Genomic DNA, 114344 nt, shown 5'->3' on the forward strand with positions numbered 1-114344 from the left:
CGACAAGCCGATATGCGACTGAAGGAATTTTCGAGCCAGGTCGATATTAGGACTCTCGCGCAGATCGTCACTGTCCTCCTTGAAGGCTAGCCCCAGCATAAGCACATGCCCACCCGCCGGAACGGCTTTCACGCAATTCTCAAACAGAAAATTCTTGTGCGCGTCATTCGATCTCAGAATCGAATCCACAAGGTGAGTATGTGCCCCGACGTCGCTTGCAATGTACTGGAGCGCGCGAACGTCTTTTGGCAGGCATGAGCCACCGAATGCGCCACCCGGCCTCAAATAATTGGGTGAGATGTTGAGCTTCGTGTCGGAGATGAATATCTTATGAACAGTAGCTGCGCTGATATTGAGCTTATCGCAAACCCGACCCACTTCGTTGGCAAACGCAATCTTTATGGCGTGAAACGTGTTGTCGACGAATTTTGTCATCTCAGCCGCACGATAAGTCGTGTAGAAGACCGGCGCTGCGATTCTTGCGTTCAACTCGTCAAGAGCCGAGCACCTTCCCTCATCCTTCGTTCCAATCACGATCCTCGGCGGATTGAAGAAGTCTTCGATCGCTACAGATTCGCGTAGGAACTCAGGGTTGTAGACGAGCTCGACGAGATCCATCCTATCTTTCAACGCGTCTTCGAAAATCGGGAGCACCAGTTCCTCGATCGTGCCGGGTCGCATCGTTGAGCGAAATACGACCGTCAACGTCGCCGCCCGAGCGGGGTTGACCAACTCCGCGATCTGATGGGACACCTCTACGATAAAGCTCATATTGTGAGACCCGTCCGGCGCACTGGGCGTTCCCACACAGACTATGGCCATGGCGCAACTATCGAGATGCCGGCTCGCATCCTTCGTCGCGCTCAGCAAACCCTTCCTAACAGAACGTGCTACAAGGTCATCGAGGCCGGGCTCCGTGATCGGTGACTTGCCTGCATTGACGATCGCCACTTTTTCATCGCTGATGTCGACACCGATCACTTCGTGGCCGTCCCTGGTGAGGCAGGCGGCCGCCGTCATGCCAACGTAACCAAGTCCGAACACCGCAATTTTCATCGTAGGTTCACCACTTTCCCTCCTGTTACAATGGCCCCGGGGTGCGCCGAGGTCATTTGAGCAAAGGTGGGTTACTGGGGGCTGAGTGGCTACCCTATTGTGAGTACTCAGGTGATGACCTGATTTCTCTATCGCTGCCGTCTATGTAAGCCCGCAACGCGAATGGTTTCCATTCGCCCGCTGCCCGCAGCGATTCCCATAACGGGACGACATGCTCCACGACCGGCGGTCGAAAGACTACCAAATTCCTCGCTCGAACTAGCCCTGCTTTCTCCAGGTGAAGACAGACGACACCGCGTAATTCCAAACCGCTCCGACAACGGCGCCAGCTACCCCAGCGAGCCACCAGGTGATGTTCGCATCGTAGATGTAGGTGCCAACTCCGACGTTGGCGAATGCCCCAACAAGGCAAATCAAATAGAATGAGAGCAGGCCATAGACGAAGCCGAGCCCCGTCAGGCGCCGATCCCGATAAGTGAAAAAATTGTTCACATTGAAGTTGAACGTCATTGCGACGAGCACGGCGATGCTCTGCGCCACCAAAAAGCTCAGGCCAAGAACCTTCAGGGCCAGGCCGAGGACAGCGAGGTGAACGAAGAGGCCTAGCCCACCAACGGCGGCGAACAAGACGAAGCGAACCGGAATAATATGGCCGAACAACTTGTCGGCAAGCAGCACAAGGTATTCCCAAGCGACGGCGCTATCGAGCTTACTTTCGCCGAAGTTTCTGGTGCGGAATTCATACGGAATCTCGACGACCTTCAACGGCTGAGGTGCTGAGGCGACCAGGTCAACCAGGATCTTGAACCCGATGGTCGACAAGTTCGGCAGTGCAGCTTCGAAAGCGCGCCGTGAGATGACAAAGAACCCGCTCATAGGGTCCGTGATGTGGGTTTTTAAAACCAAATTCGCCAACCAGGTCGCTCCCCGGCTGATCGACTGCCGCTTCTGATCCCAATCTCCCGTGCCGCCACCCTGCACGTATCGAGAGCCCACGGCGAGATCGCATTCACCTCGGGCGACAGCCTTCCAGAGCTGGGGCAAGATCGCCTCATCGTGCTGCATATCGGCGTCCATCACGCCGATCATGGAAGCCGAGGACGCAAGCATCCCTTCCACAACCGCGGAAGAGAGTCCCCGGCGACCAATTCGCTGCACCGCACGAATCCGACGATCTCGGCGAGCAATTTCCCGCACCTGTTTGCTTGTGCCATCGGGGGAATTGTCGTCAACGACGATCAGCTCCCAAGCAATTCCGTCCAAGGCGGATTCGATCCTCTCAAGAAGAGGAATGATATTCTCCCTCTCGTTGAAGGTCGGTACAATGAGACTGAGCTCAATCTCTCGAACATCTTGGGACACAATCTGGTCCATCGCCTTCAATCTCCTTGTCCCGGTCGCTCGTGGCTGGCATCAGCGTGCCGGGTCGCTAGGAAGGTCGGGCACATAGATCAGAATTCCGTCGGACCGATGTACCAGCTTCATCCACTGCGGCGGGTTTCCGTGAGCGAGCTCCTCCACCAGGCGTGACGGCAGATCGTTCTTGACATCTGCGCCCTGCCCTATTCCGCGCGAGAGCTGCCTCGCGACTGCATCGCCTACGATAAGTACAGCCGCCGCGTTAAAGCGCTGCGCGGTTTCGAGCAGCGTCGATTCGTTCCACTCGACCGTGCTGAACTCTTGTCCAATCAGAGATACTGTCGGCCTTTGCAGCACGTAGCCTGCCGCTTGTCCATTGTTGGCCACTATCACGCCATTCTCTCCAGCGAGCTCCCGTATGACAGCGCGCGGGGATCTTGCCGCGCTTCCCTTCGAATCCAAGGGACCGGCCAATACTGAAACGTCCAGCGGCGACGGATTACGCAGCGCCGACAGGTTGAGAAAAGCATACGGAACAAGGCTTCCAATGAGCAGGAAGAGAAACAATCTGCGCGAAGCGTCCGCTCGCGGCAAGACCCGCATCATCTCGTTGAACGCAATACCAAGGAGCAGGATCAGTAGTGGAGTGAGAGGTACGAACATGCGCACGCCATAAGAGATGACGCTTGTCAGCCCGGCGTAGATCATGCACGCGCTGTATACAAGAACCAGCAGGAGCAGGTCGAGAGCCGCACCTTTGGGCTTCGATTCGGGTGAGTGCGAGGCAGTGCGGTATCGAATGTAATTCCACGCGATCCATGCCAAACCCAGATAGAACAACCCGGAGCACAGCGCGCGTGCAACGAATGTGCCGTCATACGGGGCATGACCAGGCCCGACGAGGAAGATTCCGTTGATCGCTCGCGCGGTATTATACAGCACGGGCAGGAGCTCGTGGGAGATTGCTTTTTCGTTACCTCCCCGCCAGTTACCCACGAGCAGGAGATTTCGCGTGATGCCGATGAGCACCGGGATACTGGCCACCGCGAGCGAGATTGCATGGCCTCTGGCGAGCAAGCGATGGCCTGCCAGGAAGCTGTGGACGCACAACACGACGAGCCCGAGCACGAAAAACAAGCCGGCATAGCGCACAAAGTATGCCGACCCAAAGGCAAGTCCCACCGCGAGCCATAACCAGGGGCTTACTTTTCCCTGGTTCAGCCGCGCGCTCACGAGCAGCGCCGTGCCACCCAGGAACAGCAGCGTGAATAGCGGTTCCGTCGCCGCGGATGCTCCGAACTCAGTGACGGGAGCATTGATGATGAAAACGGCAAGAAGGACGCTGCGCATCGGCGCCGAGAGACTGAAGCGCTCGGCGAGCCATCCGAGTATTGGTACGCACGCGATCGTAGACAGTATGCTGATCAATACGGCGGCCGTTTCCAGCGGCACGCCGAGCCGGCTGATCAGCGCGATCACGAGCGGATATCCCATCGGAAAGGTGACGACGGGCGCAGGCACAACGCCGAATGAGCGCTCGGCATCAAAGTGGACGATGGACGAGAAGCCGAAATGGCCCTGCAGGGCATTCTGCGCCATGCTGAGGTATTGAAAGCTGTCATTGGCAAGATACGGAGTGAAACCCGGGTACATTCGAAACGCGATCAGGATCCCGCATGCGACTATCCACGCCCATACAGAGGCCGTTGGCGCGAGTTGCGGCGCGTCCGAAACGTTCGTTGCGAAGGTACGAACCCTCACGCCCTCGCCTTCCAAGTATGCCGGGCGCATGCTGCGTGTTTCCAAATGCGGCTCATCGCCATGCCGGAGAGTGCAGCTAGTGGCCAAGGGATGTTATGCAGGAACAGGTTACGCGCGACGACCAGGTTCGCAACAGCCCTGATGCTGCCTGCCACATTGAAACAAAGCAGTACCCCTTTAGAGCTACCCGCGCCCAAGTGAGCACGTTATTCACAGAGAGATTGATTGAGGTGGCGACTGCTGGCTCTTCGCAGAACAGAGCTCAATCAGGCCGGCCTGCTCGTCGTCGGCGATGATGCGTTGCTGGTTATCGATGACACCGCGGTGCCGAAGAAGGCCGAGCGCTCAGTCGATGTCGCTGAGCAATAGACATCAGCCCTTGGCAAGAACGGCCAATTGTCAAACATTGGTGTCACTAACGCTCGCGCGCGGTGAAGTACCGGTGATGCCGCATTGCCCCTGTTCCTACCCGAGACTTGGACGAACGATGCCGCACGTTTAAACCGCGCCAATGTACCGGACGAATGCCGGACGCCACGATCTGACTCAGAGATCGCTTTGACCACATCTGCCCAGCCGAAGGAGCTGACCTCGACCGGCACCTCTCGTGAATGAGGGGACAAACTGGTTTATGCGTACCGCATGGGCATGCTTAAGCCCCCTGCGCTCCGTGAAAGAGTGCGGGTTAGCGGATGGTTATGAGGTCGAGCTCCGTCGACCGATCGCGCAATCCAGATTTTTGAATACACGACACTGACCTAAGCGTGCACGAAGCGCCCTCGCACCACACGTCAAATTGACACTTGCGCGCGTTCGTCCCGGCTGGCTCTGGTCGCATTCAATCTCCCGCAACGCTGCCGACTCGCAATCTGTTGAGAAAATTGCACGTGTGCCTTGAATCGACCCGATATGGGGACGTTTGGGCACGTATTGGGCCTACATACATACGTATAAATCATACTTTGAAAGTTTTTTCGCCATTTTTGCTTATTAACTCGCAGCCAGCAGTCGGGGGGCAAATTCCCACTGCTTTGAAATCCGCTCGCGGCCCGAGGCTGCGATGCGTTGAAATGTGTTCGCCGCCAGTCGTTGCGAGCATGCGGTATGTCGTGCGCCATCGTGATGCGCGGCAGTGGAATTCCCTTACAATTGTAACTCGATGGAGTCCCGAAATGGCTACTACTGACGGCACAATCACGTCGTTTACGGCTACGCCGAAGAGCAACCTGCAGATCGATGGTGTCTCCTACAATGTTCAGACGGCGGGCAAGAGCTATAGCCTGACCGAGCCTGACAGCCACACTCTGCGCTTCGAAATTCAACCTGATGATCGTGCCTGGTTCGATGGTGCAACTGTTGACCGCTCCGAAATCACAAGCAGTCAAAAAATTCCGGTCGCAACTCCGGTCAACATATCTTATCAGTTTATGTTGGAGCCTGGCGCCGCAAACACGGCATCATGGTTTGTTACTGCAGAAATGCACAATGATGATTCAGTCAATGGTGTGGCTACCTCGCCTCCACTCGCAATCCAACTCAATGGCGAGCATCTGCAAGTTGTTGCCAGATATTGCCCCACGGGTCTGAACCCCAGTAACTCTGCAGGAAACGTTAAGACGGTCACGCTCTGGACCGACCCCAATCCAATTCAGCGTGGCCAGTATTATGATATCCAACTCCAGGGCAGCTTCAGCAACACCAGCGACGGGTTTGTGGACGTTTGGATAAATGGCAACCAGGTTGTGAACTATAATGGTCCCTTGGGCTATGGGACTCGCACCTATTGGGAAGAAGGACTCTATCGGGAGTCAGATGCACCCCAGACTGTTGCCGCCGATTTTCGGAATTTGACGGTCACGACCGGGTCGCTCCCGCCGGTCACGGCACCGACGCAGCCGACCGCGCCAATAGACCCCGCGCCGACAGTGACGCAGGCATCCGCTTCACCGGGCACAGGCGTCGAGCATAACGGCGACACCATCACAATGACGCTCGGCTTCAGCGAGGCCGTGACCGTCACCGGCACGCCGACGCTGGCGCTCAACGATGGCGGAACGGCCACCTATGTCGGTGGCTCAGGCACGAGCTCGCTCATCTTCAAAAACACTGTCGCGTCGACTGACCAGGACACCTCGGCGCTCGCCATCACGGGAGTCAATCTTCCAACCGGCGCGAGCATCAAGGATGCAGGCGGGCTCGCGGCGAACCTTTCGGGCGCGGTGAAGACGTTCTCCGGTCTTCAGATTGATGCGACCCCGACGACGTCAACGTCTCCAACCACGCCGACGTCCCCAACCACGCCAACCACGCCAACGGCCCCGTCAGCGATCGCGCCGGTCCTCACCGTCGCGGACGATTCGCTCAAGGTGTACGGCAGAGGCGGTACGGTCGACCTTGGAGTCGGCGTGACAACGACCGACCCCAACGATGACGTGACCGTCAACATCAGGGGGTTGCCGAAGTACGAGTCGATCACCTCCGCGCTCGATGGTCAAACGTTCAGGGGAAGGGACATCACCTTGACGGCCCCGCAGGTCGAAAGCGGACTGACGCTGACATCGACCTACAGGGGTGGAGGTCATCCCGTCGCAGAGCTCACGCTGACGGCAAGCGCGAGGGACCCGGTCACTGGCGCCGTGGCGACAGCCGCGCCGCAGACCATCAACGTGACGGATCCGCGGCCGGCGGCTACGACGACCACGACGTCGCCGCAGACCACCACCGTGACGAATTCTCCGTCTTCGACCTCGACGAATGGGGGCTTGGTGGGCGATCGCTTGGCGCGCCAGCAGCACGTCGAGCCGGTCACCAGCACTGCGACGTCCACTGCGCAGCGGCCGATCACCGGGGTGGATCATGCGCTAGCGACCGCCACGAGCGCAGGATTCTTGGCGAACCAGGGCTTCGAGCGGCTGCAGCAGCACGTGGAGTCCTTCACCAGCACGCTGGCAACCGGCAGGCCACAGGCGATCGTGACGGATCCTCAGCTCGCGACAGGTACGACCACGGCAGCCTTGGCAAGCCAGAGCTTCGCGCTGCTGAACCAGTATCTCGCCGGAAACACCGGCCGGGTCGATCCCGGCCAGATCGTGGCGGCCGTGTCGCCAACGGCCGGTTTTGGGCAGGAAGCTATCCTGGCCAGACCGCAACATTGATCAGCTTCCGCACCCAGGCATCAGCGCCTGGGTGCGGCACCATCAAAGTTTGGGAATGCAGAGAAGGAACACCAAACGCGGCCGGTAGCCACGAAGGGTTGAGTTAAAAAATGGCGATCCAGAATGGGAATGCCCACGCCGCAGACCATGGGCTTCGAGCCTTGGCTCTGTTCCTGCGCCTTCATGGCGTCCACGCCGAGCCCGAGCAGCTCCGCGATAGCTGTGGAAGCAGCACAATAGGTATCCGCGCCCTGCTTCGTTGCGCGCGCCAGTTTGGAGTCGAGGTCCGTTCGCGAACCACTCATTGGACGCGACTTGCGAGCATCAAGCTGCCTGGGATCGCATCGCTGCGTGACGGCGGGTTTTTGCTTCTCGGCAAGGTCGACGACAACGGGGCGCTGGTGCTGCGTCCGACCGCAGCGCGTCCGGAACTGATGACCCGCGCGGAATTCGAGGAGGTCTGGGACGGCCGTTTGATCCTGACGGGATCGCAGAACGTCATCAATCGGGTGCTCCATGCCCTCGCTGACATGCGTGTCACCGTGCGTGGTCTGGCGCGCCGCACCGTCGACCCCATAACGCGCGCTCGCGACACCGTGATGCGGGCCCGCGATTCATTGATGCGTGCGTGCTTCGGCGAACGAAGCGATATGGCCGTCCAGGCGGTCGGATCCGACTTCGAGGCTGTGAGCATCGTACCTGACAGCGAGGACGAGTCTGGGCTCGTGGCCGTGGCAATTCTGCTGCGTTGCCATGGCATCGCGGCCGACCCTGAACATATCCGGCATCGCATGGGCGTAGCGAAGCTGGGCGTTACCGAAATCCTGCGCTGCGCAAAGGAATTCGGGCTCAAGGCCCGGGCACAGCGGACGAGCTGGGACAGGCTTGCGGTCACGCCGCTGCCGGGCATCGCCCTGCTGCGCGACGGCGGCTTCCTGATCCTCGGCCAGGTCGTCGACGACAAGCTTATGGTTCAGCGCCCATTGTCTCCCCGGCCCGATACAATGACGCAGGCCGAACTCGAGGCAATCTGGGACGGCGACATCATCCTGATGACGCGGCGCGCGTCCCTTACCGATCTTTCCCGCCGCTTCGATATCGGCTGGTTTTTCGGCGCGGTCCACAAGTATCGCCGTCTTCTCGGCGAAGTGCTGGTCGCGTCGTTCTTCCTTCAGTTCTTCGCCCTTATCTCACCGCTGTTTTTCCAGGTGGTCATCGACAAGGTGCTCGTGCATCGAAGCATGAGTACGCTCGACGTTCTGGTCATAGGCCTTGTCGCGCTGACCGTGTTCGAGGCCGTTCTCGAGACGCTGCGCGTCTATCTGTTCGCCCACACCACGAACCGCATCGATGTCGAGCTCGGCGCCCGGCTGTTTCGTCATCTGATGGCGTTGCCGATCGCGTATTTCCAGGCTCGCCGGGTCGGCGATTCGGTCGCACGCGTCCGCGAACTGGAGAATATCCGTCAGTTCCTGACGAGCTCGGCGCTTACGCTCGTCATCGATCTGTTGTTCACCGTCGTCTTCCTTGCAGTGATGTTCTACTACTCGACGACGTTGACGCTGATCGTTCTGGCGTCATTCCCGTTTTACATCGGCATTTCCGTGTTCGCTGCGCCGCTGTTTCGCCGGCGCCTTGATGAGAAGTTCAATCGGGGCTCCGAAAACCAGGCCTTCCTGGTCGAGAGCGTCACGGGCGTCGAGACGCTGAAGGCCATGGCGGTCGAGCCACAGATGCAGCGCCGGTGGGAGGAGCAGCTCGCCGGCTATGTAAGCGCGAGCTTCCGCGTGCTTAGCCTGAACAATACGGCAAGCCAGGCGGTCCAGATGATCAACAAGCTGGTCGTCGCGGCAACGCTTTACTTCGGCGCCAGACTTGTGATCGGTGGCGATCTCACCGTCGGCGAGCTCGTCGCGTTCAACATGCTGGCCGCACGCGTGAGCACGCCGGTGCTGCGTCTCGCCCAGATGTGGCAGGATTTCCATCAGGCCCGTCTGTCGGTCGATCGCCTCGGTGACATCCTCAACACCATCCCGGAGCCGAGCTTCAGTCCCGGCCGCGCCGCATTACCGCCGATCCGCGGGCAGGTCACGTTCGATCACGCGACGTTCCGCTACCGCATCGACGGCCCCGAGGTGCTGCACAATGTGTCATTCAGCGTCCAACCCGGCCAGGTCGTCGGCATCGTCGGCTCGTCCGGCTCGGGCAAGAGCACCATCACCAAACTGATCCAGCGTCTCTATGTGCCGGAGAGCGGACGCGTGCTGGTCGACGGCGTCGATCTCGCGATGGTCGATCTGACCTGGCTGCGGCGCCAGATTGGCGTCGTCCTCCAGGAGAACGTGCTGTTCAACCGCTCGATTCGCGAGAACATCGCGCTGGCCGATCCGACCATGTCGATGGAGCGCGTCATCGAGGCGGCATCGCTCGCCGGCGCTCACGACTTTATCCTGGAACTGCCCGAGGGTTACGACACCATCGTCGGCGAACGCGGCAGCAGCCTGTCCGGCGGGCAGCGCCAGCGTGTCGCGATCGCCCGCGCGCTCATCACCGACCCGCGCATTCTCATCCTCGATGAGGCGACCAGCGCGCTCGACTACGAAAGCGAGCGCGCCATCCAGCAGAACATGAAGCGAATTGCCGCCGGCCGGACCGTGTTCGTCATCGCTCATCGGCTCTCGACCGTGCGCAATGCGAACCGGATCATCACGCTCGAGCATGGCCGCATCGTCGAAGACGGCAGCCATGATGAGCTGATCCACTCGAACGGGCGTTACGCAAACCTCCATTATCTGCAGGCCGGTATCCATGACGTCCGCTAGCCGAAATATCGTCCCGTTTCCGAAAACCCCGGTCCCGGCCCGCCGGCGCGAGCAGGAAATCGCGTTCCTGCCAGCGGCGCTGGAGATCACCGAAACGCCGCCGTCGCCGATCGGGCGCGCGATCGGCGCAAGCATCATCGCGGTCTTCTGCTTCGCGCTGTTGTGGGCGTCGCTCGGCAGCGTCGATATCGTCGCCACCGCGACCGGAAAGATCGTGCCGGGCGGGCGTACCAAGCTGATCCAGCCGTTCGAAACGGGCGTCGTCCGCGCCATCCACGTCCGCGACGGGCAGACCGTAAAAGCCGGCGACGTTCTGATCGAACTCGATCCGACGATGACGGAAGCCGACAACGAACGCCAGAAGAGCGATCTCCTCGCCGCCGAACTCGACGCCGCCCGGCTGCGTGCCGCGCTCGCCGAGGATCCGCTGGCCGTCTTCCGGCCGCCGCAGAGCGCAAGCGCGGCGGAGATCGAGATGCATCGTCAGTTCCTGATCAGCCAGCGCGCTGAACAGAATGCCAAGCTCGCCGAGATCGAACGCCAGCAGGGCCAAAAGGAAGCGGAGCGAGCAACCACTTCGGCGAGCGTCGCCAAGCTGCAGGCGACGATACCGGTGCTGCAGGAGCGCGTGGACATCCGCAAAAATCTCGTCGACAAGGCACTGGCTTCGAAGGTCGTCTATCTCTCCGAATACCAGGAACTGGTTAGCCTTCAGCAGGACCTCCTCCTGCAGCAGAGCAGGCTGCGCGAAGCCGATGCAGCCGTAGCGTTGCTGAAGGAAACCAGGGAAAAGACCGCCGCGGAGTATCGGCGCTCGACCTATGACGCACTTGCGAAAGCCGAGCAGAAAACCGCGAGCGCCGCGCAGGAGGTGATCAAGGCAGAACGGCGCACGAAACTCCAGCGTTTGGCCGCGCCCGTCGATGGCGTCGTGCAACAGCTTGCCGTTCACACCGTGGGAGGCGTGGTGACGCCTGCTCAGGCGCTCGCCGTGGTGGTTCCGAGCGAGAGCCAGCTTGAGATCGAGGCCATGCTTTCCAACCGCGACATCGGATTCGTGCATCCGGGACAAAAAGCAGAGGTCAAGGTCGATACATTTAACTTCACGCGCTATGGGCTGCTTCATGGCGAAGTGCTCAGCGTCTCGTCTGACGCCATCACCCGCGACAGGCAACAGGGTACTTCGAATGACCGGGCTACGGGCGCGGCGACGAACAGCAGCGAGCCGAAAGGTCAGGAGTTGGAGTATGCCGCTCGTGTCTCGCTCGACCGCAAAGCCATGCAGGTAGACGAGAAACTCGTCAAGCTTGGGCCCGGAATGGCCGTGACCGTCGAGATCAAGACAGGCTCGCGAAAAATAATCAGCTACCTGCTCTCGCCGCTGGCAAGGTACAAGCAGGAGTCTTTGCGGGAGCGATAGACGCAGCAGACGGCCGTCGATGAGCCTTGCGCGTAGCCGGAGATTGGCCATGTCTGGTTAGCCGACGTGGCCGTCTCCATTCTTCGCTACCGTGCGTCGGCCGGGTTACCAGCCGCCGCCTCTTCACCTCGTGGAAACGAGCGGGTCGCTATTCATCACGGGGGTCGATGCCTCGCTCACGGCTTCACGTAAGACCACGCCTTCTCCTGCAACTCAATCACACGCACTACGCCTGATTTCACCACCTCCGCCTGAGGAACAATCGCGATGTCCTTGTTTTCGGCCTTGCGCATTTTTTCCTGGGTGTTGCCGCAGGCCTTGAACGACACCTCGGGCGTGCTCAGCGCCATTTCCTCGATCCGAGCCTTTACCGGCGACGTGTCGTCGCGCAGCATATGCAGGCCGGGTCCAAACGTGACCACCTCAATTTTCACCTTCTCGCCGAGCTCCTTGTAGTACTGTGCAACATTCGTTGCGTTGTTGAGCGTGAGATTCATCGCGGCGGGGTCGTTCGTGTTCACCTGTAGAATCAAGTGATGCGTTATAGGGTCGGCTGCGCGGGCCATGGCGGCAAGAGGGGCGCGTTCCCTCTTATGTGTGGTGGCTTTGTGCGTGATCGCAGCTTTCGCTGCGATGCGCGGGTGGTGCGTAACGGGATTCGTCGTTGTCGATACCCAGTATCGTCCGCCTTGCTCCGCCGCAGCGAATGATGGGGCGAACAGAACTATAACGGCTCCTATGGTGGTTACCCTCGAAATATGTTGAAACATACTCATGATGCCTCTCCTATTAAACACACGCCATTGAACTGCTCACCCGTTGGGTTTCGCGGCTGGATGTGGCCACCTGCACACAGTGGCCATTTTCGGAAGCACCGCATCCAACCCGCCTAGCGAGAACACTGCATCCAGAGCAGTGCCCATCCGGGGTGTAAGTTGAATACTGAGGCTTCCACTGTCTGGAAGGGCCTGCAGCAATCGAACAACGTCGCCCCCAAATGCGACTCCGATTCCTGACGCCGGCAGCGTTGCCGCGATTTTCACCTGCTGGCCGTCGTTAATACGATAGGAAATCGCGTAATCGCCGCCGCGGCCCGAAATGGCGGGTCCCGCGACTACCAATTCGGTCCGCCCCCCGCGGCAGCGAATTGAAAGCTTCATTGCGGATTCGGCGACCGCACCATCGTTCGACAAGGTCGTGGCGGTGGCGACTGGCGAATAGTCGACTGGCGAGGTCGTTTGGCTGATGATCCAGTTGTCTTCTTTGGAGGCTCCCTGATGCGCAGCGATCGCCCGCGACAGCTTTTCCAGGCACTGCAGCCGTTCGGTGCGCTCCATCGGGATGCAGTTGCGAAGCTGCGCCGCCGGATCTTCTGCCCCTTGCGTCCAGGCAATCCCGCTTGTGAGCGCGATTCCAGCCACAACCGGTATGGCCGCGCCTCTCATTGCGATACATGCGTTGCGCGCGGTTGGCGCTCGAGCCACGCTTGCGCGGCAGGGAAGCGTGCAAGGCCGGGAACTGTCGCCGCGAGATTGATCAATTTCCATTTCGGGTCGAAGCCGGGCTCCTGCAGCTTGCCGATCCGCGAGAACAGATGATCGACGAAACGTGCGATGCGCTGAAAGCGGTTCGATTTGGCTGGGAAATTGAAAGCGACGAGAGCGGTCGGAACGGCAATCGTCGTTACTTGTTCGCCCGGCTTGATCAGACTGGGATAGTCCGCGGCATCGAGCGCGGCGGGCAGATAGTAGTCCTCGAACTTGCTGTCATAGGGGATTGGCAGAAACTTGAACCCCGGCTCCCAACGGCCGCGCACGAAAGCATCTACCGGCTTCGAGGTAATGAAGACGATCCCCGCCATCTCACCCTTGCGCATCTGCTCGAGCGCGACCTGATGCGGGATGAACGTCTTTTCCACCTCGAGGCCGAGCCGACTGAAGATCAGCGGGCCCGAATAGGCCGCTGCGGTACCCTGGGTGTTGAAGTTCACTTTCTTGCCGGCGAGATCGTTCAGCCCCTGAATCTCGGGACGAACGAAGATATGAAGTTCGGACGGGAATAAATTCAGGATGTAGGCAAGCCGCTGCTGAATATCGGGCACCTGGCTCTTATATTCCTCCAGCACGTCCGAATTGATGATCGCGGCATCGATGCCGCGCAGATAGAGCAGTGAATTCACGTTTTCCGTGGCGCCGCGCGTCACGACCGGCAAAACGTGCAGATTGTTTCCGTCATCGACGACACGGGCCATCTCCGCCGCCAGGCGGATTGGCGCTCCCTCGAGAAGGCCTCCTGCAACACCGACTGTCCAGGCATTCATCGCGACTTGCGGCTTTTGCGGCGGCGGCGCGCGAGCCAACAGACGAACGCGTTGCGTCCGGGCATTTTGCGTCTGCGCGTCCGCAGCGAACGGCTGAATGATCAAGGGCAAAGAGGCCAATACCACGAGCAACAGTCGGGGCCCTAAACTATCAAACCAGTTCATCAGCCAATTCCTTTCCGAGCTTTGAAGGCGTTTCCGACCCTCCGGCGCCGAAAACACCGTGCTATGGATGCAGCGCCTCCATGCGAGCCTTCGCCTCCTTGATCCCCGCGGCATCAGCCTTCGCATAGAGGTCTCGCGCCTTGAGCGCATCGCCACGCGTGCCATAAGTTCTCCTCTTAGTATCTGCGGATCATAAGTTTCAGCGAGGACGCAGTTTGCTTGGGCACTGCCAATGTGCCTGAGGTCTCGTATGCGACACCTACGTCATCCTTGCTTGAGAATGACCGCTTCTTCATTTGGGCGACCCATCTGCAATCAACCGCCGCACGGTGCGATGGCCTTTTCCAATGCGTCATCACGCACTTTATGCACTTCGCTTGCCTGACAATTCTATTCCTCGCGTGGAGGACCCGCGCCTGCCTTTTCCGAGCTAGGCCGCACATGCCGACGTCGTCATGCGAGCCCGATGGGCCAATGCATCGGCGCTCGCGTCTCGTCCCTCATTATTCCGTTAGCCGCTTGCTGCGCGAAACTCTTAAGGGGTACGTCGAAGGAAGCAGCTCCGCGTCAGGCGATGCGGCGCGCCGCGAGGGCGCAGGCCTGCCGTCGCGGCGATCAGGCGGTGTTGCCGGCGTCCACGGTCAGAACGGTGCCAGTGATGTTCCGGCCGCCCTCGCCCAGGAGATATTCGACCATGGAAGCGACGTCGTCGGCCTCGGGCAAGCGGCGCAACGCGCTGCGGCCGGCGATACGCCGGCGGCCGTCATCGTCCAGGGACTTGGTCAATTCGGTGTCGACGAAGCCGGGCGCGATCGCGTTCACCGTGATGTCGAGCTTGCCGACTTCGCGGGCCAGCGAACGGGTGAAGCCGCCGGCCGCGGCCTTGGACGCAGCGTAGACGGACAGGCCGTTGTAGCCGGTCGAGGCGATGATGGAGGAGATGTTGACGATGCGCCCGGCGCCGTCGGCCATCATATGGCGCACCACGTATTTGGTCAGAACGATCGGCGACAGCACGTTCAGACGGATCAACGCCTCGATTTCGGAATTGCGCATATTGGCCAGCAGCCCTTCGGTGCCGATCCCGGCATTGTTGACAAGGCCATAGATCGCGCCGAAGGCGTCGCGCAGTTCCTTCACGAAGGCGGGAATCTTGTCTGTCTGGCCGAGATCGAACGCCCTGAAGTGCAGGCGGTCCGCGTCCGTCTCGCGGATGGCCCGTTCCAGATCCTCGCTCTCGCGGCGCGCGACCGCGACCACGTTGTAGTCGCCGGATACGACGAGCCTGCGCGCAATCGCAAGCCCGATGCCGCGGCTGCCGCCGGTGACGAGGACATTACGCATCGGCGCGCGCCAGTTTTCCCGCTGCGTTGACGTCGAGCCGCTCGACGAAGCGGATCACCGCAGGCACCTTGTATGCCGCCAACGCGGCCTTGCACCGGCCGAGAATCTCCGTGCGGATTGTTTCCTGGCGACCGGTATCCGCGCCGTCGGCGAGGACGATGTCGGCGACCACGATGGCGCCGGTGATCGGGCTCTTGCGCGACCGCGCGCGCGACATCCGCACCGACGCGTGTCCGTTGATCACGGCCTCAACCTCCTCGGGATGGACCTTCAGCCCGCCGATGTTGATGATGCCGCCGCGCCGGCCGACGAAGTGGTAGCGCTCGCCGCGCCGCTCGATCATGTCGCCGGTGTCGACGAAGCCCTCGGCATCGGCGAGCGGTGGCGCGCCGGCGCCGATATAGGCGCGCGCCGTGCGATGGGAGCGGATCCGGAGCGAGCCGTCGACGACCTTCATTTCGACGCCGTCGCGGTTCCGTCCGATGAGATCGGCGGGAAAACCCTCGCGCCCATCGTCAACCGCGAAACCGACCCCGGCTTCGGTGGAAGCATAGGCATGGCCGATCGACGCATGCGGAAACGCACGGGCCAGGCCGTCGAGCACCGCCTGGTCGGCGATTTCGCCGGACAAACGGACATAGCGCGGCGAAAAATTCGCGGCAGCACCGCTCATCAGGAGCTTGCGCCAGTGCGACGGCGTCCCGGAGATATGAGTGACGCCGCCCGCGCTCAGCCGTGCCACGTAATCCGCAATGGTTTCTCCGGGCTCCGACAGCACTATTGACCCGCCGCCGATCACGGCGCGCAGGAATATCTGCAGGCCGCCGTAGCGGCGGATGTCGTAGAACGTCGCCCAGGTCGCGGCCGGGTGACGCGCAGCCCCTTCGGCGATGATTGCGCCGGCCAGCCCGTCGAGCGTATGCCCGACGATCTTGGGCGGCCCTGATGTGCCCGAGGTCAGCATCAGCCATTCCGTCGCGCGTTCGGTCTTCCACGGCACGGCCGCAGGTTCGGGCAGGCCGACGCCGACGACAAGATACTTGCGAGCATCGCATCGGTCCGGCCGATCGGTGACGATGGCATCGATCTCGGCATCCGCAAGCAGCGCCTGAATATACCCCGGGTCGAGGTCGGGCGGGCACAGCAGCATGCGGCGGACGACACCGTCGAGCTCGATCATGGCGAGCGCGGATTGCAGCTGCCCCGACGCCGCAAGCAGCACCGATCGGCCGGACAGTTCGCGGGACCTGCCGATCAGACAGCTGTGCCCGAGAATCTCGGTCAGCGATACGCGATGCCGGGCATCGGAAATCGTGCGGCCCTTCAGCTCAGGGCCGAGATACTCGCGCAATGCGAAGGTCTCAGGCGGGGACATTCTCGTACACTCTGACGAATTCGCCGACAGTCGATGGGAAGGCGGCATCCTCGGCAATGGTGAACGGATCGATCCCGAGATCGTCCTCCAGCCGCGCGACCAGGATAGCGAACGCCAGCGAGTCGAAGCCGGTGTCGTGGAGCGATAGATCGTCCTGGAGCGGCGGAAGCGTGACCTTCTGTTCTTCGGCGATCTGCTGCATCGCCGAGAAAATCCTTGACCTCACTGACATGGAACACCTCACCTCTCAAGAAAAACGGCTTTCGAGCCGATGTTAAAACCTGACTCCGCCCTCCGCGATGCGCGTGTAGACGGCGCGGTTGACCGGGCAATAGTCGCCTGTCGCCGGATCACGCAAGAACAGCGGATCGCCCACGACCGAAGGATCAAATCCCTCGCGGATCAGCCGCTGCTTGTTCTGTTTGAAGGACTCGGTGGCGTCGAGCGCGCGGCAGAACCTGACGAAGACCGGATGAGCATAGACCGGAAGCCGGCGCGCCAGATGTTCCGCGAAGATCCTGAAATCGAACCCCTGGTCCACGACCAAAGCCACCATGCCTGCGCGGCCGTCGGCGCCGGGAACGGCGATCCCGTAGGTCGAGGCATCGAGAACGCCGGGGCAGCAGTCCCTGATCGCGTCGTTCACCTCGCTGGTCGCGACGTTCTCACCCTTCCAGCGGAACGTGTCGCCGACCCGGTCGACGAAATGGAAGTAGCCTTGTTCGTCGCACAGCATGAGATCGCCCGTGCGGAACCAGGCATCTCCTTCGGCAAAGACGTCGCGCAGCACCTTCTTCTCGGTCTCGACCGGGTCGGTGTAACCCTCGAAGGGGCTGCCGGCGCGATCGGCGGCGCCGATGCGCCCGACCGCCTCGCCTACCTCACCGTGGGCGCAGGCGATGCAGAGTCCGTCCTCGCCGCGGACCGGGCTGCCGCTGTCGGCATCGAGCTTCACGATCGAGGCGGGAAAGCGATGCGCCAGCAGCGGCGGGATCCGGCCGATCGCGCCGGGTTTTCCTTCGACGTTGAACAGCGAAAAATTGCCGTCCGTCGCGGCGTAGAATTCGAGGATATGAGGAATCGCGAACCGCTCGGCAAATGCCTCCCAAATGTCGCCGCGCAATCCGTTGCCGACGGCCAGCCGCAGCCTGTGTCCTGCTTCCAGCGCGGACGGCGACGCCTTCAGCAGGTAGCGGCAGAGCTCGCCGATATATTGGAAGACGGTGCAGTCGAAATGCACGATGTCGTTCCAGAAGGTCGTCGCGGAGAATTTCTCCGCGATCACGACCGAACCGCCCGCGCGAAGCATGCTGCAGGGCGCGACGACACCGCCCACTGAATGATGGAGTGGCAGACAATCGTAAAGACGATCGTCCACGGAAGCGTCCGCGAGCCCGGCAAACCATCCACCCCAGCTGAGAATGCGGCGATGACTGACGTTCGCCGCCTTCGGCAACCCCGTGGTGCCCGAGGTGTAGATGAGGAGCGCGCGTCCGTCGATCGTGACGCGGCCGCGTTCCGCGGAGGACAGCGGGCGGGTGTCCGCGGCCGCGAGCGCCGCATCCAGATCGGCGTCTGCGCCGCAGGCGCCGAGGCTCCAGGTTGGTGGTACGCGTTCCAGATGCGGACGTGCGGTCTCGAACGCATCCACGCACTCGGCGGCAAGGATAATATGATCGGCTCGTGCGACGTCAATGCAGTGGGCGAGCGACCGTCCGACCAGCCTGGTATTGATCAGCGCCACCGTGCCCCCGACCCTGGTGATGCCGAGCCAGCAGGCGAGATAGTCCGGCCGATTCGGCATCAGAAGGCAGACGGTGCAGCCGGTACCGATGCCCAGGCCCAGTGCCCAACGCGCATATCGGTTAACCCGCGCGGCGAGTTCCCCGTAGGTGAAGGATTGGCCATCCGAGAGCAAAGCGGGGCGCCCGGATTGCCGCTGTGCCCAGTCTTCCACGACGTCCGCGAACAGTCGATGCGGTTCGGCCTCAATCTGCGAAGTCAGTTCGATGGCCTTCAGCCATGTCTTGGCGACGGAGAGCCTGCGCCGCGGAGCGCCACTTTCAGTCGCCCGCTGGATCACCCCTGCTTCCATGACTTGACCATGCAGATGAGTTTGATCGATGTCCGAGCGGACACCGCCCGAGGCGATTCATCCCGCTCCGGATCCGAGCTGATTGAGGATCATCAGCTCCAGCGTTTTCACCGATTGGAAATTCTCGGGTGTAATCTCGGGTTGAGGAAGGGTGAGATCGAACTCGGCTTCGACCTTGAGCATCAGCGCGACCATATCCATCGAGTCCAGCCCCATATCTACCAGGCGCGACTCCGGGTGGACATCGGCGGTGATCGCGTTCTGCTTGAGGACGCTCCTGACGACGACAAGAACGCGGTCCTGAACGCTGGCGTTAATGTATTGCATCTCAATCCCACCCATCGCTTGACATGGCACGATCGTCATTGATGCGAAGATACCCGACTGCAACTTGGGTCGACAGTTCTACTTCGGAGGTACCTCGCCCGGAAGCGCATTGCTCATCGATATCCACCTTTGCGCTGCCGACTCCGCGGGCGCGGTCGGTTAGATTGCCGCCCTCAAATTGCGCAGAATTCATTGCGACGCGGTGCGGGTCGTCTGACCATTAGATGGGGAGGCTTTGGGCCATGAACATTCAGGAAGTCCAGTTCCGCAACTTCGCCCCGGAAACCAGCCGAGCACAATTCAGTTCGGAGCGCCCCTCGTTCCAGCAGCGGGCGGCCGCTGTTGCAGAGGCGGCGGCGGCGGAGGTCGAAGCGGTGGACCGCGAGGCGCGCTTCCCGCGGAAGGCCATCGACGCAGCGCGCAAGCAGAGGCTTCTGGGCACCCAGATCCCGATCGAATTCGGCGGCGACGGCGCATCGATATCCGAGGTGACCGACATGTGTTACACGCTCGGCCGCGCCTGCGCATCGGCCGGGATGATCTTCGCGATGCACCAGACCAAGGTCGCATGTCTTGTCCGCCACGGCGGGGGCAGCACCTGGCACGAAAAGCTGATGCGCCGCGTAGCGACCGAACAGCTGCTGCTGGCGTCGTCGACCACGGAAGGCCAGAACGGCGGCAACATCCGCTTCAGCTCGGCGGCGGTGGAGCACGCCGGCACCGAGATCTCGCTGCAGCGCGACGCGACGGTGATTTCCTATGGCGCCGAGGCAGACGGCATCGTCACCATCGCCCGCCGCGCGGACGAGGCTGCCGGATCCGATCAGGTGATGCTGGCCATCACCCGGGACGACTATACGCTGGAGCCCACTGTCGCATGGGAAACGCTCGGCATGCGCGGAACCTGCAGCGCCGGCTTCAAGCTGAACTTCAAGGGCACCGCGGAACAGATATTCCCCGTGCCTTACGACAAGATCCATGCGCAGACGATGACGCCGGTAGCCCACCTGTGCTGGTCGTCAGTCTGGGCGGGAATTGCGGCCGCCGCGGTGGACCGCGCGCAGCTATTCATCCGCAAGGCCGCTCGCGGATCCGGCGGCAACATGCCTCCCGCCGCGTCACATTTTACCGCCGCCAGGATGACGCTGACGAAACTGCGCGCCATCATCACAGCGAATCTCGAGTCCTATGCAGCGCGTGAACAGGACGAGCGCGCGCTGTCGTCCATCGACTTTCAATCCTCGATCAACCTTCTCAAGGTGGAGGCCTCCGAGCTCGCCGTCGCGGCCGTGCTGCACGCAATGCGCGCCTGCGGCCTGTCCGGCTACCGCAACGACACCGACGTCAGCGTTGGCCGCCACCTCCGCGATGTGCTTTCAGCTCCAATCATGATCAACAACGACCGCATCCTCGCCAGCATGGGTAGCGCCACGCTGATGAGCGCCGTCCCGGTGTCGCTGCGCGATTAATTTTCTCCTCAAAGGAACGGGGCTCGATATGAACGTGGCCATGTTTGCCGCCGCACCGGTGGAACCCGCCGATCCGCTGGACCATCTCGCCGATGTGCTGTTCCACAGAATGGGCTCTCCCGGGGTCTATGGCCGCACCGCGCTCTATGAAGACGTCGTGGAGCGACTTGCGGCGCTGATCACGCGGCATCGCGAGCCGGATGCCGAGGTGATGCGCTTCCCTCCCGTTATGAACCGCGGACAGCTCGAGCGGTCGGGCTATCTGAAGAGCTTCCCGAACCTGCTCGGCTGCGTTTGCGGCCTGCACGGCACGGAAAGCGAAATCGACGGAGCGGTCGACCGCTTCGATGCCGGGGGCGACTGGACCGCGGCGCTGTCGCCTGCCGACCTCGTGCTGTCGCCGGCCGCCTGCTATCCTGTCTATCCGATCGCGGCGAGCCGCGGTCCGGTGCCGGCGGGTGGCTGGCTTTTCGACGTGGCCGCCGATTGCTTCCGTCGCGAGCCCTCGCGCCATCTCGACCGGCTGCAGTCCTTCAGGATGCGCGAATACGTCTGCATCGGCAGCCCCGACCACGTCTCGCAGTTCCGGGAGCGTTGGATGACGCTTGCGCAGGGAATCGCCAGCGATCTTGGGCTGACCTTCAGGATCGACTACGCCAGCGATCCATTCTTCGGCCGGGTCGGACGGATGAAGGCAGTGAGCCAGCAACAGCAGGCGCTGAAGTTCGAACTTCTGGTGCCTCTGCGCTCGGAGGAGCAACCGACCGCCTGCATGAGCTTCAATTACCACCGCGATCATTTCGGCACCACCTGGGGCATCGCGGATGCCTCGGGTGAGCCGGCCCACACCGCCTGCGTGGCCTTCGGAATGGACCGTCTTGCCGTCGCCATGTTCCACATCCACGGCAGCAACGTCGCCAGATGGCCGACCGCGGTGCGGGACCTGCTCGGCTTCCCGCGGAACGATCGCTAGACGATTTCGGCATTCGAGGAACTCCGATGCTCCAACGAAATCCCGAGGTAGCCCGCGACCGAAGAGCTGAAGGGCCAACCTCGATGAAACGAGAGACCCTCGCCGTCCACGGCGGCTTCGTGGACGATCCGACCACCAAGGCCGTTGCTGTGCCGATCTACCAGACAGCCTCGTACGCCTTCGACAGCGCCGACCACGGAGCAGCACTCTTCAACCTCGAAGTGGATGGCTTCCGCTACACAAGGATCGGCAATCCGACCAACGCGGTGCTGGAGAAGCGCGTTGCCGCCATGGAAGGAGGCATCGAGGCGCTCAGCGTGGCGTGCGGCCAGGCCGCGGTGAACTATGCGGTGACCAACATCGCGGAGATGGGCACCAACATCATCTCGGTCCCGCAACTCTACGGCACCACGCATACGCTGTTCGCGCATATCCTGCCGCGGCAGGGCATCACGGTCCGGTTCTCGGAAGACGACCGTCCAGCGAGCATGGAAAGATTGATCGACGACGACACGCGGGCGGTGTTTTGCGAAAGCGTTGGAAATCCGGCCGGAAACGTCTGCGACATCGAAGCGATGGCCGAGGTCGCCCACAGGCACGGCGTGCCGCTGATCGTCGACAACACGGTGGCTACCCCGATCCTGCTAAGACCGATCGAATACGGCGCTGATGTCGTGGTGGAGTCGCTGACCAAGTTCATGGGCGGGCACGGCACCACGCTCGGCGGAATCATCGTCGACGGCGGCAACTTCCCGTGGGCGGAGCATGGCCGGCGCTTTGCGATGATGAACGAGCCGGAGAAATCGTACCACGGCCTGGTGTTCACCGAACGCTACGGGGCGGCCGCCTACATCGCGCGTTGCCGCGCCGTCTCCATGAGGAATACCGGCTCCATCCTGGCGCCGATGAACGCCTTCCTGTTGCTCCAGGGCATCGAGACCGTCGCGTTGCGGATCGAACGCCACGTCGAGAATGCCGAGGCGGTCGCGCGGTTTCTGCGCAACGACCGCCGCGTCGGATGGGTGAACTACGCGGGCTTCCAGGACAGCCCCTATCACGCGCTGACGCAGAAATATCTGGGCGGCCGGGCCTGTTCGTTGCTGACCTTTGGCGTGGCTGGAGGGTTCGAGGCCGGCAAGCGGTTCTACGACGCGCTCAAACTGTTCAAGCGGCTGGTCAACATTGGCGACGCGAAATCGCTCGCCTGCCATCCGGCATCGACCACGCACCGGCAAATGTCGCCCGAAGAGCAGAAAAAGGCCGGCGTGCGGCCCGAGATGATCAGGCTGAGCGTAGGAATCGAGCACGTCGACGACATCATCACCGACCTCGATCAGGCGCTCCATGCCGCGGATTGAATCCACACAGCCATGAAGGCATTCCGATGCCTGTCCTAGTCGACATAGACTCTTACGACCACCACCTCTTCTCGAGAGCGCCGAGCGGAAGCGCCGCCGCAAAGGCGTCACTGGAAAACCGGGCGGAGTGTCTCGATATCGGGCTGATCAACAACATGCCCGATGCCGCCTTGATGTCCACCGAGCGCCAGTTGTTTGACCTCCTTGGCGCGGCGGCCGAAAGGCTGGTCGTCAGGCTGCACTTCTACACGATGGAGAGCACGCCCCGTTCGGAATGGGGGCGCGATTACGTGCGTCGATACTACCGCAACTCCGACGATCTGGTGCTCGGCAGCCTGGACGGAATAATCGTGACCGGCGCCGAACCGAAGGCTGCCCGCCTGACGGAAGAGCCATACTGGACCGCCCTCGCCCAGGTCATGGACTGGGCCAGCGAGAATACGATCTCGTCGGTGTATTCCTGTCTCGCCGTCCACGCGGCCGTCCTGCACATGGACGGTGTGGAGCGCCACAAGCTGCCTGCCAAATGCATCGGTGTCTTCACTCAAACGAAGACGAGAGATCATCCTTTGATGCACTACGTTCCAGCGACCTTCAGAATACCGCACGCCCGGTGGAACGAGGTGCAGGAGGAAGCAATCGCGAGCTGCGGATATTCCGTTCTCACAAAGTCGGCGGAGGCTGGCGTCGATTGCTTCGTCAAGCAGCAGAAGAAGAGCCTTTTCGTCCATTTCCAGGGCCATCCAGAATACGAGACCCAGAGCCTGTTGGGCGAATACAGAAGGGACATCGGCCGGTTCCTCCGCGGAGAGAACGAAGTCTGTCCGACGATACCGAGAGGTTATTTTGGCACGAAGGCGGAAGAGATCCTGACCACCTTCCGGCGAAAAGCCCTTTCGGACAGATGTCCGGAGTTTTTCGCCGATTTCCCGGCCGATCACCTGGCGAGGAATCTGAGAAACGTCTGGCATCTGCCGGCAAGGCGCATTTACCGCAACTGGCTGCTGTACATGGCGTCGCAGCGTGCCACGCGCTCAAGGCCGCTGGCCCTTAACGGAGGGAGCCGAACGAGGCCGGCCTCGGACCGCGGCGGATACCGCGCATTCGGGCACCATGGGTAACGGTAGGAAGGACAAAGAAGCGGGATCGGATCGTATGACGGAGTTCGGACCATGATCCGATGCCGCGAGATAGGAAGAGCTGATCTTGCCGCCGTCTCCGATCTCCTGACGCGCGGCTTTGAGGGCCGCTCGCGCGACTACTGGATGGAGGGGCTCCGGCGCACCTCCGTGCGCGAGGTGCCCGAAGGTTTCCCGCGCTTTGGCTACTTGCTCGACCATGAGGGGACGCCCGTTGGTGTTCTGCTGCTGATCTACGCCGCCTCGGACGACGGCGGCGGGACCTGCATCCGCTGCAATGTTTCCAGCTGGTATGTCGAACCCGCCTTTCGCAACTACGCGCCGATGCTGACCAAGGTCGCGCAGCGCCACGAGCATGTCACTTATGTCAACATCAGCCCGGCGCACTGGACCTGGCCAACCATCGAGGCCCAGGGATTCCGCGCGTATTGCCGCGGCTTGTTCTTTTCCTTTCCCGCGCTGTCGCGTTCGGCGAAGGGCATGCGCGTCGAGGTCGTGCGGCAGGACGCGCGGGCGATCGACGGCTTGTCCAAAGCCGACGTCGCGCTGCTTGCACGGCACGCGGCCTACGGCTGCCTCAGCCTGGCCTGCCGCGCGGCCGACGGCCGCGGCTTTGCCTTCGTCCTGCAACCGATGCGCAAGCGCCGGATCGCGTTGCCGGCGATGCAGCTGATCTATTGCCACGATGTGGCCGACTATGTCGCCTGCGCCGGCGCCATCGGCCGCTTCCTGCTCCGTCGCGGCCGGATCTCGGTCGCTCTCGACGCCAATGGCCGCATGAAAGACCTGGTCGGCATCTATCGCGAGCGGCGCGGCCGAAAATACTTCAAGGGTCCGCAGTGCCCCCGGCTTGCCGATCTGTCGGATACCGAGCTGGTGATCTATGGACCGTAACTCAATCGCTTAGGAGGACCGTCATGATTCCGAGCAGCAAGTCCGTCAGCCATTCGCGGACATGGACGTTCTTCAAAGGCCAGTGGCACGAGGGCAATGTGCCGATCATGGGGCCACGCACCCATGGGCTCTGGCTCGGCTCGACCGTGTTCGATGGTGCACGCGCGTTCGAAGGCGTTACGCCTGACCTTGACCGCCATTGCGCCCGCGTCAATCAATCCGCGCTCAAGTTCGGACTTAAGTCGATCGTCGATCTCGACACGTGGCTGGGTTTGGCGCACGAAGGCATCGCCCGCTTCCCGGCCAATACCGAGCTCTACATCCGCCCGATGTACTGGCCGCAAAACGGCGTCGGCGGCGGCGTGCTCTACGATCCGGAAACGACGGACTGGTGCCTCTGCATCTACGAAGCGCCGATCCCGAAGCCTGTCGGCAGCGCGATCACGCTGTCTCCGTTCCGCAGACCGACCGCCGAATGCGCGCCGGTCGATGTCAAGGCCGCCTGTCTCTACCCGAACTGTTCGCGTGCCCTGATCGAGGCCGCCTCGCGCGGCTTCCAGAACTGCCTGATGCTGGACATGCTGGGCAACGTGGCGGAATTCGGCAATTCCAACGTATTCATGGCGAAAGATGGCGTCGTCTACACGCCGGCGCCGAACGGCACCTTCCTGAACGGCATCACCCGGCAACGGGTGATCGACCTCTTGCGCGGCGAAGGCGTCACCGTGATAGAGGCCACGCTGCGCTATGCCGAATTCCTCGCCGCGGACGAGATCTTTTCGACCGGCAATTTCGCCAAGGTCGCGCCGGTGATCCGTATCGACGACCGGCAGCTCACGCCCGGCCCCTTCTATGCGCGTGCGCGGAAGCTGTATTGGGATTTCGCGCACGCGGTGAAGCTTGCGGCGTGATTGTGATGACCTTCTAACCGCGATGGTGTCGCATGGCTTTTCGGGTCGCCGATCTAATCGTGGATGCCCTGATCGCACATGGCGTCGACCGGGCATTTGGCGTGCCGGGCGAAAGCTTTCTTGCGCTCCTCGACGCTCTGTACGAACGCGACGAGATCGATCTCGTGACTTGCCGCCACGAGGGAAGCGCCAGTCTTGCCGCGGTCGCCGACGCCAAGCTCACCGGGCGCGCGGGTGTGGTGATGGCAAGCCGCGGTCCGGGCGCATCCAACGCGGCGCTTGGCCTGCATGTAGCTTCCCAGGAGGCCATACCCCTCGTACTGCTGGTTGGTCAGGTCGAGACGCCGGACCTCAATCGTGACGCAGTGCAGGAGATCGACATTGGGCGGACGTTCAGTGGCCTTGTTAAATGGTCCACTAGAATTAATTCAGCGGCCCAGGCGCCCGAGATGATGGCCCGCGCATTTTCGGCGGCGCTTAGCGGCACGCCCGGGCCAGTTGTGATCGAGCTTCCTCAAGACGTTCTTGAGATGGACGCCGGTCTGCTCTCCGCCAGAGTTCACGGCGTTGCACGAGCCGAGCCCAGTCGAACCGCCGTGGAACAGGCGGCCGTTTTGCTTGGCGACGCGGAGAGGCCGATTCTGCTGGTCGGAGGCGAGTGTCGCAGCGCGGCATTTCGCGAGGATCTGGTCGCATTGAGTGAGCACTGGAATGTGCCGGTCGCAGTCACCACCAAGATGCAAGATCAGTATCCGAACGACCACCGGCTCTGGATTGGGCACCTTGGCTTCTTCATGTCGCCGGCTCACGTCGGACTCTTTGAGCGAGCGGATCTGATCGTTGCGGTCGGAACCCGGCTCGGCGACCTGTCTTCCCTGGGTTTTCGGTTTCCGCGCCAATTTCCGATGTCTCAGCCTCTGGTTCACGTCTACCCCGATCCGAACGCGATCGGGACTCACTTCCATACGGATCTTCCGATCGTGGCGTCGGCGCATCCCTTCTTGAGATCCTGGCTCGAGTTGCCGGTCGTCGCACGCGAGCGCGATGGGTGGATCGAAGCCGTGGCGAAAGCTCGGGAAGCGGTGCACGCATGGCCTGAACAGCGTATCCCCGGCGCTGACGTCCTTGGCCATGCGGTTGCGGCCATCGCCAAGCGTTTCCCGGCAGACGGTATCGTGACGACCGACTCCGGCAACTTCGCCGCCTGGGTACACCGGATATTCCGCTTCAAGCCGTCAGCTCGACTGCTCGGCTCCGCCTGCGGTGCGATGGGCAGCGGCGTTCCTTCTGCATTGAGCGCGAGCCTTCGTTATCCAAATCGTCAGGTGATCGCGTTTTGCGGCGACGGCGGCTTTCTGATGACCGGGAACGAGTTGGCAACTGCCGTTGCTCGCCGGCTCAATATGACGATCGTGATCTCCAACAACCAGTCGTACGGAACCATCCGTTCGCATCAGGAGAGAGCATTTCCGAAACGCCCCTGGGGTACGGACCTGTCCAACCCCGATTTTGCCGCCCTTGCCCGCGCGTTCGGCGCGCAGGGCCATACGATCACGAACGCAGCCCAGGCGGCCGAGGTCATCGCGGAAGCAATGTCGGCAAACGGCCCCGTCGTGATCGAAGTTCGATCTGATGTACGCCAAACTATCGATCGCTCCCTCGTTGCGGCGTCCGGCTGAGTCTCAGAATTCCCTGATAGTCTGAATTTTCAAGAAGCAACGAAGGCGCCGGCGCGCCCAGTCTGGCGGCTTGGCCCGTTCGGTCGTCGAGATTCATCCGGAGTTGGGTCTTTGTACAAGCAGCAGGGATCAAAGGGCAGCTCGCATTCTAACTTCAGACCTGGCCTGAGGTGCCTCTTTGGAGGTAACCCCGCGTTGAGCGATCCGTTGGGCGCACTGCAAAAAGCTACTTGCGGCAAAGTGGCCCCTTCAGTTTTTTTGGGATAATCTGATTTTGCGGGTCCCGGAATAGCAGCCGCTCCTGGCGACATCGGGATGCTTTTGAAGCCGTGCATGCTCATTCAATCCGTGGAGATCATCGATGTCGCTTGCGCTTATTGAAGCCGCCCATTGCAATGTGGATCTCAAACCGTCGCCGATCGAGCCATCCTGGATCCTCGAGGGCAATCCGGAAGCCCGCTCGCGCGAGCTGTCGACCAGCGCATGCGGCACTACCAAGACCCTGATCTGGTCCTGCACCGAGGGCAAGTTCAACTGGTACTACGATGTCGACGAAACCATCATGATCCTCGAAGGATCGATCGTTCTCGAGAGCGAGGGCATGCCGCCAAGGCGCTATGGCGTCGGTGACGTGATCCTGTTCCGCCACGGTGCGCACGTCAAATGGCATGTCGAGAGCTATGTGAAGAAGATCGCCTTCTTCCGCCAGACCATCCCGTTCGGACTGGGCTTCGCCATTCGCGCCATCAACAAGCTCAAGCGGATGGTCTTCGTGCCCGGCGGGCGTCGTTCCGCGCTGCCACTCCAGCCCGCTTTTCGTGGCGGCGCAAAACACACAACGTGAACTGATGTCTCCAATGCCTTGCTATCCGATTTGGGAGCCATGACTGAATGTCATCCAGCTGTACCAAGATCGCACTCCTTATCGATGGCGCCAATCTTCATGCGACCAGCAAGACGCTCGGTTTCGATGTGGATTACAAGCTGCTGCTCAAGGAATTCCAAGGCCGCGGCACGGTACTTCGCGCGTTCTACTACACCGCGATCATCGAGGATCAGGAATATTCGTCGATCCGTCCCTTGATCGATTGGCTCGACTACAACGGCTATACTGTGGTCACCAAGGCGGTCAAGGAGTTCACCGACGCCAGCGGCCATCGCAGGATGAAGGGCAGCATGGACATCGAACTCGCTGTTGATGCCATGGAGATTTCCGAGCATATCGATCATATGGTTCTTTTCTCGGGCGACAGTGACTTCCGCCCGCTGGTGGAGGCAATGCAACGTCGAGGGGTTCGCGTCACCGTCGTCTCAACCATTGCCAGCCATCCTCCGATGATCGCCGATGAACTTCGGCGTCAGGCCGACGCTTTCATCGATCTCATGGATTTGAAGCCCAAGCTTGGCCGCGACCCGTCCGAGCGGCCGGCCTCGCGCGAGCCGCGCCATCACGCGTTACACTTGCAACGCGACCACGAAAGCTGACAACGACCTCCAACGATCAAGGACGCCCACTGCGCGGAGAAGCCTTGGGTGGGCTTTCGCGTCTGCAAAAAAGATCCCGACGCGGAAACCCGGTCGCTCTTATCATTTTGCAATCAGCGTGGACGATTCCTGGAATGAAAAGACCGCAGGCATTTTCGCGCTGCGGCCTACCGGGCTCAAATACGTTTGTATAAAAACGCTCGATCCGCCATCCCAGTTCACCGAACATTGACCCGAATATCTTCGAGTGTGGAGTCGCAAATGCTGTTCCAGACAAGGAACACATCGGGTGTTGCGCAACGGAAACAGCATCAGGGACGAACGCCTGCTCCGCTGGTGGAGGAGATCCGTGCCAAGGCATTGAAGGTTGCGATTGACGCTTGACAGCCGCTCGTGTCCGCGCGCCCCCGGAAGCGGACCAGGCGCGGCCTTACCTGCTGCAGCTCCGACCACAAAGCAGCCAGCAGACCGGGATGAGCGTTACGAACTCCGCTTCGGGCGCAGTGAAATCAGTCCCGAAAGTTGCTACGCTGCCTGCAACGTTAGCTGGAGCCGTTGGATGCCGTCGCATCCACCACTCCGATCGCCTCGCCATTGCGGACCTCCAACGCAGTGCGACCTTCCAAATCCCGACAGCGAGACAGCCATGGTGAAACCATTTCCATCGAAGACTCACATCGGCAACCACATGCTGCATCCCGAAACGCTGATGCTGAACTACGGCTACGATCCGCAACTGTCGGAAGGAGCCGTCAAACCACCGGTCTTCCTGACCTCGACCTTCGTCTTCAAGACCGCCGAAGACGGACAGGACTTCTTCGATTTCGTCTCAGGTCGTCGCGAGCCTCCCGAGGGGATGGGCGCCGGTCTGGTTTACTCGCGTTTCAATCATCCCAACAGCGAGATCGTCGAGGACAGGCTCTCCGTCTACGAGCGCGCCGAGAATTGCGCGCTGTTCTCTTCGGGCATGGCCGCGATTTCGACCACGATCCTGGCTTTTGTTCGTCCCGGCGACGTCATTCTACACTCTCAACCGCTGTACGGCGGAACGGAGACGCTGTTTGCGAAGACGCTTGCGCGCCTGTCCATCGGCGCCGTGGGCTTTTCCGATGGCATCGACGAAACCGCGGTCAGAGCGGCAGCGGAGGAAGCCATGCGCAAAGGCCGGGTTACGATGATTTTCATTGAGACGCCGGCCAATCCCACCAACGGCCTGGTCGACATAGCGATGACCCGCCGCGTCGCCGAGATGATCGGCCGGACCCAGGGGAACACGCCGATCATCGCATGCGACAATACTTTGCTCGGGCCGGTGTTTCAGAGGCCGATCGAGCACGGCGCGGATCTTTCGTTGTACTCACTTACCAAATATATCGGCGGACATTCCGACTTGATCGCAGGTGCTGCGCTCGGCTCAAAGACGCTTATGAAGGAAGTCAAAGCGCTGCGAGGCGCGATTGGCACCCAACTGGACCCCCATTCCTGCTGGATGATCAGCCGGTCGCTCGAAACACTGAGCATCCGCATGGAGAAAGCTGACGGAAACGCGCGGCTCGTCGCAGATTACCTGCGCGATCATCCCAAAGTGGCGCATGTCCATTACCTTGCTCACCACGATGAGATGTCTCCCGCCGGCCGCCTGTTTGCAAAGCAATGCACCGGTGCCGGCTCCACATTCTCGTTCGACATTGTCGGCGGCCAAGCCGCCGCATTCAAATTCCTGAACGCGCTGCAGATCTTCAAGCTGGCCGTGAGCCTGGGCGGCACCGAATCGCTTGCCAGCCTGCCCGCAAGCATGACCCACTCCGGCGTTCCGGCTGACATCCGCCAAAAAATAGGCGTTCTCGACTGCACGATCCGGCTCTCGATCGGCATCGAACACCCATCCGATCTGATTGCGGACCTCGCGCAGGCCTTGAACGCGGCATAGCTGCATCGCCGCAGAAATTGGATTGCCCGCCCGCTTCGGCGAGCCAGCCAAAAAGCATGCCGATCCCGCCGCGATCGATCAGGGGCTGAACGGTAACGCCTACATCCTGCTACGATGCCAGCCCAGGCAGATCGAGCCCGTTGGCGCGGGCGCACTCAATCGCACTTTCGTAGCCTGCATCGGCATGACGCATGACCCCCGACGCCGGGTCGTTCCAAAGCACCCGCTCGATACGGCGCCCAGCCTCCGGCGTTCCGTCGGCGACAATCACCATGCCGGCGTGCTGCGAATAGCCGATCCCGACGCCGCCGCCGTGATGCAGCGACACCCACGTCGCCCCGGAGGCACAGTTGAGCAACGCATTGATGAGCGGCCAGTCGGACACCGCATCCGAGCCGTCCCGCATCGCTTCGGTTTCACGGTTCGGGCTCGCCACCGAGCCACTGTCGAGATGATCGCGACCGATGACGATCGGCGCCTTCAGTTCGCCACGCGCCACCATTTCATTGAACGCCAGGCCCAGCCGATGCCGATCGCCAAGCCCGACCCAGCAGATCCGCGCCGGCAGGCCCTGAAACTTGATCCGTGCCTTCGCCATATCCAGCCAGTTGTGAAGATGCCTGTCGTGCGGCATCAGCTCCTTCACCTTGGCATCGGTGCGGAAGATGTCTTCGGGATCGCCTGAGAGCGCCGCCCACCGGAATGGCCCGACGCCGCGGCAAAACAGCGGACGGATGTAGGCCGGGACGAAGCCGGGGAAGTCGAACGCGTTTTTCAATCCCATGTCCTTCGCCATCTGGCGGATGTTGTTGCCATAGTCGAGCGTGGGAATGCCCTGGGCGTGAAAATCCAGCATGGCCTGGACATGGCCGACCATGGAAGTCTTGGCCGCCGCTTCAACCGCTTTCGGATCGGCGCTGCGTCTTACCTCCCACTCGGCGAGTGTCCATCCCTTCGGCAGATAACCGTTGATCGGATCGTGCGCGCTGGTCTGGTCGGTGACGATGTCCGGCTTCACGCCACGGCGCACCAGCTCGGGGAAAATATCGGCGGCATTGCCAAGGAAGCCGACCGAGACCGGTTTCCTGCTCTCGGTTGCCTGTTCCATCACCGCAAGCGCCTCATCAAGGGTGCTGGCCTGCCGGTCGAGATAACCGGTACGCAGCCGCATCTCGATACGGCTCGGCTGGCACTCGATCGCGAGCATCGACGCTCCGGCCATCGTCGCAGCAAGGGGCTGGGCGCCACCCATGCCGCCGAGCCCGGCGGTCAGGATCCACTTGCCCGCCAGGCTGCCGCCGTAATGACGTCGGCCCACCTCGACAAAGGTTTCGTAGGTGCCCTGCACAATGCCCTGGCTGCCGATGTAGATCCATGATCCGGCCGTCATCTGACCGAACATCATCAACCCCTGCCTGTCCAGGTCGTTGAAGTGATCGAGCGTCGCCCAGTGCGGCACCAGATTCGAATTCGCGATCAGCACGCGCGGCGCATCGGGATGGGTACGGAAAATTCCGACCGGCTTGCCCGACTGCACCACCAGCGTCTGGTCGGCCTCGAGCTTGCGCAACGAGGCAACGATCCGGTCAAAACTGTCCCAGTCGCGGGCTGCGCGGCCGATGCCGCCATAGACGACGAGTTCGCTCGGTCGTTCGGCGACATCAGGATCGAGATTGTTCATCAGCATCCGGAGCGGCGCTTCCGTCAACCAGCTCTTGGCGCTGATCTCGGAACCGCGGGGCGCGCGGATCGTACGCTCGTTGTCCAGTCGGCGGTTCATGACAGATGACCTCTCTCGGCAAGTCTTGGAAACGGGTTGTTCTTGAGCATCGACATCGCGGCGGCCGGCAATGCGCCGGCTGCGACCAGCGCCGTTGCCTTTGCGAGATCATCGGCCATATAGCGATCGCCACCGAGCGCCGGCACCTGCTCGCGCAACACCGCAATTACCGACGCAAGCGCAGGGCTGGTCGTATGTGGCGCGCGCAACCCGATGCCTTGCGCCGCAACCAGCAGCTCGATGCCGAGAATAGCGGCAAGGTTGTCCGCCATGTCAGACAAACGGCGCGCCCCGTGCGCGGCCATCGACACATGATCTTCCTGGTTGGCGCTGGTCGGCGTCGAATCGATCGAGCAGGCCGCGGCGCGCTGCTTGTTCTCGGCATAGAGGGCTGCCGCCGTCACCTCCGCAATCATGAAGCCGGAGTTGAGGCCGGGATCAGGCGTCAGGAACGGCGGTAAGCCGAAGTTCAGCGCGGGATCGACCAGTGTGGCAATGCGCCGCTCGCTGATCGCACCGATCTCGGACAACGCCAATGCGATCTGGTCGGCGGCGAATGCGACCGGCTCGGCGTGAAAATTTCCACCCGAGACGATCTCGCCGCTCTCAACCAGCACCAGCGGATTATCGGTGACGGCGTTGGCCTCGATCGTCAGAGTGCGGGCGGCTTGCGTCAACAGGTCAAGCGCCGCGCCGGCCACCTGCGGCTGACAGCGCAGGCAGTAGGGATCCTGCACGCGCTCGTCGCCTTCGAGATGCGACATGCGGATGTCGCTGCCTTCCAGCAACGCTGTCAAGGCGACACCGGCGGCGATTTGTCCGTCATGCCCGCGTAGTCGCTGGATCTCCGGGCGGAACGGCGCCGTCGAAGCCATGGCCGCGTCGACCGACAAGGCGCCCGTCACCAGCGCCGTGCACGCCAGGCCATGGGCGCGCAGCAACCCGGAAATGGCATAGGCCGTCGAAAACTGCGTACCGTTGATCAAGGCGAGGCCTTCCTTCGGCCCCAGGGTGATCGGCGCGAGATCGGCCGCGGCCAGCGCATCGCGGCCCGGCACAGCCTTGCCGTCGACAAGCGCCTGCCCCTCGCCGATCATGACGGCGGTCATATGCGCAAGCGGCGCCAGATCACCGGATGCCCCGACCGATCCCTGCTGCGGCACCAGCGGACAAATGCCGCGCGCCAGCATGGCCTGGAGCTGCTCGAGGATTTCGCGGCGCACGCCCGACGCGCCCCGCCCCAATGAGATGATCTTCAGCGCCATCATCAGGCGCACGATCGGTTCCGGCGTGGGCGGCCCTACCCCGCAGCAATGCGACACAATGAGATTGCGTTGGAGCAGCGTGGTCTGATCCGGCGGAATGCGTTTCGACGCCAGTTTTCCAAAGCCTGTGTTGATGCCGTAAACCGGAACGTCAGAGCGCGCGGCCTGCGCCACAATGGCCGATGCTGCCTCCACGCGCGGCCAGAAGACCGGATCGAGTACGACGGCCGCGCCTGCAAGTACCTGCGCCAGTTCGTCGAGGCTGACCGCTCCGGGCGAAACGACAATGGATGCGTCCCGGTCGCTCATTGCCCCCTCCACACCCGGCGGTGCAGCGGATTGAAACCCATCCGGTAAATCAGCTCGGCGGGCCGGTCGATATCCCAGATCGCGAGATCACACCATTTGCCGGCCTCGAGCGTACCGGTCTCACCGAGAAGGCCCAGCGCGCGCGCACCTTCCCGCGTCACGCCGGCGAGGCATTCGGCAACAGTCATCCGGAACAGCGTCGCGCCCATATTCATGGCCAGTAGAAGCGACGTCAGCGGCGAGCTGCCGGGATTGCAGTCGGTAGCCAGCGCCATGTTCACGCCGTGGGCGCGGAACAGCTCGACCGGCGGCTTCATCGTCTCGCGAATGAAATAAAATGCGCCCGGCAGAAGCACGGCTACTGTACCCGCCCGCGCCATGGCCGCGACGCCGGCCTCGTCGGTGTGCTCGAGGTGATCGGCGGACAAAGCTGAGAATTCCGAAGCAAGCGCCGCGCCGCCGAGGTTCGACAACTGGTCCGCATGCAATTTGACCGGCAGTCCAAGCGCCTTTGCCGCACGAAACACCCGCGCCGTTTGATCTTTCGAAAAAGCGATGCCCTCCATGAAGGCGTCGACTGCGTCTGCAAGTCCGGCCTGCGCCACCGCCGGCAGCATCTCGCGGCAAACAAGGTCGATGTATCGATCCTTGTCCCCATCGGCTTCGGGCGGCAGGGCATGCGCGCCCAGAAACGACGTCCGGATACTGACCGGCCGGCTGCGGCCCACCGCGCGTGCGGCTGACAATTGTCGCATCTCGGTTTCCGTGTTCAGCCCGTAGCCGGATTTGATCTCGACTGTCGTTACGCCCTCGCCGATCAGGGCGTCGAGCCGCGGCAGCGCCCCGGCAACAAGTTCAGCCTCACTGGAGCCCCGTGTCGCAGCGACGGTCGAAACAATGCCGCCGCCCGCGCGCGCGATCTCTTCGTAGCTTGCACCCTGCAACCGCAGCTCGAACTCATGGGCGCGGTTTCCACCGAAAACCAGATGGGTATGACAATCGACCAGTCCGGGCGTGATCCACCGCCCGCCGCAATCGATCCGTTCAGCCGCGTCGGCGTCAGATGGAAAGTCGGAATGGCTGCCGGCAAAGGCGATGCGGCCATCCCGCGCGGCAATCACGCCACGCTCGATCACGCCGAGGTCGGGCAGATCCTCCCGAACGGTGGCGAGCCGGGCGTTATGCCAGATTCGATCGAAGCGCTCGGCCATGCAGCATTTCCCTCAAGGGCAGAAACTTGACGGGGGTATCAATATGTCTATACATATTCCCGTGTCGGTGTTCTGTCCACCCGGTTTGGCAAACATGTCCACTCTGCATTTCGGATCAGCGCTGCTTCCCTCCGGCTGGGCTGACGACGTGCAGGTGGTTGTGACCGATGGAACCATCACGAAGGTGACCGCCGGCGCGGCGCCGGGGGCCGACGATGAACGCCACCAACTGGCCATCCCGGGAATAGCGAGCCTGCATAGTCACGCGTTCCAGCGTGGCATGGCTGGCCTCGCCGCAACACGCGGCAATACCGCGGACACGTTCTGGACATGGCGCGAGACGATGTATCGCTTCGCGCTGGACATGACCCCCGAAGACACGGAAGCCGTCGCAACGCTGCTCTATGTCGAGATGCTCGAGCAAGGCTACACGCGCGTCGGGGAATTCCATTATCTCCATCACGACCGCGATGGCACGCCCTATGGCAATCCTGCCGAGATGGCGACGCGAATTGCGCGCGCCGCCGAGGTCACCGGCATCGGCCTTACCCTGCTGCCGAGTTTTTACGCGCACGGCTCCTTCGGTGGCGCCGCACCGCATGCCGGCCAACGCCGGTTCATCTGCTCGATCGACCAGTTTGCCAAGCTGATTGCCGCGACAGAAATGGCCGTCCGTGAGTTGCCCGGAGCGAATATCGGTATCGCTCCGCACAGCCTGCGGGCCGTGACACCGGACGAATTGGTAGCAATCACACCACTGGCCGAAGGCAGGCCGGTTCATATCCACGCCGCCGAGCAGATCAAGGAAGTCGAGGAATGCATCGGCTGGTCGGGCCGGCGGCCGGTTGAGTGGCTGCTCGAACATGCGCCCGTCGATCGGCGCTGGTGCCTGATCCATGCGACCCACACCACCGCGGCAGAGATCGCCGCGCTTGCCAGGAGCGGCGCCGTCGCCGGTCTCTGCCCGATTACCGAAGCAAGCCTCGGCGACGGCATTTTCCCAACCCGTGAATTCCTTGACACAGGCGGCCGGTTCGGCGTCGGCACGGATTCCAATGTGCTGGTCGGCGTGGCCGACGAACTGCGTCAGCTCGAATATGGCCAGCGGTTAAAGCACCGGGAGCGCAATGTGTTGTCCGGCGGCCCCGGCATTTCGACCGGTCGCGCGCTATTCGACACTGCGCTCGCCGGCGGGGCCCAGGCGCTCGTGCAGCCGATTGTCGGACTCCAATCAGGTGCACGCGCAGACATTGTCACCCTCGACATCACACATCCCTCCCTCGCCGGGCGCCGCGGGGATACCATCCTCGACGGCTGGATTTTTGCAGCAGGCTCGGGTGCCGTCGATTGTGTGTGGGCGGGCGGAAACAAGGTCGTCGGGGGTGGGCGCCACCGACTCCGTCAACGAGCGCGTGACAAATTCAACGCGGCCGTGCGGAGGTTGGTGGCATGAGCCTCTCCACGGATCGCGACAAATCCCAGGCGGCCGACACGCCGACGCTGTACAAGCAGATCCGGCTCGACATCGAGCGCCGCATCCTGACCGGCGAATGGCCGCCGGGTCATCGCATCCCGTTCGAGCACCAACTGATGACGCGCTATGGCTGCTCGCGAATGACCGTGAGCAAGGCGCTGTCGGAGCTGGCACAGGCCGATCTCATCGAGCGGCGGCGGCGGGCCGGCACATTTGTGCGCCGTCCCAAATTCCTGTCAGCAGTCCTGACAATTCCAGACATCCGCGCGGAGATTACCGCGCTCGGCCGCAGCTATGGCTATCAGTTGATCCGAAGCTCGCGCCGAGCGGCCAGCGCCGCCGACCGTGAGCGCCTCGGCGTACGGAAAACCGGCAAGGTGATCGTGATCTCATGCCGCCACAGCGCCGACGGCGTGCCGTTCGCTGTCGAGGACAGGCTCATTGATCTCGATGCGGTACCCGAAGCCGCCACGGCGGATTTTGCGATCGAGCCGCCCGGCACGTGGCTGCTCCACCATGTCCCCTGGACGGAGGCCGAACATTCGATCAGCGCGATCGTGGCTGACGAGCAGACCGCAACGGCGCTGGACATTGCGGTTGGCGCGCCCTGCCTCGTGATCGACCGGCACACCTGGCGCAGCGCACGGACGCTAACCGCCGTGCGCCTCGTCTATCCGGGCGAGTCCCACAAACTGGTTGCCCGCTTCAAGGGCGGTTGAGAGGAATATCAATGCGCGTAAAGTCCGGCACAGTTTATGCAGCAGCAATTTACCAAGCAGTATCGCCCGCACGGGCGTGAACAGATGAACAAGACGCAATCCGTGAACCAGCAAAGGGATACAGCCATGCTTAGTTTTAGAATATTCGCCGCAACCGCCGCTCTCCTGGTCTCCGCGCCAGCCCTCGCAGATGATGTGAAGGTCAACATCGGGATATCCGGATGGACCGGCTTTGCGCCGCTTACGCTCGCAAACCAGGCCGGCATCTTCAAGAAGAACGGCCTCGATGTGACGATCAAGAAGATCCCGCAGAAGGACCGCCATCTGGCTGTTGCATCAGGCGACATCCAGTGCGCGGCGACCACGGTCGAAACCTGGATTTCCTGGAATGCCAATGGCGTTGCGACCAAGCAGATCTTCCAGCTCGACAAGAGCTATGGCGCCGACGGCATGGCCACACGAAACGATGTCGCGTCGATCAAGGATCTGAAGGGCAAGACGGTCGCCGCGTCCGCGCCCGGCACCGCGCCCTATTTCACGCTGGCCTGGATGCTCAAGAAGAACGGCCTCTCGGTCAAGGACGTGACCGTGGTGAACCTGGAGCCTGCCGCGGCCGCACAGGCATTTGTGGCCGGCCAGAACGATGCAGCCATGACGTATGAACCCTATCTCTCGACGGTGCGCGCGGCGCCCGACAAGGGAAAGATCATAGCCACCACGCTCGACTACCCGATGATCATGGACACGTTCGGCTGCACGCCGAAATTCCTGACCGAAAACCCGAAAGCCGCGAAAGCGCTGGCTGACAGCTATTTCGAGGCTGTCGCCCTGATCGAAAAGGACCAGGCCAAATCCTACGAGATCATGGGCGCCGACGTGAAGCAGTCCGGCGAACAGTTCGGAAATTCGGCAAAATACCTGCGATGGCAGGACAAGGCCGCGAACCAGAAATTCTTCGCGGGCGAATTCCAGGCCTTCACCAAGGAAGCCGCAGACCTGTTGCTCGAGATCGGCATCATCAAATCGGTTCCGAAAATCGACGATCTCGTTGACACGAGCTTCATCAAGTAGGTTCGTTCGGCGCCGCGCTGGTCCCGCTTCCACACCTGTGGATGCGGGGCTGTCCGCGATCAGCGCACCGCTTTGAGGAACATGCCCCGTGATGCGTCCCCTGGATCCCGTGACGTCGAAGCAACGCGCAGCCTATGGCTTTGCGTTCTTTGTCCTGTTCGTAGCCCTGTGGGGATGGGCAACGTTTGGCGGCTACGTGTCCAAAACGTTTCTCGCCAACCCGCTGACCATGCTGCAGGAGGGATTTGAACTCCTGACCAAGCATGGCTTCCTGTTCGACATCGGCATGACGATCTGGCGGGTTGTCGGCGGCTTTGCGCTGGCGGCTGTCATCGCGGTGCCGCTCGGCGTGCTGATGGGCGCCTACAAACCGATCGAGGCCTTCCTCGAGCCGTTCGTCTCGTTCGCCCGTTACCTGCCCGCCTCGGCCTTTATCCCGCTGTTGATCCTGTGGGCGGGCATCGGCGAATTGCAGAAGCTGCTGGTTATCTTTATCGGCGCGGTGTTCCAGATTATCCTGATGATCGCCGTGAACGTCGGCAATACAAGGCGCGACCTCGTTGAAGCCGCCTACACGCTGGGCGCCGGCGACAGCGGCATCATCCGCCGCGTGCTGCTGCCCTCCTCCGCCCCCGAGATCGCGGAAATCCTTCGGCTCGTGCTGGGTTGGGCGTGGACCTACGTCATCGTCGCCGAACTGATCGGTTCCTCGTCGGGCATCGGCCACATGATCACCGATAGCCAGGCGCTACTCAACACCGGCCAGATCATCTTCGGCATCATCGTCATCGGGCTGATCGGGCTGGTGTCGGACTTTCTGTTCAAGGCCTTCAACGCCTGGCTGTTTCCGTGGAGATTAGCGTGACCACGCTGAAGATCGATCATGTCTCACGCACCTTCCCCGCACGCCAGGGCAATGCGCCGACGCGGGCGCTGGAGCCGACCAATCTCAGCGTCGGCAACAACGACTTCGTCACCATCCTGGGCCCGTCGGGTTGCGGAAAATCCACGCTGCTCCGCATCATCGCAGGCCTTGACCGGCCGACCAGCGGCCGCGTCATGCTGGACGGGCGCGAGGTCACGGGACCCGGCGCCGATCGCGGCATGGTGTTTCAATCGTACACGCTGTTCCCGTGGTTGACGGTGCGCGAAAACATCGCGTTCGGCCTGCGCGAGCGCGGGATATCCGAGGCGGATCGCGGCAAGATCGCCGATGGATTCATCCATCGGGTCGGCTTGTCCGGCTTTGAGAACCACTGGCCTAAGCAGCTCTCGGGCGGCATGCAGCAACGCACGGCGATCGCCCGCGCCCTTGCCAACGATCCCAAGATCCTGTTGCTCGACGAACCGTTCGGGGCGCTGGATAATCAAACCCGCGTGCTGATGCAGGAAATGCTGCTCGGCATCTGGGAACGCGAGCAGAAGACCGTGCTGTTTGTCACCCATGATATCGAGGAGGCGATTTTCCTCGGCAGCCGCGTCATTGTCATGAGCGCCCGTCCCGGCCGCATCAAGGCTGAGATCACGATCGATCTGCCCCACCCGCGATCCTACAAGATCAAAACCGCGCCTGAATTCGTCGGGCTGAAGGAACGGCTCGTCGAGGAAATCCGGGCCGAGGCATTGAAGGTTGCGGTTGATGCCTGACGGCCGCCCGCGTGCCGATTGTGCGCGGATTTCCTCCGGCGAGCGTCCTCAAGATCAATCTGCTCGGCCGATCAGACTACATGATGGCCCGGATGCGCGTTGCCTGGATCGCATCGGCGCCTGGCCACCGCCTGTAGCGGCCAGACGCCGGATCCAGCCTTCTCGCAGTCACTTCTTGACGGCGAATACCCAGACGACGCCGCCCTGCGGCACGTTATTCTCCAGGCCGGGGACCTTGCCCACCAATGCGTCCTGAATGCGCTGCGCATCGACGCCCCAGCCCGACTGGACGGCGATATACTGCGTGCCGTCCACCTCATAGGCGATCGGCATGGCCATGATGCCGGAGTTGGTCTTTTGCTCCCAAAGCAGTTCGCCGGTCTTGGCATGGAAGGCGCGGAACATCCGGTCATTGGTGCCGCCGACAAAGATGAGGTCGCCGGCGGTAGCGGTCACCGAACCGAACAGTTGCGACTTCGGGAAATTGTGCGACCAGGCCTTCTTGCCCGTGGCCGGATCCCACGCCTGCAGTTCGCCAAAGTGGGTAGCGCCGGGACGGGGCGTCAAACCGACATCCTCGGGCTTGGTCCCGAGCCAGAGTTGGCCGGCAACCAACGGCACTTTCTCGCCGGTGAAGCCACCGCAGAAATTCTCGTTGGCCGGAACGTAGACCAATCCGGTTTTCTGACTATACGCTGCCGACGGCCAATCCTTGCCGCCCCATAGCGAAGGACAGAATTCAACCCGCTTGCCAATAACCGGCTTGTGGGCCGGGTCGACAATCGGCTTGCCACTCTCGGGCTCGATGCCTTTCCAGACGTCGGTATGAACAAAGGGCCAGCCGGCCACATACTTGATGCTGTCCGGCTTGCGCTCCAGTACCCAGAAAATTGCGTTGCGTCCCGGATGGATAAGAGTCTTGATGGTGCGGCCGTCCCTTTGCAGGTCAACCAGCATTGGTGCGTCCACCTCGTCCCAATCCCAGGAATCGTTTTGATGGTACTGGAAGTAAGTTTTCAGCTTGCCGCTATCGGGATCGAGCGCGAGCACTGAACTTGTGTAAAGATTGTCGCCGGCGTGGGTGTCGCCCGGCCAAGGTGCGGCGTTGCCGGTGCCCCAATAGACTGTCTTGGTGTCTGGATCGTAGTTGCCTGTCATCCAGGCAGATCCGCCACCCGTTTTCCAGTCGTCGCCTTTCCACGTTTCATTACCTGGCTCACCCGTGCCGGGAACGGTGAAGGTCCGCCACAGTTCCTTGCCCGTTTCGGCGTCGTACGCAACGACGTAACCGCGCACGCCGAGCTCGCCACCGGAACCGCCGACGATCACTTTGCCGTCGACGACCAACGGCATCAGAGTCAAATACTGCCCCTTCTTGTAGTCCTGAACCTTGGTATCCCAGACCACTTTGCCGGTCTTGGCATCGAGCGCTACCAGATGGTCGTCCGTCGTGGCGACGTACACCTTATCCTGCCACAGTCCAACGCCGCGGTTGGTCGGGTGCAACTGAAAGAGATCTTCGGGAAGCTGGCGCTTGTATCGCCAGTACTCGTCGCCGGTCTTGGCGTTAAGCGCGATCACCTGCCCCATCGGCGTTGCGATGAACATCACGCCATTGTTGATGATCGGTGGGGCCTCGTGTCCCTCGACCACCCCGGTCGAGAACGTCCACACCGGCACCAGGCCTTTCACATTCGAGGTGTTGATCTGGTCGAGCGGGCTGTATCCCTGGCCGTCATAGGTTCGGCGATAATGCATCCAGTTGCCAGGTTCGGGATTCTTGAGCCGATCGGCCGTCACCGGGCTGTAGTTCTCGATCGGGCCGGCGGCAGCGATCGAAACGAGGCATGTGGATGCGAGCAAACCCGACAACAGCCATTGCTTCAAGGCCATAACGTAACCTCCCCTTTGTTTTCATCTCACGAATTCTGTTTTTTCTCGTCGTGGATCGACGGCGGCCCGCCGTCACCTGGCCTGCTGCGCACCTACCTTTCCAACAAATGTTGCTGCCACGGTAAGTGGACCGTCTTCTGCCGCCAACGGAAGCGCCGCCAGACGCCGGGGCGCTGGTCCAAAGATAACTTGCGCACCTTGCCGGGGGTCATATTCCGAATTATGGCAAACGCATTTGAACACGTCCTTGTCGCCACTTGCCGCCTTCACCCATGCCGTGATCGGACAGCCCGTGTGGACGCAGATGGCCGAATAGGCCACGACGCCGCCGGCAGCGCGCGAGCGCGTCTCTTCATCCAGCTCAGCTGGATCTAGCTTTACGACCAGCACCTCGTTCAGGCGCGAGCCCTTGCGGACAACCGATGTCTTGGGGTCCTTCGGCCAGGCACGCACCGGCGGTCCACCCGCTTGCAGATCCTGCGGCTTGATCACCTCGCCCGCATGATCCCCTTCGGAAAAAACCAGAACGTCGGCTTTCTGAGGCCGCTCGTTGCTGCCCGGTTCATCCTCCTCGGCAATGGAGGACCTGGACGACGCCAGGCAAGCCCCCGTGGCGAGAGCGGTCAGGATAAGCGCGCGCCGTGTCGGATCCTGACACATCGCTGTTGCGAGTTCCGCGTCTGTGCTTGTGATCGAAATTGTGGGTTGATCGGATTTGCACATGACGCAAACTGAAGGAGGGAGTCGGTCAAAAGAAAGGCGACGAACAAATTTGTCTTTTGCGTAATGCGTCTTCCAGTTGCATCAACGATTCCAGGAAAAGCCAGCAATAGTAAGTGTCCCTTGCATTTCATGCGATCATCACTGCAGCCTGGCTCCTCATGCAGATTTCGCAGAACAGCTCAGCCTTCTGCGAATGGGCGGTGCGTTATCGCGCATGCACCGAAGATCGAGAATTGCATGAGGCGTCGCGAAGCGTTCGGCGCACGCCGATGTCCGTGGTGCGCAAGTGGTGAAAGTCTGTGCAGCGCCGGGCGACGTGGATGAGACGATCCCCGTCTTGTCATGACAACGATGTTCAAGTTTGACGACAATTGTTTTGCTTGCAGCCACTGCGTCAGCGTTGCTGACCAAACGCGATTCTTTGCCGATGCCCCGCTTTCGCCAAACATGCCGACGCAAATGTAGAACGCCTTGTGGCGGCCGATCCGCCAAGCGCGGCCTACTGAACAACAGCCAAGAATAACGATCAGGAGGATGGCTCAAAGAAATCCCAGCCAGACAGCAAGAAATTTCGAAGCGACGGCGTTGAGCGGTCAGCCGTAACGTTTTTCGCTCACGTCAGAGCTACCATCAGCAGCCTACGAAGAGCGAGGATCGATCATGATTACTTTGAAGATTAACGGCCAGCAAAAGAACTGGGACGGCGATCCCGACCTTCCGCTACTCTGGTTTCTCCGCGACGAGGTCGGATTGACGGGCACGAAATACGGCTGCGGCCAAGCGTTTTGCGGCGCCTGCACCGTGATCGTCGACAAGCAGGCGGTGCGCGCCTGCATCACGTCGGTCTCCGACGTGGTCGACCGGGAGGTCACGACGATCGAAGGCCTTCATCCGACGGGCGATCACGCGGTTCAGAAAGCCTGGCGCCAGCTCAACGTCCCGCAATGCGGCTTTTGCCAGGTCGGCCAGATCATGCAGGCGGCCGCGCTGCTGATAGAGAATCCGAAACCCACCCACGATCAGATACGCGAGGCGATGGCGGGCAATATCTGCCGCTGCGGCTGTTATCAGCGCATCGAAAACGCGGTCCACCTCGCTTCGACAGGGGTATGATCATGAACATTCTCACCAATCCCAAGAAGCTCCGCGGCTTTGAGCGATACGTCAAAGTCGACAACGTTTCACGCCGCAGCATCCTGAAGGGCCTCGGGCTGGCCGGCGGCTTCGTTCTGGCCGCCCCCGTGATGTCGCGCCCCGGCCTTGCCGCATACCAGACCGGCGCGGATAAGATGCCGCACGGCACCGTGGTGGACCCGCGCGTGTTCGTCGCGATCGCACCGGACGGCATTGTCACGATCGTCGCCCACCGCGCCGAGATGGGAACCGGCGTCCGCACCAGCCTGCCGATGATCGTCGCCGAAGAAATGGAGGCCGACTGGTCGCGCGTTCGAATCCAGCAGGCGCATGGCGACGAGGTCAAATTCGGCAACCAGGACACCGACGGATCGCGCAGCACGCGTCACTACCTGATGCCGATGCGTCAGATCGGCGCTTCGGCCCGCACGATGCTGGAAGCCGCAGCGGCGAAACGCTGGGGTGTGCCGGCAACCGAAGTCAAGGCGGTCAACCACGAGGTCGTCCACAGTGCGAGCGGACGGCGCATTGGCTTTGGCGATCTGGCAGCCGATGCCGCCAAGGAATCCGTGCCGAGTGTCGAAGGCCTGAAGCTTAAAGACCCAAAGGATTTCCGCTATCTGGGCAAAGGCCAGATCAGCATGGTCGATCTCCGCGACATCACGGTAGGCACCGCGCGTTACGGCGCCGACGTCCGCCTGCCCGGCATGAAATACGCCGTCATTGCCCGGCCGCCGGTGACCGGAGGCAAGGTCGTCTCGTTTGACGGGGCGGCGGCGATGAGAGTTTCCGGCGTCGAGAAGGTCATGGAAGTCAAGGGCTGGCCGTGGCCTTCAAAATTCCAGCCGCTCGGCGGCGTTGCGGTGATCGCGCGCAACACCGGCGCGGCGATCAAGGGCCGCGACGCCCTGAAGATCGTCTGGGACGATGGCGCCAATGGTAAATACGACTCGGTCGCCTACCGGGCCGAACTCGAGGAAGCCGCACGGAAGCCCGGCCTGGTGGTGCGCAAGGAGGGCGACGTGGACGCCGCCTTGAAGGGCGCCGACAAGGTGATCGTGGGTGAGTACTATCTGCCGCATCTCGCCCATGTCGCCATGGAGACGCCGGTTGCAGTCGCAGACGTCAAGGGCGACAAGGCGGAGATCTGGGGGCCGGTGCAAAGCGCGGGCGGAACGCGCGAGGACGTCGCCAAAACGCTTGGCATCCCCCAAGAGAATGTCACCGTCAACGTGACGCTGCTCGGCGGCGGCTTCGGGCGCAAGTCGAAGTGCGATTTCGCCATCGAAGCCGCCCTGCTTTCAAAGGAACTCGGCGCCCCCGTAAAGGTGCAATGGACGCGGGAAGACGACGTTCGCAACGGCTTCCTGCACACCGTCTCGGTGGAACGCATCGAGGCCGGCCTCGACAAGAGCGGCAAGGTGACGGCCTGGCGCCATCGCAGCGTCGCGCCGAGCATCGCCTCGACATTTGCCGACAAGACGGTGCATCAGGCGCCGTTTGAACTCGGCATGGGGCTTGTCGACATGCCCTTCGAAATCGCCAACGTCCAATGCGAGAATCCGGAAGCGGCCGCGCATGCCCGCATCGGCTGGTTCCGCTCCGTATCGAACATCCCGCGCGCCTTCGCGGTGCAGTCGATGGTCGCCGAAATAGCCCAGGCTACCAAACGCGATCCAAAGGACATGCTGCTGGAGCTGATCGGCGCTCCTCGGATCGTCAAGCTCGATTCGGTGAAAGACCTCTGGAACTACGGCGAACCCTATGACAGCTATCCGATCGATACCGCGCGTCTTCGCAAGGTCGTCGAGCTGGTCGCGGACAAGGGCGGCTGGGGCCGGTCCGTCCCCAAGGGACACGGGCTCGGCATTGCCGCGCATCGCAGCTTCGTCAGCTATATCGCGACGATCGTCGAGGTGGCCGTCGACGACAAGGGCAAGCTCACCGTGCCGCGGGTCGATACCGCCATAGATTGCGGAACCTACGTCAATCCGGAGCGGATCCAGTCGCAGATCGAGGGCGCCGCGATCATGGGCATGAGCCTCGCCAAACATGGCGCGATCATCTTCAAGGACGGCAAGGTGCAACAGGGGAATTTCGACGATTTCCCGGTGATCCGGATCGACGAATCCCCGACTATTACGAACGTCTACATCGTACCTCCCGGCCCCGACACGCCGCCCAGCGGCGTCGGCGAGCCGGGAGTGCCGCCCTTCGCGCCGGCGCTGATCAACGCGATCTTCGCCGCGACCGGCAAGCGCATCCGCGCACTGCCGATCGGCAAGCAATTGGAGGCGTAAAGGGAACGTCCTTGATCTGAGAGGAGTTCAGATCGATGAAGCCCAACTCAATGGCGCTCGCGGTGTCGCTACTGTCGAGCGTCCTTCTATTGAATGCTCAGGCGGCGACCGCTCAAACCACGTCGCCGCCGAGCACAACCGCAACGCGGCCGGCGACGCCACCGCCCGGGCAAACCTCCATGCCAAACGAAAGCCCGCCGGCCACAACAACTCAGACTACCGGCGAAGCCAATCGCGATCCTGTCGTGAAGAAAATGAACGAGGACGAAAAGCAGAAGGTCGCGACCAAAGGCAAGTAACGCCAGCACCGGAAGCCATGAGCTGCAGCCCAGTCAGCCGATCCATGGTGACGCGCCCCGAACCTGGTCGTCAGGCATTGCATCCGACAAGTCCCGAAGCTGCCGCCGGCCTCAAGGCTCGAAGATCCATATGCCGGTTCACGTCCTTGTAGAGCAGGTAACGGAACCGCCCGGGGCCGCCGGCGTAGCAGGCCTGGGGGCAAAAGGCGCGCAGCCACATGTAATCCCCGGCTTCGACCTCGACCCAGTCTTGATTGAGCCGGTAGACGGCCTTGCCCTCAAGCACATAAAGCCCGTGCTCCATGACGTGGGTTTCCGCGAACGGGATCGACGCGCCGGGCTCGAACGTGACGATGGTAATGTGCATGTCGTGCCTGATGTCTGATGGATCGACGAAGCGTGTCGTGGCCCACCTTCCATCCGTATGAGGCATCGGCGTTGGCGCGATGGAGTCTTCGTTTGTCACAATGGGCTCCGGCGTCGCGAGCCCGGGCACGCGCTGATACAGTTTCCGGATCCAGTGAAATTGCATCGCTTCGGAGCTGCGGTTCCGCACGCTCCAGCGGCACCCGGGCGGAAGATACGCAAAGCCGCCGGGCCGCAACACGTGTTCCGTCCCGTTGAGCCTCAAGGTCAACTGGCCGCCAACCACGAACAGCGCGCCCTGCGCTTCCGTATCGGGTTCCGGCGATTCGCTTCCGCCGCGCGGCGCCACGTCGATAAGGTAGTGGGAGAACGTTTCGGCGAAACCGGATAGCGGTCGGGCCAGCACCCAGACGCGCGCATCGTTCCAGTGCGGAAGATAGCTTGCAACGATGTCGCGTATGACGCCCTTGGGTATCACCGCATAGGCGTCCGTGAAAACCGCGCGGCCGGTCAGAAGCTCGGTCTGGGCTGGATGCCCGCCGGTTGGGACGTGATAGGTTCGAGATAGCATTCCTTGTGCCTCTTAGAGATGTTTTTTGGGGACGCTCACCGGACGACTAGCCCGGCTTCGCTGTGATGTCCGGGTGCGTTGCTGCTGCGCCATCGAACGCGATACGCAGCCAGTTTGCTTCTTCAAGCCACTTTTCCTCGAGGTTGCTGCCCGCGCCCTTTCGATCGACGACAACGAACGGATTGGCGTCTGCAGTGACAAGCAGCGGATGATGCCAGCAATTTCTCGCGTAGTTCACGCCCTGCCGTCCCGACGCGGCAAATGCCCGGTAGCTCGACGGGATGCCCGGATCTGCGCAAACGACCACCAGCCAGGGCACTTCGTTCAACGGGACGAAAAGCTGGCTTCCGAGCGGATGGCGCTCCATCATCTTGATGATCATCGGCGCCGGTCTCACTGCGCCGATGAACAGACTGATATTGACCTCTCCGCCTGCCGAGGCGACGTCAATTTTCGCCAGGTCGTCATAACGTCTGGCGAATCCCTCGTTGATCATTTTCGGCTTCACATCTTCCGTCCCGACGACCTCACCGAAAGGCGCAAACTCCGCCTTTGTCAAAGGTGCAACCGAAAGCGCCAGCATCGTTCAAACTCCGATCAGCTTCGAGCGTGGCGGGGCGTCCAGATCGGCCGCCCGGTCTAGCCGATACCGGACGCCTTGTGCCTGATATCAGGTCGTCTGCAGCTGCGCTCCCGCGGCGTCCAGGCCCACCGGATCGATCTCCGCCTCCACACTCACGGGATCGGCCTGCCCATTCAGGACCCGATGCGCCTTCTCCCGATCGATGTCGCCTTCCCATGAGGCCACGGCGACCGTGGCGACGCAATTCCCGATATAGTTACCCAGCGCACGTGCGATGCCGATGAACCAATCCACCGACAGGATCAGCACTAATCCGATGGCAGGAATGGCCGGGATCGCTGCGAGGGTGGCCGCAAGCACGACGATGGCCGAGCCGGGAACGCCGTGAGCGCCCTTCGATGTCAGGAGGGCAACGCCGAGAATTGCCAGAAGATCACCCGTGGCCAGCGGCGTATTGGTCGCCTGGGCAATGAACACTGCAGCCAGCGTCAGGTAGATCGAGAACGCATCCAGATTGAACGAATATCCCGTTGGGATTACCAGTCCGACGGTCGACGGCTTGATGCCAAGAAGCTCGAGCTTGCGCATGGTCTGCGGAAGCACGCTGTCTCCGGCCGCCGTGCCGAGTACGATCGTCAGTTCCTCGCGCAAGTAGCGGAGCAGCTTGAACAAGCTGAAGCCGGAAAAGCGCATGACCGCGCCCAACACGACGACGACAAAAACGGCCACGGCCACATAGAACAGGGCGACGAGACCGCCGAGTTGCTTGAGCGAGCCGATGCCGTACTTGCCGACCGTAAATGCGATCGCCCCAAACACACCGAGCGGAGCCAACCTGACGACGAAATTCATCATCTTGAAGACGACGTCACTCACACGTCCGATGAAATCCGTCACCGGCCTCGCCCGCTCGCCACACAAGGAGACGGCACAGCCAAACATGATCGAGACGATCAGCACCTGCAGAATGTCGCCGGTCGTGAAGGCTCCGACCACCGTCGAGGGAATGAGTTTCATAAGGAATTCCGAGACACCGCCGCCGGCGACCTGGGCCGCCGCCTGACTGAAGCCGCTCAACGCTTTTGCATCCAGCGTCTTCGGATCGATGTTCATCCCGGTGCCGGGCTGGAAGTAATAGGCGAGCGCGATCCCGAGCGCCAACGCGATCGTCGTGATGATCTCGAAGTATATCAGCGCGCGCACCCCGACCCGTCCGACCTTCGACAAATCCCCGGCGGCGGCGATCCCGTGCACGACAACGCAAAACACGATCACCGGAACCAGCATCTTGATGAGCTTGATGAAGCCGTCGCCCAGCGGTTTCATCTGAAGAGCGGCATCCGGGTGAGCCATGCCAAGCGCAATACCAAGGGCCAGCGCCACGATGACCTGAAAGAAGAGTGACTTGAATAACCTTGGCACGGCGTTCCCTCGCTTGGTCGGTGTTTCCATTTGATGTGGCTTCGTCGGCCCGCTCGGGTGCCACTTTTGCTTTTAATCGCGACGCAGACGTCGCTTGCCCCACCGGACTTCCGCCTTGCCCGCGCACCAAGCCATTCGTTGACCATGCAGCTCCAAGTGTCCAATATATAGAACGACACGATCAAGAGGAAAACCCTATGGATCTCCGCCAGCTCCGGTACTTCATTGCGGTGGCCGAGGAGCGCAGCTTCACCGCTGCGGCGCGACGATTGAATCTTTCGCAGCCTCCCCTCAGCCAACACATCCAGTCGCTCGAAGCGGCGTTAGGAACGCAGCTCCTCTACAGAACCAGTCGCAAGGTCGAGTTGACCCAGGCCGGAGAAGCGCTCCTGGCCCGCGCGCGCGCCATTCAACAGCAGATCAAACTGGCCGAGGACGAGGTCCATTCAATCGGCGCCGGCCTGGTCGGGACCCTCGACATCGGAGCAACCGGCTCCATCCTGCGCGGACGCCTGGCCGACCTGCTCGCCGCGTATCGAAAGGACGCGCCTTCGGTAAAGATGACGGTGCATGAGCAGGCGCCGGCCCTGCAGATCGCGGCTCTCCTCAACCGCACGACAAACATCAGCCTGAATCGCAGCATCCCGACCGAGCATCTGCTCCGCAGCGAGCTCGCGTGGTCGGAAGAGGTTGTGGTTGCGATGCAAAAGACGCATCCACTGGCGCGACGCAAGCGCATCGCCCTCGGCGACCTTGCGTCGGAGGATCAGATTATCCTGCAGCCCGAAAGTTCTCAATTTGCGCGCTACATCCAGAAATGCTGTGTCGACGCCGGCTTTTTGCCGCGGGTTTCCCAGCAAGTCATCGATGCACAGTCGGTCCCCAGTCTGATCGCCGCTGGCTTCGGAGTAGCCCTGGTCCCACAATCAATTGCCCGCTTCACGACCGACGAAATCGTATTCCGGCCAATCAGGCCTTCGCCGCCATCCGCCGATGTCTTCCTCGTGTTCAGAAAAGACGAGACGTCGATGGTCGTCCACAACTTCATCAAGCTGGCACGTCGTTTTCTCAGCCAGAAACGCAATTCAGGCTACCCGGCCGCTGCCAGAAGCTGATCGTCGGTCCGGTGGATTCCTGGGCGACGACGCCGATCGAGTGGCAGATCGACGCCCCTTGCGTCGGGCACTCGATGAGACCGATCCGCTCCCGCGGAGCTTTCCTGGCGCCTGTCGGCAATGTAACTTTGATATAGCCGGTTTTCACAGTCACTAATTCAGCAATGACGGCTGATCGACTACGGTTCGCCCGCCATCGATTGGCACGACGGCCATCCGTTCGGTCGCTGCAAACCCGTTCACTATCCGATGAGGTCCACCGTGATGCGCCTGCCACTGACCATGCTTGCCGTTGCCCTGATCGCCGTCCCTGCGCATGCAAGCGAGCTGACCGGGACACTCCAGAAAGTCAAGGAGACCAACAAGATCATCCTCGGCATCCAGGAAGCATCGGTGCCCTTCAGCTATCTGGACGGCGACCAGAAGGCGATTGGCTACGCCGTCGACATCTGCATGAAAATCGTGGACGCGGTTAAGCACCAACTCAACCTCTCCAACGTGACCGTTGAGACGCTCCCGGTGACGTCGTCCAACCGCATTCCGCTCATGATGAATGGCACCGTCGATCTCGTCTGCTCTTCCACCACCAACAACGCTGAGCGGCAGCGCCAGGTGGCGTTCACGAATTCACATTTTCTGTCGGCGACGCGGTTTGCCGCACGGAAGGCCGACAACATCCGCACGATCGACCAGTTGAAAGGCAAGCCGGTCGTTGCGATATCGGGCTCGACCAACATGGTGCAGCTCAACCAGGTCAATAACGCCCGCAATCTCGGCGTCACGCCGCTGGCGGCAAAGGATCAGGCGGAAGCCTTCCTCATGCTGGAAACCGGCCGCGCCGCCGCCTACGTCCTCGATGACGTGCAGCTCGCCGTCGCGGTCGCAAGGTCGAAGGACCCGTCTGCCTACATCGTCAGCGAAGAAGCCTTCTCCAAGGCCGAACCCTACGGGATCATGCTGCGCAAGGATGATGCAGCCTTCAAGGCCGTGGCAGATCGTGCGACCGCGGAACTTTACCGAAGCCCGGAGATCGAGACGATTTACAAAAAGTGGTTCGAAGCGCCGGTCCCGCCGAACGGGCTCAATTTCAAGACTCCGATGACGGCCGTCCTGCGCAGCGCCTTTGCGCATCCGTCGGACAATCCGGACCCCGCAAGCTACGAGCGCTGACGATACGCCGCCGCAGAAGCCTCTGCCTCGGCTCCGCCCGAGTCCTCACCCGCCCTGCTCTCGCCTGTCAACCGGCGGACTTCACGCCGCCAGAATTTTCTCGGGCACCGCCGCCGGCAAATTCTGGCTGTCGGCGACCGCACGGTTGGTGATCTGCCCGCGATGCACGTTGAGCCCCGCGCGCAGATGCGGATCCTCGATCAGGGCGCGGATGCCCTTCCCGGCCAGCGCAAGGCCGAACGGCAGCGTGGCATTATTGAGCGCGTGGCTCGACGTCACCGGCACGGCGCCCGGCATGTTGGCAACACAGTAATGCACGATCTCGTCAACCAGATAGGTCGGCGCCTGATGGGTCGTCGGCCGCGACGTCTCGAAGCAGCCCCCTTGGTCGATTGCGACGTCGACCAGCACGGCGCGGCGCTTCATGCGGGCGAGATGTGCACGGGAAACCAGTTTCGGCGCGCTGGCGCCCGGCACCAGCACCGCGCCGATGACGACGTCGGCGCCGATGATCTCTTCCTCGATCGCTTCCAGCGTCGCATAACGCGTGCGAACGCGACCGAGGAACATTTCATCGAGGACACGAAGGCGCGGCAGCGAGCGGTCAAGGATGACGATATCAGCGCCAAGACCTGCCGCCATCCGCGCGGCGTGCGTACCGACCACGCCACCGCCGATCACCGCGATCCTGCTCGGAGCGACGCCGGGCACCCCGCCGATCAGCTTGCCCATGCCATCGGCCGATTTTCGCAAGGCGGCGCCCGCCGCCTCGATCGCCAGCCGTCCCGCCACCTCGCTCATCGGCGCCAGCAGCGGGAGCCCGCCATGGGCGTCCGTCACCGTCTCGTAGGCGACCGCGGTGCAGCCTGATGCGAGAAGCCCCTTGGTCTGCGCGGCGTCTGGCGCAAGGTGCAGATAGGTGAAGAGGATCTGGTTCTCGCGAAGCTGGCGCCATTCTGTCGGCTGCGGTTCCTTGACCTTGACCACCATGTCGGCGGTCGCGAAGATCTCGGCTGCCGTGTCCATGATTGCTGCGCCGGCCGAACGGTAGATATCATCACTGGCGCCAATGCCGAGTCCGGCGCCCTGCTCGACGATCACGTCGTGTCCATGCGCCACATATTCCCGCACCGACGCCGGCGTCAGGCCAACGCGATATTCCTCGACCTTGATTTCCCTGGGCACACCGACCCGCATGGCCTTGCTCCTGCACTGGAAGCTGTTGTCCGATGCCAAGAAAACTACGCCTGAACGAGCAACGCTTCTCTGCGAATTGCGGCTTGCAGGGAGCAATTTGCGCAGATATTCTGCGCCTGAATAATAAATATTAGAGAATTATGGCGTGATCGAGCTGGATCGTATTGACCTTCGGATTCTGGCTGAATTGCTCTCTGATGCAAGGGCAAGCCAGATCGAACTCGCCGAAAAGGTCGGCCTGTCGCCGACCGCCTGCGCGCGTCGCATTCGTCAGCTCGAGGAAGCCGGCATCATTCGCGGCTATCGGGCCGACCTCGAACCGACTGCGCTCGGACTCGTCACTACCGTTGTCGTCACCATCACGCTGGAAAAACAGAGCGAGGAATATCTTGCCGCTTTCGAAGCGGCCATCGCCTGTTGTCCCGACGTGGTGTCCTGCCACCTGATGTCGGGCAGCGATGATTATCATCTGCAGGTGATCGCGCGCGACATCGCGGACTTCGAGCGGATCCACAAGCAGCATCTTTCGCGGATGCCCGGCGTCGCGCGCATCCATTCGAGCTTTGCGATGCGCGAAGTGGTTCGCAGGGCGATACCTGAAACGGCGCTACAGCGTTAACTCCACCGATCGTAGTCGTCCATCCCCCTGAAAAGGTGGACGCTAACCCGCCTCAGCGGATTTTCTGCCCTTCCCGAACACACGGCTCGCAAGCACGTCTGACGCCTCGATCGACCTGATATCGTCCGCTGTCAGGACATGATCGAGATCGGCGACGAGGCGATTGGCCTGGCGCAGCCGCAGACGATCCAGCGCGTTGCGGATCGAGCGCGCGTTGGAGAACAGCGGCTGGCTCTTGCGCAATGCGATGTAACGAACGAACTCCGCACGCGCATCCTGTGTGAATCCGTAGTTCATGTCGCGCAGCATCAGCTCCGCGATGGCGAGCAACTCGTCATCGGCATAATCCGGAAAGTCGATGTGGTGCGCGATACGCGAGCGGAAGCCGGGATTGCTGGCGAAAAACTTGTCCATACGGTCGCCATAGCCTGCGAGGATCACGACCAGATCCTCGCGCTGCGTCTCCATCACCTGCAGCAGGATCTCGATCGCCTCCTGGCCGTAGTCGCGTTCGTTGTCGGGCCGGTGCAGATAATAGGCCTCGTCAATGAACAGCACGCCGCCCATCGCCTTCTTCAGGATCTCCTTGGTCTTCGGCGCGGTGTGGCCGATATATTGTCCGACCAGTTCGTCGCGCGTCACCGACACCACCTGGCCGCGGCGCACGAAACCGAGCCGGTGCAGGATGCTGGCGATCCGCAGCGCCACCGTCGTCTTTCCGGTGCCGGGATTTCCCGTGAACGACATATGCAGCGTCGGCGCCTCCGACGCCAATCCCATGCGCTTGCGGATACGTTCGATCAGAAGCAGCGACGCGATCTCGCGTATACGCGTCTTTACCGGCCTCAAGCCGATCAGCTCGCGGTCGAGCTGGGAGAGGATCTCCTCGATGCCGACGGCTTCGAGTTCGTCGCGGAGATTGACCGCATCAGTCATTGGGGTGGTATCCACGTCCATCTGCAAACCTCAATGCGCTGCACGTCCCGTTTCGAAAAAAACTCCGTCGCCGCTTCCGCAGCGACGGAGCAGTGCGTCCGGCAGACGCAGGCACGTTCAGGGAGAACTCGTCTGCCGGACCGAGCGCGTAGCTAACCGTAGCGCCGGCCCTCGGGGCGATCGGCGGCGTATGATCGGGTCGTATAGCGGATGTTTCGCCCGGCCATTTCGTGTCGATCGAGGCGGAAGCCAGGCTCCTCCTTCGGCCGGTTGACGATGAAGGACAGCCGCACCGATTCCCAGCCGTGGCTGGAATCGAACGCCGACAAGCGGATGTAGCGCTCGCCATACACCTTGCGGCATTCATTCAGCTCCATCATCACGCCGGCGGCGTCACGGAGATCGAACATCGGCAGGCCCCACATCTCCCAGAAATTGTTGCGGGGATGCGGGTCGTCGGTGAATTCGATGTTCACCGCCCAGCCCTGCTCCAGGCAATACTGGACCTGGCGAGAAATCTGCTCGTCGGTGAGATCGGGCAGGAACGAGAAGCAGCCTTGGGTAATGCGCATGATTTCCACTCCTTACATCGCAACCGAGGGCGTGGGGACGTAGTCCGGCATGTCCGTCGATTCATAGTTGAAGGTGACGTCTTTCCAGACCTCGAGCGCCGCCTTCAACGGCGTGCAGGTCTCTGCCGCCTTGGCCAGAATCTCGGGGCCCTCGTGCAGATAGTCGCGGCCTTCATTGCGCGCGAGGATCATCGCTTCCAGCGCCACGCGGTTGGCGGTGGCGCCGGCCTGGATGCCCATGGGATGGCCGATGGTGCCGCCGCCGAACTGCAGGATCACGTCTTCGCCGAGATGGTCGAGCAGCTGATGCATCTGGCCGGCGTGAATGCCGCCCGACGCCACCGGCATCAGCTTGTTGAGGCTCGCCCAATGCTGGTCGAAGAACACGCCATGCTCCAGCCGCGCCGGGTTATAGTCCTCGCGGCAGATGTCGTAATAACCGCGCGTGGTTGCCGGATCGCCCTCCAGCTTGCCGACTACCGTGCCGGCATGAATGTGGTCGACGCCGGCGAGCCGCATCCACTTTGCGATGACGCGGAACGAGACGCCGTGGCTGCGCTGTCTTGTGTAGGTCGAATGCCCTGCCCGATGCAGATGCAGGATCATGTCGTTGCGGCGGGCCCATTTGGCCATCGACTGGATCGCGGTGTAGCCGATCACGAGATCGATCATGATGACGACCGAGCCGAGCTCTTTGGCGAATTCGGCGCGCTCGTACATGTCCTCCATGGTGCCGGCGGTGACATTGAGATAAGTGCCCTTGATCTCGCCAGACGCGGCCTGCGCCTTGTTGACGGCCTCCATGCAATAGAGGAACCGCTCCCGCCAGTGCATGAAGGGCTGCGAGTTGATGTTCTCGTCATCCTTGGTGAAGTCGAGCCCGCCCTTCAGCGCCTCATAGACCACACGTCCGTAGTTGCGCCCCGACAGGCCAAGCTTCGGCTTCACGGTGGCGCCAAGCAGCGGCCGGCCGAACTTGTCCATCCGCTCGCGCTCGACCACGATGCCGGTCGCCGGTCCCTGGAAGGTCTTCACGTAAGCCACCGGCAACCGCATGTCCTCGAGCCGCAACGCCTTCAGCGGCTTGAAGCCGAACACGTTGCCGATGATCGAGGCCGACAAATTGGCGATCGATCCGGGCTCGAACAGGTCGAGATCGTAGGCGATGTAGGCGAAATACTGGCCCGGCGAATTCGGCACGGGATCGACGCGGAAGCATTTGGCACGGTATTTCTCCGCCGCCGTCAGCCGGTCGGTCCAGACCACCGTCCATGTCGCGGTCGAGGATTCGCCGGCCACCGCCGCAGAGGCTTCGACCGGATCGACGCCGTCCTGCGGCGTCACCCGGAACAGCGCGATGATGTCGGTGTCCTTTGGCTGATAGTCGGGCTCCCAGTAGCCCATCTTCTTGTATTCGAGGACGCCTGACTTGTAGCGATCCTTGCCGCGAACGGTCATCGAGTGCATGTTCATGGTGGTCTCCTCAGGTGGTGTGCGGCGACTGGTCGGGATCGAGGCGGTCATCAGTTCATTCGGCGGCATCGGCCATTCCTCCCATGCGTGGATCGAGTGCGCCCGAACGGTAGCGCTTTGCCATTTCGGCCAACGGAATGACCTTGATCTGCGAGGCGTGCCCTGCGGTGCCGAACTGCTCGAAGCGTTCCCGGCAAAGATCCCGCAAGCTATCCATCGCCGGTTTCAGGAATTTGCGCGGATCGAATTCGCTTCTGTTTTGCGCCGCCACCTTGCGGAACGCCGCGGTCATCGCCAGCCGGCAGTCAGTGTCGATATTGACCTTGCGGACGCCATGTTTGATGCCACGGACGATTTCCTCGACCGGCACCCCCCAGGTCTGCGGCATCTCGCCGCCGAATGCATTGAAGGCGTCCTGCAGCGGCTGCGGCACTGACGACGAACCGTGCATCACCAGATGCGTATTGGGCAGCCGGCGGTGGATTTCCTCCACCACCCGCATCGCAAGAATGTCGCCGTCCGGCTTGCGCGAGAATTTATACGCGCCGTGCGACGTACCCATCGCAATCGCCAGCGCATCGACCTTGGTGGCGCGAACGAAATCGACGGCCTGGACCGGATCGGTCAGCAATTGATCGTGGCTGACCTCGCCTTCGACGCCGTGGCCGTCCTCCTGCTCGCCGCCGCCGTGCTCGAGCGAGCCGAGCACGCCCAACTCGCCTTCCACCGAGGCGCCGATCCAGTGCGCCATGTCAACCACGCGGCGGGTGATGTCGACATTGTATTCGTAACTCGCCGCGGTCTTGGCATCGGCCTTCAGCGAGCCATCCATCATCACGGAGGTGAAGCCGTGCTGAAGCGCGGTGGCGCAGGTCGATTCCTCGTTGCCATGATCCTGATGCAGGCAGAGCGGGATCTGCGGATGCATCTCCTCCAGCGCGTCGATCATCTTCGCCAGCATGACGTCGTTGGCATAGGAGCGCGCGCCCCGTGAGGCCTGGATGATCACGGGCGCGTCGACCGCCGCCGCCGCATCCATGATCGCAAGCCCCTGCTCCATATTGTTGATGTTGAATGCCGGAACGCCGTAAGCGTGCTCGGCGGCATGATCCAGCAATTGCCTCAGGGTAATTCGCGCCATCCGGGCCTCCGTGTCATTGATCGGCGTATGGGTGTGTCATGCGTAGGTCGCCGCCATCCGCGAGCGCGCGATGCAGCGTAGTGCGGCCTTCGCGACCTCATCGGCGGTGATGCCGAATTCGCGGTAGAGCGTTTCCGCCGGCGCCGAGGCGCCGAAGCCGGTCATACCGACAAATTCGCCGCCATCGCCAAGCCAGCGCGCCCAGTCGCCCTCGATCGCAGCTTCGACCCCGACTCTCGGAACGCGTCCCAGAACGGCGGTGCGGTATTCGCGGGATTGCCGGCGAAAGAGCTCGAAGCACGGCGCCGAGACGACCGCGGCGCGGACGTTGTCTTTCTCGAGCAGCTTTGCCGCTTCGAGCGCGATCGATACTTCGGAGCCGGTTGCGATCAAGGTGACGTCGCGACCGGCCTCCGGTTCAACGATGACGTAGGCGCCAAACGAGACCTGATTGGTTTCGCCGGCAACTTCCCGGAACGTCGGGAGCGCCTGGCGCGACAGGCACAGCACCGAAGGACTTGTATCTGCCCGCAGCGCGCAGTCCCACGCCTCCGCTGTCTCGACCGCGTCGCTTGGACGGAATACCAGCAGATTCGGGATCGCCCGCAGCGATGCCAGGTGCTCGACCGGCTGATGCGTAGGACCGTCTTCGCCGAGCCCGATCGAGTCATGCGTCATCACATGGATGACGCGGATCCCCATCAACGCGGCCAACCTGATCGCAGGGCGGCTGTAATCGGCGAAGCTGAGAAACGTGCCGCCATATGGGATGAAGCCGCCATGCAGCGCGATGCCGTTCATTGCAGCCGCCATGGCATGCTCACGGACGCCGTAATGGATATAGCTGCCATCAAGGGTATCTGGCCGCACCGGCTTCTGCGTCTTCGCGCGCGTCAGGTTCGAATGGGTAAGGTCGGCTGAACCGCCAAGCAGATTGGGCAGCGCTTCCGCAATCACGTCGATCACCAATTGCGACGCCTGCCGGGTCGCGATTTTCGGCCGTTCGGTACCGAACCGGGTCCGGATCTGCGCCATTACGCCGGCATATCCACAGGGCAGCTTTCGATTCAGCGCGTCGTGGAACGGCGACCGTCCCATCGTACCGTGGCGTCGGCTGCGCTCGATCCATGTACGCCGTGCCGCATGTCCCTGTGCACCTATTTCGCGCCAGGCATCGGCTACGGCTCCTGGAACCTGAAATGGCGCGTGCGGCCAGTCCAGCGCGCTGCGCGTCTTCTCGACTTCATCCGCACCGAGCGGCGCGCCATGCGCCTTTTCCGTCCCCTGACGATTGGGTGCGCCGAAACCAATCACCGTGCGGCAAGCAATCAGCGATGGCCGGCTGTCGTGCCGGGCCTGTCGGATCGCCGCGGCGATTGCCTTGGGGTCGTGGCCGTCGATCCGGCTCGCCGACCAGCCTGACGCCTTGAAACGCGTGAGCTGGTCGTCCGAACATGACAGCGAGGTCGATCCATCGATCGAGATTTCATTGTCGTCATACAGCACGATCAATCGGCCGAGCTTGAGATGTCCCGCGAGCGAAATCGCCTCATGGCTGATGCCCTCCATCAGGCAGCCGTCGCCGGCGATCACATAGGTGTAGTGATCGACAAGATCATCGCCGAAGCGCGCATTCATCAGGCGCTCCGCCAGCGCCATGCCGACTGCGGTTGCGATCCCCTGCCCCAGCGGCCCCGTCGTCGTCTCCACGCCGGGCGTATGCCCGTATTCCGGATGGCCGGGGGTTTTCGATCCCCACTGCCTGAACGCCTTCAACTCGTCCGTCGTCACACCCTGGTAGCCAGTCAGATGCAGCAACGCATACAGCAGCATCGAGCCGTGACCGGCCGACAATACGAACCGGTCGCGATCCGGCCATGCCGGATCGGAGGCGTCGAATTTGAGGAAGCGCGAAAACAGCACGGTGGCGACATCGGCCATGCCCATCGGCATACCGGGATGGCCCGACTTCGCGTTTTCGACGGCGTCGATGGCCAGAAAGCGGATCGCGTTCGCCATTTCAGCATGCGAGACGACCGGCTGAGTGGCGATACGGGACAGGGCGGAATCGGTCATAGCATGCGCCTCTTGCGTTCCATCAGTTGCAGGATGAGCGGGGTAAGGATCAGCTGCATCGCGAGATCGAGCTTCGATCCGTGGATCACGATCGAATTGGCCCGCGACATGAAACTGTTCGGAATCATCGACAGCAGGTAGGGAAAGTCGATGCCGCGTGGATTTTTGAGCCGGATCACCACCATCGATTCGTCGGGCGTCGGTATCCAGCGCGCTATGAACGGGTTCGACGTGTCGACCGTCGGCACACGCTGGAAGTTGATGTCGGTCTCGGTGAATTGCGGGCAGATGTAATTTATGTAGTCCGGCATCCGCCGCAGGATGGTATCGGTTACCGCCTCGGCGGTGTAGCCGCGGTCGCTGCGGTCGCGATGCAGCTTCTGGATCCACTCCAGATTGATGACGGGAACGACCCCGATCTTGAGATCGGCGTGCTGAGCGATATTGACCTTGTCGGTCACAACAGCGCCATGCAGGCCTTCATAGAACAACAGATCCGATTTCTCCGGCAACGGCTCCCACTCGGTAAACGTGCCCGGATCTGCGCCATAGAGCCTGGCCTCATCATGATCGTGGACATAGTGCCTGATAGTTCCGGTCCCGGACTCGCCGTAGTCGCGGAACAATTTCTCCAGCTCCTCGAACAGGTTTGTTTCCGGGCTGAAATGGCTGAAATGCTTGTTGCCGCGCTCGGCCTCCTCCGCCATTTTTGTGCGCATCTCAAAGCGGTTGTAGCGGTGGAAAGCGTCGCCCTCGACATAGGCGGCTTCGACCTTCTCGCGGCGGAAGATGTTTTCAAACGTCTTCTTCACCGAGGTCGTGCCGGCTCCGGACGATCCGGTAATCGATATGATGGGATAGCTGCGTGACATCTGCTCTTTCCGATCAGCGAAACAGGCCGCGCCGCGCAAACAGCGGCGCATCGCTATTGTCGAACATCGGTTCGATACCTTCGTGAATGGCCGCAACGTCGCGAACGCCGCGCATCGATCCCATGATCAACGGCACCCGCTGGTGCGGTGTTTTCGCCGAAAGTTCCAGAATGCGCCGGCGGCCGGTGGTCGCGGCGCCGCCCGCCCACTCCATCACCAGCGCCATCGGATGGGCTTCGTAAAGCAGTCGGAGGCGTCCGTCGCGATATCCCGGCCGCGCATCCGCCGGGTACAGGAACACGCCGCCGCGGACGAGAATACGAAGCGACTCCGCCACCAGTGAGCCAATCCAGCGCATATTGAAATCGACCGAACCGTTGCCGCTCGTGCCGGAGAGGCATTCGTCGATATAGGCCCGCACCGGTCCATGCCAGTGCCGCCGGTTCGACGCGTTGATGGCGAATTCGGGCGTGTTGGGTGCAATCCTCACGCGACGCGCAATCAGCAGGAATTCCCGGGCACGCCTGTCCAGAATGAAGATGTCGACCCGCTCGTCGAACGCCAGAACCAGCGTGGTCTGAGGGCCGTAGACCACGAACCCCGCCGCACACTGCGCGGTGCCAGGCTCGAAGAAGGTGGAGATGATATCGTTGCCGCGTGAACGGATCGAAAAGATGGTTCCAACCGAGATGTTGTTCTCGAGGTTGGCCGATCCGTCGAGCGGGTCGATGGCGACGCAGAGTGACGCCTCGGCATTGAGCACCTCAGGCAGGTCCAGTTCCTCGGACAGGACGGCGGCGACCGGAGTGGCACGCAGCGCTGCGCGCATCATCGCATCGGCAGCGAGGTCGATATCCTTCTGATGGTCGCCATCGGAATTGACGCCACGGGTTCGTCCGGTAATGCCCGCCAACGGTCCGTCGGCGATGAGATCGGAAAGGTCGATCGCAGCAGTGGCAATGGCCTCGATCACGGCGGCCACCGCCGGGCCGGTCGGCGTCTCCGACCCTGCATGATCGAGATGCGAGCAAAGGGTTATGCGTGCGTCCATGGCCGTTCCCCGATTGGCGCCCTCTTCGGAGCCACTCCAATGCGTCATGCCGTTCGGCACTCCGCGCCCTAACAACAACCCAATTTGCAAAATTAGTGAAATTTTCTTATCTTTGGCTTTGGCAAAGTTTTTCTTATGATGGTGGACCCATGGCAAGCAGGTTTCCGCGGGAATTGACCATTCGCCAGTTGCGCGCGCTCGCGGCGGTTCACCGGGACCGGTCGGTTACCGCCGCCGCCAAGCACCTGCATCTCACGCAGCCGGCCGTCACGCTGCAGATCCGCAATCTGCAGGAGCTTGCAGGTCTGCCGCTGATTCAGCGCACCAGTGACGGCATGCTGTTGACCGATGCCGGGCGGGAAGTGCTCTCGCTGTCCGAGCGTATCGAAGCGGCGATTGCGGACTGCGAGACCTCGCTCGAGATGATGGCGGGAAAGACCGCGGGCCGCATCTCAATCGGCGCCGTCAGCACCGCGAAATATTTCGTGCCGTTCATGATCTCCGGATTTTCGAAACGCCATCCGAACATCGATGTCACGCTCTCGATCGGAAACCGACAGGAGATCGCAACGGCGCTGCGCGGCTACGATCTCGATTTCGCGATCATGGGCCGCCCACCGGCGGACATCGACATGGACGTCCACCCGATCGGCGATCATCCCCACGTCATTATCGCGCCGACAAGCCATCGCCTGGTGCGAAAATCCCGCATCCCGCTGAGCGACCTTGCTGACGAAACATTCCTGACGCGCGAACCCGGTTCCGGCACACGCGGCCTGATGGAGCAGCTGTTCGAAACGGCGCGAATTCGCCCGAAGATCGGCATGGCGATGGACAGCAACGAGACGATCAAGCAGGCTGTGATCGCGGGCCTTGGAATTGCATTTATTTCGGCGCACACCGTCGCCACCGAACTCGACGAGCGGCGGCTGGTAACGCTCGATGTGGTTGGCCTTCCCGTTGTGAGGCAATGGTTCGCCCTTTCCAGAAAGGACAAGATCCTGCTGCCGCCGGCACGCGCCATGCTGGAGTTCCTCAGCGCACGCGGCGCGCAATTCCTGCCGCGAACCCATGGCAGGATAAGGATCACCCGCACGTCGGCGCGGGGCAAGCGCCGATAGCGCGATATGCATGTAGCGCAAGAAATCGCGCACGCTGCTGGCCGTACGGTAGTGCTTTGGGTGTGAGAATCGCGCTAACGGGACCGAATGGACGTCAGGGCTGCAGCGTTACAGCCACCGCTTGATTTGCCGCGCCACTTCCGCAGTCGAAATGCCGTAGCGATCGTGCAAGGTCGGGAGCGCTCCGGCCGCGAGAAACTCATCGGGCAGTCCGATCTGGCGAAATGCCGGATGCACGCCCGAACGCATCAGCAGCCCGGCAACAGCCTCACCGAGACCGCCGATCACGGTGTGGTTCTCGGCAACGACGACCATGCGTCCGGACTTGCCGGCCTCGCGAAGGATAGTGTTCGCGTCGAGCGGCTTGATGGTGGGAACATGCAGCACAGCCGCATCCACGCGGTCTCCCGCAAGCTTCCTCGCAGCCTCGAGCGCGCGCATGGTCATGATTCCCGAGGAGATGATCAGGACGTCCCAGCCGTCACGGATCATCGCCGCCTTGCCAAGCTCGAATTTGTAGTCGTACTCGTCGAGAACCACCGGCACCTGGCCACGCAGCAGCCGCATATAGACCGGGCCGCGGTACGCTGCGACGGCAGGCACAATCTGTTCGATCTCGTGGGCATCACAGGGATCAATCACCGTCATGTTCGGCATGGCGCGAAATAGCGCGAGGTCCTCCGCCGCCTGATGACTCGGGCCATATCCGGAAGTCAGGCCCGGCAAGGCGCAGGCGATCTTCACATTGCGATCTTCCTCGGCGATCGTCTGGTGGATGAAATCGTAGGCGCGCCGGGAGGCAAAGACCGCATACGTCGTTGCGAACGGCATGAACCCTTCGGCTGCCAGACCTGAGGCCGCGCCGAATAGAATCTGCTCAGCCATGCCCATCTGGTAATAGCGATCGGGAAACTCCTGCGCAAAGATATGCAAATCCGTGTACTTGCCTAGATCGGCCGTCATGCCGATCACGTCGGGGCGCTGGCGCGCCAGCTCGACAAGTGCATGTCCGAAAGGTGCCGGCTTCGTCCTTTGTCCCTCAGCCGCGATCGATGCGATCATCGCGGATGTAGTCAGCCGTGGCTTGCCCGTCTGCATTGCCGGTCCGGTGGTCTTCATGGCTGCCTCCCCGCTTCGAGTTCTGCAAGCGCGAGCTGCCATTCATGCGGCTCGACACGGATGAAGTGGTTTTTCTCGCGCTGCTCGAGGAACGGAACGCCTTTACCCATAAGCGTATCGGCCACGATCATCCGCGGCCGAGACTCAGTGTGGGACTTCGCGGCATCAAAGGCGGCCACCACGGCATCGAGATTGTTGCCGTCCACCCGTTGAACAAACCATCCGAACGCCTGCAGCTTGTCGACCAGCGGCTCGAAAGCCATTACTTGAGTAGAGGGACCATCGGCCTGCTGGTTGTTCACATCGACGATGGCGATCACATTGCCGAGCCGGTAGTGACCTGCAGACATGATTGCTTCCCACACCGAGCCTTCGTCCAGTTCGCCGTCGGAGAACAGCGTGTATACCTGCGCATTGGAATTCTTGCGCTTGAGCCCAAGTGCCATTCCCACGGCGATGCTCAGACCCAATCCGAGCGACCCGCCCGACATCTCCATTCCCGGCGTGTAGGATGCCATCCCTGACATCGGCAGCCGGCTTTCGTCGCTGCCATAGCTCTCGAGCTCCGCCTCAGGAACGATCCCGGCCTCGATCAAGGCTGCATAGAGCGCGATGGCATAGTGGCCGTTCGAGAGCAGGAAGCGGTCCCGTTCCTCCCAAGCCGGATCCTCCGGCCGATACCGCATCGCGTAGAAGTACGCGACCGCGAGCACGTCGGCGATATCGAGCGCCTGGGCAATATAGCCCTGCCCCTGGACCTCTCCCATGCGGATCGCATTGCGGCGAATGTTATGGGCGCGCTGGGCGAGCGTGGGCGCGTTGGCAAGCGCCTTCGCGACTGTTTCCATGGCCATCTCCTCGCTTAGCGCACTTAATGGATAAGCATGCCGCCATTGACATCGATGACCGCTCCCGTGACGTAGGCGGACAGGTCGGATGCGAGAAAAGTGTAGATGCCGGCCACGTCGTTGGCCTCACCGAGACGGCCAAGTGGGATGCCTTCAAGTATCTTCGCCTTGATCTCGTCGGTAAGCTTTCCGGCGGTGATGTCGGTTCCAATCAGGCCCGGCGTGACGCAATTGACGCGGATACCGTCAGGTCCAAACTCGCGCGCCATCGCCTTGGCGAGCCCGAGTACGCCGGCCTTGGCGGCGGAATAGTGCGGCCCACCGAAGATGCCGCCGCCACGCTGCGCCGAGACTGACGACATGCATGCAATCGAACCCGTCTTGCGCCGACGCATGTGCGGGATGACCGCCTGGGAAAGAAAGAGCACGCCCTTGAGATTGACGTCCTGAATGCGTTCCCAGTCGTTTGGTGTGATTTCAAGAAACTTCACCGGCTGAGTGATACCGGCGTTGTTGATCAGAATGTCGATCTGGCCGAAGGTTTCGATCACGGTATCGGCCGCCTTCGCGCAGGAATTTTGGTCGGCGACGTCGCAGGCAAGGCCGAGATGCGGTTCGCCCGCGGCCCGCTCGAGGCTGCGCGCTGCGGCTTCCGCAGCGGGCCCATCGATGTCAAGGATTGCAACGCGGGCACCTTCGGCCGCGAACCGCCGGGCGGTTGCAAGACCTATTCCCCGCAGCGAAGCTGCGCCCGAAATGATTGCCGTTTTGCCGCGAAGCAGCATGCATTCCTCCTCAACACTATCGAGCACCGCTGACAGGTGCCCTGTTTTCTTGACCTTACTGACTACGCCCGGGCGGCCATCCCGACAAACGCGCAGTTGTCTCGGATCGATGAATTTGGTTCACTTGTCGCATGCTGCTCTCCAGTATCCCGATTTCAGCGATCCGCGCCTTCGAAGCGGCTGCGCGCACTGGCTCCTTCCGCGACGCTGCGAACGAACTGCACCTGACCCCGAGCGCCGTCAGCCACGCCATCCGAAAGCTGGAAAGCACGATGGGTACCACGCTGTTTGAGCGAAGCGCCCGATCGGTCCGGCTCACCCCGGCCGGCGCAAACCTGATGCGTCATGCCGGCGCGGCGTTCGACAATCTGAGGCGCGGCATCGAGGAAGTCGCCGGTCGTGGGCCACAACTGCTCCGAGTGCATTCAGCGCCTAGCTTCGCCGCACAGTGGCTCGCGCCGCGCCTGGCCCGGTTCCTGGCGGCCGAGCCGAAACTGGAGGTGCGGCTCGCCGCCAGCACCGAATATGCCCGTTTCAACAACGACGATTTTGATCTGGATATCGTCTATGGTCAGCCCAGAAGCGAGAGCCTTGAGATTGTCTCGCTCGGCGAGGAGACCGTCACTCCTCTCTGTACGCCTGAAATCGCGAAGAAGATTCGCAAGCCGAAAGATCTGTTCGGCCAAGTTCTCATTCGGTCAGAGGTCAAGCAAGTGCAATGGCACCAATGGTTTGCCGCGAACGGACTTGGGTCTCCGGCGATCCACGGCATGCGCTTTGACCGCAGCTTCCTTGCGATCGCCATGGCGTCGAGCGGTCTTGGCGTGACGCTCGAGTCGACCCGGCTTGCCGAACGTGAAATCGCGACAGGCAAACTGATCGCGCCGCTCGCCGGCCGTTCAGTCGATATTCGCTATGTCGGACATTACCTCGTATTTCCCCGTGCCAACCAGGAGCGCCGCGCGGTGCGCGCCTTCGTTGACTGGATCGCGGCCGAGCTTTCGCAAGCTGATAGCAAGTCACGCTTCCTTGAGACGAGAGCGAGAAAGTAATGCGCCGCGAGGCCGATCAGGAACTCAACGGCCCCTTCGTGCACCGGCTCCGATTTCCCGCCAGTGCTGCGGCCGTACTTATCCGAACGGCGAAGCCGGCCGATAACCCGTGTTCTGAGACAGGTCGCCGGGACCAATGAAGAAGAAGTCGATCCCTTGGACCGCAAGCAGTAGAGCGAAGATCGTACCAACCCTTCCGCTATCAGACTTTAGTCGGCCAGCTTCGCTCACTAGCCTGTCTGGCCGCAGATTTCCGCAACCGCGAGCAAAACCATAGCAGGCCGACCCAGGTTGACTTCCTGCCGTATTCTCCAAATACTTGGACCGAGAACTGGAAAAACCAGTCCGGGCAAAAATTCAGTGGGAGGACACGATGCCGACTTCACGCAGAACGCTGCTGAAGACTTCCGCCGCTGCCGCCGCCGCATTCAGCCTCGATTGGACACGCGCGCAGGCTCAAGCCGAAACGGTACGCATCGGCCTGATCTACGACTTGACCGGCCCCTTTGCTGCCGGCGGCTCGGTCGCCTCCTCGATCGGTGCGCAGATTGCCATCGACCTCGTCAACGAGAAGGGCGGCATCGGCGGCAAGTACAAGATCTCCCCCATCGCCGCCGATTCCCAGAGCAAGCCCGACGTGGCGATCAACGAGGCCAATCGCCTGATCGACCAGGAGAAGATCGACATCATCAACGGCGTCTATGCGAGCTCACACGCGGTCCCGCTCGCCGCCAAGGTCGAGCAGCAGAAAAAGATCCTCTGGATTACGACGGCGGTTTCGACCGCGGTGTTCAAGGACAAGAACTTGCAATACGTCTTTCGCGCGCAGATTCATTCCGACCAGTATGGCCAGGCCTTTGCGAGCTTCATCAGCGAGCACGCCAAAGCCAAGCTCGGCATGGAGCCCAAGGACGTCAAAGTCGCGCTGATTCACGAGGACGGCCCCTATGGGGTCGGCGTTGCCGCCGCCGACGAGGCCTATGCAAAGCAGGCCGGCCTCCAGATCGTGCTCAAGGAAGGCTATTCCGCATCCGCCCCCGACCTCTCGGTGCTGGTGACCAAGATCAAGCGCGCCAGGGCCGACGTGATCTCGCACGCGGGCTACAACCCCGATATCACCCTGTTCCTGCGCCAGGGGCGAGAGAACGGACTCAAGTTCAAGATGCTGTTCGGCGCCGGCGCCGGCTACAGCCAGCTCGACAAGCTGCGAGCGACGTTCGGCGCTGATATCGACAATTTCTGCAATATCGATCCGGTGCCGGCGCAATTGCTCGATCCATCGAAACTCGCGCCCGGGGTCGGCGATCTCACCAAGATCATGATCGCACGCTACAAGGAGAAGACCGGCGCAACCGACGTCCCCCCGCACTGTTCGATGGGCTTCAACCAGACCTGGGTGCTGCTCAACAACGTGCTGCCCGTGGCAAAAGACAAATACGGCGGCTTCGATCCCGAGGCGGTTCGCAAGGCGGCGCTCGACGTGGATATCCCGCCGGGCGGCACCATCCAGGGCTATGGCGTGAAATTCTATCCGCCCGGCACACCACTCTCCGGCCAGAACGAGCGCTCGACCCCGGTCGTGATGCAGAATGCGGGGGAGCATATCTCGGTGGTTTGGCCGACCAATATCAGGACGCAGGATCCGGTGTTCCCGCTGCCGAAATCGTCGGTATATGCGGCGTAGGGCTTTCTTTCACCCTCTCCCCTTGTGGGAGAGGGTGGCTTCGATGCGAAGCATCGAAGCCGGGTGAGGGGTCTCTCTCCGCGAATGAACCTCTCACAATTGAGTCCGCGGATAGAACCCCTCATCCGGCGCGCTGCGCGCGCCACCTTCGCCCACAAGGGGAGAAGGAAGGGAGATTGCCGTTAAAGCGTGACGCGGCGTCCCTCTTCGGCAGCCCAATAGCCGGCGTAGTTGACCTTGATGGTTTCAAAGGCCAGCGCCAGATCCGAAAGCGGCTGCCGGCCGGTCGCGACGCATTCCATGAAGTCCTGGATTTCCTGCGTATAGCCGCGCGTCCATTCCTCCTCGAGGCAGACATATTGCCAACCGGTCTTCCGGTCGACCTTTTCGGTGATGTAGACGCTTGCCAGCTTCTCCTCGCTGGTCTGATAGCTCATCATGTGCGTATTCGGCGTAATGTTGGCGAATAGCGCGCCGCTGCTGGTATAGGTTTCGATCAAATTGCGCACACCGCCAAGGATCATGTCGCCGGAAAAAACCGTGGCCTTGGTGCCGTCGGAGAAGGTGGCCGTGAGCACGCCCCAATCCTCGACGTCGACGGGATTGGCCTTGAGCACGGTCCGTTCATCCGGACGCAGGCACGCCGTGACATTACCGACGTCACACGTCACGCTCGCGACGCTGATCGCCTCGCCACGTGCCTTCGCTTCCACCTGCTTGAGATAGAGCACCGCCGAGAGTGGATGGCATCCCATCCGGATCAGCGAGCCGCCGCCGGTCATCGCCCACTGCGCGGCGTGCGCGGCGTGCGAGCCGGAGTGGCTCTCCTCGCCCTTCATGAACAGGATCTTGTCCTTGGTGGCCTTGAGGATCTCCACGGTCTTGGTCACCGCCGGTGCGTAGATCCAATCCTCCGCATACATGAAGAGGCGCCCGGTCTTGTTGATCGCCGCGCGGGTCGCTTCCATTTCTTCCAGCACGCGCTCGTACATCAGCGCCTTGGATACATGTTTGCCGATCGGAAGCTTGTCACCTTCGCGCCCGAAATAGCCTCCAAATGGCTTTTCGCAGATCACGTGCTTACCGGCCTGCATCGCATCGACGATCATCGAGGCGTGCAAATTGGGCGGCGTGCAGATGTCGATGACATCGATATCAGCGTCGGCGATCAAGTCGCGAAAGCTGCGATACGCCGTCGGGATCTGGTGACGGCGGGCAAACTCGACGACGTGATCGCCTCTGGCCGCCACGGCCCTGACTTCGATATCCACGCCGTATACACGCCGGTAGGCATGCATGTGCAGCTCGGACACAAAGCCGCAGCCGGCCAGACCGATCCTGATTTTCGCCATGGCGGAGTGCCTTCCGGTTGTCGCGGCTCGAGGCTAATGGCTGCTTCGGCTGAAGCCCTTGCGGCGCATCAAGGCGGCGAACAGCTCGGTCAAGCCGAATTGCCAGGGTTCGCAATCGCCGCTGTGGCGCATCCGATTGGTCAACCGGCCGAGCTTCGGGGTTGCGACCGTGACCAGATCGCCTTCCACATGGGTGAACCCCTGCCCTTTCGCGGCACGATCCTGAATCGGCGCGAACATGGTGCCGAGGAACAACACGAAACCATCAGGGTATTGATGGTTCTCGTTGATCGTCTGTCCGACGATGTCGGTCGGATCCCGGCTGATCTGGGTCAGCGACGAAGCGCCATGCAGAACGAAGCCTTCCGGCCCCTTCACCTCCAGCGAGATCTCCATCTTCCTGACGTCGTCGAGCGAGAAGCCCGCGTCGAAGAACCGAACGAACGGCCCGATGGCGCAGGACGCGTTGTTGTCCTTGGCCTTGGACAACAGCAGCGCCGAGCGTCCCTCGAAGTCGCGCAAATTGACATCGTTGCCAAGCGTGGCGCCGACGATGCGGCCGTCGCGCGTCACCACCAGCACCACCTCGGGCTCCGGATTATTCCAGGTCGATTTCGGATGCAGGCCCGCATCCACGCAGGTGCCCACCGCCGACAGGACCGGCGCCTTGGTAAACACCTCTGCGTCCGGCCCGATGCCGACTTCGAGATACTGGCTCCAGGCATTCTGGGAAACCAGCACGTCCTTCACATGCTGCGCTTCGGCCGAACCCGGTTTCAGCCGCGACAGGTCGGTGCCGACAATCCGCGTCACTTCGGCCCGGATCGCCTCCGCCGAATCCGGATTGCCGCGCGCCCGCTCCTCGATCACCCGCTCCAGCATCGACACCGCGAACGTGACGCCCGCAGCCTTGATCACCTGCAGATCAATCGGGGCAAGCAGCCATGGCCTGGTCGGATCGCGGGTGTCGGGCGGCGTGTTGCTCAACAGATCCTGCAGCGTGCCTACCCGCTCGCCGGGCGCCGCGCGCAGCGCCCGCGCCGGATCGGCGGCGGCGGCCAGCTGGCTGGCGGTGGGGAATTCGTCCGTTACGTCGAACACGCCATCCGGGCGGATCGCGACCACCGACGGGGCGGCAAGATCGGGACGCCAGATCCGCCCCATCAGCGCGGCGCCGGCGAAATCGTCGGGTAGAATGAATGCGGTGTCTGTGGCGATCGGCATCGTGGGGAATCCTTCGCAAGGTAACGTCTGTGCGGTCAGGGCAGCATCGTCCTTAGAAGGGAACCGCGCGATGGGTCAACACCTTCGAAGGATGTCCGCCTTCAGCATTGCGGCTCCACGACAAAGCTCATCGCACCGCAACATGAAAATCAGACGATCGGTCAAGCGCAGCCGATTGTGCACGCGCCGCAACCTGCCATGGACGGCATGGCGATTGAGCTAAGACCTCGAAGAGCTTCGATATCGGGGGAATAGAGCGGGATGGGTTGGAGTCGAATCGATCCGCCATTCGCGCGAAGCCAGCGATCTCGTGTCCCGGACGCGTGCAGATACGCTTCGGCGGTACACCGCAGGGCCCAGACAAAAATCGCGAAAACAACCCCATACAAAGTAGAATGGGCCCCGGCTCGCAGCACTCACGCCGCTTGCGTCCGGGGCACGAGATGGTCCGTCGTTACGGCCCAACCTAATCTCATCCTGCTCCAGTCAACGGGGCCGGTCGAGCCAGGGAGCGGCCGGCCTCGGAAGGTTGCACCACCTCGTTGGCGCTCTCGACATGCGGCTCCGCTGATGGCGATCGCCATCAGCGGAGTTCGAAAATCGGGCAGGATCAGGCCGGCACCCGTTTCAGGCCGCCGTGTTCACGCCGCTTTGGCCTTGGCCTTGGCCACGTGGCTCGAGATCGCGTCCATCAAAGGCGGCGACAGGCAATCATAAGGCTCGAGCCCGAGTTCCTTCAGCCGGGCCCTGATTCCATCCATCTCGCCCGGCTGGACGCCGGACTCCAGAACGGACGACACGAACGCGGCGAACCCCGGAGCAGCCCATCCACCTTCCTGGAACAACTCGGGATGGATGAAGTCGAGGCCGTAGAATGGGTGCCCGGTGTTCTCGATCCGGCCGTACATATGCGTGCCGCAGGCCTTGCAGGCATAGCGCTGGATCGTCGCCGACGCGTCGACAATCTGCAGCTTGTCGCCGTTCTCGGCCACCGTCACATTGTCGCGCGGGACGACGGCGACGACGGAGAAGGTCGCCCCCGCGGGCTTCCAGCATTTGGTGCAGCCGCAGGCGTGGTTGTGGGCCACGTCGCCCTTGATGGCGACCTTGACCGGCCTGTCACTGCATTTGCAGACAAGCGTGCCGCCGGCAAAACTGCCGGTCCCCTTCTTTACGCCGTTATCGACCGATGGGTGAATATGAACAGTCATGGCCTATCCTCCTTGTGTTTTAAGTTCTCTAATTTCAGAACACGACAACCGAGCGGATCGACTTGCCCTGATGCATGAGATCGAATCCGTGGTTGATCTCCTCCAGCTTCAGGACGTGTGTGATCATCGGATCGATTTCGATCTTTCCATTCATGTACCAGTCGACGATTTTCGGCACATCCGTGCGGCCGCGCGCGCCGCCAAAGGCCGTTCCCTTCCAGACGCGGCCGGTCACCAATTGGAACGGCCGGGTGGCGATTTCCTTGCCGGACTCAGCGACCCCGATAACGACCGAGACGCCCCAGCCGCGATGGCACGCCTCGAGGGCCTGCCGCATCACGGTGGTATTGCCGGTGCAGTCGAAGGTGTAGTCGGCGCCGCCGTCGGTCAGTCCAACCAGATGCTGGACGATGTCGCTGACCTTGGTCGGGTTGACGAAATGCGTCATGCCAAAACGGCGGCCCCAATCCTCCTTGGAATCGTTGATGTCGACGCCGACGATCTTGTCGGCGCCCACCATCTTCGCGCCCTGGATGACGTTGAGCCCAATACCGCCGAGACCAAATACGACGACGTTGGCGCCCGGTGTCACCTTGGCGGTATTCACCACGGCGCCAACGCCCGTGGTCACCCCGCAACCGATGTAACAGCTCTTGTCGAACGGCGCGTCCTCGCGAATCTTTGCCACCGCGATCTCCGGCAGCACGGTAAAGTTCGAGAATGTCGAGCAGCCCATATAGTGGTAGATCGGCTTGCCCTGATAACTGAAGCGCGAGGTGCCGTCCGGCATCAGCCCCTTGCCCTGCGTGGCGCGGATGGCGGTACAAAGATTGGTCTTGCCGCTCAGGCAACTTTTGCACTGGCGGCATTCCGGCGTGTAGAGCGGAATCACGTGATCGCCGGCCTTGACCGACGTCACGCCCGGCCCAACTTCGCGGACGATGCCTGCGCCTTCATGACCGAGGATCGACGGAAAGATTCCTTCGCTGTCGAATCCATCAAGCGTATAGGCATCGGTGTGGCAGATTCCGGTCGCCTTTATCTCGACGAGAACCTCACCAGCTTTTGGGCCTTCCAGATCAACCTCAACGATTTCGAGAGGCTTCTTGGCTTCGAACGCGACAGCAGCGCGGGTCTTCATCTTAAACTCCACATGTTCTTTTCAAGCCGCTGCACGGACCTACGGGACGCGCGCTTTGCACGGTCGGCATGATCATTTGGCTCCCATGCAGGACTTCTCTGCCTCAGTGTAGGCGTCGGGTTTGTCTTCACGCTTGGCAGGTCGCACCCGCCCGACCGCGTCATATGCGCGGGCACGCAAATAGACGTAGAGGTCGTCCATGTAGCAGGCGACATTCGGATTATCGCCGAACGCCGGCATAACGCTCTCTTGCGCGGTGTTGACGTTCTTGCGACCGCTGGCGACTACGCCCAGGAAATCGCCATAACTCATCGTCTTCAGTGACTCCTGTAGCGCCGGCGCGTAGGTCGATCCCATCCCGTCAGGGCCATGGCAGACATGGCATTCTGAGTGATAGCGGCGGTAGCCGGAATAGGTGTACCAGTCGACCGTCCCGTCCGGCGCGACCTTGAAGGTCGGGTTTCCTTCCTTGTCGAGATATTTGCCATCCTCAGATTTGACGGCGGTCGGATCGTCCGCAGCGTGGGCAGCCGGTCCCGTCGCCACAAGCATCAGAGTGGCTGCAATCAACCAAATTCTACGCAAGAGCTCATCCTCGATATTCGATGTAGATCAACCGGCGCGTGGAACGAGCCACGCGCCGGACGAGGTGGTCCTGCTTTACTGCGGCAGTGCGAACACGGTGAGCGTGCCGCCGAGCGCGGTATAGTTGCTCAGCGCGGCATAGCCACCGACCGCGCCGAGACCTGCCGTCGGATCGGTCAGACCTGCGGCAAGGCCGATACCCGCCCAGCCGCCGACGCCGGACAACACAGCCACGTACTGCCTGCCGCCCTGCTCATAGGTCGTGACGTTGCCGATGATGCCCGACGGGGTCTTGAACTTGTAAAGTTCCTTGCCGGTCTTGGCATCGACTGCCTTCAGATAGCCTTCGAGCGTTCCGTAGAACACCACGCCGCCAGCGGTGGCGAGCGCTCCCGACCACACCGAGAACTGCTCCTTGTTCGACCAGACGATCTTGCCGGTCTTGCCGTCCCAGGCAATGAAATTGCCCATGTGGCTTTCGCCCTGAGGCGGATACATCGAGAGCGTCGCACCAACATAGGGCTGGCCCGCGGTGTAGCTCACCTTGAACGGCTCGTAGTCCATGCAGACGTGGTTGGTCGGCACGTAGAACAGTTGCGTATCGGGCGAATAGGCTGCCGGCTGCTCGTCCTTGGTGCCGAGCGCGGCCGGGCAGATGCCCTTGGTGTTCTTGTCTTCGCCGCCCTTTTCGGTCGAGTACTGATCGACCACCTTGGGACGCCCGTAGGTCGGCGAGCTCTTGTTCATGTCGACGCCGGTGGTCCAGTTGACCTTCGGATCGTACTTCTCGGCGACCAGGAGTTCGCCGGTTGCACGGTCCAGAGTATAAGCCAAACCATTGCGATCGAAATGCGTCAGCAGCTTGCGCTCTGCGCCACCGACCTGCTGATCGCTGAGGATCATTTCGTTGACGCCGTCATAGTCCCATTCATCGTGCGGCGTCATCTGGTAGACCCACTTGGCCATGCCGGTATCCGGATTGCGCGCCCAGACGGTCATCGACCACTTATTGTCGCCGGGACGCTGCTTCGGGTTCCAGGTCGAGGGGTTGCCCGAACCGTAATAGACGAGGTTCAGAGCGGGATCATAGGATATCCAGCCCCATGTGCAGCCGCCGCCGATCTTCCACTGATCGCCCTGCCAAGTCTTGACGCTCGAGTCCTTGCCGACCGGCTTGCCGAGTTCGGTGGTACTGACGGGATCGACCATGATCTGGTCGTCCGGTCCTTCGGAGAAGGCGCGCCAGGCCTGCTTGCCGGTCTTGAGATCGTAGGCTGTGACGTGACATTGCACGCCGAACTCGCCGCCGGAAATGCCGATCAGGACCTTGTCCTTGACCACGAGCGGCGCGGAGGTGCCCGTGGCGCCTTTGCCCGGATCGCCGTTCTTCACGCTCCACGCAACCTGGCCGGTCTTGGCATCGAGGGCGACCAGCGTCGTGTCGGCCTGGTGCAGGATTATCTTGCCGTCGCCATAAGCCACGCCGCGATTCACCGTGTCGCAGCACATCACCGGAATGACGTTCGGATCCTGCTTGGGCTCATACTTCCAGACGATCTTGTTCTCCTGCGAAAGGTCAAGAGCATAGACCTTGTTTGGGAACGGCGTGTGGACGTACATAATGTTGCCGATGATGAGCGGCCCGCCTTCATGGCCGCGCAGCACGCCGGTCGAGAAGGTCCAGGCAACTTGGAGCTTGCCGACATTGGCCGCGGTGATCTGGTTCAGTTTCGAGTAGCGTGTATTCGCGTAATCGCCGGCGGGCATCACCCAGTCTTTCGGGTTCTGCGCCATCTTGCTCAGCTCTTCGTTGGCATACGCGACGCCGACGGCGAATGTCGCCATGGCGCCGACACAGGCAGCGGATAGCACCTTGCGCATAGTGGTTTCCTCCCAGATTTAAGAGTTTTGGGTTTCCGCCGAGACGGCCCATTTTCCATTCTTGGTCCCTATTCCTATCCCGTTCGGAAACGGGAAACTTGCCCAAGAGCGAAGCGCGTTTGCTCAAAAGCGAAACACAATGAACTTTTTAATTTTGGACTGGTCGGGAGCCATCTTCTCATGCTGCGAAGCATCAATCGTGGGCTTATTCCCACAAGCACCCGCGCGTCCCGAGGTCGAGGTTTCCCTTGACGCCGCTGAAACTAAGTTGGAGGATTGTCAAAGGGATATTGGGAAGAACCTGCGCAACTTCCCTGACGACTGCCTAAATTGGGTCCAAAAGTTACGACCATCTGGACCAACGCTCTGGCGGAGGTCGCAGCCTGTTCTCAAATCGGTGGCTGGGCAATGTCTGATATAGTTCGTTCACTCAGCACTTCCGGGTTAACGCCGAAGAGGCAGATCCAAACTTGGTCAGATGCACTGACAGATCTCTGCGGCCAGTTTGATGTCGATCCGCTGGAAGGTTCTTCGCTCGAGGCGCGGATAAATTACACAACCGTCTCGCAGCTGAAACTGTGTCAGATTGAGGCGAGCCAACATCGCATCGCGCACACGGTCTCAAGCACAAAACTGAGCGAACATCCCTACGTCAAGATACTGTTCCAGACCTACGGCATCTCGCATTTCGAGCAGGGCGGCCGTCGCATCGACATCATGCCCGGCGACTGCCTCGCCTATGACGTCTCATGTCCGCACACGATCGTCAGCCCCTCATTGACCCGGCACGAGGTCGTGATCGTTCCAAAGGCACTGCTTCACGAACGCGGCTTCCGCACGGCGAAGATGTTGCCGTGCAAGCTCTCCGCGCGTAACGGCACCGGCCGCATCGCCTACGACTTCGTACACACCGCGTTTGATGAGGCGAACAGGCTGTCGCCCTACAACGCCATCGGCGTCGCCGATTCGCTGATCGATCTGCTGCTGCTGCCGCTGCGCGAAGCCGACACGATGTTCGATCGCGTCGGTCCCGAGGCGATGTACATTCGGGCGCAAGCCTTCATCCGCGAGCATTTGCGCGACCCGGAGCTTTGCATCGACCAGATCTCGGCGGCGTTGGGCTGCACCAAGCGCTATCTGCACATGCTGTTCAGCGACAAGGGCATGACGGTCAGCGATTATATCTGGCGGGCGAGACTGCTGCACTGCCGCCAGGAGCTGGAGACGCAGCACGGCAAGACCATCACGGATGTCGCATTTTCGTGGGGCTTTTCCAGCTCGTCGCACTTCAGCCGCGTGTTCCGGAAGCATTTTGGATTCGCGCCCTCCACCATCCACAAGGCGCATTGCGTCGATCCGGCGCTGGATGCTTCCTGACGAGGACGTCCCGGTTGCGCAGCAACGACCTGTTGCCGCACGCTCGTCGATGGCTCGAAATCGTTTTGCGCACTCCCGCACCGCCGGCCATGATGGCTGCGCCGCGTAACCAACCTGGCTAGAAGGTCGCCTTCAGCCCTGCATAGAAAGCGCGCGGCCGCGCCGGACTGACAGAGCGGGCGTCCGTGAACTGCGCGCCGCCATTGGCGAAATTGGGCACATCACCGGTATCGAAGAACGTCCCGTAAGTCGCGTAGCGGTTATCCAGGATGTTGTCGACGCGACCGTAGATCTGAAACGTCTTGTTGATCTGGTACGAAGCGTGCAGGTTGAAAACCGAATACCCGGGCAGCCTCGCCGCCTGGTTGGATTCATCGCCGACAAAATACTGGCTGCCGACGAACAACGCATCGCCGCCGACTTTGAAAGCGTCAGTGACCGAATAATCGATGCCAAACTTGACCCGGTTGCGCGGGATCGCGGGGATTCGGTTGCCCGGCAGGACCTGGATAGTCTCACTGAAGGGATCGGCGAACGGGCTGTGAGAGTTGAGTTCCAAGGCGTCGAGGAAGCGCGCATCCACGAGGGCATAGCTAGCATAGAGTTGCAGCGTCTTCGACGTCAGATTGACTTGGGCCTCGATGCCCTGGCGCCGCGTCCGACCTACGTTCTGGAAGTAGCCAAAGCCCTGCAACGGACTGGGAATCGCCAGGATGTCATCGGCATTGGTCGCCCGGAACGCGCCGACCTTCCAGCCCAGCGTTCCGATATTCAACTCCTTGGTGCCGCGGAATCCGGCCTCAACGGTACGGGATATGACCTGTTTCAGCGGCGGATCCGCAATCAGGAAGGCCCCGATGATGCAGGGACGCGCAGGGTCGGCGCATGCGAGCTCCAGCGGGGTCGGTGCGCGATTGGCTTCGGAATACCCCGCATAGGCCGTCAGTTCCGGCGTGATCTTGTAGGTGCCGCCGATAGTCGGATTGAAGCGGCTGAACGTGTGATTGCCGTTGAGATCGGTACCGATCTGATCCTGGAGCACGACGCTTGCATGGTTGAACCGGCCGCCGCCCGTAATTGAAAACGCGTCGGTCACGTCGAAGGTATCGAGCGCATAGAGGCCGGTGTACCGGTTGGTCGCGCGAAGCGAGACCGGGCCGATCGAAATCGGAATGCCGGACGGGCCGAGGAATATGCCGCTGCCGCTGACGACGTAGTTTGGACCGATCGTGCCCAATTCCGCGGTTGCCCCGAAGCGGGTGACGCTGGAGTCGATGCTGGTGCCAATCATGAACTGGTTGTTGTGGCCGAACAACTGATCGGTGTTGGTTGCCTGCAGGGTCGCACCGGTCGTGACTGAACGGGTCGACGTTCGGTCGATCTGCCCCAGCACCGCAGTGTCGGGGAAGGGATTTGCGAGCTGGACCCCGTTGAGCCCATTCGCCGGGGCTCCGGGCGCGGTTTCTTCGTTGAAGCAAAGCAGGGTCGAATCGGCGAGACATGGCTGGGTGGCGGTCGGATTGCCATCCACTGTCTTTTGCTGGAAGGCGCGGACACGCGCCGAACCATCGATCGTCCAGGTCGGTGTAACCTCGACCTTTCCGGTCAGATTGGCGTAGGCAACACGGTTGGCCGTGGTCTGCGGCGTGGTGTAGGTCGCGCCCCAATAGTTTTGCAGCAATTCGACCGGCACCGCCGCCGCCGCGCCAAAATTGTTGCTGGCGACGCCCATGTTGAGGTGAAATTCACTGCTGTCGGTTCGGTAACCGACATCACCATAGAAGCGCCGGATGGCCGATTCCGAAAAATTGCGGTGTCCGTTGTCGCGTGCTCCTTCCAGCGCGCCATAGACGGAAAAATTGTCGATCTGCTTGCCCCATTGCGCCGAACTTTGGATACGTCCGAACGAACCGCCCATCGTGTTGATTTCGGCGCCCTGATAATTGAAGCCGTTCTTCATCAGCACATTAACCGCGCCGCCCAAGGCATTGAGGCCGAACGCGGGATTGTTGGTCACGACGGTGACCGACCTGATCGCCGCCGTCGGGATCAAGTCCCAGTTGACGGTGTCGCCGAACGCTTCGTTGACGCGCACGCCGTTCTGGTAGACCGCCAGCCCCTGGGGAGTGCCGGCGACAGGAGACGCGACAAACCCACGGAACTGGATGTCCGGCTGAAACGGATTGCCGGTCGTGTCGCTGATGATGATGCCCGGAACCTGCTGCTGCAGCGCATCCGCAATGTTCAGCGATCCGGTGCGTGCGATCTGCCCTGCCCCGACCGCGTTGATGCTTGCCGGCACCTTGTCGACATCCATTCCCGAGCTGGCCGTCGTCGTGGGCGCGGTCGGGTAGACGAAAACCCTGCGCAGGTTCCTGGGGGCGGCCTGGGGGGCACCTCTGCTGCGGGCCGGCTTGGCGGCTGTGGCCGGGGCGACGACCTCGATCGCGGGCAAGACCTCGCTGTCTCGGGGCGCAGTTTGGGCCTGAGCACAGTCAGTCCCGGGAACCACGCATATCGAGATTGTCCCGACCAGCAGCAAACGTACGCCCATATGCCCCCGCCCCACTCCATTCCGGCTGCATTGACGGCTGCCGGTTAACTGCTGACGATACTAGTGAGAAGGCGACGACGCGCGCTAGCCGCAAAAGATCGGATTCCCGAAATGCATTCCTCCCGGAACAGACCGGGAGCAATTCCCGATCCGCGCTTCGAATCCACCATTAATGATGCGATCCGTGCGGGACGACCGCCTCCACCGTCACGCCTCCGTGGCCGGAGACGACTTTCAGCGTTCCGCCCAGCGCCAATATTCTCTCGCGCATGCCGATCAGGCCGAAGCCGTGCTTGTGATCCGGCGCCAGACCACGGCCGTTGTCGCTGATGCGCACCAGGGCGCAGCCGCGATTTCCATCCATTCCCGCGGCCTGCTCGACCGTGACGCTGACGGAAGTCGCGTCGGCGTGGCGGAACGCGTTCGTCAGGGCTTCCTGAACGATGCGGTAAACTGTCAAGTCGATGACTTCTCCGGTCTGTTCCGGCGCGCACGCAATGTTCGCATCGATGGTTACGTCGGGACGGGACTCCCGCCACAACCGCAAGAGCACGCCAAGCGCCTCGCCAAGTCCAAGCTCCGCCAGCCCGACGGGCCGCAGCTTTTCCAGTATCCGGCGGTTGAACTGCTGGAGCGCATTGATCTGCTCCAGGATGGCGGCGCCATGCTTGCGCTGCGCATCCGCGCCCGCCGCGCGCCCGTCTTCCGAAAGCCGCATCAGCGCGCCGGCGTGGGCGCGCAGCGTAAAGAGATAGGGCCCAAATTCGTCGTGCAGCTCGCGCGCAATCTCCTTGCGCTCCATATCCTGCAGCGAGACCGTGCGTTCGGCGAGCCGGCGCTTGTCCTCGACGGCCTCGCCGAGGGCGCCGGCAAGGTGGTTCAGCTTGGCACAGAGCGCCGCCAGTTCGGGCGCGCCACCGGGCTCGACGCGCGAACCATATTGCCCGGCCTCGATGTTCGCCATGGCCTGCGAAAGCGCCTGCAGCGGCGCCAGCGCCCGCCCAACCACCGTCATCATCACCAGAAAGAGGGTGATCGCAATGGCGGAGCCGATCGCAAGCTGGGTTACGATCCCATCCCAGATCTCGGCCATTTCATCATTCGGATGCGACGTGATCACGAGCGATTGCGGCTTCCCGTGGATGGTGATGGGGACGCTCACCGCGGTCGTTTCCGGATGAACGAGCGCGATGAACCATGCCGGCGGCGACCGTTCGTCATCGCCGTTGCCGGAGCCCTCGCCTGCGGAGGTATCGCCCTGCCGCGCGATGCTGACGTGCCGGAGCCGGCTGAGGTCGCGAACGATCTGGTTCAGCCGCGCATCCGGGTCCGACGCCTCGTTCAGGCCGGGAACAATCGTCTCCACGAATTCGCGCGCCAGCCGTATGACGCTTTGATCCTCGGCCCGAACACGCGGGCCCGCCTCAACCACCAGCCGCGCGATATTGATGGCCAGACCGAGCGTCAGACCCAATGCCAGCAACAAGTTGATCCGCCCACGCAACGATAATTTCTGCCACATGAGGTTTGCCCCAATCGCGTCGCAATCAGTTCCTCCGTCGAGAGGACCGTTGACAGTCGAAAAACCGACGATCAGATTGAAGCGTACAGCAATCTCGCGGGTGTTGCATATTCGACCTCGCGCGGCGTCAGTACGGCCTGACGCGATGCAACAATGCAACGGAAGCAGTTCGGGGATCGATTCAATGCGTGTTCTGATCGTCGACGATCATCCCATCGTTGCTTCGGGCTGCCGTACCGTATTTGCCGACGAACCGGAAGTCGTGCTGCTGGAGGCTGCCGATGCGGAAAGCGGCGAACGCGCCTTCGTCACTGAGCGTCCCGATATCTGCGTGATCGATATCAACCTGCCGACCGTGTCGGGCTTCGAACTGGCGCGGCGCATTCTTGCGCGCGCTGCTTCCGCTCGGATCATCATGTTCAGCATGAACGACGATCCGGTCTTCGCCGCGCGCGCCATCGAAATCGGCGCCAAGGGCTATGTGGCCAAGACGGGCGATCCGCAGGATCTGGTCGAGGCCATCCGTGAAGTCGGCAAAGGCGGGGTGTACCTGCCCTCCGCGATCGCGCGCAGCATCGCGTTCGCCGGTCCTGCATTCGCCCGCAGCCCGCTTTCCAAGCTCACTTCTCGGGAGATGGAGATCCTGCGCCTGCTCAGCGCCGGCAAGAGCCTTTCCGAGATCGCGTGGATGGTTCATTCCTCGTACAAAACCGTTGCCAATACGTCGTCGATCATGCGCCAGAAGCTCGGCGTACGAACTTCCGCCGAACTGGTACGGCTGGCAATTGAAAGCGGCGTGGCGTAAGAGCGTGCCGCGCCGCGCAGGAGTTTTGAGATCATGACCATGCAGACCGTTTCGCTCAACACGTCATACGGCGGAACACAAGGCGTCTATCGACACGCCAGTCGCGAAACGGGGACCGACATGACTTTCTCGGTCTATGTTCCTCCGCACGCCGGCGGCGTCAGGCTGCCGGTGGTCTGGTATCTCTCCGGTCTGACCTGCACCCATGCCAATGTGACGGAGAAGGGCGAATTCCGCAGCGCCTGTGCCGCACTCGGATTGATCTTCGTTGCGCCCGACACCAGCCCGCGCGGCGACGGCGTGCCCGGCGATCCTGCCAATGCCTACGACTTTGGGCTAGGCGCCGGCTTCTATGTCGATGCAACGCAGGAGCCGTTCGCCCGCAATTACCGCATGTGGAGTTATGTCACGGAAGAGCTGCCGAAACTCGTCGCCGGAAATTTTCCCGTCGCCCCCAACCGACAATCCATTCTCGGCCACTCCATGGGCGGCCACGGTGCACTGACGGTCGCGCTGCGCCATCCCGACCGCTATCGCGCGGCAAGCGCGTTTTCGCCGATTGTCGCTCCCTCGCAGGTGCCGTGGGGCATCAAGGCGCTCGGCGGCTACCTCGGCAGCGACCGGCAAGCATGGCGCAAGCACGATGCGGTTGCGTTGATCGAGGATGGCGCCAGAGTGCCCGATCTATTGGTCGACTACGGCGATGCCGATCAGTTTCTGACCGAGCAGCTCCGTCCGGAGTTGCTGCAGAGCGCATGCGAGAAAGCCAAAATCCCCCTCACCTTGCGCCGGCAGCCCGGTTATGATCACAGTTACTACTTCATCTCCACGTTCATGTCCGATCATCTGCGCTGGCACGCGGAGCGCCTGAAGGGCTGAAACGGCGTGGAGCCATCCCACAGAGAATTGGGTTGCAAGCCAAAACAATTCGGTCATGGTTCAGGTCAAACGGTCCGCCATACGGCGAATTCGAGAAGACCTGTCAGGGAGAAGCCATGTTCCGATGGTTGGTCGTTGCGATCGGCTTGAGCGTCGCGGCCACTCCCGTGCTCGCGGCCGACCCGATCGAGATCGGCATCGGCTATCTCGGCCGCACCGGCGTCAAGGCGAAATTGTCACTCGTCGAATTGCCGGCGGAGAACGACGGGCTTGCCGGCGCGCGCCTTTCAATCGAGGACAACAACACCACAGGCAAGTTCCTCAACCAGCATTTCACGCTGGAGGAAGTCCGGCTGAGGGACGGTGAGGATGTCGCGAAGGCCGCAGCAGCGCTCGCCGAGCGCACCGGCTTCATCATCGCCGACCTTTCGGCGGACGAGCTATTGAAGGCTGCCGACGCGCTTCGCGATCGCGGCACGCTGCTGTTGAATGCCGGCGCGATCGATGACCGATTGCGCGAGCGGGACTGCCGCGCCAATGTGATCCATGTCGCGCCAACGCGCTCGATGCTCGCGGATGCACTCGCCCAATATCTGGTGTGGAAGCAATGGAAGCGCTGGCTGTTCGTCGTCGGCTCGCATGACCAAGACAAGCTCTATGCCGACGCCTTGCGCCGTGCGGCAACGCGCTTCGGCGCCAAGATCGTTCAGGAACGAATTTTCGAAGATACCGGCGGCGCCCGCCGTACCGATAGCGGCGTGACCTTGATCCAGCGGCAAATGCCGGTATTCACCCAGCAGGCGCCGGCCTATGACGTCCTGGTTGCGGCGGACGAAAGCGAGGTATTCGCGTCCTACCTGCCCTACCGCACCTGGGACCCGCGGCCGGTTGCCGGCTCGGCAGGCCTGGTTCCGACCAGTTGGCATGCCGCGCAGGACCAGTGGGGCGCGATCCAGATCCAGAACCGGTTTACAAAACTGAACTCGCGACACATGACCGCACTGGACATGCAAGCCTGGACGGCAGCGCGCATGATCGGTGAAGCGGCGTCGCGCACGAAATCGGGTGACCCAAAGGCGGTATCGGCGTTCCTAAAAGGGCCCGACTTTTCCATTGCGGCCTTCAAGGGCCGGCGGCTGACGCTGCGGGACTGGAACCTGCAGCTTCGTCAGCCAATCCTGCTGGTCGATGGGCGCATGGTGGTCTCGGTTTCGCCGCAGGAGGGATTTTTGCACCAGGTCTCGGAGCTCGATACGCTTGGCACCGATCGGCCCGAGACCAAGTGCAAGCTGCAATGAAGGAGGATGGATTGCGTATGTGGCGTCATTGCCTGGTTTCCGGAGTGGCTTTCCTGCTCGCGACGGTGACCCCCGCCTCGGCCTTCATCGCCTATGTGTCCAACGAGAAGAGCAACACCGTAACGGTGATCGATACCGACAGCTGGGCCGTCACCAAGACCATCAAGGTCGGCCAGCGGCCGCGCGGCATCGAATTCACGAGGGATGGAAAGTTTGTGTTCGTTGCCGTCGGCGACGACGACAGCATTCAGGTCATCGACGTTGCGAAGCAGGAGGTCGTCGATACCCTGCCCTCCGGCCCGGACCCTGAACTGTTCGCTCTCGATGCTGACGGCAAGATCCTCTACGTCGCCAACGAAAACGACAACACGGTGACCATCATCGACGTCGAGAAGCGCGCCCGTCTCGGCGAGATCCAGGTCGGCGTCGAGCCGGAGGGCATGGCCATCAGCCCGGACGGCAAGATCCTGATCAATACGTCCGAGACGACCAACATGGCGCATTTCATCGACACCACGACGCGCCAGATCGTCGCCAACGTCCTGGTCGATGCACGCCCGCGCTTCGCCGAGTTCAAGCGCGATAATTCCGAAGTGTGGGTGTCGTCGGAGATCGGCGGCACGGTTTCGATCATCGATCCGGTCAAGCGGGTGGTGACGGACAAGATTTCATTCAACATTCCGGGCCTCCGGAGCGAAGCCATCCAGCCGGTCGGCATCGGCATGACCAAGGACGGCAAGACCGCTTTCGTAGCCCTTGGCCCTGCCAATCGCATCGCTGTCGTGGATGCCGCCAGCCACAAGGTCACCAAATATCTGCTGGTGGGTCAGCGGGTCTGGCACATGGCATTCACCCCGGACGAGAAATATCTGATGGTTACCAACGGCGTGTCGAACGACGTCTCGGTGATCGACGTCGCCGCGCAAAAGGTCATCAAGACGATCCAGGTCGGCGAACTGCCCTGGGGTATCACGATTGCACAACCATGACGGCCACTGACGCACTTTCCACCGGTAACGATAAGCGGGACGTCTCCTCCCGGCCCGAAGCCGCGGAGAAACCTGCGTTGTCGATCGACGGCGTCAGCCATTCCTATGGCGCCCGACAGGCGCTGATCGACATCGGCTTTACCGTCGCACCGGCAAGCTTCACCGCGTTGCTCGGCCTGAACGGCGCCGGCAAGAGCACGCTGTTCTCGCTGGTCACGCGGCTGTTCGGAATCCAGCGCGGGCACATCGGGATCTTCGGCCATGACGTCGCGCGTGCGCCCGGCGAAGCATTGCGGCTGCTCGGCGTGGTGTTTCAGCCCCGCACGCTCGATCTCGACCTTTCGGTGACGCAGAACCTGCTGTATCACGCCGCGTTGCATGGCATCGCGAGGCGTGATGCCCGCGAACGCAGCCGCGAGGTGCTGGCGCGCATCGGCCTTGCCGACCGCGCCGGCAGCAAGGTGCGTGACCTCTCCGGCGGCCAGATGCGGCGATTGGAAATTGCGCGGGCGCTGCTGCACCGCCCGCGTCTGCTGCTGCTCGACGAGGCAACCGTCGGCCTCGACGTCAAGGCGCGCGCCGATATCCTCAACCATGTCCGCCAGCTCGTTACCGAACAGGGAATAAGCGTGTTGTGGGCGACGCATCTGTTCGACGAGATCGGTTCGAACGATGATCTGGTAGTGCTGCATCAGGGCCGCGTACTGGCCCAGGGCAAGGTAGCGCGGGTTATCGCCGATACCGGCGGCAGCGATATCAACACGGCGTTCATGCGGCTGACCGGCTCCACCTCCACCGCACCGGGCGGGAGCTTGCCGTCATGACGTCAGAAGCCATCAGGCCGGTCCGGCGCGGCTTCTCTCCCGCCGAATATCTCACCTGCCTGAGCGGCATTGTCTGGCGCGAGGCGCTTCGTTTCCTGCATCAGCGCGAACGCTTCATCTCGGCGCTGGTGCGGCCGCTGGTGTGGCTGTTCATCTTCGCCGCCGGCTTCCGTCAGGTGCTCGGCCTCTCCATCATCCCCCCATACGAAACCTACATCCTGTACGAGGTCTACATCGCGCCGGGGCTGATGGCGATGATCCAGCTCTTCAACGGCATGCAGTCCTCGCTCTCCATGGTCTATGACCGCGAGATGGGCAATATGCGGACGCTGCTGGTGAGCCCGCTGCCGCGATGGTATCTCTTGTCCTGCAAGCTGCTGGCGGGAACCGCGGTCTCGCTGCTTCAGGTGTATGCCTTCCTGCTGATCGCCTGGTTCTGGGATATTGCGCCGCCGCCGGCCGGCTATCTCACGGTGCTGCCGGCGCTGGTGCTATCAGGCCTGATGCTCGGTGCCTTGGGCATGCTGATCTCCTCCGGCATCAAGCAGCTTGAGAATTTTGCGGGCGTGATGAACTTTGTCATCTTTCCGATGTTCTTCGCTTCCTCAGCGCTCTATCCGCTGTGGCGTATCCTGGAGAGCAGCCCGATGCTCTACTATGTCTGCCTGTTCAATCCGTTCACGCACGCCGTGGAGCTGATACGCTTTGCGCTGTACGGACAAATCAACTGGATCGCGCTCGCGGTCGTCGGCGGCTGCACGATCGTCTTCATGATTGGCGCGATCCTCGCCTACGATCCATCGCGCGGCCTGATCCGCCGCGGGCCGGCCGGAGGCGAGACATGAGGTATCGGACCGCGATCGCGGTATGGCTCGCCGTTACGGCGACCGGCGGATTCTGCCATGCCGCCGATCCGCGCTATCCGGACTGGCCGTGCGCCCAGGCCAAGGTACCCGAGATTTCGCTCGCCGCGGTGTGGGCAGGCCCACCGCTCGACGACGTCTCCGGCAAGTGGAAGGACGATGCCAAGGTCAGCGCGCTGGTCGCAAAGCTGGCGGCAAGGCGGACCACACTCGAGGAAGCGCAAAGGGCAATCACGCAATATCTGAACGGTGCAGCCGACAAGACCGGAAGCGGAAAACTGCTGGTTGCCGGCCTGTTCGATTCCCTCAATGCCCAACGCTCCCAGGTTCTGAGCGGGCTGGAACGCGTCACCCGCAAGCAGCGCGAGGCGGCGGATAAAATCCGCAGCGACACACTTGCGTTGCAGGCGCTGCAGAGCGAAACGCCACCCGACCAGGCGAAGATCGACGATCTCGGCAATCAGCTTGTCTGGCAGACGCGCATCTTCGAGGACCGGCGGAACGTCATCAAATTCGTCTGCGAAGTGCCGACGGCGATCGACCAGCGCCTGTTCGCGCTCGCGCGAACGATTCACCAGGAGATAGAATAGCAGCTAACGCGGCAATGCAGTCTCTTCACCCGTCCGCGGCTCCGGCTGTGACTGCGCCACCGCCAGGCCGGCCCGCTCCCAGCCATCGGTTCCTTCCGGGTACCACGCCACATTGGAATAGCCGTATGCAAGGATTCGCTTTGCCGCGTTCCAGGACATCCAGCAATCGGCCTGACAGTAAACCACCACCAGCGCGGCGCGGTTGCCTGTTGTCGCGCGGACGAGCCCGCGCCGCAGATAGTCCTCCGTCGCGGCCGCGAGCTTTCCGTAGCCGGTGTCCGGCAGCCACATGCTGCCGGGAATGTTGGGCCGCGGCTTGTCGCGCCAGACCGTGCCTTCGGGAAGATTTTGCGGTTTTGGCGCGCGAGGCATTACGTCGATGAACACGGCCGCTTTTGCTCGCCAGATCGCCTCGGCTTCCGCCGTTGTGAGAACGCGCGCGCCAGCAAGGGTTGCGGGTACCGGCGCACGGTAGTCTTCCATACGGTACCCGTCGGGCTCGGGAGGCCTTTCCTGCGCTGATGTCGAGACAATGAAGGTGAATACCGCAAGGATCAGGCCTGCGAGCGTTTCCTTCATGGCGCTTTCGTTGCCGTCTCCGCGCCGATCGGCCGGTCGTTCTCGTCGAGCAAGGGCACGCCGAAGTCCAGCAATATCTTGTTGATGGCGGGCTGGTTCTCCTGGATCAGGCGGTTGAGCACCCGCTTCCAGTTCTGGTCGGCTCCGCGCACCCCCATGCCGATCCGAAACGCCAATCGCGGACCCGTCTTTTCCTGCACCAGCGGCGTGACATGAAGCGGCGGGTTCGCCTTCTTCGCATAGAAGCCTGCCATCGGTCCCCATAGAATGCCGGCATCAATCTTACCCGACACCAGGTCGTCGATCATGGCCTCCGCTGACGAGTCGATACGCGTATCGACCATCAAATGATAGGGTTTGGCATTCGACATCAGGCCGTTGACCGCCATGTTCGTGGCAGGCGGCGTGCCGGCCACGATGCCGATATGCTTGCCTTTCAGGCGCTCATCTTCCAGCGTCGCCACCTCTTCGAGGCCGCTGCCCTGCTTGGCGACCAGCGCATAGGCGGTGCGGTAATAGGGATTGGTGCCCTGAACCAGGTCGTCGCCTTGCGGGAAGCCCATGATGACATCGCAACGATGGGCGCCGAGCGTCATCCGGACGAAGCCGGTCGCCTGCGGGAAGTACATGTAGTCCAGTTTCTTCTGCAGCTTCTCGGCGAACAGTTCGGCGAGCTTGTTCTCGAATCCCTCACCCTTCTCGTTGGAGAACGGCAGATTGTGCGGATCGGCGCAGACGCGCAGCACCTTGGGATCGACGAGCTCGATCGATAAATCGCCGGTTTCCTTCATCTGCGCGCGCGCTGCATCGCGCCCGACAAGTACGGCGAGGACCGCCAATGTTGCAATCGCCAGCCAACGCTTTTGTCCGGCATATGTCATCGAAAACTGCTGCACTTCCGGCCCACCATGGTTGCCAACTTCGGAAAAATATCGGCAACCCCGACGAACGAAGTTCCGTTGAAGCCGCAGACAAGCAAAATGCTAAGCTTGTCAATTGGCGCGTGCAACTGGAATAATCCCGATAACGGCCTCGTTGCCTGTGCTGCGACGCAAACCTGGCTCCGATGAAGTATGAATTGCCCACAGCGCTTCGTGGTAAGACGGAGGCCGAAGTATGGCTCATCCCTCATTGATCCTTGCCGCGCTAGCGATGCTCGCTTCTGCGACAGCTGCGTTGGCGCAGCAACAGGAGTTGCCCGTCAATTCCATTGCGGATGGCGTATTCGTGCACAATGGCAAAACCGCACAGATGACGCGCGAGAACGAGGGCGCGATCGGCAATGTCGGCTTCATCGTTGGCGAAGACGCGGTCGCTGTGATCGATACAGGTGGCAGCCTCCGCGAGGGCCGACAACTGATGGCAGCCATTCGTGCCCGGACCGATAAGCCCATCCGCTACGTCATCAATACGCATGGCCACCCCGATCACGTTTTCGGCAACGGCGCTTTCGTGCAGGACGGAACGAGCTTTATCGGCCACGCGAACCTGCCACGCGCGCTGGCCGCGCGCGGACAATTCTATCTCGACGCATTTCGCCGTACCATGGGCGATCAGTTGATCGATGAGATCCGCATCGTGCCGCCAACGCTGCTCGTTAATGGCACGCTCAACCTGGATCTCGGCAAACGCCCCCTCGTCTTGCGGGCGTGGCCAGCCGCGCATAGCGACTGCGACCTCACGGTGGTCGATGAAAAATCCGGAACCCTGTTCGCGGGCGACCTCGTGTTTCTGGCCCACACGCCCGTGCTGGACGGCAGCATCCGCGGCTGGCTGCGCGCGCTCGACGAGCTCGGCGCCCTGCCCGCCGAACGCGTGGTTCCCGGTCACGGCCCTGTGAGCGGATGGCCGGCCGCCCTCGCCGACGAGCGCCGCTACCTCCAGAAGCTGGCCTCAGACGTGCGCGGGCTCATCGCAAGCGGCAAGCCGATAGCGGCGGCGGGCACGGCAGCGGGCTCGGAACGATCCCGGTGGGAATTGTTCGACGACTTCAACACCCGCAACGCAACCGCAGCATTTTCGGAAATTGAATGGGAATAGCGCGCGTATTGCCCTATATTCCGTTCGTTGCTTTCATCCCTGTGAAGGTGGTGCATGCCGGGATCTCTTTTCCGCCTGTTCGGCGTCGCTGGCCTGTTGCTGTTCGGCGCGCCGCTGGCGCTTGCGGCCGAGGCGAATGACCCTTGGCCCGGTCTGGTCCAGGACATCTTCAACAACCGTCCGATGAACGATGGCAACGACGTGATCGCCATCGAAATGCCGTTCCGTGCCGAGGATGCCGCCATCGTGCCGGTGACCTTGCGAACGAAGCTGTCGCCCGGCGACAGCAGGCAGGTGCTGAACATTACGCTGGTGATCGACCAGAACCCCGCGCCGATGGCAGCGAAATTCCAGCTCGGGCCGGACGCCAAAGTGTCTGAGATCTCCACCCGCGTCCGCGTCAACAATTACACCGATGTTCATGCGGTGGCCGAACTGAGCGATGGCAAGCTCTACATGACCAAGACCTATGTGAAGGCGTCCGGCGGCTGTTCGGCGCCTGCCGCCAAGAACGCCGACGAGGCCAAGGGCAGGCTCGGCCAGATGCGCTACCGGCAGTTCGGAAAGGCCGGCGAAGGTCCCGCCAGCGGCGCGCGCGAGGCCCAGATCATGATCGGGCACCCCAACAATTCCGGCCTGCAGATGGACCAGGTCACGCAACTGTATGTCCCGGCCTTCTTCGTCAATGCGCTGCGGCTTTGGCAGGACGACAGCCTGGTATTGACGATGGAAGGCGGCATTTCAATTTCGGAAGATCCCAATATCAGGTTCACCTACGTGTCGAACGGCGCGAAACATTTCCGCGCCGAGGCCAAGGATACCGAGGGACACGTCTTCCAGCGTGAATGGAAGATCGACGATTCCGGGATTTGATTCGGGGCCACTTGGAGCCCCTCAGAAACAGCGCACTTCCGCTTCGGCCTGGGCTCGTCTGAGCTCGTTGAGCGCGCTCGCCGCCTGCTCTGACGTGCGGAACTGCCCGCCCAGATTTCCCCGGACCTGCGACATGCTGAGCACGGTTTCCGCCGTGACATACCGCTCAAAAGGCACGAGCGAAGCGATAACATCGATCGAACAGGAGCATTGCTCGATCGCCTGCCGGGTCTCGCCGTTTGCTTTCAGGCAGCCAAACGCGTATTCGACGCGCGCCGACGTCGGATAATCGTTGATTTCCTGGGCGCGCGTGATCGCTGTCATCGTCAACAGCGCCGTCAACACGGCGACAATAGGTCGTACCGATCCGACAAGCGTCATCGTCTTCCTCCCGCTAGTAATTGTGGAAGCTATGCTATGACTGTCCCACAGAAAAGCGGATGTTCGAGGAAACGGCTCACGGCATCATGAAGTTTTTTGTTCGCCTGCTGCTCGCTACGATTGTTTCGGTCTCGCTCGGCACCTGCTGCAGCGCCGAGGTTTTGCGCGTTGCGGTGCAGAAGACCGGAACATTCGCCTGGGAACTCGCGGTGATCCGCGCGCACGGCCTCGACAAGCGGGCCAACCTTTCGGTTGAGATTCTCGAACTGGCGAGCCCCGAGGCGGGCAAGATCGCGCTTCGCGCCGGGAATGCCGACATTGTGGTCACCGACTGGCTTTGGGTGTCGCGCGAACGCGGGCTTGGCGCCAAGCTGACGTTCTACCCGTACTCGAGCGCGCTCGGCGCCGTGATGGTACCCGCCGCATCTTCGATCCAGACCTTGGCCGATCTCAGGGGTCGCAAGCTCGCCGTCGCGGGAGGCCCGATCGACAAGAGCTGGCTGTTGCTGCTGGCGTGGTTGAAGAAGAGCGGCATCGACCTGAAGTCGGAGGCGGAAATCGCGTACGGCGCGCCGCCGCTGCTGGCTGCGAAGACGCTCAGCGGAGAAATGGATGCGACCTTGAACTACTGGAATTTCTGCGCCGGACTGGAAGCGAAGGGTTTTCGCCGCATCGCCGGCATTGAAGATCTGCTGCCGAAACTCGGCGCCAAGGGCCGCACCGCGATGATCGGCTACGCCTTCGACGAGAAATGGGCGAACGCAAACCAGGATAAAATTGCCCGGTTCATCGCCATGACCCGCGCCGCGAAAGAGATCCTGTCGACCTCGGATGCGGAGTGGGAGAAAATTGCGCCGCTGACCGGCGCTCCCGACGCTGCGACGCTGCGCGCCTATCGCGACCGCTATCGGGAGGGAATTCCGCGCCGCCCGGTCGCCGACGAAGAAGCCGACGCACGCATCCTCTACCGCGTGCTGGCTGAGATCGGCGGCCGCGAACTTGTCGGGCCGGCGCCTGAACTCGATTCCGGGACATTCTATCACGCGATCCCAGGAGGCTGAGGTGCCGCGTCTGCTGTCATTCGCCGTGCTGCTTGCAACCTGGTGGATCGGCTCGCTGCTTGCCGGTGACGCGAAGCTGCCGCCTCCCCCCACCGTGCTCGCGGCCATGATTGCGGAAGCCAGATCGGGTAATTTATTCTTCCATCTCGGCGTGACGTTGGCGCGCGTTGCGCTCGCCTTCACGCTGGCAATGTCGTTGGGCGCCGCCATCGGATATCTGATGGGCCGGGTACGGCTTGCCGATCGGCTGGGCGACCCCTGGCTGATCCTGCTGCTCAATCTGCCGGCGCTCGTGGTCATCGTGCTCGCCTACATCTGGGCTGGATTGACTGAAGTCGCGGCAATTGCGGCAATCGCCATCAACAAACTCCCGACCGCAGTCGTTACACTGCGCGAGGGCGCGCGCGCCCTCGATGCGGCGCTCGACGAAATGGCGACCGTATTTGCGTTGTCGCGCTGGAAGAAATTCCGGCACGTTATTTTGCCGCAACTGTCGCCCTACATCGCAGCCGCTGCGCGATCAGGACTTTCCCTGGTCTGGAAGATCGTCCTTGTTGCGGAGTTACTCGGACGTCCGAACGGGGTTGGTTTCGAGATTGGCGTGGCGTTCCAGCTGTTCGACATTCCGCTATTGCTTGCTTATTCACTGAGCTTCGCTGTGGTCGTGCTCCTCATTGAAACCGTATTGGTGCAGCCATTTGAGGCCCGGCTATCCCGGTGGCGTCCCCGTGCGGCTTGAGGTCGATATCGCCAGCAAGACGTTCAAGAGCGCGGCGGGCGAACAGCACGACGTGATCGCCGGCGTGGCCTTTGCACTTGATGCGGGAGAAGTTGGTGTATTGGTCGGTCCATCCGGCTGCGGCAAGAGTACGATGCTCAGGATTCTCGCCGGCCTCGACCACGACTTTCAAGGGCGCGTCTCGCGCCCGGTCGGCGCACGGGTAGGCTTCGTCTTCCAGGAGCCGCGGCTGCTGCCCTGGCGGTCGGTCGAAGAAAATGTGCGACTTGTTGCACCCCTGGCCGATGAAGCGAAGCTTTCAGCGCTGTTCGAGATTCTCGAGCTGAAGGCGCATCGCAACCACTTTCCCGGCGAGTTATCGCTCGGCCTCGCCCGGCGCGTTGCGCTCGCCCGCGCGTTCGCCGTCGAGCCGGAGTTCCTCATTCTCGACGAGCCGCTCGCCTCGCTCGATGCCGCCCTCGCCGCCCGTCTGCGCGATGAGATTGCCATGTTGATGGACGGCCGTTCCATGATAACGTTGCTGGTTACCCATGACGTGGACGACGCGGTTCGCCTCGGCGACCGCCTGTTCCTGCTGTCGCCGCGCCCGGCTCGGATTCTCGCCGACCTGCCCATCCGCACCCCGCGCAGCGCTCGGCGAGAGGCCGAAATCGCTGCGATCAAGTCAGACGTCACGCGGCGGATCAATGGCGATCCCGCCGAGCGGGATACCTCATAGGCAGCGCCCGAAACCGGTGCTAACATGCAGCATCGACGGGGTTGACGATGAAACGCTCGATCGGAATCGCAGCTCTCGGTCTTGCTCTTGTGACTATGACGGCGACAGCGCAGGACATGATGCGTCACGTGGACCTGTCGTCGCCCGATATGGTCTCGGCCGAAATGACCCGGGGAGAGGTCGAGGCAGCGCTCGCTGCGGCGACCACCGCCGCGCCAGCCGATTTTACAGGAAAGAGATTATCCGGCCTCGACCTTTCCGGGCTGAATTTGTCCGGCGCGATTTTCCGCGCGGCACGGCTCAACAAGACAAAGCTCGCCGGCGCCAGACTCGACCGTGCCATCCTCGACCAGGCATGGCTGCTCGAGGCGGACCTGACCGGCGCAAGCCTGAAGGGCGCAAACCTGTTCGCTTCGCAGATGCCTCGCGCCCGCCTCGACGGCGCCGATCTCTCGGGCGCACGCATCGCTGCTGATCTCACCGGCGCTAGCCTCGTCGGAGCTTCCATCGCGGACGCAAATTTGGGCGCCGACATGCGTAACCAGTCGATGGGCCTGATGCGCGCGATACTAAGATCCGCGAATCTGGAACGGCTGAATGCGCGCGGTGCCGACCTGTCGCGTGTCGATCTCGAATTTGCCGCGCTGAAGGGCAGCGACCTCACCAGCGCTTCTCTCAAGGGAGCCCAGCTCGGAGGAGCCGACTTGACCGGTATCACCGTCATCGATACCGATTTCGACGGTGCCGATCTCGATTCAGCCAGGTTGATCGCCCCAATCGGCCTCGACCGGGCGAGAAATTTCGATAAGGCCAAAAATCGAGACCGTCTGATAAAGCAATGACGGCTCTGAACATTCCGCGATGAAAGGATTGCCCGATGCGATGGACTCTGGCTTTGGTGGCCCTGCTGTCAGCGAGCGCCAATGAAGCGGCCGCGCAGGGAAAAGGCGTCCGATTGTGGAATTTGACCACCGCGACCATTTCGGAGTTTCAGCTTTCCCCCGCCGGAAAGAGCGACTGGGGTCCCAACCAGACCCTGAACGACAAGGACAAGGAAGTCGACCACGACGAACGCCTGCGTATCACGGGGGTGGAGCCAGGACGCTATGACGCCAAGGTCGGCTATCGCGGCTCGAAACATTGCTTCGTGCGCGGCATCGAGATCAAGGCCGACGCCGTGTTTTCGATCGCGGACAAGGATTTGAAGGACTGCAACAAGTAGCCGCTACGGCCTCCTCGCCGACGATGGTTCAGCCTGCGGACCACACGGCATCCTGGAATGCCTTTTGGTTGTTACGCGGATATTCGCAGCGCCATTTCACCGCTGTCCATTTCGGATGCTCGCCAACCCACTGCGCGATGTAGGGCTGCGCCGCCATGACGCACTGCCGTAACGAAACATCTGAAGAAAAGACCAGATGGGTTTCCTCGCAGGTGGTCGGCGAGAGCACCGCACAGACGGTCACGATCAAATCTATCGCAGTCATGGCTGAGATCCCTTGAATTGCTCCCGAATAGATAACGCAAAAAGCTACGGTAACAGGTGGCGGAAAGTTTCACTACACCGTGAAAGCCGGAAATCCGGCCAGAGCCCTAAAAGTTAACGCCAAATACCAACCGGGCCTGATGGCGTTCGAAATTGACGAGATCAAGGCTGGCAGTTGACCCCGCCGGACGCCCCCAGGCCTGAATGCTCCAGCTCGCGGTCAGTCGCGAGCTTTTCGACAACTGGAAATACGCGGTGGGACCGACAAACAACGCCTGTCCTGCAAGTTCCTCCAGGCCGATCCCCTCGTATTTCCGCAAGTAACGCGCTTCACCGCCCAGGAGGAAACCGGGACCCAACTGCGCCATTAGCCCAAGCGCCGCTCCTGCGGTGGATTCCCGCTCCATCACACCACTGCCGACAAAGCGCGTCCACTCCGGTTCGTAGATCAGGTTGAACGCCGCGACGACGCGGTCCGGCACGAGCTCCCGGTCGAACGCCAGCCTGAACTCCGTTCCGAAACTCCGGACCGTTTCAGCCGTCGTCTCATCGACCCGATGGGCGTGCGCCTCCGCCGCGAACGTGAGCCCGAATGGCGCCGTTTCCCGATCGAGAAAGCGGTAGCGCAGATCGAGCGACCCACCCTGCCACGATAGCCGGCGCTGGTCGTCAAGACCTGGCACGCCACTGATCAGGTGTGACGCAAACGCGCTTCCGATCTCGATTCGAAAATTCCGGACAGGCACAAACTCAAGTTCGAACTCCTGGCCGACGGCCCGATAACGCCCGCCGTTCTTGCCGAAGCGTCCGGTCGTCTCGCTTTGAAACTCCCGTTCGCCGACATTGCCGACATCGGTGCCGATCATGAAGCCGAACAGATGCTCGGTATCGATGCCCTCGGCATGGACGCAGGCCGGCAACAGCACAGCAAGAGACACGACCGCCGCCTGAAAAGTCTTTGCACGCGTGGATATTCGCATTCAGCGGGTCACGGGGTTGAACGGGTAAGTCCGGCGGCGTCAGCCGAGGGCATACCCTAGCATGATGCGGGGACCGTCGGCGAGCCATGGGAACATGTGGAATACAGGCGGGAGAGAGAGGAATCAGGACCGGACCGCCTTCCGGCGGCCGTCTACAGGGGCTCCTGTCCACTTTGGCGATATCCACTCTGGCAGGATCCGCGCCCTGCTTGCTGAAGGCTGTGGAGAACTTGCAGGAATCATACAGCTTGGGATCGGACAGCTTGCCCGGCCCGCAGCGACAAGCTGTTGCCGGAGCCGGGCAGACCGTTCGACGCGTTTGTTATTTACGCGCCGCGCAGGCGTACATGTTGATTTCCATGCCCACCGGCACTTCCACAATCTTCGGAGTTTTCCAACTCATCAGGGTTTCTCCCAAGCAGTGCTGGCACGACATTCGTGCCGGCACCAAAACTAGGTTGACCTCGAACATAGCGCAAGCTCGGAAGGTCAATCGCTGAAGCATTTTGGACACGCCTGACGTCAGAAACTTCCCTCTTGGACAAAGCTACTTCGCTCTTGGACAAGGCAGGCAAACGCGAGGGGCGGATCGACGCATGCATCGAATCGATCACGCTTCGCGAATTCGATTTACCTTCCGAAGCCGACCGGCGAAGGCGGAGACTTCGGACGGGTTGTTGACGTGCTTGCCGAAGCGGCGACACTCCGTCACCGCCTTCAGCTCAGCCTTCAGCAATCCTTGTCCGCGGCCTTGCTATCAGCTTTGGCACCTTCTTTGGCGCCTTCGGCCTGCTGTGCAGCCGTCGGCTCGCCTTGCATCTGCCGCTGCGTATCCTGCGAAGACGCTGCAACGTCGCCGGTCGTTCGATTCATCGTGTCGGTCGGCGGATGTTGACCGGTGTTGCCGGCCATACCCGTTGTCTGGCTGTCGCCCATCTTGGCGGGGCCGGAGCCCGCGTCCTTCAGGCTGGCGGCGCGGCCGGTGTCACAGGGACCAGCCAATGCTGCGCCGGTGCTCAAAACCAGGATGGAGCAACCGGCAATCACGAGCTGTTTCATTTTCATCTGTCTCTCCTGTTCTCGTGAAGCACGCACGACGTGTGAGAGGCAACCGACCCATTGCTTGCAGGTTCCGGGTGGCTACGTGAATCCTGACATGTTTAATCTGAAACCCGGACCCTTTTGGCGAGGCCAGCTATGGAACCGATTCAGCGAGGGTTGATCACTGTTCTTTTCACTACGTGTTTGGGATCGGCGGCCTTTGCCCAGGACAGGCAGCCTGACCAAACCGCACCAAATGCCGAGACCGCTGTACCCGCCAACGGGCCCTCGCTGACCGGAAAAGAGCGCATGGGCAGAAAGTGGATGGACGAGCAACGGATCGACAATTGCAACGTGCCGATCAACAAGCGCGGGAGCAGGCCACGATCCAGCACCTGCCTCCATGTTCCTTCGGGATGATCGGCCGCGACGGCGCAGCGGTACGACTGCGCAACATGATCCCGCGCCGTCGCACGTGTCCGCCGCGGCTATTCCCAGGCCCAGGCGGAGAAGTCGTTCTCGAATTGCGGGACTTCCTTCCACACGCCCTTCAGCTTCTTGTTCGCGATGGTGATCCATTGCGGCTGGAACAGGAAGCCGGCGACCGCGTCGGTCGCCAGCATGCGCTGCGCGTCGCCGAGCAATTTGGCGCGCTCGGCCTCGGCCGGTGTTGCCCTGATCTGCTGGTAGAGCGCGTTGAAGGCTTCGTTGTTGTAGCCGAGATAGTAGTCGGACTCGGTCAGCTTCACGAGGTCGAACGGCTCGACATGCGAGACGATGGTGAGATCGAAATTGTGCGGACCGTTACCGGCGAACACCTGTGACAGCCACTGCGCCCATTCGACGTTCTCGATCTTGGCGATGATGCCGACCTTGGCGAGCTGGGCTGCGAGGACTTCGCCGCCCTGCCGCGCGTAAGGCGGCGGCGGCAGCTTGAGGCTGAGCTCCAGCGGCGTCTTCACGCCCGCTTCCGCCAGCAGCTTCTTGGCCTTTTCGGGGTCGTAGGGATTGATGCCTGTCGTGTCGACGTAACCCAGCGATCCCGGCGTATAGAAGCTGCCGATCGGCGCGCCAAAGCCATCGACGGCGCCGTCGATCATCGCCTTGCGATCGATGGCGGCGAGAATGGCGCGGCGAACCCGCACATCGTCGAGCGGCTTCTTCCGTTCGTTGATGCCGACGATGGTCTTGGCCTTGGAGCCGCCGATCAACACATTGAAGCGCGGATCGGCCTTGAACTGCGCCACGCTGCGCGCCACTGCGGCACGCGGAAACGCGTCGACGTCGCCCGACAACAGCCCCGCGACTTGCGCCGAGGGATCGCTGACAAAGCGGATGGTCACCTTGGAAAGCTTGATCGCGGCGGCGTTGCGATAATCCGGCCATTTGTTCAGGGTGATCGACGATCCCTTGGCCCAGGCGCCGAGCGTATAGGGTCCGGTGCCGACCGGCTGCGTCGCATTGGTCGGCGCGCTCTTCGGCTCAACGATCGAGCCGCCCGCCTGCCCCAGCAGGAACGGCAAGTTCGGTTCGGAATATTTGAGCACGACCACGATGGTTTCCGCATCGGGCGCGGTGACCTGCTCAAACGCCTGGTACAGGCTCTTGTCCTTGTTGGTGCTGGTCGGCACCGCGTTGCGTTCATAGGAGAACTTTACCGCCGCGGAATCGAACGGCTCGCCGTTATGGAATTTGACGCCCTTGCGGAGCTTGAACGTATAGGTCTTCAGGTCGGCCGACGCCTGCCAGCTCTCGGCGAGCAACGGCGATACCGAACCGTCCTCGTTGATCTTGGTCAACGTCTCATAGAGGTTGTAGAGCGTGACCTCGGCGATCGCCGCAGCCGCCGCGTTGGTGGGATCGAGCCCCGGCGGCTCCAGCCCCATGCCCATGACGACGCTGTCCTTCTTGCCCTGCGCGAAGCTCGGCAGCGGCGTTGCGGCGAACGCGGCGGCCACCGCGACAATGGTCAGTTTTTTCAGCATGTTACTCCCCCGAATATCTCAGACAATTTTAGTGCAGTCCCGTGTAAAAGGCTAACCCTCCGCCGAGACCGGCGGCAGCGCCATCACGGCCTTGGCGTGGTGGCATGCGGCAAGGTGCGCTGTGCCGACGTTGCGCAGCGCCGGCGCGGTGTCGCGGCAATGCTGGTCGGCCAGTGGACAGCGCGATGCGTAGGCGCATCCTGTCGCGCCGGTCGACTGCGAAGCGATCTGTTGGGCGCCGCGGCGGCGGCGTACCCCGCCGGCCCGGGCGCGCGGCACGGCCTCGAGCAACGCCCGCGTGTAGGGGTGGGCGCAATGCGCGAACAGATCCTCAGGGCTCCCCTGCTCGACGATCCGGCCGAGATACATCACCGCGATCTCGTCGCAGAGATAATCCACCACCGCGAGATCGTGGCTGATCAGGACGTAGCTCAACCCGAACTGGTCCTGCAGGTCTTGCAGGAGATTGAGCACCTGCGCCTGCACGGAGACGTCGAGCGCACTGACCGGCTCATCGGCGACAATCAGTTTTGGCTGGGTGATCAGCGCACGCGCGATCGCGATGCGCTGGCGCTGGCCGCCGGAGAATTCATGCGGGAACTTGTCCATGTCGGCGTCGCGCAGCCCGACCTGCCGCAGCACGCCGGCAACGCGCTGGCGCAGCGTGGCGCGATCCATGCGTCCGAGCGCGGTCAAAGGCTCCGCGACGATACGTGCAACGGTCTGTCGTGGGTCCAGCGAGCCATAGGGATCCTGAAACACCATCTGGAAATCACGCCGGGCGCGGCGCAACTCGTCAGCCGGCATCCGGTGCAGGTCACGGCCCATCAGCGACACCGAGCCCGACGACGGCTGTTCCAGCGCCATCACCAGCCGCGCGAAGGTCGACTTTCCCGATCCGGACTCGCCGACCACGCCAAGGCTTCGGCCTGCCATCACCTGCGCGGTGACGCCGTTGAGCGCATGCACCTGCCCGGCCGGCTTGAACATGCTTTCGCGCGGCAGTGTGTAGCGCTGCATCAGATCCTTCACATCGAGCAGCGGCTGCTCGGCGGGTGGCGGCGTCTGTTCAAGCATGGTCATGCGCCCAACGCTCCAACCGCCTCGGCCATCGAAACATCCGTCCTGAGACAGCGCACGCCATGGCCGGCGCCGACGTCCACTGCGGCCGGCAGCGCCACACGGCAACGATCTTCGACGATCGCGCAACGGTCAGCGAAGGTGCAGCCGGCGGGCAGATCGGCAAGTTCGGGCACGGTGCCGGCGATGGTCTTCAGCCTTGTGCCCTTCCGCGCACCAAGGCGCGGGCGAGCGCGAAACAGACCCTGCGTATAGGGATGCCCCATGCGCGTGAACACGGCATTCGTCGCGCCGTTCTCGACGACGGTGCCGCCATACATCACGATCATACGCTGCACATTCTCGGCGATGACGCCGAGATCGTGCGAAATCAGGATCATCGACATGCCGCGCTCGGCAACGAGGTCTGCAATCAGATCGAGGATCTGTCCCTGGATCGTAACGTCGAGCGCCGTGGTCGGCTCATCGGCGATCAGCACGTCGGGCTGGCAGGCCAGCGCCATGGCAATGGTCACGCGCTGGCGCTGGCCGCCCGAGAACTGATGCGGATAGGAATCGACGCGTTTTGCCGCATCGGGAAGGCCGACACGATCGAGCAAGGCGATGGCTTCCTTGCGCGCCTCTGCCGCCGAGCAATTGGTGTGGCGCCGCAACGGCTCGGCCACCTGACGGCCGATCGTGTGCATCGGATTGAGCGCGGTCATCGGCTCCTGGAAGATCATGCTGATGCGGTTGCCGCGCAGCTTGCAGTAATTCGTATCCGACAGCCCCACCAGCTCGCTGCCATCGAGGCGGATGCTGCCGCTGATGACGGCGCTCTCGGGCAGCAGGCCCATCAGCGCGAGCACGGTGACGGATTTGCCGCATCCGGATTCGCCGACGAGGCCGAGGGTCTCGCCGCGCTTCAGCGCGAAGCTGACGCCGCGAACGGCCTGCGCGGGCCCGCGGCTGGTGTTGAGCCGGACGCCGAGATCCCTGACTTCGATCAAAGGTGCGTTGGCTGATACGCTCATGCTCAACGCTCCCGCGCCAGCCGGGGATCGAGCAGGTCGCGCAACCCGTCGCCGAGCAGATTGAGGCCAAGCACGGCGACGGCGATCGCAGCGCCCGGATAGACCGCGAGCATCGGCGACTGGAACAGCAGCGTCTGCGCGTCGTTCAGCATGCGGCCCCAGGACGGCTGCGGCGGCTGCGTGCCGAGCCCGAGATAGGACAGCGCCGCTTCGGCCAGGATCGCGAGTGCGAACTGGATCGTCCCCTGCACGATCAGGATCGGCAGGACGTTCGGCAGCACGTGCTCGATGGTGATGCGGAAGCCGCCTTTGCCGGAGGCGCGCGCGGCCAGCACGAACTCCCGCGCCCAGATCGCATTGGCCGATCCACGGGTCAGCCGGACCAGGGTTGGGATCTGGAAGATGCCGATGGCGATGATCGAGGTCACCATGCCCGGGCCGGCGACGGCGGCCAGCATGATCGCCGAGAGCACCGCGGGAAATGCGAAGGTGAAGTCGCTCATCCGCATGATGAGTTCTTCGGTCCAGCCCCTGCGCGCGGAGGCGATCAGCCCAAGGCACACCCCGAAGGTGAGGCCGATCCCGACGGCGATGATGCCGACCATGATGGTGGAGCGGGCGCCGACCAGCAGCAACGAGACGATATCGCGGCCAAGCACGTCGGTGCCGAGCCAGTGCGCAGCCGACGGCGGCCGCAGCTTGGAAGCCACGTCGATTTCATAGGCTGACCACGGCGTCCAGACCAGCGACAGCAGGGCAGCACACAGCACCATCAGACTGAGAGTGCCGCCCGCAACAAAGCTGCGATGGCGCAGCGCGCGGCGCCAGAAGCCGGTCGCGAGCCGCGGACGCGCGGTGGTGGCCGCAACCTCGACTGAGGCGCTCAGCGGGGTGCTCATAGGTTGTGTACCTTGATGCGCGGATCGATGAAGGCATAGAGCACATCGACCACGAAGTTGACGATGACGACCACGGCTGCCAGCAGCATCACGCAGTTGCGCACCACGATCAGGTCGCGATTGGCGATCGACTGGAAGATCAGCCGGCCGAGACCCGGCAGATAGAACACGTTCTCGATCACGATCGTGCCCGCCAGCAGATTGGCGAACTGTAAACCCATCACCGTCATGACGGGGATCATCGCGTTGCGCAGCACATGGCGCCACAATACGTCGCGTTTGCTCAAGCCCTTGGCGCGCGCGGTGCGCACGAAATCCTCGCGCAGCACCTCGAGTACCGCGGAGCGCGTGACCCGTGCGAGGATCGCCGCCTGCACCACCGATAGCGAGATCGCCGGCAACAGCAGCGACTTGATCCCGGCGATGATGCTTTCGTCCCAGCCCGCAAATCCGCCGGCCGAAAGCCATTGCAGCTTCACCGAGAACAGCAGGATCAGCAGGATGGCGAACCAGAAGTTGGGAAGCGCTATCCCGAACTGCGTCAGCGACATCACACCTACATCGCCGAGCTTGTTGTGATTTGCCGCCGTATAGATGCCGGCGGACAGAGCCAGCACGACCGTCATGGACATGGACATGATCGCCAATGGAATTGTCAGCGTGAGACGCTCCGCAATCAATGCTGCAACAGGCGTGCCATAGGCATAGCTGTTGCCGAGATCGCCCGTCAGCAGCCCCGCGATCCAATGGACGTACCGATAGTGCAGCGGTTGATCCAGCCCGAGCTTGACCGTCAGCGCCCGGACCGCATCAGGCGAGGCATCCGCGCCCATCAGCATCTGCGCGGCGTTGCCGGGCAAGGCATCCAGGACAAGGAAGATAATCAGCGACGCGCCGACCAGCGTCGCTATCAGCGTCAGAAAGCGGCGGAAAATGAAGACGCTCAAGTCCAGATTCCCTTGTTGGCGGCCAATCCCTTGTTAGCGGCCAATCCCTTGTTAGCAGGCACGTGTGGCGCCAGCCACATTTTCGCTTAGCCGGCCAGGCTCGGCCAGCGGCCAAGCAGATCTTGCGAGGTCTCAAACAGCGCGCTGACGCGCAGCAATTCGACGTCTCCACGGAATTGCCCGACCAACTGGATGCCGATCGGCAGGCCATCCGCATCAAAGCCGCAGGGCAGACTGACGGCGGGATGACCGGTCATGTTGAACGGCATCGTCCAGGGAAACCAGCTCGGCCGCACGTCGCTGAATACCCGCCCGTCGATTTCTATCGTGCCGAACAGGTCCTGATCGATCGGAAGCGCGGTTCGGGTGATGGTTGGCATCGCGACAATGTCGACCCTTTGCAACAATGTCTGAACCCGCCGGAACAGGGCCGTACGGTCAAACATCGCCCGTTGATAGTCAACACCGCTGACCTTCGTGGCCAGCGCCAGTTGCTTCATGAAGGTCTCGCTCAGCACGTCGCCATGGTCGGCCGCAAGCTTCTCGAACCGCGCGCGCCACGCGGTGTGATTGATGGCGCGCCAGATCGGCTCCACCTCAAATCCGTCGCCGGACATTTCCTCGACCTCGGCCCCAAGGGCCTCCAGCCTGGCAAGCGCGACCTTGAATGCCGCGACGACATCGGCCGCAACCGGCCGGCCGGGCGGCGCGAGGCAGAATGCAATCTTGCGCCCGCGCAGATCGCCGTTCGGCGCCGATCCGTCGACAAAGTTCCACTGCGGAAATCCGATCGACCACGGATCAGAAGCGTCTTCTCCCGACATCGCCTGCATCATCAAGGCGGTGTCTGCGACGGTGCGCGTCGTCGGCGTCACATAGGTCTGGTTGCCGAACGCGTCCTGCACCTGGCTGTGGGGAATAACGCCGTTGCTTTGCTTCAGCCCGACAACGCCGTTGCAGGCTGACGGAATCCGCGTCGAGCCGCCGCCATCCGTCGCGATCGCAAGAGGTGCAATGCCGCTGGCAACCGCAACCGCCGCTCCCCCGCTTGAACCACCGCTCGAGCGCGCGCCACTCCAGGCATTGCGCGTGCGGCCGAACAATGGCGAGTCCGTCAGGCACTTGGTGCCGAACTCGGGCGTCGTGGTCTTGCCCAAGAGGATGGCACCCTCTGCCCGCATGCGCGCCACGGCGACCGCATCATGGTCGGGAATGTTGTCCTTGTAGGGGATCGCTCCGAAGGTCGTTCGCACCCCCTTGGTGTTGACGATATCCTTCACGGTGAACGGAATGCCGTGAAGCAGGCCGAGCCGCCCCCCGGCCATGACCTCACGCTCCGCATTCTTCGCCTCGGCCATCGCCTCATCGCCGCACAGCGTGATGAAGCAGTTCAGCCCGGGCTGCATTCGCTCGGCACGCGCAAGAACGGCGCGCGTGATTTCGACCGGCGAAACATCCTTGCGGGCGATCCGCGCGCGGAGTTCGGTCGCAGGCAGCAAGCACAGTTCATCGCTCATCGCGCTAAAATCCCCTGGGTCGAATGACGCAAAGATGACATCCACATTGACTTCAGGTCCAATACCGTCACACAACTGACCCATACGAGATCGGTATAGCAAAAATGGACCTCCGGCGTCTCCGCTATTTCGTTGCCGTAGCAGAAGAGCGCAGCGTTGGCCGGGCGGCCGTCCGCCTGCGCATGGCGCAGCCGCCATTGTCGGTCCAGATCCGCAAATTGGAATCGGAAGTAGGAACCCCGCTGTTTCGCCGGGGCACGCGAGGGATGGAGTTGACCGCGGCCGGTCGCGCCTTGTTGTCGCGCGCGCGTGAAGCGCTGGCGCTAACGGCCGAAGGTTTTGAGGCAGCCCGCGCGGTGGCGGCGGGGCGCCGGGGAAGACTGTCGGTCGGTTACATGTTCGCGCTCGCTCACGCCATGTTGCCGAGGCTGGTTCCGGAACTTCGAAGGGCCCTTCCCAAGGTCGATCTGGAGTTCATCGAACTGAGCGCATCGACGCGCGAGGCACGGCTGCTGGATCACAGCGTGACTGTCGCGCTGTGCATGCCGGCCATTCGCCACAGCGAGATCGAGGTCTCCACGATCGGAACGCAGCGATTGATGCTGGCCATGCCGGCCGGTTCGCATCTGGCGCGCGCAGCGGCCGTGCCGGTGAAAAAGCTGCAGGGCCGCCCGCTGATAAGCTTGCCCGGACCTGCCGAGGATCCCGCGACCTCCGTTGTGACGTCGCTGCTGAGGCGGCATCAGGTCAGCATGCCGGTCGCGAATCGGGTCGAGACGGTGCACTCGGCGCTCAGCCTCGTTCTTGCCGGCGAGGGCATGGCGATCCTTCCCGCCTGCGCCCAGCTCGGATGCCCGACCGGCGTCGTGTTCAGGCCCTTCCTCGACGCCGACGACGCCATCGACGTCGCGGTTTGCTGGCGCCGGGATTCTCTCAATCCGCTGGTCCGGAATTTTCTCAAATGCGCGGAAAAGGTGATCCGCCAGGCCTGATGCCATCGGCCGCCGGATCGCGAACTCAGCGCATCACCACATCGTCTGCCGCGCGCGCTCCGGCCATTCCCGATCGTATTTCTCGCCGCCGACGGCGTTGTCGCTCATCTCGGCAAGGATCTGGCCGGGCGTCGGCAGGCTTCGGGCGTCGACGCGCTTGTCTGGATTCCAGAGATCGGAGCGCACTATGGCGCGTGCGCACTGGAAGTAGACCTCCTCCACCGTCATGACGATGACGGTGCGCGGTGCCTTGCCCTCCATCTTGAACGACGCGAGCAGGTCCGGATCGGCGGAGACATGCGCGCGGCCGTTGATACGCAGCGTGCTGCCGGAGCCCGGGATGAGAAACAACAGCGCCACCCGGGGATCACGCACGATGTTGCGCAGCGAATCGCAACGGTTGTTGCCGCGGCGATCCGGCATCATCAGCGTCTTCTCGTCGTGGATGCGAACGAAGCCCGGCAGGTCGCCGCGCGGCGAACAATCCAGTCCCTCCGGCCCGCAGGTCGCCAGCGCCGCGAACGGTGAGTTGTCCATCAACGCCCGATAGGCCGGCGTGATCCTGTCCGCGACCTTGACCGTCGAGGCATCGTTAGGAAAGCCGTAGATGGCCTCGAGCTGCTCGATGGTCGCGACAACGGTCATTTCCGGTTTCCCTTTCAATCGTCCCATTTCTCGCCCTTGATGGCGCGGACGAGTTGGCGGGCATGGTATTCGGCACTGCTGATATTGACGATGGTCACGTCCGCCGCAACCAAGGCATCCTCGACCACCCGACCCAGGCGGTTTTCGACCGTGCCGTCGCTGCCTCGTGCCCGCATCGCAATCCGTTCAGCCAGAACGTTTGGCGGCGCCGTGATCGAAACCACCACCACGTCGGCATAGGCGCGGCGAATTGCGCCGATGACGGTGCGCGAGACGTTGGCGACGATGGTTCGTCCGGCGCGGATTTCGTCGTCGATCGCGCGCCACAGTGCGTAGCGGTGGCCGTGGGCTTCCCAATGCATGGCATACTCGCCACGCGTCAACGCTTCCTGAAACATGCCGATGCTGACCTCTTCGTTTTCCTCCGATGCCGATGCTTCACGCGTAATCACGCGTCGCGGAAACACGATGTTGCGATCATCGGCACAGGCTGCCTTGGCAAGGCCGAGCAGCGTATCCTTGCCCGCGCCGCTTGGGCCGACCACGAGCACCAGCCGGCCCGGCCCGATGGCAGCGGCCTGATCTGCTGTTGTGGTTGTCAGCGTCTCCGTCATGCCACCCGCCGCCCTTCCCGCCAGACGCTGCGCACCACCGGAATGCCGCGGGCGACATGCACCCGGATCAGATCGGCACGCTTGCCGGCTGCGATCTCGCCACGGTCCGCAAGGCCCACGGCTTCGGCCGGCGTCTTGGTGACCGTGCGGACGGCGGCGGCCAGGTCGATCGCCGGGACATGCAGCGGCAATTGCAGTGCTGCCATCAGCAGGCTCGAGGGGATGTAGTCGGACGACAGGATATCCAACAATCCCTCGCGGGCGAGATCGATGGCCGCGATGTTGCCGGAATGCGAACCACCCCGGACCACGTTCGGCGCCCCCATCAGGATGCCGATGCCGGCCTGATGCAGCCCGCGCGCAGCTTCCATCGTGGTCGGGAATTCCGCCACCGCAACACGATCCTGTATCGCGTCGGCGACATTTTCCTCGGTCGTGTCGTCGTGGCTGGCGAGCGGAATTTCATATTGATGGGCGAGCGCGACGATCTCACGCATGTTTGTCGCGGCATATGTCTTCTGATAGTGGAAGCGCTTCTCGAACAGCGCATCGAGCTCGGCGTCGGTTTTGCCGCCCCCCTTCCCGCGGTAGTAGTCGCGCAGCTTGACCTCGTCGCGGAACTGGCGCTGCCCCGGCGTGTGGTCCATCAGCGACATCAGCCGCACGTCCGGCCGGTCGACCAACTCCTTGGCTTCTTCGACCACACTCGGCATCGGGATTTCGCAGCGCAGGTGCAGGAAGTGATCGGCGCGAAGCAGGTTCGCATCGCGCGCGGATGTGATCGCTTCTGCAAGCACGCCTGCCCTGCCATCAACCTCCTCGGCGCCATCCTCACGCCAGACCCGCAGCGAATCCAGCACGGTCGTGATGCCCGAAGTAGCCAACTGTCCGTCGTAGGAGACCACCGCCGCGATCGGATCCCAGAACACCTTCGGGCGCGGCACATAGTGCATTTCCAGATGGTCGGTGTGCAGTTCGATCAGGCCGGGCATGATCAGGTCGCCGCCGGCATCCTCGCTACCTGCGGGCGCATTGCCTTCGCCGAATTCGGCGATGCGGCCATCGGCGAGAGCGGCCCAGCCACGCTCGATCACGCGATCGGCGAGCACGATGCGGGCGTTACCGAGGACGATGTCTTGCCTTGTCATCTCGCATCTCTTCCTTCAAGCCGCGGCGGCAAATGACGTCACGTCGACGATCCGGTCGGCGATCAGATGCCGAATTTCATCGTCATGGACGATCGCCACCATCGCAACGCCCTGACGTTTCTTCTCTTCAATCAACTCAACGACAACAGCGCGATTGGCCGCGTCGAGCGAGGCCGTGGGTTCATCCAGCAACAGAATCGGCAGGTCGGAGATGAAACCATGCGCGATGTTGACCCGCTGCTGTTCGCCGCCGGAGAATGTCGACGGCGGCAGTGCCCACAGCCGCTCGGGAATGTTGAGGCGGCGCAGCAGCGCGCCTGCCTGCTCGCGGGCTTCCGCGCGTGCAGATCCGTTCGCAATCAGGGGCTCCGCCACCACGTCCATGGTGGCAACCCGCGGCACCGCACGCAGGAACTGGCTGACATAGCCGATGGTCGAGCGGCGCACGCTGAGCACCTGCCGCGGCTCGGCCGTGGCAAGATCGATCACCGCGCCCCGATGCCGGATGCCGATCCGGCCGCCATCGCAGCGGTAATTGCCAAAGATCATTTTCAGGATCGAGGATTTGCCGGCGCCTGAAGGGCCCGACAGCACCACGCATTCGCCCGGCTCGACATGGAACGAGACGCCGCGCACCACGGGCAGCTCGACGCCGCCCTGCAGGTGCATCGTGAAGGTTTTCCCGGCGTTGTTAATGTCGATCATCGCAGTCATAGGCGCGCTCATGCCGGCAAAATCGAGGAAACGAGCAGTTGAGTGTAGGGCTCGCGGGGGTCGTCGAGTACCTGGTCGGTCAGGCCGGTCTCGATGACACGACCGCCCTTCATCACCATCACGCGATGCGACAGCAGCCGCGCCACAGCGAGATCATGGGTGACGACGATGGCGGCAAGGCCGAGCTCGCTGACGAGATTGCGCATCAGATCGAGCAGCCGCGCCTGCACCGATACGTCGAGCCCGCCGGTCGGCTCGTCCATGAACACCAGCCGCGGCTCAGTGACCAGATTGCGCGCGATCTGCAGCCGCTGCCGCATGCCACCCGAATAGGTCCGCGGCGCGTCGTCGATGCGTGCGGTATCGATGTCGACGCGCTCCAGCCAGGACGAGGCGCTGTCGCGGATACGGCCATAGTGATTCCAGCCTACCGCCATCAGCCGTTCGCCGACATTGGCGCCGGCCGAGACTGCCATCCGCAGGCCCAGCGCGGGGTCCTGATGCACATAGCCCCAGTCCGTGCGGAACAGAAAGCGGCGCTCGGCTTCGCCGAGGCTGGCGAGATCGCGCAACACGCCGTCCCGCATCCGGTACGACACGCGGCCGGCGCTCGGCGCGAGCTGCGCCGACAGCAGCTGCAAAAGCGTCGACTTGCCCGATCCGGACTCGCCGACGATCGCCAGCACTTCACCGGGGTAAAGCGAAAAGGATACGTCGCGGCAGGCGGTCAGCCGGCCATAGTTCTTGCCAAGGTGATCGGCGACCAGAAGCGGTTCGTCGTCCTGCACCGGATTATGCGGCTCAGCCATGCGCCCTCTCCTTGTGCGGTGCCGCGCTCTCGCTGCTGCGGTGGCCGGCCAACTGGCGGGACTCGCAATAATCGGTGTCGGAACAGACGAACATCCGTCCGCCCTTGTCATCGGTGACGATTTCGTCGAGGTAGGAATCGCCGGCGCCGCACAGCGCGCAGGGCGCGTCGAACCGGTAGCGCGTGAACGGGTGGTCCTCGAAATCGAGCGACACCACGTCGGTGTGCGGCGGGATCGCATAGATGCGCTTCTCACGTCCCGCGCCGAACAGTTGCAGTGCGGGGCAATTGTCCATCTTTGGATTGTCGAATTTCGGCGTCGGCGACGGGTCCATCACATAGCGCGCATTCACCTTCACCGGGTAGGCGTAGGAAGTCGCGATATGGCCGAAGCGCGCGATGTCTTCATACAGCTTGACATGCATCAGGCCATACTCGCCAAGCGCATGCATGCGCCGCGTCTCGGTCTCGCGCGGCTCCAGGAACCGCAGCGGCTCCGGGATCGGCACCTGATAGACCAGCACCTGCCCGGCATGCAGCGGCGCCTCGGGAATCCGGTGCCGGGTCTGGATCACGGTGGCGTCCGTCGTGGAGGTGGTGGTTGCGACGCCGGCGGTCTTGCCGAAGAATTTCCGAATCGAGATCGCGTTGGTGGTGTCGTCCGAACCCTGGTCAATCACCTTGAGCACGTCATCAGGCCCGAGGATCGCTGCTGTCACCTGCACGCCGCCGGTTCCCCAGCCATAGGGCATCGGCATCTCGCGGCTGGCGAACGGCACCTGATAGCCGGGGATCGCGATCGCCTTGAGGATCGCGCGACGGATCATTCGTTTTGTCTGCTCGTCGAGATAGGCGAAATTGTAAGCTGGCGCGTTCATTCCGCAGCCTCCTGCATTTGCGGGGCCTCGTTCGCCTCGGCGAATTCCTTGCGAAGCTTCCGCAGCAGGCCGAGTTCGGACTGGAAATCGACGTAGTGCGGCAATTTCAGATGCTCGACAAAGCCGGTCGCCTGCACATTGTCCGAGTGCGACATCACGAATTCCTCGTCCTGGCCGGGCGCAATCACCTCCTCGCCGAGCTCTCGGGCGCGCAGGCTGCGATCGACCAGCGCCATCGACATGGTCTTGCGCTCGCTTTGTCCGAACGCCAGGCCATAGCCGCGCGTAAAACATGGCGCTTCCGTCGCCGAGCCCTTGAACTGATTGACCATCTGGCATTCCGTCATCGCGATCGAACCGAGCGGAACGGCGAAGCCGGCATCCTCTGCCATGAATTCCACCTCCACCTCGCCGAAACGAATCTCGCCGGCAAAGGGGTGGTTGCGGCCATAGCCGCGCTGCGAGGAATATCCGAGCGCCAGCAGAAAGCCCTCGTCGGCGCGCGCCAGATTTTGCAGGCGCAGATCGCGATCCGCAGGGAAATTGAGCGGCTCGCGTGTCAGATCGCCGACGGGAGCGTCAGGATCCGCGACCGGCGACGGCTCGATCAGGCCATCGCGGCCAAGAATGTCGGTCACGCGCGGGGTCGCCGCGGCGGCGGCTTCCCCGGCCGTCGGAGCCTCGGGCGCGAACCCCTCGGCGAGTTGGGGGTCGAGCAGGCGATGGGTGTAATCGAACGTCGGACCAAGAATTTGCCCACCCGGAATATCCTTGAACGTGGAGGAAATCCGGCGGCGCACCTGCATCGCGCCGGTGTCGACCGGCTCGGTCGCGCCGAAACGTGGCAGCGTGGCGCGGAAAGCGCGCACCAGGAAGATCGCCTCGATCAGGTCGCCGCGCGCCTGCTTGATGGCGAGCGCCGCCAATTCGCGGTCGTAGAGCGAGCCTTCGGTCATGACGCGGTCGACGCCAAGCGAAAGCTGCTCGGAGATCTGGGCCAGCGACAATTCGGGAACGTCGCGGTCGCCGCGCCGCTCATGCGCCAGCAGGCGATGGGCGTTCTCGATGGCGCGCTCGCCTCCCTTGACGGCAACATACATGGTCAGCCTCCCCTCACGAGCCGGGTCGTGCGCGGTATGGCGACGATGGAATCGTCATGAACCAGCACGACATCGATGCCGCGCGGAAACAGTGCGGCGTTGATGGCCAACCGCTCGAACAGATCCCGCGGCCGGATTGAAGCGCGCAGCGTCGCCGAGCCGTCGATGCCGGGGCCCTGCAACTCGACCACGGGGCCATCCGTCAGGCTTTCGACCTGCAGAACCAGCGTCGTCGAGCGATCCGGATACTCATTGCTGCCGAACGCGAAGCGATCGAGCGCCGGAAGGTTTTCGGGATCTCCTATCAGCGCAAAACTGGCGATCGATGAATCCGTAACGACCGGCGCGCTGGTGTGGAACTTGAGCCACTCGGCGACATCCGCTGTCGCCGACATCCAGCCATCGAGCCAGACCGGCGTATCGTGGTCGAACAGGGTCAGCGCGATCGCGGCGGCGCCGCGCATCATCGTATCAGGCGCACCCGCTGCAGGCTGGATACGCTGAACGCTGCCGGGACGCGCCATTGCGTCCATGACGGACCGAAAGGTCGATTGCGCCGACAATACCTTGTCGGCAAATCCTGCGGGCAATTCGGCAACGCTCGTCATGTCAGCCCTCACCGCGCACCAGTGTGTAGAAATCGACCCGTGTTGCCGCGGCCTCCGCGACCTTGCGGTTTTGCCTTTCGATCATCACCGCACGCAGCGGTGCGACGACATGGGTTTCGATCGCACCAGCGAGCTCAGCCGACTGCACCATGGCGTCGCACAGCGCGATCAGCCTGGCCTTTTCCCGGTCGCGGCCCAGCGTGTAGCCAAAGCCGACCTCGCCAGTCGACAGCCGCACCGCGGCACGCGATACCGTCGCCTCGCCGAGATTGAACGGCGCACCGTCGCCGCCGACGCGGCCTCGCACCATCACGAGACCATTCTCGGGCTCACGCAGGTTTTCGTGGATCGGCAACACGATCGTCCCGAGACGCCCTTCTATGTCGGCTATTGCGGAATGAGCCAGCACCGCCATCACAGCCTTGCGCCGCGCCTGCCCGCCACCTTCGTTTTCCATACTTTCGTCGCTCGCCATCATATCGGCCTTGCCGGAATCAAGTTGTCTATGATACTAGACAACTTGATAACGAAGCGCCATGACGATTTCGTGACACCGAGGTGATTTTTGCCGATGCCCCATTTCGTTCCATGAGCGTCCAGGACGCGCCCTCCGGCGTCGCCTTGTGGCGGCAGGTCGCCGACGGCATCGAGCGCGGCATCGCCGACGGCCGCTTTGTTGCCGGCGAAAAGCTGCCGGGCGAGATCGAGATCGCCGAAACCTATCGGGTCAACCGCCACACCGTTCGCCGGGCGCTGGCCACGCTCGCCGAACGCGGCCTGGTGCGCGCCGAGCGCGGCAGCGGCACCTATGTCGAGACCCGGCGCCTCGCCTATCCCCTGCGCTCACGGACGCGCTTTTCTGAAATCGTCGGCGCCGGCGGCCGGGAGCCGCGCGGCCAATTCATCGACGCGACGGAGGAAGAAGCCACGCGCGAGCTGGCGCGAGAGCTTGGATTGAAGACCGGGGCGCCGCTGATCCGGATCGAATCGGTGCGGCTCGCCGACCGCGTGCCCATCTGCGTCAGCACCACCTGGCTTTCGGCCGAACGCTTCCCCGACGCCGGGAAGGTGTTCGCCAATCTGCGCTCGATGACCAAGCTGCTGGCGCATTACGGCATCCGGGATTTTCGCCGCGCGTCGACCCGGATCACCGCCGGTATCGTGGACGCGACCGACGCCGCGCGGCTAGACCTCGCGCTCGGACGTCCGGTGCTCGTGGTCGATAGCACCGACGTCGATACTGGTGGCGAGCCACTGACGACCAAGCGTTCGCGTTTTGCAGCGGAGCGCGTCGAGTTCTTGGTAGAGAATGGTTTGTAGGGTCCGCAAAGCGGGGCGTGCCCACCATTGGCGCCTGTGCGGGCCAATGGTGGGCACGGCGCTAACGCGCCTCTGCCCACCCTACAAAGTACCTACGCGACCGCCCGCTGTCCGATGATGGCAAAACGCAGTTTGCCCGAGATCCAGTCGATCGCGGCCACTGCGACCAAAATCATCAGGATCAGGAACGAGACCTTCTGCCACTCCAGCACGCGAATTTGCTCGGCCAGTTGCAGACCGATGCCGCCCGCCCCGACGATACCGATGATGGTGGCCGAGCGGGTATTCGATTCGATGAAGTAAAGCACCTGCCCCGCGATAACAGGCAGCACCTGGGGCATCAGGCCGAAGCGTATTTCGTGCAGCGCGTCGCCGCCGGAAGCCCTGATCCCCTCGACCTGCTTCCTGTCGGCGGCTTCGATGGCCTCGGAAAACAATTTGCCGAACG

At 62.2% G+C, this 114344-nt stretch carries 105 protein-coding genes and 2 pseudogenes (2 of these 107 cut by a window edge); 45 read left to right on the forward strand and 62 right to left on the reverse strand.

All coding sequences use genetic code 11. The features are described 5' to 3' along the window. The 3 genes from V1293_RS10235 to V1293_RS10245 all read right to left on the reverse strand — a co-directional run. Positions 1-1056 carry the 5' portion of a nucleotide sugar dehydrogenase gene (locus V1293_RS10235; protein WP_334509055.1) on the reverse strand. Its footprint begins 207 nt before the window's first position, so 1056 of the gene's 1263 nt are visible here — the first part of the coding sequence; its start codon is at positions 1054-1056; its stop codon lies beyond the left edge, outside the window. A 258-nt stretch (positions 1057-1314) separates the two neighbouring features. Further along, a complete protein-coding gene (locus V1293_RS10240) occupies positions 1315-2430 on the reverse strand; it encodes a glycosyltransferase family 2 protein (protein WP_334509058.1) in 1116 nt (371 codons plus the stop codon). A gap of 39 nt (positions 2431-2469) precedes the next feature. Beyond that, positions 2470-4206, reverse strand: a complete 1737-nt coding sequence (locus V1293_RS10245) for a hypothetical protein (protein WP_334509060.1) — start codon at positions 4204-4206, stop codon at positions 2470-2472. A gap of 201 nt (positions 4207-4407) precedes the next feature. Between V1293_RS10245 and V1293_RS10250 the strand changes: the two are divergent. The 4 genes and pseudogenes from V1293_RS10250 to V1293_RS10265 all read left to right on the forward strand — a co-directional run. Further along, positions 4408-4737 (forward strand): annotated as a pseudogene (locus V1293_RS10250) (transposase); the annotation flags it as partial. Between the two features lie 611 nt (positions 4738-5348). Then, on the forward strand, positions 5349-7331 hold the full coding sequence (locus V1293_RS10255) for a heparin lyase I family protein (RefSeq protein WP_334509063.1): 1983 nt from the start codon (positions 5349-5351) through the stop codon (positions 7329-7331). 173 nt (positions 7332-7504) lie between these two features. Further along, entirely contained in the window at positions 7505-10153 is a 2649-nt protein-coding gene (locus V1293_RS10260; RefSeq protein WP_442894340.1) for a type I secretion system permease/ATPase, read from the forward strand. Then, a complete protein-coding gene (locus tag V1293_RS10265; protein ID WP_334509068.1) occupies positions 10140-11573 on the forward strand; it encodes an HlyD family type I secretion periplasmic adaptor subunit in 1434 nt (477 codons plus the stop codon). The genes V1293_RS10260 and V1293_RS10265 overlap by 14 nt, the downstream gene beginning before the upstream one ends. A 176-nt stretch (positions 11574-11749) precedes the next feature. Here the strand turns inward: V1293_RS10265 and V1293_RS10270 are convergent, their stop codons facing one another. The 8 genes from V1293_RS10270 to V1293_RS10305 form a co-directional block, all read right to left on the reverse strand. Beyond that, positions 11750-12349 (reverse strand): DsrE family protein, encoded by a 600-nt coding sequence (locus V1293_RS10270; protein ID WP_334509070.1) that lies wholly within the window; start codon positions 12347-12349, stop codon positions 11750-11752. 36 nt (positions 12350-12385) lie between these two features. Beyond that, positions 12386-13018 carry a hypothetical protein gene (locus V1293_RS10275; protein ID WP_334509073.1) on the reverse strand — a complete coding sequence of 211 codons (633 nt, stop codon included), beginning with the start codon at positions 13016-13018 and terminating at the stop codon, positions 12386-12388. Continuing rightward, entirely contained in the window at positions 13015-14058 is a 1044-nt protein-coding gene (locus V1293_RS10280; RefSeq protein WP_334509075.1) for a TAXI family TRAP transporter solute-binding subunit, read from the reverse strand. The genes V1293_RS10275 and V1293_RS10280 overlap by 4 nt, the downstream gene beginning before the upstream one ends. A gap of 615 nt (positions 14059-14673) precedes the next feature. Beyond that, entirely contained in the window at positions 14674-15402 is a 729-nt protein-coding gene (locus V1293_RS10285) for an SDR family NAD(P)-dependent oxidoreductase (RefSeq protein ID WP_334509077.1), read from the reverse strand. Then, positions 15395-16777 (reverse strand): AMP-binding protein, encoded by a 1383-nt coding sequence (locus V1293_RS10290; protein ID WP_334509079.1) that lies wholly within the window; start codon positions 16775-16777, stop codon positions 15395-15397. The genes V1293_RS10285 and V1293_RS10290 overlap by 8 nt, the downstream gene beginning before the upstream one ends. Continuing rightward, complete coding sequence (locus tag V1293_RS10295; RefSeq protein WP_108513955.1) at positions 16764-17009, reverse strand: acyl carrier protein; 246 nt, start codon at positions 17007-17009, stop codon at positions 16764-16766. Before V1293_RS10295 ends, V1293_RS10290 begins: the two co-directional genes overlap by 14 nt. Before the next feature lie 42 nt (positions 17010-17051). Further along, positions 17052-18872, reverse strand: a complete 1821-nt coding sequence (locus V1293_RS10300) for a long-chain-acyl-CoA synthetase (protein ID WP_334509080.1) — start codon at positions 18870-18872, stop codon at positions 17052-17054. 57 nt (positions 18873-18929) lie between these two features. Next, a complete protein-coding gene (locus V1293_RS10305; protein ID WP_334509082.1) occupies positions 18930-19199 on the reverse strand; it encodes an acyl carrier protein in 270 nt (89 codons plus the stop codon). Between the two features lie 242 nt (positions 19200-19441). Here V1293_RS10305 and V1293_RS10310 point away from each other — a divergent pair, with 242 nt between their 5' ends. The 10 genes from V1293_RS10310 (at position 19442) to V1293_RS10355 (ending at position 31037) form a co-directional block, all read left to right on the forward strand. After that, positions 19442-20668, forward strand: a complete 1227-nt coding sequence (locus V1293_RS10310) for an acyl-CoA dehydrogenase family protein (protein ID WP_334509084.1) — start codon at positions 19442-19444, stop codon at positions 20666-20668. 28 nt (positions 20669-20696) lie between these two features. Continuing rightward, a complete protein-coding gene (locus V1293_RS10315; RefSeq protein WP_334509087.1) occupies positions 20697-21641 on the forward strand; it encodes an amino acid--[acyl-carrier-protein] ligase in 945 nt (314 codons plus the stop codon). Positions 21642-21724: 83 nt separating this feature from the next. Next, a complete protein-coding gene (locus V1293_RS10320; protein ID WP_334509089.1) occupies positions 21725-22999 on the forward strand; it encodes an O-acetylhomoserine aminocarboxypropyltransferase/cysteine synthase family protein in 1275 nt (424 codons plus the stop codon). Next, positions 22996-24120 carry a homoserine O-succinyltransferase MetA gene (metA, locus tag V1293_RS10325; protein ID WP_334509091.1) on the forward strand — a complete coding sequence of 375 codons (1125 nt, stop codon included), beginning with the start codon at positions 22996-22998 and terminating at the stop codon, positions 24118-24120. The genes V1293_RS10320 and metA overlap by 4 nt, the downstream gene beginning before the upstream one ends. Before the next feature lie 51 nt (positions 24121-24171). Next, entirely contained in the window at positions 24172-25032 is an 861-nt protein-coding gene (locus tag V1293_RS10330; protein ID WP_334509094.1) for an acyl-CoA acyltransferase, read from the forward strand. Positions 25033-25055: 23 nt separating this feature from the next. Next, positions 25056-25943 carry a branched-chain amino acid aminotransferase gene (locus V1293_RS10335; protein WP_334509096.1) on the forward strand — a complete coding sequence of 296 codons (888 nt, stop codon included), beginning with the start codon at positions 25056-25058 and terminating at the stop codon, positions 25941-25943. A gap of 32 nt (positions 25944-25975) precedes the next feature. Continuing rightward, complete coding sequence (locus V1293_RS10340; RefSeq protein ID WP_334509098.1) at positions 25976-27622, forward strand: thiamine pyrophosphate-dependent enzyme; 1647 nt, start codon at positions 25976-25978, stop codon at positions 27620-27622. 361 nt (positions 27623-27983) lie between these two features. Beyond that, the gene (locus tag V1293_RS10345; protein WP_334509100.1) at positions 27984-28466 is read left to right on the forward strand and encodes a cupin domain-containing protein; all 483 of its coding nucleotides are present in this window, start codon (positions 27984-27986) and stop codon (positions 28464-28466) included. Positions 28467-28513: 47 nt separating this feature from the next. Then, positions 28514-29107 (forward strand): LabA-like NYN domain-containing protein, encoded by a 594-nt coding sequence (locus tag V1293_RS10350; RefSeq protein ID WP_334509102.1) that lies wholly within the window; start codon positions 28514-28516, stop codon positions 29105-29107. Between the two features lie 646 nt (positions 29108-29753). Beyond that, positions 29754-31037, forward strand: a complete 1284-nt coding sequence (locus tag V1293_RS10355; protein WP_334516681.1) for a cystathionine gamma-synthase family protein — start codon at positions 29754-29756, stop codon at positions 31035-31037. Between the two features lie 109 nt (positions 31038-31146). Here V1293_RS10355 and hutU read toward each other — a convergent pair whose 3' ends face one another. The 3 genes from hutU to hutI are packed head-to-tail and all read right to left on the reverse strand — an operon-like array spanning position 31147 to position 35602. Further along, positions 31147-32817, reverse strand: a complete 1671-nt coding sequence (gene hutU / locus V1293_RS10360; protein ID WP_334509104.1) for a urocanate hydratase — start codon at positions 32815-32817, stop codon at positions 31147-31149. After that, on the reverse strand, positions 32814-34391 hold the full coding sequence (gene hutH / locus V1293_RS10365) for a histidine ammonia-lyase (protein ID WP_334509106.1): 1578 nt from the start codon (positions 34389-34391) through the stop codon (positions 32814-32816). The genes hutU and hutH overlap by 4 nt, the downstream gene beginning before the upstream one ends. Further along, positions 34388-35602 carry an imidazolonepropionase gene (gene hutI, locus V1293_RS10370; protein WP_334509108.1) on the reverse strand — a complete coding sequence of 405 codons (1215 nt, stop codon included), beginning with the start codon at positions 35600-35602 and terminating at the stop codon, positions 34388-34390. The genes hutH and hutI overlap by 4 nt, the downstream gene beginning before the upstream one ends. A gap of 94 nt (positions 35603-35696) precedes the next feature. On the opposite strand from hutI, the gene V1293_RS10375 reads away from it, so the two are divergent. From V1293_RS10375 to V1293_RS10395, 5 genes are all read left to right on the forward strand, one after another. Next, positions 35697-37055, forward strand: a complete 1359-nt coding sequence (locus tag V1293_RS10375) for a formimidoylglutamate deiminase (protein WP_334516682.1) — start codon at positions 35697-35699, stop codon at positions 37053-37055. Beyond that, the gene (gene hutC / locus V1293_RS10380; protein WP_334509110.1) at positions 37052-37795 is read left to right on the forward strand and encodes a histidine utilization repressor; all 744 of its coding nucleotides are present in this window, start codon (positions 37052-37054) and stop codon (positions 37793-37795) included. Before V1293_RS10375 ends, hutC begins: the two co-directional genes overlap by 4 nt. 126 nt (positions 37796-37921) lie before the next feature. After that, positions 37922-38866 carry an ABC transporter substrate-binding protein gene (locus tag V1293_RS10385; protein ID WP_334509112.1) on the forward strand — a complete coding sequence of 315 codons (945 nt, stop codon included), beginning with the start codon at positions 37922-37924 and terminating at the stop codon, positions 38864-38866. Positions 38867-38957: 91 nt separating this feature from the next. After that, the gene (locus tag V1293_RS10390) at positions 38958-39731 is read left to right on the forward strand and encodes an ABC transporter permease (RefSeq protein WP_334516683.1); all 774 of its coding nucleotides are present in this window, start codon (positions 38958-38960) and stop codon (positions 39729-39731) included. Further along, positions 39728-40513: an ABC transporter ATP-binding protein gene (locus V1293_RS10395; RefSeq protein WP_334509113.1), complete on the forward strand. Its 786-nt coding sequence runs from the start codon at positions 39728-39730 to the stop codon at positions 40511-40513. Before V1293_RS10390 ends, V1293_RS10395 begins: the two co-directional genes overlap by 4 nt. A 168-nt stretch (positions 40514-40681) precedes the next feature. Here the strand turns inward: V1293_RS10395 and V1293_RS10400 are convergent, their stop codons facing one another. Both V1293_RS10400 and V1293_RS10405 read right to left on the reverse strand, forming a co-directional pair. Further along, positions 40682-42406: a methanol/ethanol family PQQ-dependent dehydrogenase gene (locus tag V1293_RS10400; RefSeq protein ID WP_334509114.1), complete on the reverse strand. Its 1725-nt coding sequence runs from the start codon at positions 42404-42406 to the stop codon at positions 40682-40684. A 72-nt stretch (positions 42407-42478) separates the two neighbouring features. Continuing rightward, complete coding sequence (locus V1293_RS10405; RefSeq protein ID WP_334516684.1) at positions 42479-43066, reverse strand: QcrA and Rieske domain-containing protein; 588 nt, start codon at positions 43064-43066, stop codon at positions 42479-42481. A gap of 723 nt (positions 43067-43789) precedes the next feature. Here V1293_RS10405 and V1293_RS10410 point away from each other — a divergent pair. From V1293_RS10410 to V1293_RS10420, 3 genes are read left to right on the forward strand one after another with little or no spacing between them, the layout of a single operon-like run. Continuing rightward, complete coding sequence (locus V1293_RS10410) at positions 43790-44242, forward strand: (2Fe-2S)-binding protein (RefSeq protein ID WP_334509116.1); 453 nt, start codon at positions 43790-43792, stop codon at positions 44240-44242. Positions 44243-44244: 2 nt separating this feature from the next. Beyond that, complete coding sequence (locus tag V1293_RS10415; protein ID WP_334509118.1) at positions 44245-46563, forward strand: xanthine dehydrogenase family protein molybdopterin-binding subunit; 2319 nt, start codon at positions 44245-44247, stop codon at positions 46561-46563. A gap of 50 nt (positions 46564-46613) precedes the next feature. Further along, on the forward strand, positions 46614-46862 hold the full coding sequence (locus V1293_RS10420) for a hypothetical protein (RefSeq protein WP_334509120.1): 249 nt from the start codon (positions 46614-46616) through the stop codon (positions 46860-46862). 70 nt (positions 46863-46932) lie between these two features. Here V1293_RS10420 and V1293_RS10425 read toward each other — a convergent pair whose 3' ends face one another. The 3 genes from V1293_RS10425 to dctA all read right to left on the reverse strand — a co-directional run bounded on the left by V1293_RS10425 (position 46933) and on the right by dctA (position 49804). Then, on the reverse strand, positions 46933-47799 hold the full coding sequence (locus V1293_RS10425) for a bifunctional allantoicase/(S)-ureidoglycine aminohydrolase (RefSeq protein WP_334509122.1): 867 nt from the start codon (positions 47797-47799) through the stop codon (positions 46933-46935). 46 nt (positions 47800-47845) lie between these two features. Next, positions 47846-48382, reverse strand: coding sequence for an ureidoglycolate lyase (locus V1293_RS10430; RefSeq protein ID WP_334509124.1), 537 nt, complete (start codon positions 48380-48382; stop codon positions 47846-47848). An 87-nt stretch (positions 48383-48469) separates the two neighbouring features. Continuing rightward, a complete protein-coding gene (dctA, locus tag V1293_RS10435) occupies positions 48470-49804 on the reverse strand; it encodes a C4-dicarboxylate transporter DctA (RefSeq protein WP_334509125.1) in 1335 nt (444 codons plus the stop codon). A 197-nt stretch (positions 49805-50001) separates the two neighbouring features. Between dctA and V1293_RS10440 the strand changes: the two genes are divergently transcribed. Continuing rightward, positions 50002-50919 (forward strand): LysR substrate-binding domain-containing protein, encoded by a 918-nt coding sequence (locus V1293_RS10440; RefSeq protein ID WP_334509126.1) that lies wholly within the window; start codon positions 50002-50004, stop codon positions 50917-50919. Positions 50920-51183: 264 nt separating this feature from the next. Continuing rightward, on the forward strand, positions 51184-52089 hold the full coding sequence (locus V1293_RS10445; RefSeq protein ID WP_334516685.1) for an amino acid ABC transporter substrate-binding protein: 906 nt from the start codon (positions 51184-51186) through the stop codon (positions 52087-52089). An 81-nt stretch (positions 52090-52170) separates the two neighbouring features. Here V1293_RS10445 and ald read toward each other — a convergent pair whose 3' ends face one another. Beyond that, the gene (ald, locus tag V1293_RS10450) at positions 52171-53286 is read right to left on the reverse strand and encodes an alanine dehydrogenase (RefSeq protein WP_334509128.1); all 1116 of its coding nucleotides are present in this window, start codon (positions 53284-53286) and stop codon (positions 52171-52173) included. A 148-nt stretch (positions 53287-53434) separates the two neighbouring features. Here ald and V1293_RS10455 point away from each other — a divergent pair, with 148 nt between their 5' ends. Next, complete coding sequence (locus V1293_RS10455) at positions 53435-53905, forward strand: Lrp/AsnC family transcriptional regulator (protein ID WP_334516686.1); 471 nt, start codon at positions 53435-53437, stop codon at positions 53903-53905. Positions 53906-53947: 42 nt separating this feature from the next. Here V1293_RS10455 and cbbX read toward each other — a convergent pair whose 3' ends face one another. The 7 genes from cbbX to V1293_RS10490 all read right to left on the reverse strand — a co-directional run bounded on the left by cbbX (position 53948) and on the right by V1293_RS10490 (position 62026). Further along, positions 53948-54841: a CbbX protein gene (gene cbbX, locus V1293_RS10460; RefSeq protein ID WP_334509130.1), complete on the reverse strand. Its 894-nt coding sequence runs from the start codon at positions 54839-54841 to the stop codon at positions 53948-53950. A 152-nt stretch (positions 54842-54993) separates the two neighbouring features. Continuing rightward, the gene (locus V1293_RS10465; RefSeq protein WP_334509132.1) at positions 54994-55413 is read right to left on the reverse strand and encodes a ribulose bisphosphate carboxylase small subunit; all 420 of its coding nucleotides are present in this window, start codon (positions 55411-55413) and stop codon (positions 54994-54996) included. A 12-nt stretch (positions 55414-55425) separates the two neighbouring features. Further along, positions 55426-56886 (reverse strand): form I ribulose bisphosphate carboxylase large subunit, encoded by a 1461-nt coding sequence (locus V1293_RS10470; protein ID WP_334516687.1) that lies wholly within the window; start codon positions 56884-56886, stop codon positions 55426-55428. Between the two features lie 55 nt (positions 56887-56941). Further along, the gene (fba, locus tag V1293_RS10475) at positions 56942-58027 is read right to left on the reverse strand and encodes a class II fructose-bisphosphate aldolase (protein WP_334509133.1); all 1086 of its coding nucleotides are present in this window, start codon (positions 58025-58027) and stop codon (positions 56942-56944) included. A 36-nt stretch (positions 58028-58063) separates the two neighbouring features. After that, positions 58064-60103 carry a transketolase gene (tkt, locus tag V1293_RS10480; protein WP_334509134.1) on the reverse strand — a complete coding sequence of 680 codons (2040 nt, stop codon included), beginning with the start codon at positions 60101-60103 and terminating at the stop codon, positions 58064-58066. Beyond that, positions 60100-60975, reverse strand: a complete 876-nt coding sequence (locus tag V1293_RS10485) for a phosphoribulokinase (protein WP_334509136.1) — start codon at positions 60973-60975, stop codon at positions 60100-60102. The genes tkt and V1293_RS10485 overlap by 4 nt, the downstream gene beginning before the upstream one ends. 13 nt (positions 60976-60988) lie before the next feature. Then, on the reverse strand, positions 60989-62026 hold the full coding sequence (locus V1293_RS10490) for a class 1 fructose-bisphosphatase (protein ID WP_334516688.1): 1038 nt from the start codon (positions 62024-62026) through the stop codon (positions 60989-60991). 149 nt (positions 62027-62175) lie between these two features. Between V1293_RS10490 and V1293_RS10495 the strand changes: the two genes are divergently transcribed. After that, entirely contained in the window at positions 62176-63147 is a 972-nt protein-coding gene (locus V1293_RS10495) for a LysR family transcriptional regulator (protein ID WP_334509138.1), read from the forward strand. 108 nt (positions 63148-63255) lie between these two features. Here V1293_RS10495 and V1293_RS10500 read toward each other — a convergent pair whose 3' ends face one another. The 3 genes from V1293_RS10500 to V1293_RS10510 are packed head-to-tail and all read right to left on the reverse strand — an operon-like array spanning position 63256 to position 65899. Further along, positions 63256-64266: a transketolase family protein gene (locus V1293_RS10500; protein WP_334509140.1), complete on the reverse strand. Its 1011-nt coding sequence runs from the start codon at positions 64264-64266 to the stop codon at positions 63256-63258. Next, positions 64263-65114: a transketolase gene (locus V1293_RS10505; RefSeq protein ID WP_334509142.1), complete on the reverse strand. Its 852-nt coding sequence runs from the start codon at positions 65112-65114 to the stop codon at positions 64263-64265. The genes V1293_RS10500 and V1293_RS10505 overlap by 4 nt, the downstream gene beginning before the upstream one ends. 23 nt (positions 65115-65137) lie before the next feature. Then, the gene (locus V1293_RS10510) at positions 65138-65899 is read right to left on the reverse strand and encodes an SDR family NAD(P)-dependent oxidoreductase (protein WP_334509144.1); all 762 of its coding nucleotides are present in this window, start codon (positions 65897-65899) and stop codon (positions 65138-65140) included. Positions 65900-66033: 134 nt separating this feature from the next. Here V1293_RS10510 and V1293_RS10515 point away from each other — a divergent pair, with 134 nt between their 5' ends. Next, a complete protein-coding gene (locus V1293_RS10515; RefSeq protein WP_334516689.1) occupies positions 66034-66951 on the forward strand; it encodes a LysR substrate-binding domain-containing protein in 918 nt (305 codons plus the stop codon). Between the two features lie 81 nt (positions 66952-67032). Here V1293_RS10515 and V1293_RS36145 read toward each other — a convergent pair. Next, positions 67033-67122: pseudogene (locus V1293_RS36145) on the reverse strand (HpcH/HpaI aldolase family protein); the annotation flags it as partial. A gap of 202 nt (positions 67123-67324) precedes the next feature. On the opposite strand from V1293_RS36145, the gene V1293_RS10520 reads away from it, so the two are divergent. After that, positions 67325-68635, forward strand: a complete 1311-nt coding sequence (locus tag V1293_RS10520) for an ABC transporter substrate-binding protein (RefSeq protein WP_334509146.1) — start codon at positions 67325-67327, stop codon at positions 68633-68635. A 182-nt stretch (positions 68636-68817) separates the two neighbouring features. On the opposite strand, the gene V1293_RS10525 is transcribed toward V1293_RS10520, so the two are convergent. The 6 genes from V1293_RS10525 to xoxF5 all read right to left on the reverse strand — a co-directional run bounded on the left by V1293_RS10525 (position 68818) and on the right by xoxF5 (position 76029). Continuing rightward, complete coding sequence (locus tag V1293_RS10525) at positions 68818-69987, reverse strand: Gfo/Idh/MocA family protein (RefSeq protein ID WP_334509148.1); 1170 nt, start codon at positions 69985-69987, stop codon at positions 68818-68820. Positions 69988-70020: 33 nt separating this feature from the next. Next, complete coding sequence (locus V1293_RS10530; RefSeq protein ID WP_334509151.1) at positions 70021-71211, reverse strand: fumarylacetoacetate hydrolase family protein; 1191 nt, start codon at positions 71209-71211, stop codon at positions 70021-70023. Positions 71212-71852: 641 nt separating this feature from the next. After that, positions 71853-72422 carry an S-(hydroxymethyl)glutathione synthase gene (gene gfa, locus V1293_RS10535; protein ID WP_334509153.1) on the reverse strand — a complete coding sequence of 190 codons (570 nt, stop codon included), beginning with the start codon at positions 72420-72422 and terminating at the stop codon, positions 71853-71855. 34 nt (positions 72423-72456) lie between these two features. Then, positions 72457-73563, reverse strand: coding sequence for an S-(hydroxymethyl)glutathione dehydrogenase/class III alcohol dehydrogenase (locus V1293_RS10540; RefSeq protein WP_334509156.1), 1107 nt, complete (start codon positions 73561-73563; stop codon positions 72457-72459). A 72-nt stretch (positions 73564-73635) separates the two neighbouring features. Further along, entirely contained in the window at positions 73636-74115 is a 480-nt protein-coding gene (locus V1293_RS10545) for a c-type cytochrome, methanol metabolism-related (protein ID WP_334516690.1), read from the reverse strand. A gap of 108 nt (positions 74116-74223) precedes the next feature. Next, the gene (gene xoxF5, locus V1293_RS10550; RefSeq protein ID WP_334509158.1) at positions 74224-76029 is read right to left on the reverse strand and encodes a lanthanide-dependent methanol dehydrogenase XoxF5; all 1806 of its coding nucleotides are present in this window, start codon (positions 76027-76029) and stop codon (positions 74224-74226) included. A gap of 408 nt (positions 76030-76437) precedes the next feature. On the opposite strand from xoxF5, the gene V1293_RS10555 reads away from it, so the two are divergent. Continuing rightward, the gene (locus V1293_RS10555; protein WP_334509160.1) at positions 76438-77406 is read left to right on the forward strand and encodes a helix-turn-helix domain-containing protein; all 969 of its coding nucleotides are present in this window, start codon (positions 76438-76440) and stop codon (positions 77404-77406) included. A 118-nt stretch (positions 77407-77524) separates the two neighbouring features. Here the strand turns inward: V1293_RS10555 and V1293_RS10560 are convergent, their stop codons facing one another. Continuing rightward, positions 77525-79960: a TonB-dependent receptor gene (locus tag V1293_RS10560; protein WP_334509162.1), complete on the reverse strand. Its 2436-nt coding sequence runs from the start codon at positions 79958-79960 to the stop codon at positions 77525-77527. Between the two features lie 169 nt (positions 79961-80129). Continuing rightward, complete coding sequence (locus tag V1293_RS10565; RefSeq protein ID WP_334509164.1) at positions 80130-81482, reverse strand: ATP-binding protein; 1353 nt, start codon at positions 81480-81482, stop codon at positions 80130-80132. A 184-nt stretch (positions 81483-81666) separates the two neighbouring features. On the opposite strand from V1293_RS10565, the gene V1293_RS10570 reads away from it, so the two are divergent. From V1293_RS10570 to V1293_RS10600, 7 genes are all read left to right on the forward strand, one after another. Then, positions 81667-82287, forward strand: a complete 621-nt coding sequence (locus V1293_RS10570) for a response regulator transcription factor (RefSeq protein ID WP_334516691.1) — start codon at positions 81667-81669, stop codon at positions 82285-82287. A 33-nt stretch (positions 82288-82320) separates the two neighbouring features. Further along, positions 82321-83166, forward strand: a complete 846-nt coding sequence (gene fghA / locus V1293_RS10575) for an S-formylglutathione hydrolase (RefSeq protein WP_334509167.1) — start codon at positions 82321-82323, stop codon at positions 83164-83166. A 116-nt stretch (positions 83167-83282) separates the two neighbouring features. Then, on the forward strand, positions 83283-84464 hold the full coding sequence (locus tag V1293_RS10580; protein ID WP_334509169.1) for an ABC transporter substrate-binding protein: 1182 nt from the start codon (positions 83283-83285) through the stop codon (positions 84462-84464). Between the two features lie 17 nt (positions 84465-84481). After that, positions 84482-85453 carry a YVTN family beta-propeller repeat protein gene (locus V1293_RS10585; protein ID WP_334516692.1) on the forward strand — a complete coding sequence of 324 codons (972 nt, stop codon included), beginning with the start codon at positions 84482-84484 and terminating at the stop codon, positions 85451-85453. Continuing rightward, the gene (locus V1293_RS10590) at positions 85450-86277 is read left to right on the forward strand and encodes an ABC transporter ATP-binding protein (protein ID WP_334509173.1); all 828 of its coding nucleotides are present in this window, start codon (positions 85450-85452) and stop codon (positions 86275-86277) included. The genes V1293_RS10585 and V1293_RS10590 overlap by 4 nt, the downstream gene beginning before the upstream one ends. Continuing rightward, positions 86274-87122 (forward strand): ABC transporter permease, encoded by an 849-nt coding sequence (locus V1293_RS10595; protein ID WP_334509175.1) that lies wholly within the window; start codon positions 86274-86276, stop codon positions 87120-87122. Before V1293_RS10590 ends, V1293_RS10595 begins: the two co-directional genes overlap by 4 nt. Beyond that, a complete protein-coding gene (locus V1293_RS10600; RefSeq protein WP_334509177.1) occupies positions 87119-87730 on the forward strand; it encodes a hypothetical protein in 612 nt (203 codons plus the stop codon). The genes V1293_RS10595 and V1293_RS10600 overlap by 4 nt, the downstream gene beginning before the upstream one ends. 3 nt (positions 87731-87733) lie before the next feature. Here the strand turns inward: V1293_RS10600 and V1293_RS10605 are convergent, their stop codons facing one another. Further along, a complete protein-coding gene (locus tag V1293_RS10605; protein ID WP_334509178.1) occupies positions 87734-88309 on the reverse strand; it encodes a PQQ-dependent catabolism-associated CXXCW motif protein in 576 nt (191 codons plus the stop codon). Beyond that, positions 88306-89190 carry a substrate-binding domain-containing protein gene (locus V1293_RS10610; RefSeq protein WP_334509179.1) on the reverse strand — a complete coding sequence of 295 codons (885 nt, stop codon included), beginning with the start codon at positions 89188-89190 and terminating at the stop codon, positions 88306-88308. The genes V1293_RS10605 and V1293_RS10610 overlap by 4 nt, the downstream gene beginning before the upstream one ends. Before the next feature lie 271 nt (positions 89191-89461). Between V1293_RS10610 and V1293_RS10615 the strand changes: the two genes are divergently transcribed. Both V1293_RS10615 and V1293_RS10620 read left to right on the forward strand, forming a co-directional pair. Next, positions 89462-90349 carry a quinoprotein relay system zinc metallohydrolase 2 gene (locus tag V1293_RS10615; RefSeq protein ID WP_442894341.1) on the forward strand — a complete coding sequence of 296 codons (888 nt, stop codon included), beginning with the start codon at positions 89462-89464 and terminating at the stop codon, positions 90347-90349. A 54-nt stretch (positions 90350-90403) separates the two neighbouring features. Then, positions 90404-91222, forward strand: coding sequence for a quinoprotein dehydrogenase-associated SoxYZ-like carrier (locus V1293_RS10620; protein WP_334509183.1), 819 nt, complete (start codon positions 90404-90406; stop codon positions 91220-91222). 21 nt (positions 91223-91243) lie between these two features. Here the strand turns inward: V1293_RS10620 and V1293_RS10625 are convergent, their stop codons facing one another. Beyond that, on the reverse strand, positions 91244-91603 hold the full coding sequence (locus tag V1293_RS10625; protein WP_334509184.1) for a hypothetical protein: 360 nt from the start codon (positions 91601-91603) through the stop codon (positions 91244-91246). 86 nt (positions 91604-91689) lie between these two features. On the opposite strand from V1293_RS10625, the gene V1293_RS10630 reads away from it, so the two are divergent. Genes V1293_RS10630 through V1293_RS10650 form a run of 5 tightly spaced genes read left to right on the forward strand, consistent with a single transcriptional unit; the run spans position 91690 to position 95343 of the window. Next, positions 91690-92664, forward strand: a complete 975-nt coding sequence (locus V1293_RS10630) for an ABC transporter substrate-binding protein (protein ID WP_334509186.1) — start codon at positions 91690-91692, stop codon at positions 92662-92664. Between the two features lies 1 nt (position 92665). Further along, positions 92666-93403: an ABC transporter permease gene (locus tag V1293_RS10635; RefSeq protein WP_334509188.1), complete on the forward strand. Its 738-nt coding sequence runs from the start codon at positions 92666-92668 to the stop codon at positions 93401-93403. After that, positions 93393-94121, forward strand: coding sequence for an ABC transporter ATP-binding protein (locus tag V1293_RS10640; protein ID WP_334509190.1), 729 nt, complete (start codon positions 93393-93395; stop codon positions 94119-94121). Before V1293_RS10635 ends, V1293_RS10640 begins: the two co-directional genes overlap by 11 nt. A gap of 47 nt (positions 94122-94168) precedes the next feature. Continuing rightward, positions 94169-94963, forward strand: coding sequence for a pentapeptide repeat-containing protein (locus tag V1293_RS10645; protein WP_334509192.1), 795 nt, complete (start codon positions 94169-94171; stop codon positions 94961-94963). A gap of 35 nt (positions 94964-94998) precedes the next feature. Then, a complete protein-coding gene (locus tag V1293_RS10650) occupies positions 94999-95343 on the forward strand; it encodes a hypothetical protein (RefSeq protein ID WP_334509195.1) in 345 nt (114 codons plus the stop codon). Between the two features lie 28 nt (positions 95344-95371). Here V1293_RS10650 and V1293_RS10655 read toward each other — a convergent pair whose 3' ends face one another. The 10 genes from V1293_RS10655 to V1293_RS10700 all read right to left on the reverse strand — a co-directional run bounded on the left by V1293_RS10655 (position 95372) and on the right by V1293_RS10700 (position 105069). Then, entirely contained in the window at positions 95372-95608 is a 237-nt protein-coding gene (locus V1293_RS10655) for a hypothetical protein (protein ID WP_212420591.1), read from the reverse strand. Positions 95609-95714: 106 nt separating this feature from the next. Continuing rightward, a complete protein-coding gene (locus tag V1293_RS10660; protein WP_442894228.1) occupies positions 95715-96587 on the reverse strand; it encodes a hypothetical protein in 873 nt (290 codons plus the stop codon). Positions 96588-96909: 322 nt separating this feature from the next. Further along, positions 96910-96990: a pyrroloquinoline quinone precursor peptide PqqA gene (pqqA, locus tag V1293_RS10665; protein WP_072824652.1), complete on the reverse strand. Its 81-nt coding sequence runs from the start codon at positions 96988-96990 to the stop codon at positions 96910-96912. A gap of 326 nt (positions 96991-97316) precedes the next feature. Beyond that, the gene (locus V1293_RS10670) at positions 97317-97646 is read right to left on the reverse strand and encodes a hypothetical protein (protein WP_334509201.1); all 330 of its coding nucleotides are present in this window, start codon (positions 97644-97646) and stop codon (positions 97317-97319) included. A gap of 470 nt (positions 97647-98116) precedes the next feature. Then, a complete protein-coding gene (locus V1293_RS10675; protein WP_334509203.1) occupies positions 98117-99613 on the reverse strand; it encodes an ABC transporter substrate-binding protein in 1497 nt (498 codons plus the stop codon). 51 nt (positions 99614-99664) lie between these two features. After that, a complete protein-coding gene (locus tag V1293_RS10680; RefSeq protein ID WP_442894342.1) occupies positions 99665-100690 on the reverse strand; it encodes an ABC transporter ATP-binding protein in 1026 nt (341 codons plus the stop codon). A 2-nt stretch (positions 100691-100692) separates the two neighbouring features. Then, entirely contained in the window at positions 100693-101706 is a 1014-nt protein-coding gene (locus tag V1293_RS10685; RefSeq protein WP_334509207.1) for an ABC transporter ATP-binding protein, read from the reverse strand. A 2-nt stretch (positions 101707-101708) separates the two neighbouring features. Beyond that, the gene (locus V1293_RS10690; RefSeq protein WP_334509208.1) at positions 101709-102605 is read right to left on the reverse strand and encodes an ABC transporter permease; all 897 of its coding nucleotides are present in this window, start codon (positions 102603-102605) and stop codon (positions 101709-101711) included. Beyond that, complete coding sequence (locus V1293_RS10695) at positions 102602-103552, reverse strand: ABC transporter permease (RefSeq protein ID WP_334509209.1); 951 nt, start codon at positions 103550-103552, stop codon at positions 102602-102604. The genes V1293_RS10690 and V1293_RS10695 overlap by 4 nt, the downstream gene beginning before the upstream one ends. Positions 103553-103638: 86 nt before the next feature. Beyond that, positions 103639-105069, reverse strand: coding sequence for an amidase (locus V1293_RS10700; protein ID WP_334509210.1), 1431 nt, complete (start codon positions 105067-105069; stop codon positions 103639-103641). Positions 105070-105173: 104 nt separating this feature from the next. On the opposite strand from V1293_RS10700, the gene V1293_RS10705 reads away from it, so the two are divergent. Then, the gene (locus V1293_RS10705; RefSeq protein WP_334509211.1) at positions 105174-106061 is read left to right on the forward strand and encodes a LysR family transcriptional regulator; all 888 of its coding nucleotides are present in this window, start codon (positions 105174-105176) and stop codon (positions 106059-106061) included. 33 nt (positions 106062-106094) lie between these two features. Here the strand turns inward: V1293_RS10705 and V1293_RS10710 are convergent, their stop codons facing one another. From V1293_RS10710 to phnG, 9 genes are read right to left on the reverse strand one after another with little or no spacing between them, the layout of a single operon-like run. Further along, entirely contained in the window at positions 106095-106706 is a 612-nt protein-coding gene (locus V1293_RS10710) for a pyridoxamine 5'-phosphate oxidase family protein (RefSeq protein ID WP_334509212.1), read from the reverse strand. A gap of 14 nt (positions 106707-106720) precedes the next feature. Beyond that, the gene (gene phnN / locus V1293_RS10715; RefSeq protein ID WP_334509214.1) at positions 106721-107320 is read right to left on the reverse strand and encodes a phosphonate metabolism protein/1,5-bisphosphokinase (PRPP-forming) PhnN; all 600 of its coding nucleotides are present in this window, start codon (positions 107318-107320) and stop codon (positions 106721-106723) included. Beyond that, on the reverse strand, positions 107317-108468 hold the full coding sequence (locus tag V1293_RS10720) for an alpha-D-ribose 1-methylphosphonate 5-triphosphate diphosphatase (protein ID WP_334509217.1): 1152 nt from the start codon (positions 108466-108468) through the stop codon (positions 107317-107319). Before V1293_RS10720 ends, phnN begins: the two co-directional genes overlap by 4 nt. Before the next feature lie 15 nt (positions 108469-108483). After that, positions 108484-109182, reverse strand: coding sequence for a phosphonate C-P lyase system protein PhnL (gene phnL / locus V1293_RS10725; RefSeq protein ID WP_334509218.1), 699 nt, complete (start codon positions 109180-109182; stop codon positions 108484-108486). An 8-nt stretch (positions 109183-109190) separates the two neighbouring features. Beyond that, entirely contained in the window at positions 109191-109991 is an 801-nt protein-coding gene (phnK, locus tag V1293_RS10730) for a phosphonate C-P lyase system protein PhnK (RefSeq protein ID WP_334509219.1), read from the reverse strand. Further along, entirely contained in the window at positions 109984-110868 is an 885-nt protein-coding gene (locus V1293_RS10735) for an alpha-D-ribose 1-methylphosphonate 5-phosphate C-P-lyase PhnJ (protein ID WP_334509220.1), read from the reverse strand. Before V1293_RS10735 ends, phnK begins: the two co-directional genes overlap by 8 nt. Next, positions 110865-111968: a carbon-phosphorus lyase complex subunit PhnI gene (locus V1293_RS10740; RefSeq protein WP_334509222.1), complete on the reverse strand. Its 1104-nt coding sequence runs from the start codon at positions 111966-111968 to the stop codon at positions 110865-110867. Before V1293_RS10740 ends, V1293_RS10735 begins: the two co-directional genes overlap by 4 nt. A gap of 2 nt (positions 111969-111970) precedes the next feature. Next, complete coding sequence (phnH, locus tag V1293_RS10745; protein ID WP_334509225.1) at positions 111971-112576, reverse strand: phosphonate C-P lyase system protein PhnH; 606 nt, start codon at positions 112574-112576, stop codon at positions 111971-111973. A 1-nt stretch (position 112577) separates the two neighbouring features. Continuing rightward, a complete protein-coding gene (phnG, locus tag V1293_RS10750) occupies positions 112578-113033 on the reverse strand; it encodes a phosphonate C-P lyase system protein PhnG (protein WP_334509228.1) in 456 nt (151 codons plus the stop codon). Positions 113034-113164: 131 nt separating this feature from the next. Between phnG and phnF the strand changes: the two genes are divergently transcribed. Continuing rightward, a complete protein-coding gene (phnF, locus tag V1293_RS10755; RefSeq protein WP_334509231.1) occupies positions 113165-113896 on the forward strand; it encodes a phosphonate metabolism transcriptional regulator PhnF in 732 nt (243 codons plus the stop codon). Between the two features lie 92 nt (positions 113897-113988). Here the strand turns inward: phnF and phnE are convergent, their stop codons facing one another. Continuing rightward, positions 113989-114344, reverse strand: the 3' end of a protein-coding gene (gene phnE / locus V1293_RS10760; protein WP_334509233.1) for a phosphonate ABC transporter, permease protein PhnE. Its footprint extends 493 nt past the window's final position; 356 of the gene's 849 nt are visible here — the last part of the coding sequence; the start codon falls outside the window, past its right edge; it ends in the stop codon at positions 113989-113991.

This window comes from Bradyrhizobium sp. AZCC 1693 (assembly GCF_036924745.1).
In the GTDB taxonomy this organism is placed as follows: Bacteria; Pseudomonadota; Alphaproteobacteria; order Rhizobiales; family Xanthobacteraceae; genus Bradyrhizobium.

What these genes read in the sequence shown, in the direction of transcription:
- V1293_RS10240 (WP_334509058.1), bottom strand. Translation starts at nt 2,430, where the DNA reads ATGGACCAGATTGTGTCCCAAGATGTTCGAGAGATTGAGCTCAGTCTC.
- V1293_RS10245 (WP_334509060.1), bottom strand. Translation starts at nt 4,206, where the DNA reads ATGCGCCCGGCATACTTGGAAGGCGAGGGCGTGAGGGTTCGTACCTTC.
- V1293_RS10255 (WP_334509063.1), top strand. Translation starts at nt 5,349, where the DNA reads ATGGCTACTACTGACGGCACAATCACGTCGTTTACGGCTACGCCGAAG.
- V1293_RS10265 (WP_334509068.1), top strand. Translation starts at nt 10,140, where the DNA reads ATGACGTCCGCTAGCCGAAATATCGTCCCGTTTCCGAAAACCCCGGTC.
- V1293_RS10270 (WP_334509070.1), bottom strand. Translation starts at nt 12,349, where the DNA reads ATGAGTATGTTTCAACATATTTCGAGGGTAACCACCATAGGAGCCGTT.
- V1293_RS10275 (WP_334509073.1), bottom strand. Translation starts at nt 13,018, where the DNA reads ATGAGAGGCGCGGCCATACCGGTTGTGGCTGGAATCGCGCTCACAAGC.
- V1293_RS10280 (WP_334509075.1), bottom strand. Translation starts at nt 14,058, where the DNA reads ATGAACTGGTTTGATAGTTTAGGGCCCCGACTGTTGCTCGTGGTATTG.
- V1293_RS10285 (WP_334509077.1), bottom strand. Translation starts at nt 15,402, where the DNA reads ATGCGTAATGTCCTCGTCACCGGCGGCAGCCGCGGCATCGGGCTTGCG.
- V1293_RS10290 (WP_334509079.1), bottom strand. Translation starts at nt 16,777, where the DNA reads ATGTCCCCGCCTGAGACCTTCGCATTGCGCGAGTATCTCGGCCCTGAG.
- V1293_RS10295 (WP_108513955.1), bottom strand. Translation starts at nt 17,009, where the DNA reads ATGTCAGTGAGGTCAAGGATTTTCTCGGCGATGCAGCAGATCGCCGAA.
- V1293_RS10300 (WP_334509080.1), bottom strand. Translation starts at nt 18,872, where the DNA reads ATGGAAGCAGGGGTGATCCAGCGGGCGACTGAAAGTGGCGCTCCGCGG.
- V1293_RS10305 (WP_334509082.1), bottom strand. Translation starts at nt 19,199, where the DNA reads ATGCAATACATTAACGCCAGCGTTCAGGACCGCGTTCTTGTCGTCGTC.
- V1293_RS10310 (WP_334509084.1), top strand. Translation starts at nt 19,442, where the DNA reads ATGAACATTCAGGAAGTCCAGTTCCGCAACTTCGCCCCGGAAACCAGC.
- V1293_RS10315 (WP_334509087.1), top strand. Translation starts at nt 20,697, where the DNA reads ATGAACGTGGCCATGTTTGCCGCCGCACCGGTGGAACCCGCCGATCCG.
- V1293_RS10320 (WP_334509089.1), top strand. Translation starts at nt 21,725, where the DNA reads ATGAAACGAGAGACCCTCGCCGTCCACGGCGGCTTCGTGGACGATCCG.
- V1293_RS10330 (WP_334509094.1), top strand. Translation starts at nt 24,172, where the DNA reads ATGATCCGATGCCGCGAGATAGGAAGAGCTGATCTTGCCGCCGTCTCC.
- V1293_RS10335 (WP_334509096.1), top strand. Translation starts at nt 25,056, where the DNA reads ATGATTCCGAGCAGCAAGTCCGTCAGCCATTCGCGGACATGGACGTTC.
- V1293_RS10340 (WP_334509098.1), top strand. Translation starts at nt 25,976, where the DNA reads ATGGCTTTTCGGGTCGCCGATCTAATCGTGGATGCCCTGATCGCACAT.
- V1293_RS10345 (WP_334509100.1), top strand. Translation starts at nt 27,984, where the DNA reads ATGTCGCTTGCGCTTATTGAAGCCGCCCATTGCAATGTGGATCTCAAA.
- V1293_RS10350 (WP_334509102.1), top strand. Translation starts at nt 28,514, where the DNA reads ATGTCATCCAGCTGTACCAAGATCGCACTCCTTATCGATGGCGCCAAT.
- V1293_RS10355 (WP_334516681.1), top strand. Translation starts at nt 29,754, where the DNA reads ATGGTGAAACCATTTCCATCGAAGACTCACATCGGCAACCACATGCTG.
- hutU (WP_334509104.1), bottom strand. Translation starts at nt 32,817, where the DNA reads ATGAACCGCCGACTGGACAACGAGCGTACGATCCGCGCGCCCCGCGGT.
- hutH (WP_334509106.1), bottom strand. Translation starts at nt 34,391, where the DNA reads ATGAGCGACCGGGACGCATCCATTGTCGTTTCGCCCGGAGCGGTCAGC.
- hutI (WP_334509108.1), bottom strand. Translation starts at nt 35,602, where the DNA reads ATGGCCGAGCGCTTCGATCGAATCTGGCATAACGCCCGGCTCGCCACC.
- V1293_RS10375 (WP_334516682.1), top strand. Translation starts at nt 35,697, where the DNA reads ATGTCCACTCTGCATTTCGGATCAGCGCTGCTTCCCTCCGGCTGGGCT.
- hutC (WP_334509110.1), top strand. Translation starts at nt 37,052, where the DNA reads ATGAGCCTCTCCACGGATCGCGACAAATCCCAGGCGGCCGACACGCCG.
- V1293_RS10385 (WP_334509112.1), top strand. Translation starts at nt 37,922, where the DNA reads ATGCTTAGTTTTAGAATATTCGCCGCAACCGCCGCTCTCCTGGTCTCC.
- V1293_RS10390 (WP_334516683.1), top strand. Translation starts at nt 38,958, where the DNA reads ATGCGTCCCCTGGATCCCGTGACGTCGAAGCAACGCGCAGCCTATGGC.
- V1293_RS10400 (WP_334509114.1), bottom strand. Translation starts at nt 42,406, where the DNA reads ATGGCCTTGAAGCAATGGCTGTTGTCGGGTTTGCTCGCATCCACATGC.
- V1293_RS10405 (WP_334516684.1), bottom strand. Translation starts at nt 43,066, where the DNA reads ATGTGTCAGGATCCGACACGGCGCGCGCTTATCCTGACCGCTCTCGCC.
- V1293_RS10410 (WP_334509116.1), top strand. Translation starts at nt 43,790, where the DNA reads ATGATTACTTTGAAGATTAACGGCCAGCAAAAGAACTGGGACGGCGAT.
- V1293_RS10415 (WP_334509118.1), top strand. Translation starts at nt 44,245, where the DNA reads ATGAACATTCTCACCAATCCCAAGAAGCTCCGCGGCTTTGAGCGATAC.
- V1293_RS10420 (WP_334509120.1), top strand. Translation starts at nt 46,614, where the DNA reads ATGGCGCTCGCGGTGTCGCTACTGTCGAGCGTCCTTCTATTGAATGCT.
- V1293_RS10425 (WP_334509122.1), bottom strand. Translation starts at nt 47,799, where the DNA reads ATGCTATCTCGAACCTATCACGTCCCAACCGGCGGGCATCCAGCCCAG.
- V1293_RS10430 (WP_334509124.1), bottom strand. Translation starts at nt 48,382, where the DNA reads ATGCTGGCGCTTTCGGTTGCACCTTTGACAAAGGCGGAGTTTGCGCCT.
- V1293_RS10440 (WP_334509126.1), top strand. Translation starts at nt 50,002, where the DNA reads ATGGATCTCCGCCAGCTCCGGTACTTCATTGCGGTGGCCGAGGAGCGC.
- V1293_RS10445 (WP_334516685.1), top strand. Translation starts at nt 51,184, where the DNA reads ATGCGCCTGCCACTGACCATGCTTGCCGTTGCCCTGATCGCCGTCCCT.
- ald (WP_334509128.1), bottom strand. Translation starts at nt 53,286, where the DNA reads ATGCGGGTCGGTGTGCCCAGGGAAATCAAGGTCGAGGAATATCGCGTT.
- cbbX (WP_334509130.1), bottom strand. Translation starts at nt 54,841, where the DNA reads ATGACTGATGCGGTCAATCTCCGCGACGAACTCGAAGCCGTCGGCATC.
- V1293_RS10465 (WP_334509132.1), bottom strand. Translation starts at nt 55,413, where the DNA reads ATGCGCATTACCCAAGGCTGCTTCTCGTTCCTGCCCGATCTCACCGAC.
- V1293_RS10470 (WP_334516687.1), bottom strand. Translation starts at nt 56,886, where the DNA reads ATGAACATGCACTCGATGACCGTTCGCGGCAAGGATCGCTACAAGTCA.
- fba (WP_334509133.1), bottom strand. Translation starts at nt 58,027, where the DNA reads ATGGCGCGAATTACCCTGAGGCAATTGCTGGATCATGCCGCCGAGCAC.
- tkt (WP_334509134.1), bottom strand. Translation starts at nt 60,103, where the DNA reads ATGACCGATTCCGCCCTGTCCCGTATCGCCACTCAGCCGGTCGTCTCG.
- V1293_RS10485 (WP_334509136.1), bottom strand. Translation starts at nt 60,975, where the DNA reads ATGTCACGCAGCTATCCCATCATATCGATTACCGGATCGTCCGGAGCC.
- V1293_RS10490 (WP_334516688.1), bottom strand. Translation starts at nt 62,026, where the DNA reads ATGGACGCACGCATAACCCTTTGCTCGCATCTCGATCATGCAGGGTCG.
- V1293_RS10495 (WP_334509138.1), top strand. Translation starts at nt 62,176, where the DNA reads ATGGCAAGCAGGTTTCCGCGGGAATTGACCATTCGCCAGTTGCGCGCG.
- V1293_RS10500 (WP_334509140.1), bottom strand. Translation starts at nt 64,266, where the DNA reads ATGAAGACCACCGGACCGGCAATGCAGACGGGCAAGCCACGGCTGACT.
- V1293_RS10505 (WP_334509142.1), bottom strand. Translation starts at nt 65,114, where the DNA reads ATGGAAACAGTCGCGAAGGCGCTTGCCAACGCGCCCACGCTCGCCCAG.
- V1293_RS10510 (WP_334509144.1), bottom strand. Translation starts at nt 65,899, where the DNA reads ATGCTGCTTCGCGGCAAAACGGCAATCATTTCGGGCGCAGCTTCGCTG.
- V1293_RS10520 (WP_334509146.1), top strand. Translation starts at nt 67,325, where the DNA reads ATGCCGACTTCACGCAGAACGCTGCTGAAGACTTCCGCCGCTGCCGCC.
- V1293_RS10525 (WP_334509148.1), bottom strand. Translation starts at nt 69,987, where the DNA reads ATGGCGAAAATCAGGATCGGTCTGGCCGGCTGCGGCTTTGTGTCCGAG.
- V1293_RS10530 (WP_334509151.1), bottom strand. Translation starts at nt 71,211, where the DNA reads ATGCCGATCGCCACAGACACCGCATTCATTCTACCCGACGATTTCGCC.
- gfa (WP_334509153.1), bottom strand. Translation starts at nt 72,422, where the DNA reads ATGACTGTTCATATTCACCCATCGGTCGATAACGGCGTAAAGAAGGGG.
- V1293_RS10540 (WP_334509156.1), bottom strand. Translation starts at nt 73,563, where the DNA reads ATGAAGACCCGCGCTGCTGTCGCGTTCGAAGCCAAGAAGCCTCTCGAA.
- V1293_RS10545 (WP_334516690.1), bottom strand. Translation starts at nt 74,115, where the DNA reads ATGCTTGTGGCGACGGGACCGGCTGCCCACGCTGCGGACGATCCGACC.
- xoxF5 (WP_334509158.1), bottom strand. Translation starts at nt 76,029, where the DNA reads ATGCGCAAGGTGCTATCCGCTGCCTGTGTCGGCGCCATGGCGACATTC.
- V1293_RS10555 (WP_334509160.1), top strand. Translation starts at nt 76,438, where the DNA reads ATGTCTGATATAGTTCGTTCACTCAGCACTTCCGGGTTAACGCCGAAG.
- V1293_RS10560 (WP_334509162.1), bottom strand. Translation starts at nt 79,960, where the DNA reads ATGGGCGTACGTTTGCTGCTGGTCGGGACAATCTCGATATGCGTGGTT.
- V1293_RS10565 (WP_334509164.1), bottom strand. Translation starts at nt 81,482, where the DNA reads ATGTGGCAGAAATTATCGTTGCGTGGGCGGATCAACTTGTTGCTGGCA.
- V1293_RS10570 (WP_334516691.1), top strand. Translation starts at nt 81,667, where the DNA reads ATGCGTGTTCTGATCGTCGACGATCATCCCATCGTTGCTTCGGGCTGC.
- fghA (WP_334509167.1), top strand. Translation starts at nt 82,321, where the DNA reads ATGACCATGCAGACCGTTTCGCTCAACACGTCATACGGCGGAACACAA.
- V1293_RS10580 (WP_334509169.1), top strand. Translation starts at nt 83,283, where the DNA reads ATGTTCCGATGGTTGGTCGTTGCGATCGGCTTGAGCGTCGCGGCCACT.
- V1293_RS10585 (WP_334516692.1), top strand. Translation starts at nt 84,482, where the DNA reads ATGTGGCGTCATTGCCTGGTTTCCGGAGTGGCTTTCCTGCTCGCGACG.
- V1293_RS10590 (WP_334509173.1), top strand. Translation starts at nt 85,450, where the DNA reads ATGACGGCCACTGACGCACTTTCCACCGGTAACGATAAGCGGGACGTC.
- V1293_RS10595 (WP_334509175.1), top strand. Translation starts at nt 86,274, where the DNA reads ATGACGTCAGAAGCCATCAGGCCGGTCCGGCGCGGCTTCTCTCCCGCC.
- V1293_RS10600 (WP_334509177.1), top strand. Translation starts at nt 87,119, where the DNA reads ATGAGGTATCGGACCGCGATCGCGGTATGGCTCGCCGTTACGGCGACC.
- V1293_RS10605 (WP_334509178.1), bottom strand. Translation starts at nt 88,309, where the DNA reads ATGAAGGAAACGCTCGCAGGCCTGATCCTTGCGGTATTCACCTTCATT.
- V1293_RS10610 (WP_334509179.1), bottom strand. Translation starts at nt 89,190, where the DNA reads ATGACATATGCCGGACAAAAGCGTTGGCTGGCGATTGCAACATTGGCG.
- V1293_RS10615 (WP_442894341.1), top strand. Translation starts at nt 89,462, where the DNA reads ATGCTCGCTTCTGCGACAGCTGCGTTGGCGCAGCAACAGGAGTTGCCC.
- V1293_RS10620 (WP_334509183.1), top strand. Translation starts at nt 90,404, where the DNA reads ATGCCGGGATCTCTTTTCCGCCTGTTCGGCGTCGCTGGCCTGTTGCTG.
- V1293_RS10625 (WP_334509184.1), bottom strand. Translation starts at nt 91,603, where the DNA reads ATGACGCTTGTCGGATCGGTACGACCTATTGTCGCCGTGTTGACGGCG.
- V1293_RS10630 (WP_334509186.1), top strand. Translation starts at nt 91,690, where the DNA reads ATGAAGTTTTTTGTTCGCCTGCTGCTCGCTACGATTGTTTCGGTCTCG.
- V1293_RS10645 (WP_334509192.1), top strand. Translation starts at nt 94,169, where the DNA reads ATGAAACGCTCGATCGGAATCGCAGCTCTCGGTCTTGCTCTTGTGACT.
- V1293_RS10650 (WP_334509195.1), top strand. Translation starts at nt 94,999, where the DNA reads ATGCGATGGACTCTGGCTTTGGTGGCCCTGCTGTCAGCGAGCGCCAAT.
- V1293_RS10655 (WP_212420591.1), bottom strand. Translation starts at nt 95,608, where the DNA reads ATGACTGCGATAGATTTGATCGTGACCGTCTGTGCGGTGCTCTCGCCG.
- V1293_RS10660 (WP_442894228.1), bottom strand. Translation starts at nt 96,587, where the DNA reads ATGCGAATATCCACGCGTGCAAAGACTTTTCAGGCGGCGGTCGTGTCT.
- pqqA (WP_072824652.1), bottom strand. Translation starts at nt 96,990, where the DNA reads ATGAGTTGGAAAACTCCGAAGATTGTGGAAGTGCCGGTGGGCATGGAA.
- V1293_RS10670 (WP_334509201.1), bottom strand. Translation starts at nt 97,646, where the DNA reads ATGAAACAGCTCGTGATTGCCGGTTGCTCCATCCTGGTTTTGAGCACC.
- V1293_RS10675 (WP_334509203.1), bottom strand. Translation starts at nt 99,613, where the DNA reads ATGCTGAAAAAACTGACCATTGTCGCGGTGGCCGCCGCGTTCGCCGCA.
- V1293_RS10680 (WP_442894342.1), bottom strand. Translation starts at nt 100,690, where the DNA reads ATGCTTGAACAGACGCCGCCACCCGCCGAGCAGCCGCTGCTCGATGTG.
- V1293_RS10685 (WP_334509207.1), bottom strand. Translation starts at nt 101,706, where the DNA reads ATGAGCGTATCAGCCAACGCACCTTTGATCGAAGTCAGGGATCTCGGC.
- V1293_RS10690 (WP_334509208.1), bottom strand. Translation starts at nt 102,605, where the DNA reads ATGAGCACCCCGCTGAGCGCCTCAGTCGAGGTTGCGGCCACCACCGCG.
- V1293_RS10700 (WP_334509210.1), bottom strand. Translation starts at nt 105,069, where the DNA reads ATGAGCGATGAACTGTGCTTGCTGCCTGCGACCGAACTCCGCGCGCGG.
- V1293_RS10705 (WP_334509211.1), top strand. Translation starts at nt 105,174, where the DNA reads ATGGACCTCCGGCGTCTCCGCTATTTCGTTGCCGTAGCAGAAGAGCGC.
- V1293_RS10710 (WP_334509212.1), bottom strand. Translation starts at nt 106,706, where the DNA reads ATGACCGTTGTCGCGACCATCGAGCAGCTCGAGGCCATCTACGGCTTT.
- phnN (WP_334509214.1), bottom strand. Translation starts at nt 107,320, where the DNA reads ATGACGGAGACGCTGACAACCACAACAGCAGATCAGGCCGCTGCCATC.
- V1293_RS10720 (WP_334509217.1), bottom strand. Translation starts at nt 108,468, where the DNA reads ATGACAAGGCAAGACATCGTCCTCGGTAACGCCCGCATCGTGCTCGCC.
- phnL (WP_334509218.1), bottom strand. Translation starts at nt 109,182, where the DNA reads ATGACTGCGATGATCGACATTAACAACGCCGGGAAAACCTTCACGATG.
- phnK (WP_334509219.1), bottom strand. Translation starts at nt 109,991, where the DNA reads ATGGCTGAGCCGCATAATCCGGTGCAGGACGACGAACCGCTTCTGGTC.
- V1293_RS10735 (WP_334509220.1), bottom strand. Translation starts at nt 110,868, where the DNA reads ATGAACGCGCCAGCTTACAATTTCGCCTATCTCGACGAGCAGACAAAA.
- V1293_RS10740 (WP_334509222.1), bottom strand. Translation starts at nt 111,968, where the DNA reads ATGTATGTTGCCGTCAAGGGAGGCGAGCGCGCCATCGAGAACGCCCAT.
- phnH (WP_334509225.1), bottom strand. Translation starts at nt 112,576, where the DNA reads ATGACGAGCGTTGCCGAATTGCCCGCAGGATTTGCCGACAAGGTATTG.
- phnG (WP_334509228.1), bottom strand. Translation starts at nt 113,033, where the DNA reads ATGGAAAACGAAGGTGGCGGGCAGGCGCGGCGCAAGGCTGTGATGGCG.
- phnF (WP_334509231.1), top strand. Translation starts at nt 113,165, where the DNA reads ATGAGCGTCCAGGACGCGCCCTCCGGCGTCGCCTTGTGGCGGCAGGTC.